Origin of the sequence: Noviherbaspirillum sp. Root189, assembly GCF_001428545.1 — a bacterium.
Classification (GTDB): Bacteria; Pseudomonadota; Gammaproteobacteria; order Burkholderiales; family Burkholderiaceae_D; genus Noviherbaspirillum.
This window is the reverse complement of record NZ_LMHZ01000067.1, coordinates 173,015-288,357: the sequence shown is the minus strand read 5'-3', so window position 1 is coordinate 288,357 and position 115,343 is coordinate 173,015. Positions and strand designations below refer to the sequence as shown.

General features: G+C 56.6%; 97 protein-coding genes, 1 tRNA gene and 3 pseudogenes (2 of these 101 running past the window's edge). 43 read left to right on the top strand and 58 right to left on the bottom strand.

The features are described 5' to 3' along the window. The 7 genes in view from ASE07_RS26090 to ASE07_RS26060 are tightly spaced (at most 56 nt apart) and all read right to left on the bottom strand, a layout consistent with a single transcriptional unit that may run on beyond the window. Window positions 1-389 carry the beginning of a thiolase gene (locus tag ASE07_RS26090; protein ID WP_057293725.1) on the bottom strand. Its footprint begins 784 nt before the window's first position, so the window shows 389 of its 1,173 coding nt (coding positions 1-389); its start codon is at window positions 387-389; the stop codon falls past the left edge of the window. Next, window positions 386-781 (bottom strand): Zn-ribbon domain-containing OB-fold protein, encoded by a 396-nt coding sequence (locus ASE07_RS26085; RefSeq protein ID WP_057293724.1) that lies wholly within the window; start codon window positions 779-781, stop codon window positions 386-388. The genes ASE07_RS26090 and ASE07_RS26085 overlap by 4 nt, the downstream gene beginning before the upstream one ends. 11 nt (window positions 782-792) lie before the next feature. Next, entirely contained in the window at window positions 793-2,898 is a 2,106-nt protein-coding gene (locus ASE07_RS26080) for a 3-hydroxyacyl-CoA dehydrogenase NAD-binding domain-containing protein (RefSeq protein ID WP_057293723.1), read from the bottom strand. A 2-nt stretch (window positions 2,899-2,900) separates the two neighbouring features. Next, window positions 2,901-3,113 carry a biotin/lipoyl-containing protein gene (locus ASE07_RS26075; protein ID WP_057293722.1) on the bottom strand — a complete coding sequence of 71 codons (213 nt, stop codon included), beginning with the start codon at window positions 3,111-3,113 and terminating at the stop codon, window positions 2,901-2,903. Window positions 3,114-3,144: 31 nt separating this feature from the next. After that, on the bottom strand, window positions 3,145-4,488 hold the full coding sequence (locus ASE07_RS26070) for an acetyl-CoA carboxylase biotin carboxylase subunit (protein ID WP_057293721.1): 1,344 nt from the start codon (window positions 4,486-4,488) through the stop codon (window positions 3,145-3,147). Between the two features lie 10 nt (window positions 4,489-4,498). Next, a complete protein-coding gene (locus ASE07_RS26065; RefSeq protein ID WP_057293720.1) occupies window positions 4,499-6,046 on the bottom strand; it encodes an acyl-CoA carboxylase subunit beta in 1,548 nt (515 codons plus the stop codon). Between the two features lie 56 nt (window positions 6,047-6,102). Beyond that, window positions 6,103-7,089, bottom strand: a complete 987-nt coding sequence (locus ASE07_RS26060) for a Bug family tripartite tricarboxylate transporter substrate binding protein (protein WP_057293719.1) — start codon at window positions 7,087-7,089, stop codon at window positions 6,103-6,105. A gap of 337 nt (window positions 7,090-7,426) precedes the next feature. Between ASE07_RS26060 and ASE07_RS26055 the strand changes: the two genes are divergently transcribed. Beyond that, a complete protein-coding gene (locus ASE07_RS26055) occupies window positions 7,427-8,185 on the top strand; it encodes an IclR family transcriptional regulator (RefSeq protein ID WP_057293718.1) in 759 nt (252 codons plus the stop codon). Between the two features lie 399 nt (window positions 8,186-8,584). On the opposite strand, the gene ASE07_RS26050 is transcribed toward ASE07_RS26055, so the two are convergent. Beyond that, entirely contained in the window at window positions 8,585-8,917 is a 333-nt protein-coding gene (locus tag ASE07_RS26050) for an aldehyde dehydrogenase family protein (RefSeq protein WP_235548631.1), read from the bottom strand. Between the two features lie 1,717 nt (window positions 8,918-10,634). Here ASE07_RS26050 and ASE07_RS26040 point away from each other — a divergent pair. Beyond that, window positions 10,635-13,217: a DUF4214 domain-containing protein gene (locus ASE07_RS26040; RefSeq protein WP_156397037.1), complete on the top strand. Its 2,583-nt coding sequence runs from the start codon at window positions 10,635-10,637 to the stop codon at window positions 13,215-13,217. A 282-nt stretch (window positions 13,218-13,499) separates the two neighbouring features. Here ASE07_RS26040 and ASE07_RS26035 read toward each other — a convergent pair whose 3' ends face one another. Beyond that, window positions 13,500-16,031 carry a glycoside hydrolase family 113 gene (locus ASE07_RS26035; RefSeq protein WP_057293714.1) on the bottom strand — a complete coding sequence of 844 codons (2,532 nt, stop codon included), beginning with the start codon at window positions 16,029-16,031 and terminating at the stop codon, window positions 13,500-13,502. Window positions 16,032-16,410: 379 nt separating this feature from the next. Here ASE07_RS26035 and ASE07_RS28490 point away from each other — a divergent pair, with 379 nt between their 5' ends. Both ASE07_RS28490 and ASE07_RS26030 read left to right on the top strand, forming a co-directional pair. Beyond that, entirely contained in the window at window positions 16,411-16,569 is a 159-nt protein-coding gene (locus ASE07_RS28490; protein WP_082584497.1) for a transposase, read from the top strand. Then, a pseudogene (locus ASE07_RS26030) lies at window positions 16,517-16,717 on the top strand (transposase); the annotation flags it as partial. The gene ASE07_RS28490 and the pseudogene ASE07_RS26030, both read left to right, overlap by 53 nt. A 13-nt stretch (window positions 16,718-16,730) precedes the next feature. Here the strand turns inward: ASE07_RS26030 and ASE07_RS26025 are convergent. Further along, entirely contained in the window at window positions 16,731-17,807 is a 1,077-nt protein-coding gene (locus ASE07_RS26025; protein WP_235548630.1) for an AI-2E family transporter, read from the bottom strand. Between the two features lie 442 nt (window positions 17,808-18,249). On the opposite strand from ASE07_RS26025, the gene ASE07_RS26020 reads away from it, so the two are divergent. Then, window positions 18,250-18,906, top strand: a complete 657-nt coding sequence (locus tag ASE07_RS26020; RefSeq protein WP_057293711.1) for a dienelactone hydrolase family protein — start codon at window positions 18,250-18,252, stop codon at window positions 18,904-18,906. A 460-nt stretch (window positions 18,907-19,366) separates the two neighbouring features. Here ASE07_RS26020 and ASE07_RS26010 read toward each other — a convergent pair whose 3' ends face one another. From ASE07_RS26010 to urtA, 12 genes are all read right to left on the bottom strand, one after another. Further along, window positions 19,367-22,516: an efflux RND transporter permease subunit gene (locus ASE07_RS26010; RefSeq protein WP_057293709.1), complete on the bottom strand. Its 3,150-nt coding sequence runs from the start codon at window positions 22,514-22,516 to the stop codon at window positions 19,367-19,369. 14 nt (window positions 22,517-22,530) lie between these two features. Next, window positions 22,531-23,832, bottom strand: a complete 1,302-nt coding sequence (locus ASE07_RS26005) for an efflux RND transporter periplasmic adaptor subunit (protein WP_082584496.1) — start codon at window positions 23,830-23,832, stop codon at window positions 22,531-22,533. 489 nt (window positions 23,833-24,321) lie between these two features. Beyond that, window positions 24,322-25,983, bottom strand: coding sequence for a nitric oxide reductase activation protein NorD (locus ASE07_RS26000; protein ID WP_057293708.1), 1,662 nt, complete (start codon window positions 25,981-25,983; stop codon window positions 24,322-24,324). Between the two features lie 21 nt (window positions 25,984-26,004). Further along, window positions 26,005-26,835, bottom strand: coding sequence for a CbbQ/NirQ/NorQ/GpvN family protein (locus ASE07_RS25995; RefSeq protein ID WP_057293707.1), 831 nt, complete (start codon window positions 26,833-26,835; stop codon window positions 26,005-26,007). Further along, the gene (locus ASE07_RS25990) at window positions 26,832-27,872 is read right to left on the bottom strand and encodes an aliphatic amidase (RefSeq protein ID WP_057293706.1); all 1,041 of its coding nucleotides are present in this window, start codon (window positions 27,870-27,872) and stop codon (window positions 26,832-26,834) included. The genes ASE07_RS25995 and ASE07_RS25990 overlap by 4 nt, the downstream gene beginning before the upstream one ends. 44 nt (window positions 27,873-27,916) lie before the next feature. Next, entirely contained in the window at window positions 27,917-28,267 is a 351-nt protein-coding gene (locus ASE07_RS25985) for an FmdB family zinc ribbon protein (protein WP_057293705.1), read from the bottom strand. 14 nt (window positions 28,268-28,281) lie between these two features. Beyond that, window positions 28,282-29,514, bottom strand: a complete 1,233-nt coding sequence (fmdA, locus tag ASE07_RS25980; protein WP_057293704.1) for a formamidase — start codon at window positions 29,512-29,514, stop codon at window positions 28,282-28,284. 45 nt (window positions 29,515-29,559) lie between these two features. Continuing rightward, window positions 29,560-30,249: an urea ABC transporter ATP-binding subunit UrtE gene (gene urtE / locus ASE07_RS25975; protein WP_057293703.1), complete on the bottom strand. Its 690-nt coding sequence runs from the start codon at window positions 30,247-30,249 to the stop codon at window positions 29,560-29,562. Between the two features lie 17 nt (window positions 30,250-30,266). Continuing rightward, window positions 30,267-31,010 (bottom strand): urea ABC transporter ATP-binding protein UrtD, encoded by a 744-nt coding sequence (gene urtD, locus ASE07_RS25970; RefSeq protein ID WP_057293702.1) that lies wholly within the window; start codon window positions 31,008-31,010, stop codon window positions 30,267-30,269. Window positions 31,011-31,042: 32 nt separating this feature from the next. Beyond that, window positions 31,043-32,251, bottom strand: coding sequence for an urea ABC transporter permease subunit UrtC (gene urtC / locus ASE07_RS25965; RefSeq protein WP_057293701.1), 1,209 nt, complete (start codon window positions 32,249-32,251; stop codon window positions 31,043-31,045). A 37-nt stretch (window positions 32,252-32,288) separates the two neighbouring features. Further along, window positions 32,289-33,203, bottom strand: coding sequence for an urea ABC transporter permease subunit UrtB (gene urtB, locus ASE07_RS25960; RefSeq protein WP_057293776.1), 915 nt, complete (start codon window positions 33,201-33,203; stop codon window positions 32,289-32,291). 92 nt (window positions 33,204-33,295) lie between these two features. Continuing rightward, entirely contained in the window at window positions 33,296-34,570 is a 1,275-nt protein-coding gene (gene urtA, locus ASE07_RS25955) for an urea ABC transporter substrate-binding protein (RefSeq protein ID WP_057293700.1), read from the bottom strand. A gap of 234 nt (window positions 34,571-34,804) precedes the next feature. Here urtA and ASE07_RS25950 point away from each other — a divergent pair, with 234 nt between their 5' ends. Further along, the gene (locus ASE07_RS25950) at window positions 34,805-38,206 is read left to right on the top strand and encodes a hybrid sensor histidine kinase/response regulator (protein WP_057293699.1); all 3,402 of its coding nucleotides are present in this window, start codon (window positions 34,805-34,807) and stop codon (window positions 38,204-38,206) included. Continuing rightward, window positions 38,181-39,089 carry a response regulator transcription factor gene (locus tag ASE07_RS25945; protein WP_057293698.1) on the top strand — a complete coding sequence of 303 codons (909 nt, stop codon included), beginning with the start codon at window positions 38,181-38,183 and terminating at the stop codon, window positions 39,087-39,089. Before ASE07_RS25950 ends, ASE07_RS25945 begins: the two co-directional genes overlap by 26 nt. A 45-nt stretch (window positions 39,090-39,134) precedes the next feature. Here ASE07_RS25945 and ASE07_RS25940 read toward each other — a convergent pair whose 3' ends face one another. The 3 genes from ASE07_RS25940 to ASE07_RS25930 are packed head-to-tail and all read right to left on the bottom strand — an operon-like array spanning window position 39,135 to window position 41,299. Beyond that, window positions 39,135-39,992 (bottom strand): c-type cytochrome, encoded by an 858-nt coding sequence (locus ASE07_RS25940; RefSeq protein ID WP_057293697.1) that lies wholly within the window; start codon window positions 39,990-39,992, stop codon window positions 39,135-39,137. Between the two features lie 21 nt (window positions 39,993-40,013). Beyond that, window positions 40,014-40,394: a c-type cytochrome gene (locus ASE07_RS25935; protein WP_057293696.1), complete on the bottom strand. Its 381-nt coding sequence runs from the start codon at window positions 40,392-40,394 to the stop codon at window positions 40,014-40,016. After that, a complete protein-coding gene (locus ASE07_RS25930) occupies window positions 40,391-41,299 on the bottom strand; it encodes a cytochrome c oxidase assembly protein (protein WP_057293695.1) in 909 nt (302 codons plus the stop codon). The genes ASE07_RS25935 and ASE07_RS25930 overlap by 4 nt, the downstream gene beginning before the upstream one ends. Window positions 41,300-41,679: 380 nt before the next feature. Between ASE07_RS25930 and ASE07_RS25925 the strand changes: the two genes are divergently transcribed. The 4 genes from ASE07_RS25925 to ASE07_RS25915 are packed head-to-tail and all read left to right on the top strand — an operon-like array spanning window position 41,680 to window position 45,701. Beyond that, a complete protein-coding gene (locus tag ASE07_RS25925; protein WP_082584509.1) occupies window positions 41,680-42,672 on the top strand; it encodes a cytochrome c oxidase subunit II in 993 nt (330 codons plus the stop codon). After that, entirely contained in the window at window positions 42,669-42,791 is a 123-nt protein-coding gene (locus ASE07_RS30455; RefSeq protein WP_268793472.1) for a hypothetical protein, read from the top strand. Before ASE07_RS25925 ends, ASE07_RS30455 begins: the two co-directional genes overlap by 4 nt. Window positions 42,792-42,810: 19 nt before the next feature. Next, window positions 42,811-45,348 (top strand): cbb3-type cytochrome c oxidase subunit I, encoded by a 2,538-nt coding sequence (locus tag ASE07_RS25920; protein ID WP_057293694.1) that lies wholly within the window; start codon window positions 42,811-42,813, stop codon window positions 45,346-45,348. 5 nt (window positions 45,349-45,353) lie between these two features. After that, complete coding sequence (locus ASE07_RS25915) at window positions 45,354-45,701, top strand: hypothetical protein (RefSeq protein WP_057293693.1); 348 nt, start codon at window positions 45,354-45,356, stop codon at window positions 45,699-45,701. Between the two features lie 45 nt (window positions 45,702-45,746). Here the strand turns inward: ASE07_RS25915 and ASE07_RS25910 are convergent, their stop codons facing one another. Next, complete coding sequence (locus ASE07_RS25910) at window positions 45,747-46,373, bottom strand: cation transporter (protein ID WP_057293692.1); 627 nt, start codon at window positions 46,371-46,373, stop codon at window positions 45,747-45,749. Window positions 46,374-46,701: 328 nt separating this feature from the next. On the opposite strand from ASE07_RS25910, the gene ASE07_RS25905 reads away from it, so the two are divergent. Further along, window positions 46,702-46,980 (top strand): hypothetical protein, encoded by a 279-nt coding sequence (locus tag ASE07_RS25905; RefSeq protein ID WP_057293691.1) that lies wholly within the window; start codon window positions 46,702-46,704, stop codon window positions 46,978-46,980. A gap of 178 nt (window positions 46,981-47,158) precedes the next feature. Here the strand turns inward: ASE07_RS25905 and ASE07_RS25900 are convergent, their stop codons facing one another. Next, the gene (locus tag ASE07_RS25900; RefSeq protein WP_057293690.1) at window positions 47,159-47,974 is read right to left on the bottom strand and encodes a PRC-barrel domain-containing protein; all 816 of its coding nucleotides are present in this window, start codon (window positions 47,972-47,974) and stop codon (window positions 47,159-47,161) included. Window positions 47,975-48,311: 337 nt separating this feature from the next. On the opposite strand from ASE07_RS25900, the gene ASE07_RS25895 reads away from it, so the two are divergent. Together ASE07_RS25895 and ASE07_RS30200 are read left to right on the top strand one after the other, a co-directional pair. Further along, window positions 48,312-48,737 (top strand): DUF305 domain-containing protein, encoded by a 426-nt coding sequence (locus ASE07_RS25895; protein WP_082584494.1) that lies wholly within the window; start codon window positions 48,312-48,314, stop codon window positions 48,735-48,737. A 96-nt stretch (window positions 48,738-48,833) separates the two neighbouring features. After that, window positions 48,834-49,001 (top strand): annotated as a pseudogene (locus ASE07_RS30200) (IS6 family transposase); the annotation flags it as partial. Window positions 49,002-49,126: 125 nt separating this feature from the next. Here ASE07_RS30200 and ASE07_RS25890 read toward each other — a convergent pair. After that, complete coding sequence (locus tag ASE07_RS25890; RefSeq protein ID WP_057293688.1) at window positions 49,127-50,581, bottom strand: NAD-dependent succinate-semialdehyde dehydrogenase; 1,455 nt, start codon at window positions 50,579-50,581, stop codon at window positions 49,127-49,129. A gap of 291 nt (window positions 50,582-50,872) precedes the next feature. On the opposite strand from ASE07_RS25890, the gene ASE07_RS25885 reads away from it, so the two are divergent. The 6 genes from ASE07_RS25885 to ASE07_RS25860 all read left to right on the top strand — a co-directional run bounded on the left by ASE07_RS25885 (window position 50,873) and on the right by ASE07_RS25860 (window position 56,340). After that, window positions 50,873-51,256 (top strand): carboxymuconolactone decarboxylase family protein, encoded by a 384-nt coding sequence (locus tag ASE07_RS25885; protein ID WP_057293687.1) that lies wholly within the window; start codon window positions 50,873-50,875, stop codon window positions 51,254-51,256. Window positions 51,257-51,259: 3 nt separating this feature from the next. Continuing rightward, window positions 51,260-52,147, top strand: coding sequence for an NAD(P)-dependent oxidoreductase (locus ASE07_RS25880; RefSeq protein ID WP_057293686.1), 888 nt, complete (start codon window positions 51,260-51,262; stop codon window positions 52,145-52,147). A 73-nt stretch (window positions 52,148-52,220) separates the two neighbouring features. Continuing rightward, window positions 52,221-53,210 (top strand): tripartite tricarboxylate transporter substrate-binding protein, encoded by a 990-nt coding sequence (locus ASE07_RS25875; RefSeq protein WP_057293685.1) that lies wholly within the window; start codon window positions 52,221-52,223, stop codon window positions 53,208-53,210. A 265-nt stretch (window positions 53,211-53,475) separates the two neighbouring features. Then, entirely contained in the window at window positions 53,476-54,159 is a 684-nt protein-coding gene (locus ASE07_RS25870; RefSeq protein WP_057293684.1) for a GntR family transcriptional regulator, read from the top strand. A 136-nt stretch (window positions 54,160-54,295) separates the two neighbouring features. Beyond that, on the top strand, window positions 54,296-55,534 hold the full coding sequence (locus tag ASE07_RS25865; protein WP_235548629.1) for an alpha/beta fold hydrolase: 1,239 nt from the start codon (window positions 54,296-54,298) through the stop codon (window positions 55,532-55,534). After that, the gene (locus ASE07_RS25860) at window positions 55,531-56,340 is read left to right on the top strand and encodes an N-acyl homoserine lactonase family protein (RefSeq protein ID WP_057293683.1); all 810 of its coding nucleotides are present in this window, start codon (window positions 55,531-55,533) and stop codon (window positions 56,338-56,340) included. Before ASE07_RS25865 ends, ASE07_RS25860 begins: the two co-directional genes overlap by 4 nt. Before the next feature lie 234 nt (window positions 56,341-56,574). On the opposite strand, the gene ASE07_RS25855 is transcribed toward ASE07_RS25860, so the two are convergent. Further along, window positions 56,575-57,861, bottom strand: a complete 1,287-nt coding sequence (locus tag ASE07_RS25855) for a hypothetical protein (protein ID WP_156397034.1) — start codon at window positions 57,859-57,861, stop codon at window positions 56,575-56,577. A gap of 533 nt (window positions 57,862-58,394) precedes the next feature. On the opposite strand from ASE07_RS25855, the gene ASE07_RS29195 reads away from it, so the two are divergent. Beyond that, window positions 58,395-58,538: a hypothetical protein gene (locus ASE07_RS29195; protein ID WP_156397031.1), complete on the top strand. Its 144-nt coding sequence runs from the start codon at window positions 58,395-58,397 to the stop codon at window positions 58,536-58,538. A 197-nt stretch (window positions 58,539-58,735) separates the two neighbouring features. Here ASE07_RS29195 and ASE07_RS25845 read toward each other — a convergent pair whose 3' ends face one another. The 12 genes and pseudogenes from ASE07_RS25845 to ASE07_RS30195 all read right to left on the bottom strand — a co-directional run. After that, the gene (locus ASE07_RS25845; protein WP_057293680.1) at window positions 58,736-59,581 is read right to left on the bottom strand and encodes a MaoC/PaaZ C-terminal domain-containing protein; all 846 of its coding nucleotides are present in this window, start codon (window positions 59,579-59,581) and stop codon (window positions 58,736-58,738) included. A 46-nt stretch (window positions 59,582-59,627) separates the two neighbouring features. After that, a complete protein-coding gene (locus ASE07_RS25840) occupies window positions 59,628-60,557 on the bottom strand; it encodes an SDR family NAD(P)-dependent oxidoreductase (protein ID WP_057293679.1) in 930 nt (309 codons plus the stop codon). A 54-nt stretch (window positions 60,558-60,611) separates the two neighbouring features. Beyond that, on the bottom strand, window positions 60,612-61,640 hold the full coding sequence (locus tag ASE07_RS25835) for a Bug family tripartite tricarboxylate transporter substrate binding protein (RefSeq protein ID WP_057293678.1): 1,029 nt from the start codon (window positions 61,638-61,640) through the stop codon (window positions 60,612-60,614). Between the two features lie 44 nt (window positions 61,641-61,684). Then, window positions 61,685-61,897, bottom strand: coding sequence for an acetyl-CoA carboxylase biotin carboxyl carrier protein subunit (locus tag ASE07_RS25830; RefSeq protein ID WP_057293677.1), 213 nt, complete (start codon window positions 61,895-61,897; stop codon window positions 61,685-61,687). Next, complete coding sequence (locus tag ASE07_RS25825; RefSeq protein ID WP_057293676.1) at window positions 61,894-63,285, bottom strand: acetyl-CoA carboxylase biotin carboxylase subunit; 1,392 nt, start codon at window positions 63,283-63,285, stop codon at window positions 61,894-61,896. The genes ASE07_RS25830 and ASE07_RS25825 overlap by 4 nt, the downstream gene beginning before the upstream one ends. Window positions 63,286-63,309: 24 nt before the next feature. Continuing rightward, window positions 63,310-64,854 carry an acyl-CoA carboxylase subunit beta gene (locus ASE07_RS25820; RefSeq protein WP_057293675.1) on the bottom strand — a complete coding sequence of 515 codons (1,545 nt, stop codon included), beginning with the start codon at window positions 64,852-64,854 and terminating at the stop codon, window positions 63,310-63,312. 39 nt (window positions 64,855-64,893) lie between these two features. Further along, window positions 64,894-65,559 (bottom strand): 3-oxoacid CoA-transferase subunit B, encoded by a 666-nt coding sequence (locus tag ASE07_RS25815; RefSeq protein WP_057293674.1) that lies wholly within the window; start codon window positions 65,557-65,559, stop codon window positions 64,894-64,896. Next, complete coding sequence (locus tag ASE07_RS25810) at window positions 65,549-66,238, bottom strand: 3-oxoacid CoA-transferase subunit A (RefSeq protein WP_057293673.1); 690 nt, start codon at window positions 66,236-66,238, stop codon at window positions 65,549-65,551. The genes ASE07_RS25815 and ASE07_RS25810 overlap by 11 nt, the downstream gene beginning before the upstream one ends. A gap of 45 nt (window positions 66,239-66,283) precedes the next feature. Next, the gene (locus tag ASE07_RS25805; RefSeq protein WP_057293672.1) at window positions 66,284-67,456 is read right to left on the bottom strand and encodes a thiolase; all 1,173 of its coding nucleotides are present in this window, start codon (window positions 67,454-67,456) and stop codon (window positions 66,284-66,286) included. After that, window positions 67,453-67,854: a Zn-ribbon domain-containing OB-fold protein gene (locus ASE07_RS25800; protein WP_057293671.1), complete on the bottom strand. Its 402-nt coding sequence runs from the start codon at window positions 67,852-67,854 to the stop codon at window positions 67,453-67,455. Before ASE07_RS25800 ends, ASE07_RS25805 begins: the two co-directional genes overlap by 4 nt. Window positions 67,855-68,313: 459 nt before the next feature. Further along, window positions 68,314-69,282: a LysR family transcriptional regulator gene (locus ASE07_RS25795; RefSeq protein ID WP_057293670.1), complete on the bottom strand. Its 969-nt coding sequence runs from the start codon at window positions 69,280-69,282 to the stop codon at window positions 68,314-68,316. A 62-nt stretch (window positions 69,283-69,344) separates the two neighbouring features. Further along, a pseudogene (locus tag ASE07_RS30195) lies at window positions 69,345-69,568 on the bottom strand (integrase core domain-containing protein); the annotation flags it as partial. A 450-nt stretch (window positions 69,569-70,018) separates the two neighbouring features. On the opposite strand from ASE07_RS30195, the gene ASE07_RS25790 reads away from it, so the two are divergent. Next, the gene (locus ASE07_RS25790; RefSeq protein ID WP_200961023.1) at window positions 70,019-70,549 is read left to right on the top strand and encodes a TetR/AcrR family transcriptional regulator; all 531 of its coding nucleotides are present in this window, start codon (window positions 70,019-70,021) and stop codon (window positions 70,547-70,549) included. Between the two features lie 163 nt (window positions 70,550-70,712). Further along, entirely contained in the window at window positions 70,713-71,843 is a 1,131-nt protein-coding gene (locus tag ASE07_RS25785) for an MFS transporter (protein ID WP_057293668.1), read from the top strand. Between the two features lie 122 nt (window positions 71,844-71,965). Here the strand turns inward: ASE07_RS25785 and ASE07_RS25780 are convergent, their stop codons facing one another. Beyond that, a complete protein-coding gene (locus tag ASE07_RS25780; RefSeq protein WP_235548628.1) occupies window positions 71,966-73,120 on the bottom strand; it encodes an MFS transporter in 1,155 nt (384 codons plus the stop codon). A gap of 422 nt (window positions 73,121-73,542) precedes the next feature. Between ASE07_RS25780 and ASE07_RS29190 the strand changes: the two genes are divergently transcribed. Together ASE07_RS29190 and ASE07_RS25770 are read left to right on the top strand one after the other, a co-directional pair. Then, a complete protein-coding gene (locus ASE07_RS29190; protein ID WP_156397030.1) occupies window positions 73,543-74,196 on the top strand; it encodes a hypothetical protein in 654 nt (217 codons plus the stop codon). Window positions 74,197-74,234: 38 nt separating this feature from the next. After that, on the top strand, window positions 74,235-75,293 hold the full coding sequence (locus ASE07_RS25770; RefSeq protein ID WP_057293665.1) for a TAXI family TRAP transporter solute-binding subunit: 1,059 nt from the start codon (window positions 74,235-74,237) through the stop codon (window positions 75,291-75,293). Window positions 75,294-75,358: 65 nt separating this feature from the next. Here the strand turns inward: ASE07_RS25770 and ASE07_RS25765 are convergent, their stop codons facing one another. The 4 genes from ASE07_RS25765 to ASE07_RS25750 form a co-directional block, all read right to left on the bottom strand. Continuing rightward, a complete protein-coding gene (locus ASE07_RS25765; protein WP_057293664.1) occupies window positions 75,359-77,803 on the bottom strand; it encodes a glycogen/starch/alpha-glucan phosphorylase in 2,445 nt (814 codons plus the stop codon). Between the two features lie 79 nt (window positions 77,804-77,882). Continuing rightward, window positions 77,883-79,346 carry a glycogen synthase GlgA gene (glgA, locus tag ASE07_RS25760; RefSeq protein ID WP_057293663.1) on the bottom strand — a complete coding sequence of 488 codons (1,464 nt, stop codon included), beginning with the start codon at window positions 79,344-79,346 and terminating at the stop codon, window positions 77,883-77,885. A 154-nt stretch (window positions 79,347-79,500) separates the two neighbouring features. After that, entirely contained in the window at window positions 79,501-80,772 is a 1,272-nt protein-coding gene (gene glgC, locus ASE07_RS25755; RefSeq protein ID WP_082584493.1) for a glucose-1-phosphate adenylyltransferase, read from the bottom strand. A gap of 382 nt (window positions 80,773-81,154) precedes the next feature. Then, window positions 81,155-82,501: an MFS transporter gene (locus ASE07_RS25750; protein WP_057293772.1), complete on the bottom strand. Its 1,347-nt coding sequence runs from the start codon at window positions 82,499-82,501 to the stop codon at window positions 81,155-81,157. A gap of 166 nt (window positions 82,502-82,667) precedes the next feature. Here ASE07_RS25750 and cyoA point away from each other — a divergent pair, with 166 nt between their 5' ends. From cyoA to ASE07_RS25705, 10 genes are all read left to right on the top strand, one after another. Continuing rightward, window positions 82,668-83,735 carry a ubiquinol oxidase subunit II gene (cyoA, locus tag ASE07_RS25745; protein ID WP_057293662.1) on the top strand — a complete coding sequence of 356 codons (1,068 nt, stop codon included), beginning with the start codon at window positions 82,668-82,670 and terminating at the stop codon, window positions 83,733-83,735. A gap of 2 nt (window positions 83,736-83,737) precedes the next feature. Continuing rightward, window positions 83,738-85,741 (top strand): cytochrome o ubiquinol oxidase subunit I, encoded by a 2,004-nt coding sequence (gene cyoB, locus ASE07_RS25740; protein ID WP_057293661.1) that lies wholly within the window; start codon window positions 83,738-83,740, stop codon window positions 85,739-85,741. Continuing rightward, entirely contained in the window at window positions 85,734-86,369 is a 636-nt protein-coding gene (cyoC, locus tag ASE07_RS25735; protein ID WP_057293660.1) for a cytochrome o ubiquinol oxidase subunit III, read from the top strand. The genes cyoB and cyoC overlap by 8 nt, the downstream gene beginning before the upstream one ends. After that, window positions 86,366-86,800 (top strand): cytochrome o ubiquinol oxidase subunit IV, encoded by a 435-nt coding sequence (gene cyoD / locus ASE07_RS25730; protein WP_057293659.1) that lies wholly within the window; start codon window positions 86,366-86,368, stop codon window positions 86,798-86,800. The genes cyoC and cyoD overlap by 4 nt, the downstream gene beginning before the upstream one ends. Then, window positions 86,797-87,693 carry an SURF1 family protein gene (locus tag ASE07_RS25725; RefSeq protein ID WP_057293658.1) on the top strand — a complete coding sequence of 299 codons (897 nt, stop codon included), beginning with the start codon at window positions 86,797-86,799 and terminating at the stop codon, window positions 87,691-87,693. Before cyoD ends, ASE07_RS25725 begins: the two co-directional genes overlap by 4 nt. 31 nt (window positions 87,694-87,724) lie before the next feature. After that, window positions 87,725-89,026, top strand: a complete 1,302-nt coding sequence (locus ASE07_RS25720; RefSeq protein WP_057293771.1) for an ATP-binding protein — start codon at window positions 87,725-87,727, stop codon at window positions 89,024-89,026. Window positions 89,027-89,047: 21 nt separating this feature from the next. Continuing rightward, window positions 89,048-89,584, top strand: coding sequence for a response regulator transcription factor (locus ASE07_RS25715; protein WP_057293770.1), 537 nt, complete (start codon window positions 89,048-89,050; stop codon window positions 89,582-89,584). A gap of 460 nt (window positions 89,585-90,044) precedes the next feature. Then, on the top strand, window positions 90,045-90,212 hold the full coding sequence (locus ASE07_RS29185; protein WP_156397028.1) for a hypothetical protein: 168 nt from the start codon (window positions 90,045-90,047) through the stop codon (window positions 90,210-90,212). 283 nt (window positions 90,213-90,495) lie between these two features. Continuing rightward, the gene (locus ASE07_RS25710; RefSeq protein ID WP_057293657.1) at window positions 90,496-90,924 is read left to right on the top strand and encodes a hypothetical protein; all 429 of its coding nucleotides are present in this window, start codon (window positions 90,496-90,498) and stop codon (window positions 90,922-90,924) included. A gap of 182 nt (window positions 90,925-91,106) precedes the next feature. Beyond that, on the top strand, window positions 91,107-93,281 hold the full coding sequence (locus ASE07_RS25705; protein WP_057293656.1) for a putative bifunctional diguanylate cyclase/phosphodiesterase: 2,175 nt from the start codon (window positions 91,107-91,109) through the stop codon (window positions 93,279-93,281). Between the two features lie 70 nt (window positions 93,282-93,351). Here ASE07_RS25705 and ASE07_RS25700 read toward each other — a convergent pair whose 3' ends face one another. Next, window positions 93,352-93,987 (bottom strand): cysteine hydrolase family protein, encoded by a 636-nt coding sequence (locus ASE07_RS25700; RefSeq protein ID WP_057293655.1) that lies wholly within the window; start codon window positions 93,985-93,987, stop codon window positions 93,352-93,354. 162 nt (window positions 93,988-94,149) lie between these two features. Between ASE07_RS25700 and ASE07_RS25695 the strand changes: the two genes are divergently transcribed. Further along, the gene (locus ASE07_RS25695) at window positions 94,150-95,121 is read left to right on the top strand and encodes a GlxA family transcriptional regulator (RefSeq protein WP_442946135.1); all 972 of its coding nucleotides are present in this window, start codon (window positions 94,150-94,152) and stop codon (window positions 95,119-95,121) included. A gap of 120 nt (window positions 95,122-95,241) precedes the next feature. Here the strand turns inward: ASE07_RS25695 and ASE07_RS25690 are convergent. From ASE07_RS25690 to ASE07_RS25665, 5 genes are all read right to left on the bottom strand, one after another. Beyond that, window positions 95,242-95,337, bottom strand: a tRNA-Sec gene (locus ASE07_RS25690). Window positions 95,338-95,388: 51 nt separating this feature from the next. Further along, entirely contained in the window at window positions 95,389-97,287 is a 1,899-nt protein-coding gene (gene selB / locus ASE07_RS25685) for a selenocysteine-specific translation elongation factor (protein WP_057293653.1), read from the bottom strand. Then, window positions 97,284-98,762 (bottom strand): L-seryl-tRNA(Sec) selenium transferase, encoded by a 1,479-nt coding sequence (gene selA / locus ASE07_RS25680; protein ID WP_057293652.1) that lies wholly within the window; start codon window positions 98,760-98,762, stop codon window positions 97,284-97,286. The genes selB and selA overlap by 4 nt, the downstream gene beginning before the upstream one ends. A 24-nt stretch (window positions 98,763-98,786) precedes the next feature. Continuing rightward, a complete protein-coding gene (locus ASE07_RS30560; protein WP_327196075.1) occupies window positions 98,787-99,311 on the bottom strand; it encodes a UGSC family (seleno)protein in 525 nt (174 codons plus the stop codon). After that, window positions 99,308-100,744 carry a thioredoxin family protein gene (locus ASE07_RS25665; protein ID WP_200961022.1) on the bottom strand — a complete coding sequence of 479 codons (1,437 nt, stop codon included), beginning with the start codon at window positions 100,742-100,744 and terminating at the stop codon, window positions 99,308-99,310. The genes ASE07_RS30560 and ASE07_RS25665 overlap by 4 nt, the downstream gene beginning before the upstream one ends. A 336-nt stretch (window positions 100,745-101,080) precedes the next feature. Between ASE07_RS25665 and ASE07_RS25660 the strand changes: the two genes are divergently transcribed. Together ASE07_RS25660 and ASE07_RS25650 are read left to right on the top strand one after the other, a co-directional pair. Then, complete coding sequence (locus ASE07_RS25660; protein ID WP_057293649.1) at window positions 101,081-101,383, top strand: hypothetical protein; 303 nt, start codon at window positions 101,081-101,083, stop codon at window positions 101,381-101,383. 589 nt (window positions 101,384-101,972) lie between these two features. After that, the gene (locus ASE07_RS25650; protein ID WP_057293647.1) at window positions 101,973-102,332 is read left to right on the top strand and encodes a DUF4148 domain-containing protein; all 360 of its coding nucleotides are present in this window, start codon (window positions 101,973-101,975) and stop codon (window positions 102,330-102,332) included. A gap of 71 nt (window positions 102,333-102,403) precedes the next feature. Here the strand turns inward: ASE07_RS25650 and ASE07_RS25645 are convergent, their stop codons facing one another. Then, a complete protein-coding gene (locus tag ASE07_RS25645; RefSeq protein WP_057293646.1) occupies window positions 102,404-103,417 on the bottom strand; it encodes an SDR family oxidoreductase in 1,014 nt (337 codons plus the stop codon). A gap of 151 nt (window positions 103,418-103,568) precedes the next feature. Beyond that, on the bottom strand, window positions 103,569-104,459 hold the full coding sequence (locus ASE07_RS25640; RefSeq protein WP_162256957.1) for a LysR family transcriptional regulator: 891 nt from the start codon (window positions 104,457-104,459) through the stop codon (window positions 103,569-103,571). Window positions 104,460-104,544: 85 nt separating this feature from the next. Here ASE07_RS25640 and ASE07_RS25635 point away from each other — a divergent pair, with 85 nt between their 5' ends. From ASE07_RS25635 to acuI, 4 genes are all read left to right on the top strand, one after another. Next, window positions 104,545-105,759 (top strand): CaiB/BaiF CoA transferase family protein, encoded by a 1,215-nt coding sequence (locus ASE07_RS25635; RefSeq protein WP_057293644.1) that lies wholly within the window; start codon window positions 104,545-104,547, stop codon window positions 105,757-105,759. Between the two features lie 109 nt (window positions 105,760-105,868). Continuing rightward, window positions 105,869-106,807: a Bug family tripartite tricarboxylate transporter substrate binding protein gene (locus ASE07_RS25630; RefSeq protein WP_162256956.1), complete on the top strand. Its 939-nt coding sequence runs from the start codon at window positions 105,869-105,871 to the stop codon at window positions 106,805-106,807. A 41-nt stretch (window positions 106,808-106,848) separates the two neighbouring features. Then, window positions 106,849-107,994: a CaiB/BaiF CoA transferase family protein gene (locus ASE07_RS25625; RefSeq protein ID WP_057293642.1), complete on the top strand. Its 1,146-nt coding sequence runs from the start codon at window positions 106,849-106,851 to the stop codon at window positions 107,992-107,994. Between the two features lie 40 nt (window positions 107,995-108,034). Further along, the gene (gene acuI / locus ASE07_RS25620; protein ID WP_442946134.1) at window positions 108,035-109,039 is read left to right on the top strand and encodes an acrylyl-CoA reductase (NADPH); all 1,005 of its coding nucleotides are present in this window, start codon (window positions 108,035-108,037) and stop codon (window positions 109,037-109,039) included. Window positions 109,040-109,146: 107 nt separating this feature from the next. On the opposite strand, the gene ASE07_RS25615 is transcribed toward acuI, so the two are convergent. Further along, window positions 109,147-110,478 carry a hemolysin family protein gene (locus ASE07_RS25615; protein WP_200961026.1) on the bottom strand — a complete coding sequence of 444 codons (1,332 nt, stop codon included), beginning with the start codon at window positions 110,476-110,478 and terminating at the stop codon, window positions 109,147-109,149. A 272-nt stretch (window positions 110,479-110,750) separates the two neighbouring features. Between ASE07_RS25615 and ASE07_RS25610 the strand changes: the two genes are divergently transcribed. Next, on the top strand, window positions 110,751-111,368 hold the full coding sequence (locus ASE07_RS25610) for an exopolysaccharide biosynthesis protein (RefSeq protein ID WP_057293639.1): 618 nt from the start codon (window positions 110,751-110,753) through the stop codon (window positions 111,366-111,368). A gap of 219 nt (window positions 111,369-111,587) precedes the next feature. Here the strand turns inward: ASE07_RS25610 and ASE07_RS30555 are convergent, their stop codons facing one another. The 3 genes from ASE07_RS30555 to gudD all read right to left on the bottom strand — a co-directional run. Then, entirely contained in the window at window positions 111,588-113,126 is a 1,539-nt protein-coding gene (locus ASE07_RS30555) for a methyl-accepting chemotaxis protein (protein ID WP_057293638.1), read from the bottom strand. Between the two features lie 302 nt (window positions 113,127-113,428). Next, window positions 113,429-114,895, bottom strand: a complete 1,467-nt coding sequence (locus ASE07_RS25595) for an aldehyde dehydrogenase (NADP(+)) (RefSeq protein WP_268793474.1) — start codon at window positions 114,893-114,895, stop codon at window positions 113,429-113,431. A 102-nt stretch (window positions 114,896-114,997) separates the two neighbouring features. Next, a protein-coding gene (gene gudD / locus ASE07_RS25590; protein WP_057293636.1) for a glucarate dehydratase crosses the window boundary here: on the bottom strand, window positions 114,998-115,343 show its 3' end. It continues 1,010 nt past the right edge of the window; only the last 346 of its 1,356 coding nucleotides appear in the window; its start codon lies off the right edge, out of view; its stop codon occupies window positions 114,998-115,000.

The window sequence follows — 115,343 nt, the reverse complement described above, 5'->3', positions numbered from 1 at the left end:
CGGAACGCCTCTGCCATACCGCGCCGATTGAAGGCGCCGGTTTTTTGGTTACTGCCATAGCACACCAGTACCGCGTCGCACTGCCCACTGACCAGAGCCTGCATCGCCGGCAGGATGTGAGCGATGAAACTCGAGCCCCCCAGCATCGTGCTATGAATGAAACGAGGCCGCAGGCCAAGGTATTCCACGACAGGCATGCTCCACATGGTGGCCGCGGAGCTGCAGGTCGCGATGCCGTCAATGTCCTGCATTGTCATGCCGGCGTCGGCCACCGCACGGGCGGAGGCCTGCGCCAGGATTTCCATCGCCGTGTAGCCGCTGGCATCGCCTATGCCGGCCTGGCCGACCCCGACGATGGCAACTGAGCCGCGCAATTCTTCCAGTGTCATGCTGTCTCCCTAGGTACGAACACTACCTGTCCCTTGCCGTCTTGCACGGCCACCTTGCCGACCACCGGCAAACCGATGCGCAATGCCTGCAGGTCGATCTCCTCGACCCGGCTCATCATGCGCACCCCTTCTTCCAGTTCCACCAGAACCACGTTGTAGTCGGTGCCGGTGCCCGGCTTGCCGGCGATGACGGTGTATGAATAAATCGTTCCGCGTCCGCTCGGCTCGGTCCACGCCAGTTCCTGGCTGCCGCAATGCGGACACAACACGCGCGGATAAAACACATGGCGGGTGCAGGCCTGGCAGCGCTGGATGCGGAACCGGCCCTGGTTCAGGCCCGCAAAATATTCCGCCTCCGGGCCGGGGACGGTGATGCTTGTTACGTCGGTCATGCTGTCTCCTGTCAGGATGTCGTCTTGCGATAGCTGGAAAGCGTGCGGCCCTCGGCCACCAGCCGCTCGAGCAGCGGCGCTGGCTTCCACAGTTCGCCGTGGACCTCGTGGAATTCACGGATGCGGCCAAGCACACGCTCGAGACCCACGCTGTCGGCATGGAACAGCGGTCCACCGCGCCAGGACGGGAAACCGTAGCCGTTGGCGTAAATGACGTCGATGTCGCTGCCCCGATCCGCAATTCCCTCCTCCAGAATGCGCGCGGCCTCGTTCACCAGTGCGTACATGCAGCGCTCGACAATCTCCTCGTCACTCACTGCACGACGGGTAATGCCGGAATCGGCTGCGCACCGCTCGATGATGTCTTGCACCGCAGGATCGGGAACCGGCGTCCGGCTGCCCGGCTCATAGCGGTAGAAACCAGCCCCGGTCTTCTGTCCGAGGCGTCCCGCCTCGCAAATGCGATCGGCGATGTGGCAGTAGCGGATGTGGGCCGGCCGCGTAGGTGCCTGGCGCTTGCGCGCCGCCCAGCTGATATCCAGGCCCGCCAGGTCGCCCATGCGCAGCGGCCCCATGGCCATGCCAAAGCGCTCTAGCGCCTGGTCCACCTGCTGTGGAGATGCCCCTTCTTCAAGCAAAAAGTGGGCTTCCCGGGTGTACGGGCTGACCATGCGGTTGCCAACGAAGCCATCACACACGCCTACCAGAACCGCCACCTTTCCCGCCTTATGGCCAATCTCCATGGCGGTGGCGATCACATCGGGCGCGGTCTGTTCACCCCGCACTACCTCCAGCAGCTTCATGACGTTAGCCGGGCTGAAGAAGTGCAGGCCGACCACATCCTGCGGCCGGCTGGTCATCGCCGCGATCTGGTTGATGTCCAGGCGTGACGTGTTGGTGGCGAGAATCGCTCCCGGCTTGGCGATGCGGTCCAGCCGCTCAAACACGCTGCGCTTGACTTCCATATCTTCGAACACGGCCTCGATCACCAGGTCGGCGCTAGCCAGGTCTTCCGTTGCCGTGGTGCCGCGGATAGCCGCCAGCCGGGCATCCATCTGTGCCTGCTGCAGCTTGCCTTTGGCGACGCTGGCCTCGTAGTTACCGCGCATGGTGCGCAAGCCCCGGTCCAGCGCTTCCTTGCTGGCCTCCACGATCACTACCTGGAAGCCCGCGTTTGCGAAGCTCATTGCGATGCCCGTGCCCATGGTGCCGGCGCCGATCACCCCGACCACGGAAACCGGTCGTGCCATCGCTCCCTGGGTGTACTGTCCGACCTTGGCGACCTCCCGCTCGGCAAAGAACAAATGCCGCAGGGCCTTCGACTGCGTTCCATTGACGAGCTCGACAAACCGCTCGCGCTCGAAACGCAAGCCTTCCTCCAGCGTGCCACGGGTCGATGCCTCGACGCAGTCTATGCAGTAGCGCGGGGCCAGCTGCCCGCGGGTGGCCTTCTCGGCCTTCGAGCGTGCAGCGGCAAACAGTGCGCCGGCATCGGCGGGCAAGGCCGCGGTATCGGGTAGTGCCCGTTGGGCTAGGGATTGACCGGCATTGCGTGTGGCGAATGCGATCGCGGCTTCCGCCAGTGCTGCGCCAGCCACCTCGTCCACCAGGCCCAGTTGCAGCGCTCGATGCGCGTCCACCGGTTGCCCGCTGACGATCATGTCCAGTGCCGGCGCCACCCCGATCAGGCGCGGCAAACGCTGGGTACCGCCGCCACCTGGCAGCAAGCCCAGCTTAACTTCCGGCAGGCCGAGGCGTGCGCCTTCCTGCGCCACCCTGTAGTGGCAGCCCAGCGCCAGCTCCAGACCGCCGCCGAGAGCAGCCCCGTGGATGGCCGCAATGACCGGCTTGGGGAACGCGGCGATACGCTTGATCAGGTCAGGGGTCACCGGCTCGCGGCTGCTGTTGGGTGTGTTGAATTCCCGGATGTCGGCGCCACCGCAGAAATAGGCGCCCTCTCCGATCAGCACCAGAGCATGGGTTTCCGGATCCGCTTCGACTGCGTCAAGGGCGGCGGCGATATTGACACGCAAGGCGTGGCTGAGGCCATTGACCGGCGGGTTGGCAAGACGCAGGACGGCAACCGCCCCGTGACGCTGGTAGTGGGGAATGTCCATGGTCACTCCAGCACCACCGCATTTTGCCCTTCGACGATGTCCTGGCCGGCGGCCACCAGAACTTCGGCCACTGTCCCGGCAACCTCTGCCTCCAGCGGAATTTCCATTTTCATGGACTCAATGGTCATCACGGCATCGCCAGCGGCGACCGCGTCGCCCGGTTTGACTAACACTTCGATCACGCGCCCGGTCACGGTGAATGGGATGGATGGCATGGTCTTCCTCTCTAGATGTTTGTATGGAAAATCAGGCTGAACGCAGCACCGACTCCGCCAGGCCGGTGTGCACCGCCCCGTCCCGGAAGTCGCGGCTGGCGAGCACGCGCTGAATGAACGGAATATTGGTCTTGACGCCACGCACGCTGCAGGCGTCGAGCGCAGCAACGAGCCGGGCAATGGCCTGTGGCCGGTCGGCGCCGCTGGCAATCACCTTGGCCAGCATCGGATCGTAGTAGCTGGATACGCGGCAGCCCTCGGCATAGCCGGTCTCGATGCGGATGCCAAGCCCACTCGGGACGTCGAACTGCTCCAGCAACCCGGGGGACGGGAAGAACCGTACCGGGTCCTCCGCGTACACCCGCGCTTCGATCGCGTGACCGGACAGCGCAGGCGTGGCCGGCAGCACGTCGTTGATTCGTTCGCCGCGGGCCAGCCGGATCTGGGCTGCCACGATGTCGATACCGGTCACCTCCTCGGTCACCGCATGCTCGACCTGCAGCCGGGTGTTCACCTCGAGGAAACTGAATCCTCGCTCAGGGGTGTACAGCATTTCGACCGTGCCGATAATGTCGTACCCGATACGTCCGAGGATGTCTTGCAGCTGTGCCGCCATCGCGTCCAACTGCTCGCGCGGCAAGGCCGGAGCCGGCGCTTCCTCCAGTACCTTCTGGTGCCGCCGCTGAGTGGAGCAGTCGCGTTCAAACAGACAGCGTACGCCGCCGTAGCGATCGGCCAGGAACTGGAACTCAATGTGCCGTGGCTGTTCAAGCAGGTGCTCAAAGTACAGCTGCGCACTACCAAAGCTCTTGCTGGCGACTGAACGCGCCCGGTTCCACACGGCCTCGACTTCCTCCTCGTTGCGCACCGGCAGCATGCCAATGCCACCGCCGCCATTGCCCGGCTTCAGCAGCAACGGGTAGCCCATTTCCCGTGCCACCGCTGCCACCGCAGCCGGGTCGTCATCGAGCACCCGGCTGGCGCGGGTCATCGGCATACCATACTCGGCCATCAGTTCACGCGCGTGCGTTTTCTGGCCCAGGTCGCGTATCCAATGGGAGGATGGTCCGATGAAGCACATTTCCGCGCGTTCGACCCGTTCGGCAAACCCTGCGTTCTCCGACAGGAATCCATAGCCCGGATGGATGGCATCGGCGCCTGCCTTGGCCGCCGCAGCGAGGATCGCGTCCTGGTTCAGATAGCTGGCCATCGGCGCCGCTTCGCCTATGTGCATTGCCGCATCCGCATCGGTCAGGTATGGCATGCCGGCATCCGCATCCGAATACACGGCGACAGCTTGCAGGCCGAGGGCATGGACCGCGCGGATGACCCGCGCGGCGACCGCACCCCGGTTGGCAACAAGTATGCGTCTCATGCCGCCTCCCTCAAGGCCGGAAGCCGAAGCTGGCACGGCCGGGCTGACGCAGCGGCGCAACCAGGTTGGCAAATTCGACCAGTAGGCCGCGAGTCTCAGCCGGGTCGACGATGTCTTCGACGACGAAGGCCTCGGCGCTGCGGAACGGCGAGGTCAAGCCACGGACCCGTGCCTCGATCCGCGCCAGCGCGGCTTCGGGATCAGGTGCGGCGGCAAGCTCGGCCTTGTACGCCACCTCCAGACCACCTTCGATCGGCAGGGAGCCCCATTGCGCCGACGGCCAGGCATAGCGGAAGTTGTAGCGATCCGGGTTCTGGTGGCCACCCCCGGCGACGCCGAAGGCCTTGCGGATGATGACGGTGCACCACGGCACGGTGCTCTGAGAAACCGCCGTCAGTGCCCGTACGCCCGCCCGCATCACGCCTTCCTTCTCTGCGTCCAGGCCGATGCGGAAACCAGGAACGTCAACCAGGTTCAACACCGGCAGATGGAACAGCTCAGCGAGGTCGACCATGCGCATATATTTCTCTGCAGTCTGCCGATCCCAGGCGCCTCCGTAGTGGTATGGATCGCTGGCGACCACCGCTACCGGCCAGCCGTCGGTACGCGCCAGCCCGGTTGCAATCGCCTTGCCCCAGTGACGGCCGATTTCCATGAAGGAGCCGGCATCCACCAAGGTATCCACAATGTTGCGGATCTTGTAGACGCTACGGGTGTTTTTCGGGATGGCCGCGCGCAGTTTGACCTGGTCGCCACCAGCTTCGCGTCCGGCTTCACTGCGCGGCGGCAGCTCATAAATGCTGGGCGGCAGGTAGGATAGGAATCGGCGGGCGCGGGCGAACGCCTCCTGCTCGGTCGCGACTTCGTCATCCACCACGCCGTTTCGGGTATGGATCTGGCTGCCGCCTAGTTCGTTCTTGCTTAGGTCCTGCCCAGTGCGCGCCACTACCGGCGGGCCGGCCACGAACAGCTGCGAGATGTCCTTCACCATGACGGAGTAGTGGCTGGCCGCCACGCGCGCAGCGCCCATACCGGCTACCGAGCCGAGGCCCATGCCGACCACCGGCACGGTGGCGAGATTGCGGGCGATGTAGGGCCAGGCCTTGAGCTTGGGCAGCAGGGTATGGCCCTTGAGCTCGATGCTCTTGACCGAACCGCCACCACCGGTGCCGTCGACCAGCCGGATCAGCGGGAGGCGCAAATCGTGCGCCATCTGCTCGGCCACGATCAGCTTGTCGCCGACCGCGCCGTCGTTGGCGCCGCCGCGCACCGTGAAGTCGTCGCCGACCACCACCACCGGTCGCCCCTCGACGCGGGCGCGCGCCATCAGGAAGTTCGACGGCGTAAAGCCTTGCAGCCGGCCCTCTTCGTCGTACTGTCCGGTTCCCGCCAAGCCGCCAACTTCCACCGTGCTACCTTCGTCAACCAGCCCGGTAATGCGCTCGCGCACCGGCAGCTTGCCGTTGTCACGATGCCGCTTCAGCTTCTCTTCGCCGCCCATCTGCTGCGCCAACCGCCTGCGCAGTGCCAGCTCTTCCAGCTCCTTGTCCCACGTCATGCATTACTCCTGCTTTGCGCCCTGCCGGGCGCGGGTTGTTCTCGCGTTGGCCGCACTCAGTCGAGCTGGATGTTGGCCTGCTTGATGATCTGCGCGTACTGCGCAGTTTCCTTCTTGATCTTCTCCGCGAACGGCTTCGGGCCGAGCAGCTGGAGATTGCCCTGCTGCTGCAGCTGTGCCTTGGTGGCGGGGTCTTCCGCAGCGGCGCGGATAGCGTCATTGAGGGCCTTGACCACTTCAGGCGGCGTCTTGGCCGGCACTAGCGCGCCTACCCAGAACGAAATGTCGTAGCCCGGAAAGCCCTGTTCGGCAACGCTGGGCACATCCGGTAGATCGCGCCAGCGCTCAGCGGAGGAAACGGCGATGGCGCGTAGCTTGCCGGCCTTGATCTGCGGCATGGCAGCAGGGTTGTCGTAAGCCATGTGGACCTCCTTGCCCAGCACCGCGACCTGGGAGGCGGCCGAGCCCTTGTACGGCACATGCATCATCTTGGTACCGGACATCGTATTGAGTAGCTCCATGCTCAGCTGGGTCAGGTTGCCCGAGCCGGCCGACCCATAGGTCAGCGCGCCAGGTTTGGCCTTGGCCACTTTGACCAGGTCCTGCACGTTCTTCACGCCAGCCATGGTTTCGTTTTCCGGGTTGGTGGTGAGGATGAACGGCACGGACACGATCAGCGTGACAGGCGTGAAGTCGCGCTGCACGTCATAGCGCATCTGCTTGTGCAACAACGGGTTGATGGTGATGGTGGAGGAATTGCTGATCAGGACGGTATGCCCGTCCGGTTCGGCGTTTGCGAGGGCCATGGCGGCCAGCATACCGTTGGCGCCGGTACGGTTCTCGACGATGACCGGTTGGCCCAGTTTGGCGCTCATGTGGTTGGCGACAAGGCGCGCCACCGAGTCGATCGAATTGCCAGGCGTGAAACCGACCAGGAACTTGATCGGCTTGGTCGGATAGGCCTGGGCCTGGGCCGGAGCGGCAGCGGTGACGAGGGCGGCGAGACCGAAGGCGGCGACGCAGTAACGGTGGGGCAAGCGCATGGTGTCTTCTCCATTCTCTAGATGTGGATGCGGCTCGCTGGTGTCCGAACCGCGGTGAAATTCGTTCTTTCAAGCAGAACGCTTATTCTTTTTGGTAGAATACTTTTGCACGTCGTGCTTCGTCAAGCAAAACTTGCCCCGCAGTGCGACATGTCGGAACTACATGAATGGAGCCGTTCAGGCGGCGGCCAGAAAACCCGGATGCAGAACGATGGTTCTGTCATCGACAGAAACAACAAAATGTCGCCTGAAAGACGCTAGAATCCAGAATGGCCCGGCTCGCCGTCGGCCCCCAGGCGGCTGCGGCGTATGGCCGCCGCCTCAACCGAATCGAAAAATGACCAAGACTTTGATAGACGCTCCCCTCACACAATCGGATGGTGTTGCCGCCGTGGACCGCGCTCTGGCTATTGCCACCGCCCTGGCCCAAGCCGGCACACCACAGTCGCTGGCGGACATTGCGCGCCTGACCGGCATGTACAAGAGCACCCTGCTGCGCCTGCTCGCTTCACTAGAGCGCAGCGGGCTCGTGGTGCAGCGCGTCGACAAGCGCTACGCGCTCGGCCCGCTCGCCTTCCTCTTCGGCCGCACCTTCGAGACCAGCTATGGCTTGCGCGAGGCAATCCAGCCCGTGATGGAATGGCTGGTCCAGCAAGGTACCGAGAGCCCGTCCTTCCACGTCCAGCACGGCAGCGATACACGCCTCTGCCTGTGCCGTATCGACTCCGCCCATTCCACGCTGGACCGGGTGCGGGTGGGTGACATGCTGCCCTTGCACAAGGGCGCGCCCGGAAAGGTGCTGCGCGCCTACGGATCCGGCATGCCGCCCGAGGGCACCGAGGCCGAACTGGTATTTACCTCGTTCGGCGAGCGCGACCCGCTGTGCGGGGCTATCTCCAGCCCGGTGTTTGGACCCGGCAATACGCTGCTCGGCGCGCTGTCGCTGTCAGGCCCGCTGGAACGTTTCTCCGACCTGGCCGTGCAACGCATGACCGGCCTGCTGCTCGCGGCGGCCGAGCGTGCCACGCTATCGATGGGCGGACGCTGGCCTGGCCCGAAGGGACAGGGGCTGAAGATGAAGGTACGCCAGCAATAGGACAGGTGCTGGCAGCTGCCAGGCAACGATGGCAGATACGGCAACAGATCGTGGCCGCGCACCCCATGTGCGGCAAATCCGCGCGCTGCACACTGCCAACGACTGGCGAGGGTCCTGGACGCATAGCCATTGGCATAGCCTTCGAGGAAGGAAATCGTGTCGCGGGGCTTGCACGATGAGGGCAGCGGGGCGGGGCGTGGCGCCCCCGGCCCACCTTTTGACCCGCGCTGGCTTCTATTGTGCCTCGAACACTAGACTGATCGCCGGCGCATACTTGTTGCCGTGTCCGGCCACGATCGCGCCGCAAACAGCCGTTCCGGATCGACCTGCGTCCCCGCCGATTCAGGCATGCCTACCCCGATCGCGTTTGCCTTCTCGATCAGCAGTGCTACCACACGGTCATATGCGCCACGCTGCACAAACAGGCGTGACCGCGGAGGGCTTGAGAATCACCGCGTTGCCGGCGGCAAGTGCCGGCGCCACCTTCTGCGCCTCCATGGTGAGGGGCGAGTTCCAGGGTGTAATAGCCACCACCACCCCGTAGGGTTCGTAAGCGGTCATCGAGAGATAGTCGCCGCGCGCCGGCGTGACCTCGGCGCCGAGCGTTTCACAAACCGCAGCATAGTAACGGAAGGTGGCCTCAGCACTCCTGGCCTGCGCCTTGCACTCCGCCCAAACCTTGCCGTTCTCCAGCATTTGCAGACGCGAGAACTCGTCCGCGCGCTCGGTCATCAGGTCGGCAACCCGCGGCGGCAACCCGCTCCCGTCCCGCCACTGACAGCCGCCAGTTTACTTTGCCGGTCGCCGGATTGACCGAATCGAAGGTGTCCTCGGGCGTGAAAACCTGCTCCCCATTGATAAGTAATGCCTTTAGCTGCGGCGCTTCCTGCTGCATATGGGTAACTCCGTAGGATGGGTATGGATAATGGCGCTTATTCGGGGCCGGGCTTTGTGAGTGAACGGAGCCGCCGGCAATGCCCATTCCATGCCCGAGGTGCGCAGGCAGATTAGCGAGATACGACTGCCGCTTTCTCCCAACATGCGGACCAGCGATATTCCTAGAGGGGATACAGCTTCCAGCCCGCCAGGTGCACTGTCGACCGCTCACGTTGTCTCCCACCTCCAATCGCCGTTCTCTTGGTCGCAACATTCGTTCTGTTTTTAATCTTCCGCGTCAGAAAATGAAGTGTCAACAGACGAAACCCGGTTCCCCGGCGCTGCGCGGGAATACGGTGAACGAGAAAAGCCTGACGCACCCGAAAAAACCCGACACCTTGGCCACTAGAGAGCAGTTAAAACTGGAGGCAGCCATTCCACGGGATTTGGCGCTACATTTATTGTCTCGCTAACAATCAGGCAGATTGGAATGCGGATAATCATCGAGGCTCGAATTGAAGACAATGCAGTCCGGTTTGCTACACCTAATCAAACAAAAACGGTCTCTAACATATACATGCATTTCGGATTATACGAGGCGGGTCATACTCAATAACGGGCCTCATGGTGGCTGTCTGCTTTGGGAATAGGAATGTTCGTTCGACAGACTGCTATTGGTCGCGTGCGGCAGAAGGTCCGTTACTCTCTGTTGGCGGCTTTCGCCCACCTTCTCGACGTTCGTGGCTGAGACCTGGCATGGCACTGTCGACGCAAACTCGCCCTTTGGCATGTCGGAAAGCAGACATGCAACTTAGAAAGTGGCCGACGAAAAATATGCGAATGTGCGAGACGCACCGTCATACTCATGCGTCGATGCTAAGTACGCTGTTAGCTATGTGCCTCGTAGCAGCTTAATCCTCTCGCTTGAAATTGCGAAATGCCTCCATTTTCGTAAACGGGTCAGTCCAATCATAGGCCAGAAATGTCTACGGCACTCGGGGCAGTCCACATATCCTTCCATATTCAGTCGAGAAGTGACCGAGTTATTCAATTAGCCGACCGGCGACGACCATTCAACTATACCTTGTGTAAACAGCTTCGTCCTCAGCAGCGATTCTATTACTTCATATCTCCCCTTTTACATTATCTTAGAGCCGACCAGCCTGCCCTAGCGTTAGAGTAGAGCCGGTTCGCGGATAATCAGACCTGCCCCGCGCACAGCATTCTTCGCAGTAGGACCAGCCCCGATAATCGTTTCGGCTTCGTTGGGCATTTCAAATCAACGCAAGTTCAGGTTCCTGGTCAATTAGCGATTTCACCAAACCGCCTCCCATACATATGGGAACCCAATGTATGTCACGAATGTTAGTATTTCGGCGTTCCAAACGGCCCACGAAATTCGGCCTAAGTCCAAGGCTGCTTCCATGGCGGGTACTCCGGAATGGCGACGATTTGTTCAACCGACGAGCGTTTCCATTTCATTGCAAACATCCCCTCTGTAAGAGCAGATTTGCTGAATGACTCGATCAGTTCAGTATTAAAATTACAATAAATTCCGCTCAGGAGGCCGCGCGTGACCCGTTCCTTGATACCCATATATGTCCTTGTAGCTTCCCTGACCGCCTGCGGAGGCGGAGAATCCTCGAACGCCAGATTGGCCCCCGTCGCCAAGCAACTTGCGAATACGGCCACTACAAGTGCCGACACCACCTTCTCTGGCAAGCGCAGCGATTACACGATCACGCAGACCTCGAGCGGATTCTCGGTGGCCGACAATGTGGGTGATAGAGGTGTGATCCGCATTGGGAACGCCGAGACACTCCGTTTTGCCGACGTCACAATTAACCTGAATATCGCACGCCAGGCAAGTGCAATTCCGGAAGCGGACTTAAACTCGCTAGTGGAACTGTATGTCGCGTTCTTTAACCGAGTTCCCGATGCTAGTGGATTGAGCTATTGGATCAGTCAATACCAGTCTGGCGTGCCACTGGCCCACATCTGCGAAAGCTTCTATAACGCGGCAGTGCAATACAGTGCTTTAACCGGTTATTCGTCAACAATGTCCAACGCGGATTTCGTGAAGGTCATCTACAAGAACGTGCTTGGCCGTAGCGGCACAACCGCGCCGCCTGATGCCGATGTTCAGTACTGGGCTAACGAGCTGGCGAGTGGCCGCGCTTCCAAAGGCAGTCTTGTCAAGACGATGTTGGCATCGGCGCACTCATTTACGAATGACCCAACGTGGGGTTGGGTTACCAAACTGCTGAATAACAAGATTGCCGTTGGCAAGCAGGTCGCGGTTCAGCAGGGCTTGAACTACAACACGTCCGAAGACTCGATCACCAAGACGATGTCGATCGCCGCCGCCATTACGCCAACCGACACGTCGTCCGCGCTTGCCAAAGTCGGCATTACGGAAACGGCGTACAAACCCAATCCAATTTTGTCGATCAATCGCATGCGTGCAGTACACATGTACAGCAACTATGGCGATAACGTACGTGGCGTGAAGCCGGCGCTGTCCGACGCGCCCCAAAGTCTGTCAGCAAGCGGTGTCACAACCGACATTTTCCGCTCCTCTTATAGCGAAAGTTCAGGGAATACGGTGATATTCGACACCGCAACAGTGAACTTGACGAATGTGAAGCTGGGCAGTGGCTCATCGTACGCGCAGGCGGGTTTCACATTGTCGCGGCGGGCGGACAACGGCGAATTGAGCTTGGACTTCTCGCCTTCCGCCAATACATCACTCGCGGCAATCCAGGGGTTTGCTGGCGATGTCCACCTTCAGATATCAGCCGACGGCAAGACTGTTAATCAATGGACCATGATTAATGCGTCCGGGGACGCACGCGAATATATTGCCGCAGTCGTCGCCCACGCCGCCGAACTGCTCGCAGGTGGAACGTTCAATGTGCACACGTCCAATGCCGTATTCAACCAGGCATCGCTGATCGGGGCTATGCAACTGGTCCGCAAAGGCGTTCAGGACGACGACAGTGCCTATTTCAATTATCTGCGTGACAAGAATGTGGAATGGCTCGCCTTGACCGTGCCGATTTTCTACGGCGACGTATCCGACCCGACAGTCAGGCTGCAATATCGGCCGGCGGGCAATATGGATTCCGGCGCCAGCTTTACGTTCGATGATGCCGATCTCATCTATTTTCTTAACAAGGCCCGCAAGGCAGGATTTAAGATCATGCTTGGCCTGGAGCTTTCTCCAGTGTTCATTCCGATATCGACGACAGATCCGGACTGTAAGACGGCACGCCATAAGGCTAATCGATGGCTACTCGGCCAGCCTTCGGTGGCTACGAACGATCCGTTTCAGGCATGCATCAATCCAGCCTACTGGTGGTGGGATCCGGCACACCCCGACCATGCGAAGAACACGCAGATTTTCTGGAGCAACTACACCGACATCGCGGTGAAATATGCTCGCATCGCCCAGCAAACCGGCGTTGAAATGTATGCAGTGGCCACTGAACAGGATAACCTCGTCCGCACCCGTACGAGCAGCCCGCCTTACACCAACCATTTCAGGCCACAATTGACCAACCTTGTTAGTGCAGTGCGCGCGCAATACGCTGGGCTATTAACCTATGATCAGCAACATATTACGTTTACGAATCCGGAATACTTCGCAGGAGGGGCCGGCACAGCAGGTGCTTTCAGTCATGTCTTCGAAGATCTGGATCTCGATGTCGTTGGCACTTCTGCCTATTTTCAGCTGACACCATCCAATCCCGGGCGGGTTCTTTCCGTCGCTGAACTTGAGACGGTGTGGGAAAACATTTTCAAGACGCACCTTGTCCCGAGGCAGGCCGCCAATTCCGGTAAGCCCTTGGTTTTCACTGAATTTGGCTACACCGACGACATCGGTGCAACGACGCTTCAGGGGGCGAATCTAGGCATGCCTGAACCTGCTCCTGACGCAAGCGGTGTGACACCGGGCCAACAACAACAACAAAACATCTTTCAGGCATTCTTCAACGTTAACAGTCGATACGACAATCTCGTTGACGGCGCATTTATCTGGGGTGTTAGCTATATCAGCCCTTACGACTGCTCGCATATTGTTTTTGGCATTTACTGCAAGGCGTCTGCTGATACCGTGAAGCAGGTCTACGGAACGTGGAAAGCAGGCACCTGACCCGTCTCTTTGCGGAGCGGCTGCATTTAGGCACAATTTGTTCGGCGGCGGCGCTCCCCCACCCGGTGACGAGCTACCGTGGTAGTCATACCTAATACCAATCCCAACCCATAACGCACCATGAGACACTCGTCGTCAATAGCCCGCTATTGACTCCTCCTGCGCCTTGCCAGTCAAAAAAATCCATCGATCTCATTTGTCACGTTACAGGTCGGGATTGGTATAAGGTAGCAGTTTTCGAGCGGCCAGTCAGACCAGCGCTGAAGCTGGCCGTCTTCTCTCTTACACCCCCATAGCCGTGTCGGTAATGCCGATGAGCTTGATCGCCGCGCTTGTATCGTCGGCCTTGACTGCGGCGGCAATTGCCATTCCGTGCGCGACGGAATCGGCGCCGTTCAGGTACGTCAGTCCGTAGCCCACTGCAAACGTCTTACCGACCTCAAGCTTGTTATCAAGCAGGTCCGCTACCCAGCCCCATTGCGCATCGCCTTTAAAGGAGTGCGCTGCACTGAGCATCGTCTTGATCAGACTGCCGCGTGTATCGGTCCCGTTCGCGAGATTGTGCGCCCAAAAGTCGATGTCTGGCTGTGGCGGCGCACTGCTGCCCGTACGACCCAGGACGTTGGCGTACACCAGCTTCACGAAATCCGCGTTATTCATGCTGGAGGTGTAGCCGGTCAGGTTTGAAAACTGAAGCGCGGCGTTATAGAAAGACTGTCCAATTTCTTCCAGCGATTTTCCGCCCTTCAGTTCTCCAATCCAGTAGCCAAGTCCTTCGGCGTCCGGTACACGGTTAAAGTACGCGATGTACAGTTCGATCAACGAATTGAGTTCGGCAGTACTAAGGCTGGCGGCCTTAGACGGCGCGCCAAGATCGACAGTCATATCTGAGAAACGGAGTTTCTCAACGCTCGAGATTGTGTATGCATTGCCGTTCTGATCGGTCACTGCAACGCTGCCGTCGCCGTTCTTGGTAAGGTGTGCGGCGGCCCGGCCACCATCGACGCTAAACGTCGAGAATTTCTTGGTCGTCACCGAGTACACGGAACCGTCCGCGAAGTTCACGGTTTCCACATTTTTCAACACCGCATTCTGTGCCAGCCCACTTGTCTCGGCTAATTTGATCGTAGTGTTGTCTTGATAGGAGATTGCGTATTTGGATGCGTTACCGAGCACATATACAGTATCGCTACCTGCGCCGCCGTCTACCTGCAGCGCACTGTATACCGTACCGGTAGTACGGCCAGCAATCCCAGAATTCCAAGCGTTACCCCCAATGGTGATTGTTTTTGTGCTCTGGTCGATTTGCGTAAGCGCCACACCATTTACGCTCGCGCTGGCCAAGTAGACCTTGGCATTTGCCTGGCCAGCAGCGGAAGAACTTTCATGTACGACCTTCAGTTCAGAAAGATCGGTGATAGCGGGCAAGGAGATGGTGAACTGTTGCTGGGTTGTCCAGGGGCCGGTCGCATCGACATAGCCGGAAGCAATGTTTTCTAATTTGCGAGTACCGTAGTCGACGCCATTGACATAGAGATGAACGCTCGGGGTTTCACCAGCCAGAATGGTTCCACTGATGCCCAGCGTGATCTTCATCGGGAATGTGTTGACCTGTTGAGCCTTGGTTGCCGCACCTTCTGCTTTCCCATACAGTGCAATGCGGTCGTCGAGACTGCTTCCGGTGAATGTCTTATCGCCAAAGGTGAGGTAGTTTGTTGCGCTGTACCACGCAGAAAGCACCTTCGCTGCATCCTTGCCGCGCACATCGAAGTTGGTTGATGCGACTTCCGCAAGATACTGGGAAAAGCGAGGGTCGTCCTGGCCGGGGACAAGGGCTTGTCCCCACGCAGAAATGCCGCGAAACCAGCCGCTAGCATTGTCGGCAGCAAAGGCCTCCAGGACCGACTGGTATGCCCACGCCTGCTGCTCCCAGTCGGCGACCTTGCTATTAATCGTGAGGCCGCTCGGATCCTTCACGACGCCGTGAAAGGATTGGGCGCCAAATTCCTCAAACTGCACGGGTTTGCCGTACTGGAGTGACATCGCATGGAGGGTAGCGATCACATCGACTGGCGTGCCGCTGTAATCTGGGAAGATGTAGTTGTTGTGCCAGCCGGCAAGTACATCGGCGTAGGTTGGATTTTCCTTGTTGGTCAAGGGATAGTACGCAGACACCCCGATGACGTCGAGGAGATCCCAGAAGCCAACCTTGTCGACGCCGGTGTGGCGCTGCAAGGGAAACAGAGCGTCATATGAAAGAGGGCCGCTGAACTGGCTGCGCGCCGCATTAATAACTTCTTGCCATAGGCCCCGGTGGTCGACCGTATCAATGCCATGATTTTCAGTACCGATCACGATCTCAACGGCGCCAAGTTCCTTTGCTAGCGAGGACACTTGCCCTATGTAGACAGCCCAGTCTTTGAGAAAGGTCGACACGCTGAAGTTGGCAAAATCTTTCGTCGAGACGCTATTGATGTTATCGGGCAGGGTACCGTTGGTCCCAGTCGAAATGGAAGTCTGAGCGAAAGGTTTGAGTATGACCTGCAGGCCAATGCTCTTGGCGTAGTTGGCAAGTTGGCGAATTTCGTCGAAGGACGCTTCGTGTACGCCGTCCATGGAAAATGAAGCGACACGCGCGCCGGTGGCCGGATCAATGGGGACACCCCATCCCAGGCTAACAGCATTATGGCCGAGGGCCTTATAGTCATCCATGTACGCACGGACGTCCGCCAGTTCGCTGGGGCTTAGTTTTGTCTCGCCCGAGGCATTGAAAAGATCAAACATCGAGAAGGCGCGTATTTCAAATTGTCCCATTGTCTCCAAGCTCCCTGCCAAATATGTTGTTGTTAGGAAAGCATCATATTACAGTGGACCCGGGCAAAGGTGGTGCTTCGTGAAGACTTCGCGATGCAGTAGAAGGCGGGGTAAGGACGCACTAACCTTCTAAGCAAATAGTGTCCACCGGCTGTGAAATTGACAAGCAGCAGCGGATTAATCTCGGCGATCTGCATTTCTGACGAGACTTTAGGTAGGAGTCAACGCCCGTCCGTCCCGGTCAAAGAGGACTGTATGCGCCGCCACAGCCACCTTGACCAGCTTTTCCTTGCACTGGCCTGGGTAGGGTCCAATGCCGTCCGTCAGCAGTTTTCGCGCTCTATCGCGCCGCTTTCTGACTTTAGCAAAGTAAACGCAGATTCCGTGGCGGGACTTGCCTGCAGAGCTGGGTAACTGGCATACGACCTACACGCGGTTCAAACGCTGGGGCCAGTCCGGCATCTGGCAGCGGGTGGTCGAAACGGTCAATGGCGGTGATCCCACCCAAACGCAATCGTGTAGTGCAACGCGGCTATGATCATCATCTGTATAAGGACCGCAATTTGATCGAACGTTTCTTCAACCGAATCAAGCAATTCAGACGGATTGCAACACGTTATGAAAAACTGGCGCGCAATTACCTGTCGTTTCTCAACCTCGTCTGCACTTACCTCTGGATCGCCTAATTTTTAACTCGCCCTAGTGCTCGCTAGGTGTCTTGACCGGATCGCCTAGTACGTCTTGGACATACAGCATCGTGATAAGGACGGCGAGTACCGCAGTCAGCGGGGTTGCCAATGCGACCCCGGCGAGCCCGAACAGCGCGCCGAACACTACTTGCATCGCGATTGTCAGGGCTGGCGGCAATGACACGGTTCTCCGTTCGATCAAAGGCGACAGCAAATAACCCTCTGCGATCTGCACGGCAAGAAATAGTAATGCCGTATAGAGTGCGAGGGTCGGACTCTCGGCAAACGCGATCAACACTGCGGGAGCGCCGGCGATAATGGGGCCGAGGTACGGGATGAAATCAAGCAAGCCGGCAAGTATGCCGAGCGTCAGCGCAAGCGGCACGCCTAGCAGACTCAGTCCGAGCGCGGTGACCGCACCGACGATCACCATGGTCACAGCCTTGCCGACTAGCCATTGCCCAAGCGTGCGCCCCAGCTCTGCAATGATTTCCTGTATCCGCTGCCTTTTTCGGTGTGGCATCAATGTCACAAGACCGTCGAGATAGATGTGAGGCTGTGCGGCAAGATATACCCCGACAAACGCCATGATGGCGATATTGCCTGCTGCGCCGAGAACGCCAGAAAACACGAGCCCGGCTTGTGACAACATGGACGCGGCTTGGGACATCATTTGGTCGGTGGGCGGCAAATTCACCAACAGACTGCGCAGCAACGGATACTGCTGCGCTTCGGCGCGGATGCGGTCCACCGCCTGTGGAATCGCCATGGTCAAGTCACCCACCTGACGGCTTACTTGGGGTGCCATCAACCATCCTGCCAGACTGAGCACGGCAAGCAAAAGTACAACGACCAGCGCAAGTGCCGGTCCGTGCGGCCACTGGAGCCACCGCTGGACGCGTTGCGCGATATCGTACAGAAGAACGGCAACGAGAATGCACGCAAAGAGCAGCAGTAAGACCTTGGCTGCATACCAGACGATGCCGGCAACCAGCAGAAACATCAACCCAACTGCATAGAAAAGGATTGCGTTGTGAAGAAAGCTGCGCTCTTCACGAAGCGTGGCGTCGCTTCTTGCTTGAGGCACATGACTGTCGTGTTTATCGCCCATAAAATGCGCTCGCTTTACCCATTGCGCAGCCGCTAATGTCCCGTTCTTTACGTATTAGTGCGGGCCATGCTCATTGCAGCGCAATAACCGGAGCGCATTGCTTCAAACGCCACGCCTCCTCGTATCCCATTGGGCTGCATTTCTTGTTTCTTCTTCAACAGTCGGTTCTACCATCCGCAGGTGCTTGTTTGCAAATATGGGCGGTAGCCAGAATCAAGGTTGAAAAGCGTTAACCCTTTACAGATAATTTTGCGTCAATATGGTTCCAGTTTCCGCTTCGGCCTGCTACCGGCGAATACTGAAAGTGTTGCAAGTCAGAACTTCGCGGCAGCAGTAGGTTACGTCGCGGCACCTTCAGATGCCGAATTCAATGTCGTGGCAAGCACCTTGCTTGCCTCCGATGCAGGAGGTAGCTGCTATGAAAAGCTCACGAACAGTAGACGTGCAGGCGGTTCGCATCGAGCCGCACGGCCTCGAAGGATTGTTGGGGCTAAGCGATGCATCGAAAGGCATCGTCATATTTGCGCACGGTAGCGGCAGCGGACGACACAGTCCACGCAACAACCATGTGGCGGCCGGCTTGCGGGAAGCCGGATTTGCCACGTTACTGCTGGATCTACTGCGGCCCGAGGAAGAAGCGAATCGCGCAAACGTGTTCGACATTCCGCTTCTGGCCGTCCGCTTGATTGAGGCAACGCGCTGGATACGGCAACAAGCGGAGACAGCACATTTGCCGATTGGCTTCTTTGGCGCCAGCACGGGCGCCGGCGCTGCGCTGGTCGCCGCCGCGGATGCCGGCGATGAGATTACTGCTGTCGTGTCCCGTGGCGGTCGGCCAGATCTGGCCGGCGCCTCGCTGGCCCGGGTCCGTGCTCCGACATTGCTCATCGTCGGTGGCCTGGACGTACCGGTGATTGACCTGAACCGGCATGCGTTGTCGCAATTAACCGGAAAAAAGGAGCTGGTGATCGTTCCTAGCGCAGGCCACCTCTTCGAAGAGCCAGGCACACTGGAGCAGGTTCTCCGCTTTGCCATTGATTGGTTCAGTGAACACTTTCCAACAGGTTCGACATGACCCCTGATTTCTTCCCATTCAAAGACCGGCGCGAGGCCGGCGCGAAACAGGCGTCGCCTAGCAGGCAGCAAGCAGAAGATGGTCTACTAGCTACAAAACCCGTAAAGATAGTTTGTTCCGGCTCTACAGCGAGTCCCTGAGTTACGGAAGCGACTAGGGTTCAATGTGCAAATGCCTTCGGCAACTCATTCCAGCGCGTTATATAACAAGGCATCTTGTTTTCAGCTCGTTCAATCCATCGTTGACCTTAGATCGTCAAGCCGGATTGCTTCCAGAACGACGCGATCAAGTTGACGCGTCGCTGCATGGATTTGAGCCGCCTGTAAGCACATGCCCAAACTTCGCCAATCGTCCTGTGCAGCGTGTGCAGGAAGCGCACAAGGGTTCGCTTACGGATTGGACCGTACATGAAGCGGAAATAGAAACGGCGTGCGCCAGGGGCAGCAATCACCGTCAGCTACTACACTAGCACTGCAGGAGCTTCATGCCCGGCTTTCGCCTTATTCGAGCGGCTCTTGAACCAGCTTCGTATCGCCAGGAAGAAGACCGGTACCAAGTAGATGCCGAGCACAGTCGATGCGACCGTGCCCCCGAGCACGGCGGTGCCGATAGCATTGCGTCCCCCCGCTCCGGCGCCCGTGCCCAGCGCCAGCGGCACTACGCCAAAACCGAAGGCTAGCGATGTCATCAAGATCGGACGCAAGCGCAGACGCACGGCTTCCAACGTGGCGTCGTATAAATTTCTCCCCTGCTCCTGCAATTGCACCGCAAATTCCACGATCAGGATAGCGTTCTTGGAAGCCAAGCCAACAGTGGTGATCAAGCCGACTTGGAAGTAGACGTCGTTCGTGAGCCCGCGCGACCAAGTCGCTAGCAACGCTCCCACGACACCGAGCGGGACGGCCAGCATGACTGACAATGGAACGGTCCAGCTTTCGTACAAGGCCGCAAGACACAGGAACACGAACAGAATCGAGATCGCGTAAAGCAGCGGCGCTTGAGCTCCGGCCTGGCGTTCCTGGAGCGAAGCCCCCGTCCACTCGTAGCCGATCCCTGGAGGCATGGTCTCAAGGATATCTTCCACAACCTGCATGGCCACGCCTGAACTGACTCCCGGGGCGGTTGCGCCGACTATTTCATATGCCGGTGCGCCGTTGTAGCGCATCAGCTGCGGCGAACCAAAGGTCCAGTATGTCTTGGAGAAAGCGCTGAAAGGCACCATTTCGTTGTTTCTGTTGCGTACCGTCCATTTGCCAATGTCTTGGGGCAGCATGCGATGGGGAGCATCGCTCTGTATGTACACGCGCTTGACACGGCCGTTGTTCAGGAAGTCGTTTACGTACGTCCCGCCCATGGCGCTGGACAGCACGCTATTGATGTCGCTGTATGACAGATTTAAGGTGGCGGCCTTGCGGTCGTCGATCTCAAGCCGCAGTTCGCTGGCATCGTCGAGGTTGGTGGAACGCAGGCCGGTCAATTCCGGACGCTGGCGAGCTTCGGCGAGGAACTTGTCCTTGGCTGCCAACAGCGCCTCATGCCCTAAACCATTATTGTCTTTGATCATGAAGTTGAAGCCCGCACTGGCACCCAGCCCCCGTACTGCCGGCGGCTGCGACACAACAATACGTGCGTCGCGGATCGCTGCCAAATCCCGGTTGGCCTTCTCTGCTATGGCCGCCGCCGATTGCTCTGGCCTGGCGCGCTCATCCCATGTTTTCAAGCGGATGAAGCCGCGTGCAGAACTCTGGCCGCCGTCCAGTCCCGCCACTTGATTGAAGCTGACGACATCCGGTTGCTGCCGGAAATACTGATTTACTTCGTCGAGGACCTTCTGTAAGCGGGCGTTGGAGGCGCCGGCGGGAAGATTGACATTGATTCTCAAGTAACCTTGATCTTCGACTGGCAAGAAGGACGTAGGCAACCGGCTGATGATTATTCCAACCGCGGCGCAGATCACAAGAAAGATCAACAGCATGCGTTTGACCCGACCCAGCGCGTAGGCTACTCCACCCTGATAACGCAATGCCCCTGCGTCGAATGTCCGGTTGAACCAGCGGAAGAAGCCGCCGAGCATGCGCCGCCATCCCGTTGCCTCAGCGTCGTGATGCGACGGTGGCTTCAATAGCGTAGCGCATAGGGCCGGTGTCAGCGTCAACGCGACAAAGACCGAGAGCGCCATCGAAGCCACGATGGTGATGGCGAACTGCCGGTAGATGACACCGGTGGAACCGCCGAAAAAAGCCATTGGCACGAAGACTGCAGAGAGCGTCACACCAATGCCGATCAGTGCCGGTGTAATTTCCCTCATTGATGTGCGGGTCGCTTCCTTGGCCGACATGCCGGTTTCGTGCATGATACGCTCAACATTCTCGACCACCACGATAGCGTCGTCCACCAGAAGACCAATGGCCAGCACCATTCCGAACATGGTAAGGGTGTTGATAGAAAATCCGACGGCCGACAGCACGCCAAACGTACCCAGCAACACCACCGGCACCGCGATCGCGGGAATAAGCGTGGCGCGCAGGTTTTGGAGAAAGATGAACATAACCAACACGACTAACACCATGGCCTCTCCGAGCGTATGCACGACCTCTTTGATTGAGGCGCGTACGAACGGAGTGGAATCCGAGCTGACGACATAGTCGAGATTGTTTGGAAAATATGGCTTCATCTCCGCGAGCTTCGCCGCGACAGCGTCTGACACGGCCATTGCGTTGGCACCGTCCGCGAGGGTAATGCCGAGGCCGGCGCCTGGTACGCCGTTGAGTTTGGAAGTTACCGCGAGATTGTCCGGTCCTAGCTCCACACGCGCGACGTCCTTGATGGTGACGACTGAGCCATCGACGGCAGTCTTGAGCACGATGTTCTCAAACTGTTGCACTGTCTTTAGTGTGGTGCGTGCGGTGATCGTCGCGTTGAGCTGCTGATTGTCCGGCGCGGGGAGAGCGCCAAGTTGGCCGGCCGAGACCTGAACATTCTGAGCATTGAGCGCGGTGACAAGGTCCGAAGGCATCAGCTGAAATTTTTCCATCCGTGCCGGATCGATCCAGATGCGCATCGCATAGTAGGTGCCAAAGACGTTGACATCACCGACGCCATCAATACGGCCGATCACGTCCACCAGGTTGCTGTTGATGTAGTCGCCCACATCAACCTGAGTGACGTTGGAATCATGCGAGAAGAAACTGTAGGTAACCAAGAACTCCTGACCACCCTTGTTGACGAAGACGCCGCGGTCCTTGACGGCATCCGGAAGGCGGTTGGTAGCGGCCTGCAGCTTGTTCTGCACCTGCACCTGAGCGACATCGATGTTGGTTCCTGGCGAAAAGGTCACCGTGATCCGGGAGCGGCCCGAGGAATCGCTCGTGGATGACATGTAGATCATGTTGTCGATGCCCTTGATCTGCTGCTCGATGATCTGGGTCACTGAATTTTCGACCGTCTCCGCCGAAGCACCCGTGTACTGCGACGAAATGGTCACTTGAGGCGGTGCAATATCGGGATACTGTTCAAGAGGCAGCGTAAAAATGGACAAGGCCCCCGCCAGCATGATGATGATCGAAATCACCCATGCAAAAATGGGACGGTCGATGAAGAACTGAGCCATGGTTTACTGCCTTCTTATTTGTAGATGGAGGCATTGGCACCCGGCCCCTGCGCGGAAGCCGCCTGCTTTTTATTGTCGCGCTCGGAAATGCCGCCAGCCGATACATTGGCTTTGTCATTCATCTCGACAATCCGGACTGTCACCTTGTCGCCCGGTTTGATACGTTGAAAGCCGTCCACAACAACCTTCTCTCCCGTCCGGACGCCGCTGTCCAGCAGCCACTTGTTTCCGATGGCGCGAGCCACTTCGATATTTCGTTTCTCGATCGTGCTGTCCTGCTTGACAACCATGACGCTCGCGCGTCCGGCCGGATCGCGAGTGATGGCCTGCTGGGGAATAAGTAGTGCATCACTGGCCAGCCCGGTAGGGAGCTGCGCCTGGACGTACATGCCCGGCATCAGGATTCCCTCAGGATTCGCCACCTCAGCGCGCAGAGTAACTGTGCCAGTAGTCTCATTGACGATAACTCCGGCAAAGCGCAGTTTGGCTTCGTGCGGATACTCGGTCCCGTCCTCCATCCGAATCCGTACCTTCATCAAATCGGCATCAACTTTCTGGTACCGGCCGGCTTTCCAGTCGCGCTTGAGCTGAATCAGCTCGCTGCTGGACTGGGTGAAGTCGACGTACATGGGATCGAGCTGCACGATGGTTGTAAGTGGCGTTGCCTGATTTGCAGTCACCAGTGCGCCAGGCGTCACCGTCGACAAGCTTACGCGTCCCGATATGGGAGCTTCGATACGGCTATACCGCAAGTTGATGCGTGCCGTCTCGAGATTGGCGCGCGCCATGCCGACGTCAGCCTTGGCCTGGATAGCGGCAGCCTGACTTTCCTCATACTCCTGCTTGCTGATCGCATCGATCTTTACAAGTTCGGCATTGCGGCGGACGGTAGCATCGAGCGTACGCTGGCTCGCTTCCGCCTTGGCCAGTGCTGCTACCGCGCTCGCCTCGGCTGCACGCAGCAGTCCCGGATCGAGCTGGTACAAGGGCTGGCTCTGCCGGACCATGTCGCCCTCGAAAAAAAGCCGTTTCTGAATGATGCCAGACACTTGAGGCCGAACCTCGGCGGCCAGATAGGAGCGCGTTCGACCAGGCAATACCGTTTCCAGTTGCTGGCTTTGCGCTTGCATAACCACTACACCGACGTCCGGAGGCGCTTTGGCGACCGGCGCCCCACCCTGTTCCTTGCTGTTGCAGGCGCAGAGAAGCAGCACCAGAATGGTGATCGCAATCCACGCCCTGGAATTGCGAATGAAGCTGTCGTTGAGATCAAAAAGAGCGCTCCCAACGGGAGATTGGACGTGTTGAAAGTTCATTGTGGGAAAGGATACTGTGAATGGCGGCTACAAAATATTGTCTTCCGTTCGAATTGCTCGTCTGCTCAGCTTGAACACCAAGGAAAGACATGAGCCACTGCTTGTTAAATGTGCATCACTTCAAAATGCGAACCAATTGCTGATTCAAGAAGTTAATGTCAACTTCGTTCGGCGAGTTTTGCGGCTATGGCGTGACTGACATGGTTGCTGAGTGCACGCTCGACCACACATTTAACGACTCAGAATACTGGCCATAGTTCATATCCGCAACATGTGTTTTGTAGCGTTATGTAGCGGCATGTAGCATTCAGGTACGCTCGATGGTCAATTAAAACATTGGGCTAGGGTAATCCACCAGTTAGTCACTAGTTAGTTACTTGGCAACTGCACCGGTTTGCATGCTGCCGTTGTCGACGGCGCGCGATTCCATCCGTTGACTGTCGCTTCCGGCGCTGGCATGGTCAAGCGGGATTATATCGGCTGCATTTACTAATATGTACCCTGACGTATTGCATGAACAATGGCATCGGCGGTCATAGAAAGGCTGGAGGCGCATGTGCACAGCCAGCCAGGTGCTTTGTTCACGCCCGGCGCCATCCCCGACTCCGGCCCTATTTCCAGGCCCAGCACAGTGACACCGCGTCGTCGTGCCTCTTGCGCCGCACGTTGTAGATCCTCAGGCAGATAACGTGGATCGTGTATGTCGACGTCATGCGGTTGCCCATCACTCACAAGGACAATCATGGAGCCGCTGGTGTCGTGCAATAGCTGCATCGCGTATCGGACCGCAGCGCCGCTGCGTGTGGACCACTCCGGCGTCAAGCCAACAAGGCGCGCTAGCACTGACGACGAGGAGACCGGCTCCTCCTCATTCTTGATCGGCTGGATGCGCACGCAATGACGCGTGTTCGAGTTGAAACCCAGGATTGTGCAATCGTGTCCTGCCTGCTCGAATGCGGCACAGGCGAGCGCGGTTAATAATGCCATGCCGTAGAGCAGACGCCTCCGCGATGGCGCAAGCCATGGCGGGCATGGACCAACAGTAGACACCGATGCATCCACGATAAACACGATCCGCCGGGGCTCATGGGTTGCAGCCGTGCGGAGATAGATCCCGGCGTCAGGCATGCTTCCGGCACGCAAGGCTATGCCCGCATCAATGAGCGCGGTCTCATGGAAATCTCCGCCGGCATTGGCGCGTACCAGCTGCGGTTGCATTGACGTCGCTTTACGAATGCGTCGCGCAAGTCCGTTGATCCAGGCCGTCTGTGCCTGCATTTGTGCAAAGAGCGTAGCGGGGTTGCCTTCGGACGGCTGCACCTCCAGCAAGCTGCACCAGTCCGCCCTGTAGCGCGAGATCAGACGATCCCACTCCGGTACTACCCCGAGGAGGCGAAGGTCTGTTGCGTCATCTTCCGCTCGGCATCCTGCACCTCGACTGCCAAACGTTTCTTCGCTTGGATCCGGTTGATCAAGCGGCTGTGGCGATTCGATTGCCCGACCTTCCGGCATGCGCCAGAGATGCGTGTTGTCATCGCGATAGGCGGGCTGCACCAGGTAGTTGACAGCGTCGAAACCTACGCGCATCTGCCCGATATCGTTGGCCAGGATGGAAGCCGCCTGGCGCAATTCCGCCCAACCGAGGCTGCGCGCACCGAGATACAAGCGCCGGCCCTTTTCAATCCATGGATGGGTATCTTTCCATTCCGGGGCAAAGAGTGCACGCGTCAGGCGCCGGAGCAGCGCCTCGAGCGTGGCGTCGTCGGTGGCCAGTTCTTCATGGAAGACTTGCCATAAGCGTCGCAGCCCCGGCAGCTCTTCCATAGCCAAGGACTCGACGCGAGCATCCTCAAGCACACCAAGGACCGCCTGATGCAGTGGCTTGATCGCCGTGTCGTCCGCGTGACCGGAACCGAAGCGCATATGCGCGGCGGCATGTGCGGCTGCGGCATGGATAGCGCCGCATGAAACACCCTCAAGAAAGCCCGCGCTGGCGGGCATATGCAAGGTCGATGCCGAATTCACTTGCCGTTCAAGTACCGGCCTTGCTGGTATGGCAGACTTGTCGAAGGCCTTCATGGCGACAAGTTGCAACTCCGTCGACCACAGTGCATACGCCATCAGGCGAGCGCTTTGCATTGATTCCTGCATGAGGCCATCCAGATGAACACATTAATACAACGACGCGCTGACGATTTCCCGCAGCGCTCTCAACAGCGTCGCGTCCTCTGACAATGGTTCGACGATCGCCTGCATGCAAGCTGATCGGGCCGGCAGTCCGGCTTTCATCAAAGTGGCGGCATGGACCAACATGCGCGTGGAAGCGCCTTCCTCCAGTCCCTGCCCGACCAGGCGCCGGGTCCTTTCTCCAAGCGCAGCGAGTTGCTTCGCGCTGCCTTCATCGATACCGGCCTCCAGTGAAATGATACGGCTCTCGGTCACAGGATCTGGGTAGCCGAAGGTGAGCGCGGTAAATCGCTGCCGGGTGGAAGGCTTGAGCATCTTGCCGAACGCCTGGTAGCCAGGATTGAAGGAAGCGACCAGGTGAAAATCGGCGTGTGCATGCACGACCTCGCCGCGCTTTTCCAGCGGAAGAATGCGTCTGGCATCGGCCAGCGGATGCAATGCCACGATGGTGTCGGACCTGGCTTCGAACACCTCATCCAAATAACAAATGGCGCCGTAGCGTGCAGCCAGGGTGAGCGGACCATCACTCCAGCGGGTTCCATCCGCGTCGAGCAGCCAGCGCCCGGTTAAATCGTGCGCGGCAAGATCGTCGTGGCATGCCACCGTAATCAACGGCTTGCCAAGGCACCACGCCATGTATTGGACAAAGCGCGACTTTCCGCAACCGGTTGGCCCCTTGAGCAGCAGCGGCAAGCGATGGGCATGGGCTGCTTCGAAAGCCTGCACCTCGTTACCGACCGGCTGATACCAGGGTTTTTCCTGTATCAGCCAGTCCGCGAGAGGATGCGCTTGCAGGCAGGTAGCAGCCAGGGTCATTTATGCAATACCGTGTCAGGGTTGGGAATGCCTGGAATCGGGCATTCTTCGGTGCCGACCGTCGATCGTGTCAATGCCTCCACCATCTTCTGCGTGCCTTCGGGATCGTTGATCCACTTCCCATAGAATTCGTAGGGGCACGCAGCCACGCCCTTGTCGCCCTCGCGCGAATTGATCTTGCCGGTATAGCCGCGATGCAGCAGCTTGAACAAATGGTTTTCCGACTGGCCGTTCTTGCGGAAATCGCGGATCAGACTCGTGCTCAGGGCCGCGTATTGCACACCGTGCTCTTCCTCACCGCATTCGCCGAGAGTACGCCCGTCGAAACCGATGATGGCGGAGTGGCCGAAGTAGGAATACACCCCATCCCAGCCGGTCGCATTGGCCACGGCAACATAGCAATTGTTCGCCCATGCCATTGCCTTCGCCATGAGTACCTGCTGATCTTTGGCCGGATACATGTAGCCCTGACAACGCACGATCAGTTCGGCGCCCTTCATCGCGCAATCGCGCCAGATTTCCGGGTAATTGCCGTCGTCGCAAATGATCAGACTGATCTTCAAACCCTTCGGGCCGTCCGAGACATACGTGCAGTTCCCTGGATACCAGCCTTCGATCGGGACCCATGGCATGATCTTGCGGTATTTCTGCACGATCTCGCCGCGATCATTCATCAGAATCAGAGTGTTGTACGGCGCCTTGTTCGGATGGTCCTCATGCTGTTCGCCCGTTAGCGAAAACACCCCCCAGACCTTCGCCTTGCGGCAGGCTTCGGCGAAGATTTCGGTTTCCGCACCCGGAATGGTAGCGGCGGTCGCATACATTTCCTGATGGTCGTACATGATCCCGTGCGTGCTGTACTCAGGGAAGATCACTAGATCCAGCCCTGGCAGGCCGATCTTCATGCCCTCCACCATCGCGGCGATCTTGCGCGCATTGTCGATCACTTCCGCCTTTGTATGCAGGCGCGGCATCTTGTAGTTAACGACCGCAACGCCCACTGTGTCGCGGCTGCTCGATATATCTCCATGCAGCATTCTGAACCCTCAATGTTGGTATGTTAAAGACGGTCAGCGCATGTTCAATGGCTGATCATCCACGGACGTTTGGTTGGAAACGCCTTGGCGCCGTTGCCGGCGATGACGGTCGCGCCACGCTTGCCAGGCGAGCAGCAACCGCAACCAGCCGGATGGCGGCGCGCGCCATGGCCAGCGTGGTCCTTCGACTGCAGCGGCGCATGGGCGGAGCGCTCGTTGGTTTCGTGGGCAGCGCGAGCGCCGCTGGCCATGGCCGACAGCCGCGGAGCGGATAACAACGTGCGTTCGGAGCCCTTGCCGCATACCGGACAGGCACAGGGTTCGTTACGCTGCACCAGGCTGCGCAGTGCATCAAACGGCCCGCACTGATTGCAGTGATAATCATAGGTCGGCATGGCGGCTTTTCTCCTTAGATAACGTCTTGGGAAATCGGCATGTCGATGCTGCCATCCAGCATCTGGACCGGCCCGGCCGCAGTCGGGTTGATATCGAAGTCGAATATCTCGGTCGGCAACCATAAGGTGGCGCAGGCATTGGGCACATCGACGACACCGCTGATGTGGCCTTGCACCGGTGCTGTACCAAGGATGGAATAGGCCTGGGCTCCGCTATAGCCGAATTTCTTCAGATACTCGATCGCGTTGAGGCAGGCCTGACGGTAAGCGACATTCACATCCAGATAATGCTGCTTGCCGCTCTCGTCCACCGAGATACCTTCGAAGATCAGGTAATCCTTGTAGTTGGGCGTAATCGGACTTGGCTTGAAGATCGGGTTTTTGATGCCGTACTTGGCCATGCCGCCCTTGATCAGCGTAACGCGCATGTGCACCCACCCGGCCATTTCGATCGCGCCGCAAAAGGTGATCTCGCCATCGCCCTGACTGAAGTGCAAGTCACCAACGCTCAAGCCCGCACCGTCGACATACACGGGGAAGAACACGCGCGACCCGCGCGACAGGTCCTTAATATCGCAGTTTCCGCCGTGCTCGCGCGGAGGCACGGTCCGCGCGCCTTCGGCCGCCGCCTTGTCGCGGCCCTCTCCAACCAGTTTGCCGAGATGCGCCGTGGCGGCGAACGGCGGATTGGCAAGTCCCGGCACGCGATCCGGATCGGTGGCGATTAACGCCTTCTCGCGCTCGTTCCAGGTATCCAGCATGGATTGGCTGGGCAGGCAACCGATCAGTCCAGGGTGAATCAGGCCGGCGTACTCGACGCCCGGTATGTGGCGGCTGCGGGTAAACATCCCATTGAAGTCCCAGATTGACTTCTGCGCCAGCGGGAAGTGGTCGGTCAGAAAACCGCCGCCATTCTTCTTGCTGAAGAATCCGTTGAAACCCCACTGACTGTCGGATTTGGCACCGATGTCGAGCAGGTCGACCACCAACAGATCGCCGGGTTCTGCACCCTTGACGCCAACTGGACCGGACAGGAAATGCACGATCGACAGGTCAATGTCGCGCACATCGTCCGCGCTGTCGTTGTTCTGTATGAAGCCGCCGGTCCAGTCATAGGTTTCAAGAATGAAATCATCGCCCGGGTTGACCCAACACGCCATCGGCACATCGGGGTGCCAGCGATTATGGACCTGCTCGTTTTCGTAAGCGGATTGCTTAAGATCGACTTTGATTAAGGTGTCGGGCATGTTGCATCTCCTGTAGGGAAGGCTAATTAACGACGTTAAAACAATTTAAACTGAGAGATAGGACCTGATATGAGCGATGTCGGTCTCTTCGCGCGACACTTCATGCACCAGACGTCCGCTTTCGATAACAAACAGCCGGTCGGCGACATCCATCGCGAAGGACAGGACCTGCTCGGAAACAATGATCGTGATCTCGCGCAGCTTGTGTATTTCGTTGAGCGCCTTGGCAATGTCCTTGATGATTGAGGGCTGAATGCCTTCGGTAGGTTCGTCAAGTAAAAGCACTTTCGGATTGGTGACCAATGCCCGTGCAATCGCCAGTTGCTGTTGCTGGCCCCCGGAAAGATTTCCGCCCTTGCGGCGGCGCATCTCCCACAGCACGGGAAACAGCGCGTAAATCTCCTCCGGAATCTTGCGGGTCGACGAATTTTCCAGTCCGGTTTGAATATTTTCCTCGACGCTCAACGTCGGAAAGATCATGCGGCCTTGCGGCACGTAGGCGATACCCTTCGCCACCCGCTGGTAGCTCTCGTCACACGATACGTCCTCGCCGTCCACATGAATCTGGCCGGATTTGAGCGGCATGATGCCCATCAGGCTTTTGAATAGCGTGGTCTTGCCCATGCCGTTGCGTCCCATAATGGCGATCGTTTCGCTCTTCTTTCCGTCAAACGAGATGCCATGCAGCGCCTCGCTTTGGCCATACGCAACGAAGATGTCCTTGACACTTAGCATTGAATTTCTCCCTGGTTTCAGTGGCCGAGATAGACGTCGATGACCTTTGGATCGTTTTGCACGGCATCCATCGGTCCTTCGGCAAGGATCTTCCCTTGGTGCATCACCGTTACCTTGTGGGCAATCTGCTTGACGAAATCCATGTCGTGCTCGATCACGATCACCGCGCGGTCCTTTGAAATGCGGCGCAGCAGATCGGCGGTCAGTTCACGCTCCCGGGCACTCATCCCGGCGATCGGCTCGTCGAGCATCAGGAGTTCAGGCTCCTGCATCAGCAGCATGCCGATCTCAAGCCACTGTTTCTGGCCGTGCGAGAGCAGACCGGCTTCCATGGTCAGATGCTGCGACAGGCCGATTTCGTCGGCCACTGCCTGGATGCGCGCACGCACTTCGTCGGTGCAGCGGAATCCGAGCGCGCCGAATACCGAGCGTCCGGTGGGATAAGACACTTCCAGGTTCTTGAAGACGGTCAGATTTTCATAGATGGAGGGCGTCTGGAACTTGCGGCCGATACCGCGCCGCACGCGCAGGTGCTCATCCATTCCCACCAGCTCCTCGTTCTTGAACTTGATGCTGCCGGCGCTGGCCTTAGTCTTTCCGCAGATCAGATCAAGCAATGTTGTCTTGCCCGCGCCGTTGGGGCCGATGATCACGCGTACTTCATCGCGATTGACATACAAGGTCAGCTTGTCGATGGCCTTGAAGCCGTCGAAGGAGACAGTCAGGTCTTCCACGGCCAATGCAAAGTCGGTATTGCTCATGCTTGTTTCCTCGTCAGGGGTGCAACGCTGCGTTATGCATTTTGACTGCCGATGCCTTTCGGCAGTGCCGGCGCGGACTCATCGGCTTGATGGAGCGCGTATGCCGGATGGGCGGATTCGGCAGCCGGCGTCACCGGTGTCATTGGCCTCGGCGCGGTTGCCCGCTTGCGCTGCCTCAGCCAGGGTTTGACGCGGTTTTCGATCAAACCAGCCAGGCCATCCGGGAAAGCCATCGTCACGCCGATGAACAGCGCTGCCATCAGGAATAGCCACATGTCGGGAAAGCTCTCGGAGAAATAGGTTTTGCCGAAGTTAACGAGTAGCGCGCCGACCACCGCGCCGACCAGGCTCATGCGGCCGCCGACCGCAGCGTAGATGACCATTTCGATCGAGGGCACGATGCCGACGAAGGACGGCGACATGAAGCCGACCTGCAAGGTGAACATGGCGCCGCCAATCCCCGCCAGTGCGGCTCCTAGGCAAAACACGAACACCTTGAACATTCCGACGTCGTAGCCTGAGAAGCGCACCCGGTCTTCCTTGTCACGCATTGCAAGAAGCAGGGTGCCGAAGCGGCTCGTCTGTATCCAGCGGCATAGCAGCACGCTCGCCAGAAGCAGTACGGCACAGACGTAGTACAAGGTCAGCTTCGCGGAGTCGGTGCGGATATCCCAGCCATGCATGGTCTTCAGATCGGTCATGCCATTGACGCCGCCGGTATAGCCCTGCTGGCCGATGATCAGGACCGTCAGGATCAATGCCACCGCCTGGGTGATGATTGCGAAGTAGACGCCGCCCACACGACGCTTGAACATGGCGTAGCTGATGAGGAATGCCAGCAGGGTTGGCACCGCGACCACGGCAATCAATGTCAGCGGCAGATGCTCGAACGGCTTCCACCAGACCGGCAGCGCGGTCAGTTGATTCCAGTCCATGAAATCGGGAATGCCGGGCGTGGACTGGATCTTCGTGCTTTCCCGATCAGATGCCTCCAGCTTGAGAAACATCGCCATCGCATATCCGCCGAGGCCGAAGAATACCCCTTGCCCCAGGCTCAGAATGCCGCCGTAGCCCCAGATCATGACAAGGCCGATCGCCACGAAACCATAGGTCAGGTATTTGCCGACCAGGTTAAGGCGAAAACTATCCAGCGTCAGGGGAAACACCAGCAACAGCAGCAGCGCCAGAGCAACTACGCTATCCAGCTGTGCATTGGAAATTCGTGCACGAATGTTTTGCATCGTCATGCTCCATGCGTCATGATTAAAAATTGTCGACTCATCGCCGCACCTTGGAGACAAACAGGCCTTGCGGGCGAATCATCAGGATCACCACGATCAAGGACAAGGTCAGCACCTTGGCCATCGATCCGGTCATGAAGAACTCGGTAATCGATTGGATCTGCGCGATGCCGAATGCCGAAGCCACTGTGCCCAGCAGACTTGCCGCACCGCCAAAGGTCACGACCAGGAATGCATCTACAATGTAGAGCGATCCGGAGGTAGGCCCGGTCGAGCCGATCGTCGTGAATGCCGCTCCGGCGACGCCTGCCACGCCACAACCGATGGCGAATGTCAGGCGATCGGTCCTGCGGGTATTGATGCCTACCGCGTTGGCCATGATACGGTTGCTGACCGTGGCACGCACCCGCAAGCCCCAGCGGCTTTTGTACAAGGCCAGCATAACCAGGCCGGTGACGACGGTCGTCAGGGCCAGCACGAACAAACCGTTGATCGGAATATCCAGCCCCGGGCTGGGCGACCATGAGCCCATCAGCCAGTCGGGCAAAGTCGGACTGACCTCCTTGGGACCAATGAACGAACGGAACAATTGTTGGATCGCTAGGCTCACGCCCCAGGTGGCCAACAAGGTATCCAGCGGGCGCTTGTACAGGTGGCGGATCAGCGCCCACTCCACCAGCCAGCCCGCAGCGAAGGCAAGGCAAAAGGCAATGAGGATGGCCATGGGAAAATACACGGCCATCAGATTGGGCGCATACGCTTCCACCAGCGTGGAAAACATATAGATCGTATAGGCGCCGATCGTCATGAACTCGCCGTGCGCCATGTTGATGACACCCATCTGGCCGAAAATGATCGCCAGTCCTAGACCCATGAGCAGAAGAACCGAAAACAGGCTGAGTCCGGCAAACCCCTGCATTAAAACTATATTAAGAATATCTGACAGTTCCATTGCCTTCCCCGAAAAATCCACCGCACGCGGGACCGCCCCGCAAAGAACGGCCGGTGGCGCCATCACGCCACCGGCGCGTTCAGGCTACCCCCTCATTGATAGCCTGCAGGAAACGGGTTCGGCTCGATCAGGCTGGGTGATTCCGCGACCACTTTGAAGGTGCCGTCGGGCTGGCCCTGCGCGATGCGCGACTTGCTCCACAGATGATGATTCTTGTGGACCTTGACATAGCCTTCCGGCGCCGTCTTGAGCTCGATGTCGGGAGAGGCAGCGACCACTTTGTCGACGTCGAAGCTGCCGGCCTTCTCGACTGCGGCCTTCCACAGCCATGGCCCCAGGTAGCCTGCCTGAGTGACGTCGCCGATGACTGACTTCGGGCCGTACTTTTCCTTGAAAGCTGCAACGAATTTCTTGTTGTTCTCGTTCTCCAGGGTCTGGAAATATTTCATCGAGGAATAGAAACCGTTGAAGTTTTCGCCGCCGACACCCAGCATTTCATCCTCTGTCACGGACAGCGTCAGCAGGAATTGCTTGTCGCCGGTGATACCGGCTGCCTTGAGTTGCTTGTAGAAGGCGACATTGGATCCGCCCACCACCGCAGCAAAGATGCAATCGGGCTTGGCGACCTTGATCTTGTTGATCAGCGAGTTGAAGTTAGTATTGCCGAGCGGGTAATACTCTTCGCCGACCACCTTGCCCTTTTGGAAGTTCTCGATATGTTTGCGCGCGATCTTCATTGAAGTGCGCGGCCAGATATAGTCGGAGCCGGCGAGGAAGAAGGTTTTCGCCTTCTTTTCCTTGGCGCCCCAATCGAGGCCGTAGATGATTTGCTGGGTGGCTTCCTGGCCGGTGTAAATTACGTTCTTCGACTGCTCCAGACCTTCATAAAAGGTCGGGTAGTAAAGCAGGCCATTTTCCTTTTCAAAGATTGGCAGCACGGCCTTGCGCGATGCTGAGGTCCAGCAGCCGAACACTGCGGCGACATGGTCATTGACCAGCAGCTTCCTTGATTTTTCCGCGAAGGTCGGCCAGTCAGAAGCGCCATCCTCCTTGATGACACGGATTTTGCGCCCGAGTACGCCCCCCATTGCGTTGATCTGATCGATCGCGAGCTGCTCGGCCTGGATCGAGCCTGTCTCGGAAATCGCCATGGTGCCCGAGGCCGAATGCAACTGGCCGACCACCACTTCGGAATCGGTCACGGCGAGCTTGGTGGTGTTCACCTTCGCAGTGGGGAATTGCTGCGCAAACGACAGGCCCGGCAAGCCGGAAAGCGAGGCGGCCCCCAGGCCCTGCAGAATGCGGCGGCGCTTGATATCGAAGCCAGTGACAGTAGCATCGGTGGGGGACGGGTTCTTTTCTTTCATGGTGTGCTCCGACGAGTGAGAAGGCTAAGGCAATGTTGTTGGTGTGCTGCGTGTGCTGCGTGTGCTGCGTGTGCTGCATGTGCTGTGAATAACTTGTTCACGTAGGCTGCGGAATGAAGATTACGGTTTGCTGCGGGTGCGGCAAATACGTCAAATAACGTACACGCTGCATCGCAGCAAAGCGGCATACTTCTTGCACCTGCCCGATGGGTATAAAGACAATAAGGACGCTTGATGGAACCCCGGCCGCAAACGATCTTTCGCATACGGCGTGACTACAACACCTGGGTCGCCAACGAGACGTTGGAGGATTACGCGCTCCGCTATACACCGCATAGCGCACGCAAATGGAGCGAAATGCGCGTCGCCAATACCGCCCTCGGCGCGATTTCGTTCCTGGCTCTGGAAGCTATTGGTGCAGCCATCGCACTTAAATATGGCTTCTCGAACGCGCTCTGGGCAATACTGGTGGTCAGTGCGGTAATTTTTCTGACCGCGTTTCCGATCGCCGTGTACGCAGCCCGCACTGGGCTAGACATGGATCTGCTCACGCGCGGCGCCGGATTCGGCTATCTCGGATCGACCGTCACATCGCTGATTTACGCCTCCTTCACGTTCATCTTTTTTGCGCTGGAAGCCGCGATCATGGCCCTGGCACTTCAGATGGCGATCGGCTGGCCGATCTTCTGGTGCTACGTTATTTCCGCGCTGGTTGTCATTCCATTGGTCCTGCATGGAATTACCTTCATCTCCCGGCTTCAAGCTTGGACGCAAGGTATCTGGGCTGCTTTGCTTCTTTGGCCTTTTCTCTGGCTGTCGTTGAATGAACCGGACCTGTTTATCGGATTTACGACCATGGCCGGCTTTCAGTCCGGGAGCAGCCGCTTTGATCCATTGATGTTTGGCGCAGCGACCACGGTCGCCTTTTCGCTGGTGGTACAGATCGGCGAGCAGGTGGATTACCTGCGCTTCATGCCCGAGCGCACCCGGAAGAACCGCATGCGCTGGTGGTTCGCCGTGGTGCTCGCCGGCCCAGGATGGATCGTACCGGGCATGCTGAAAATGCTGGCCGGTGCCTTCCTTGCCTATGTCGCCCTGCAATCGGGCGGCCATATAAGTCACGCCGCCGAGCCAACCTGGTTATATCTGAACGTCTTTGAACGCATACTCTCTTCGCCGCTGGCGGCCGTTGCCGTAACCGTTGCGTTCGTTGTTATTTCCCAGGTAAAAATCAATGTCACCAATGCTTATGCCGGCTCCATAGCCTGGTCCAATTTCTTTTCCCGACTCACCCGCAGTCATCCCGGGCGCGTAGTGTGGCTGGTCTTCAATGTCGTCATCGCCATGCTTTTGATGACGCTCGGCGTATTCAGCGCCCTGGAGAAGGTACTTGGCCTGTATGCCAACGTGGCGATTGCCTGGGTCGGCGCGTTGCTTGCCGACCTGGTGATCAACAAGCCGCTCGGGCTTAGTCCGCGCCATATCGAATTCCGGCGCGCCTATCTGTACGACATCAATCCCGTGGGTTTAGGTGCGATGCTGCTCGCCACCGCAGTCGGCTGTCTCGCGCATTCCGGGTTATGGGGAGAATCTGCGGCGGCATTTGCCCCTTTCCTCGCACTGATTACCGCGGTGGTCACGTCCCCCTTACTCGCCTGGTGGACCGGTGGCCGCTATTATCTGGCGCGGGTGGATGTTTCCGCATGGAGGCCAACCGATACCGTGCGCTGCGTCGTCTGCCACAACCAGTTCGAGGCTGTAGATATGGCATCCTGCCCTTCTTACGGCGGCCCCATCTGCTCTTTGTGCTGCTCCCTCGAATCTCGCTGCCACGACCGCTGCAAGACCGGTTCACGGGCGGCAGAACAAATGTTGCAACTCGCCGCGAAGATGCTGCCGCGCCGCTTGCACAAACGCTTCAATTTCCGGGTCGCACAGTACTTTACGGTTTTTCTGTCGCTCTGCATCGTGATTGCCTTTGTCCTCAGCGTAGTTTTTATCGGCGAACCGCTGGAAGGCCCACCGGCTGGTCTGGCAACACTGTTCATCAAGCTCTTCTTACTCCTGGCAGTGGTAGCAGCTGCCTGTGCCTGGTGGGTAGTTCTGGCGAATGAAAGCCGGCGGATCGCCCATGATGAATCCGAACGCCAGAACCAGTTGCTGCAACAGGAAATCGATGCCCACCAGCGCACCGACAGTTCGCTGCAGCAGGCCAAGGAATTGGCCGAAGCCGCAAGCCAGGCCAAGACGCGTTATGTCGCAGGCATCACCCATGAATTGCGCACGCCGCTAAACAGCATTCTCGGCTATGCACAAATTCTGCGTAGGCGCACCGACCTGCTGCCGGATGTGCGCGATGCAGTCAACACCATTCATCACAGTGGCCAGCACATGCATGGCTTGATCGATGGACTGCTCGACCTGACACGCATTGAAGCAGGTCGTCTGCGACTGGATCTCGCCGCCCTGCCCTTTCCGGAATTTCTTTCCCAGGTGGCGAGGATGGTGCAACCGCAGGCAGAAGCCAAGGGTTTGCGTTTCACACTCCAAACGCAGGGACGGGTACCTCGGTGGGTGCGCGCGGATGCCAAGCGTCTGCGGCAGATTCTGATTAACCTTCTGGCCAATGCGGTGCGTTACACCGAGGAAGGCGAGATCGTGTTCCGTGTCGATTGCCGCCACGACGTCATCCGCTTCGAAGTGCAGGACACCGGCATCGGCATTGCGCCCGAAGACCAGGAACGCATTTTTCTACCTTTCGAGCGCGGACCGGCCGGACGGCGGTCGAGCGAATCCGGAACCGGGCTCGGGTTGACCATTACCCATCTGATCACCGGGCTCATGGGCGGGGAACTGATCCTGGATAGCGCACCGGGGCGCGGCAGCACCTTTACCGTGCGCCTGCATTTAAGCGAGATACAGGCCGGCTCGGAGCAGAAGCAAGCCGCGGCACACGGCCTGCAAACCGTTGTCGGCTATCACGGACCGCGCCTAACGATGTTGATCGTGGACGACCAACTGATTCAGCGCCAGCTGCTTGCAAGCCTGCTGATGCCGCTCGGCTTTACCGTCAGAGAGGCTGCGAGTGGGCGCGAGTGCCTTGAGTTGATGACGCAAATCTCTTCCGACATCATTCTCATGGACCTAAACATGGGCGACATGGATGGCTGGCAGACTGCGCGCGCGCTGCGCGGCGCGAACGTGCAAGTGCCTATCGTGATTATTTCCGCCGATCTGTTTGAGAACAGCGCGTCCATGCTGGAGGAAACGCAATGCCAGGGCTTCGTGGGCAAGCCCGTCGTGGAGTCCGAGCTGCTCGATATCCTGGCTCGGACATTGCGGATACAGTGGGTACGCGAGACCCATTGCTCCCTCCAGCTTGACGGATTGGCAAACGGCGCGCAATGGTCACAAGCGATCCATTTGCCTGCCATGCTCCGGCAGGAATTATTCCACCTGGCCCGGATAGGTCATGGAAGCGGATTGCGTCAGCGCCTGCGGACTGCGGCTGCCGAGCAGCCTCTCATGCGTGCCGAAATCGAAGTGCTGCAGCGCATGGCGGAACGTTTCGATTTCGAGTCAATAGTGACACTACTGAAGGAAATAGACGATGAGCGCGAAGATGCCCGGTCCTGAAAGCAATGCGGGGGTCGTCCTTGTCGTTGATGACGATCTCGGATCACTCAACATGCTATGCGACGCGCTGACCACGGAGGGTTATTCCGTCCTGGTAGCGCGAGACGCGGCTGAGGCATTGCAGCGGTTCGAGATGACGCTACCGGATGCCGTGCTGCTGGATGCCATCATGCCCAACATGAACGGTTTTGACTTATGCCAGCACATCAAACAGGAGCCTACCTGGGCGCATGTGCCGGTGATCTTCATGACCGGGCTGAGCGAGACGGAACAGATCGTCCATGCGTTCTCCTGTGGCGGCGTCGATTATGTCGTCAAGCCAATCAAGATTCCGGAGGTGCTGGTACGCGTGGCTGCCCACATACGCAATGCAAATGCTGCCCGTCTAGCACGGCAGGCGGTGGACATCGCCGGGATGGGCATCGTGCTGCTCGACCGGCAGCAGCGCATCTCCTGGTGCTCGCCGCGAGCTGACCATTTTCTTAAAAATGCATTTCCGTGTACCGGGGAAGCCGATGCATCCGCAACATGGCTGCGGAACGACACCTCCGGGTACGCAACAAAACCCTTGCCGGGTGGCAGGGCAATCCAGGCCCAGCGCATCGGTCAGGCGGAGTTCGGTGAAACGATGTTCCTTATTCGCGAAGTCGGAGCCCAAGCCCCCAGCGACGCCATGCGGTTGCCTGACGCCGTACTCACCCCTCGCGAAACCGAGGTTCTGTCCTGGCTGGCCAAAGGCAAAACTAACCGCGACATTGCGGACATACTCGGCATGAGCCCACGCACGGTGAACAAGCATCTGGAACATATTTTCGTGAAGCTGGGGGTAGAGACACGCGCTGCGGCCGCCGCACTCGCTAGCCGGATGCATTATTCCGACTGAAGCTGACCGTCTGTCTGCAACAGAAGAAACCATGGCGCGCATGTGCTATTCAATGTCTTTCAATGTGTATAGATAGGCTGCCATGTCCCGCGCATCCTGTTCGCTGACGCCGAGATTCGGCATGGCTGACAGCGGATCCACGCTGGTGGGATTGCGAATCCAGTGGATCAGGTTCCCCGGCGTATTGGGCAGTATCCCCGCAATATAGGTCCGCGTAGCAATACCGTTAAGCGGCGGACCGACATGCCGGCTGGCACCGGTGATGCCCGGAATCAAATGGCAAGTCACGCACAGGTGCTGCTGGAGCGCCCTGGCGCCGGCTTGCGCATTGCCGAGCGATATATCGGGGACTGCCGCCGAGGGCGCTGCCGGTACGGCGGGCTGGCCCGAAGCATCGGGCGTCTGCCTGCTCAATGCCGCATACTCCCCCGGCGACAGTGTCGTGAGCTGCTTCACGAAAGCAACCACATCCCAGATCTCCTCATCGCTCATCCTGTATTGCCACGCAGGCATGCCGCTCATCCGGATGCCATGCTTGACTACCCAGAACATCGCGGCGGGTTCCCATTCCCGGCCGGTGGCGACCAGGTTCGCCGGCACTGGCAGCATGCCCATGCCGAATGCGTCCGGAGACACGCCGGGTGCGCCATGGCATTGCACGCAGTTGCGGCGGTAAAGTACCAAACCATTCCTCAGCCTTTGCTGTTGCTTCAGGTCGGGAACTTCCATGGAAGCGGTGCGGCGCTTGACCGAGCGCTGCATCGCATAATCGAGCAATCGATACATCGGTTCCGTATGCTGTTCTGTGGCAGCCACGTTATATAGTCCGCCATACACAAACACAACGCCCAACATGCCGGCAAGCAGCACAATGATGGCAAGAGTCCTGATCCTGATCTTCATGGGGTAGTCGCGTCTTTTCCGCTATTGCAGCGTATAGAGGTAGGCGGCGATATCCCTGGCATCGGCTTGCGTCACGCCCATGTTCGGCATGGCGGTGCGCGGATCGATCGCCGGTGGATCGATCAGCCATGCCACCAGGTCGGTCGGCATGTTCGGCACCACACCGCCGACATAAGCACGCCTGGCGAACTGGCGCAGCGGCGGCCCGACGTTGCTGCCAGGATTGCCGATGCCGGGAATCGCATGGCACGCCACACATCCATAGCGCACGATCGCCTCCCTGCCGCGAGCCGGATCCGCACCTGCTATTACTATTACCGGTTGATGCGACGTTTCGCTGCAGGCTGTCAGAAGCAACAGGCAGACAGGCGCCACCATGGCCGACAGGCGTGAAGTCTTCATCTCGTCCACTGCCCTTGTTCGGGTCGAATCGCCATCGCGGCGAAGAAAACGCCGGCGGCGACGAAAATGAATCCTGCCGGCACCCACATGATCAGTCCTCCCAATTGCTGATCCTCCAATGGCGTCAAACCCCAGTGTTCGGTTGTATCGAGATATGCCGGATACCAGACACGTTGCGAAAAGGTCAGCAGCGCGCCGAGGATGCCGGTATGAATCGCCGTCGACAGTAGGTAAAGAACGGCGCCCCCCTGATGAGCCTGGGAGCGCGAAGTGAACAACGCAGACCAGAACAGCAAGGCCGATGCCAGAAAGCTGAAGTGCTGCAGGGCATGCATTGCATCGCTGGCGAGACTTGCCAGGAACAATGCGGGAAAGTGCCATGCCCATAGAATGACCGCATGCAGTGCCCAGGCGACCAGCGGCGCATGCAGGCAGCGCCATCCAGAACGCACTGCGTCGCTGTTGATCCATATACCGAGACGCTTGCGCGTGCCGGACGGAAAAGCCCACATGAAGACGGCTAGCGGCCTGCCGGCCACGATCAGCGGCGCAGCGACCAGCATCATGAGTTCATGCTGGACCATGTGCATGGAAAACAGTTCGGCGCCGAGCGTATCGATGGGCGAGAGCAAGGCTGCGGCAAGCACAGCCATGCCGGACAGGAACCAGGCGGCACCGCGCCGGAGACCGTCACGTCCCTGCCGCGTTCTTTTCCGCAAGCGGAGGCCGCCGCCGGCATACAGCATGAGGGCCAGCAGAAAGCTGGCAACGATCCACGGCTCGGCGCTCCAGGCACTGGGCGCTGCATGACCAGCTTCGGCACCAGGCGCATGCGCCGCCGCCGGCAATGCATGCAATGCCAACACGGCAGTCATCAGGGAGGCGCGGCCGGGAATGCGGGGCATGGAAGCTCTGGAATCTTTAATTTTTCCCACAGCCAGTTGCAATATCTCTGCCAGTCTTTTGTCGCCGCACGAAAAATCATGCGAATACCGTTGTGGCGGCAACGCCGGCAGCGAACTGTCAACGATAGGAACGGACTCTCGGGCCCTTCCTTTCAATACATTCCTGTAAAGTTTTTACCGGAGATTGTAAAGAGATAAGTCAAATCTATAGACATCGCTATAGACATCGCCGGATCGTCAACGCTAAGCCGTATCACACGGCGCCATGTTGACTGGTATGCAATGTGCTACGCCGCCTTGTTAACACTGCGCCGCAGAATCGCAGCCATCATGCCGGTGCCAACGATGAACCGGCCCATTTGCTTACCCCGACATCGCCCATGCCACACCCGATCGTAACAATTGCCGCCGCATTGCTTGCAGCCCGATCTCAGGCCGCACAGTCGGGCATCCAATCCGCCATGACGCCCAAGGGTGGCCAGGCTGCACAAATTGCGGAAATCGGCACGGTGCTGTTCATCGGCGGCGGCATGATTTTTCTGGGCGTGATGCTGCTGTTGTACATCGCGCTCTTCGGGCCAGCGCGCATGCGAAACTATATCGGACGCCGCACGCTGATGATCGGCGGCGGCATTGTCTTCCCGATCGCGGTCCTGTCGATGCTGCTGGTCTATACCTTCATGGCTGCCGCCGGCATGGTACGCGCCGATGAGGCACCGGCGGCACGCATCGAGATCACGGGAGAGCTCTGGTGGTGGCGCGTGAGATATCTGGATCCGCAAGGCAAGGTCATCGTTGAAACCGCGAACGACGTTCGGATACCTGCCGGCCAATCCGTTGAGTTTCTTGTCCGTTCCGACAATGTGATCCACAGCTTCTGGGTGCCGAATCTCGCAGGAAAGATGGATACGATACCGGGTCATGTCAACCGCCTGCGCATCCAGGCGGATCAGCCCGGCATATTCCGCGGGCAGTGCGCCGAATACTGCGGCGTGCAGCATGCCAACATGGCGCTGCATGTGATCGCTCTTCCGCCTCGGGACTATGCATCCTGGCTCGCTGCCCAGACACAGCCGGCGCGCGAGCCCGTCGAGGCATCGCTGCAGGCCGGCAAGCAATACTTCATGCATGCCTGTGCGCAGTGTCACACCATCCGCGGCACGCAAGCGGCCGGAAAACTGGGACCGGACCTGACTCATGTGGGTAGTCGGTATTCCATCGCCGCAGGCACACTGCCCAACAACGTCGGCGCGTTCGCCGGATGGATCGCCGGCAGCCAGCACATCAAGCCGGGCAACCAGATGCCCTCATTCAACGACTTGTCCGGCGAAGGCTTGCGCTATGTCGCCCAATACATGGATAGCCTGAAATGACGTCATTGATGGCTTTGCTCGACTTTATCGGATTGATTCTGCTCGGCGGCGTGGCAATGCAAAAAGCCATCCTCGCCAGCTATGGCGGCTGCCTTGTCCTGCCGTATCAGCTGACATAGCCGAATCATGATGGAACCCATGACCGACAACCCGAACAACGTCTCCGCACTGCCCAACACTTTGCCACGGCCGCAAGGCGAACTCGAGCAGTTGCAAAAGGTGTGGCGGCCGCCATCCGGCCTGCGCTTTCTCACCGTCGTCAATAACACCTATATCGGCCTGTTCTACATCGGCACCGCTTTTCTGTTTTTCCTGCTGGCCGGCATCCTCGCACTGCTGATGCGCACCCAGCTCGCAGTCCCGGACAATGAATTCATCGGCTACAGCGTCTACAACCAGTTCTTCACGATGCATGGCACCGTCATGATGTTCCTGTTTGCCGTGCCTGCCGTAGAAGCCATGGGCGTCCTGCTGCTGCCCAACATGCTGGGCGCGCGGGATTTGCCTTTTCCACGTTTGAGCGCCTATGCATTCTGGGCTTACGCGGTGGGAGGACTTGCTTTTTTTTGCAGCCTGTTCTTCGGATTGGCGCCGGACGGCGGGTGGTTCATGTATCCGCCGCTGACCAGCACGAAATACTCGCCCGGCGTCAATGCCGACTTCTGGCTGCTGGGCATCGGCTTCATTGAAATCTCCGCCATCGCCGGCGCCATCGAGATCGCTGTCGGCATCCTGCGCACCCGCGCGCCGGGCATGACGCTCGACAAGATGCCGATTTACGCCTGGGCCATGCTGGTTCTGGCGGGCATGATCATCTTCGCCTTCCCCGCCGTCATCCTGGGCACGGCATTGCTGGAGCTCGAACGCGCCTTCGACATGCCTTTCTTCATCGCCGAACGCGGCGGCGATCCCCTGCTATGGCAACATCTGTTCTGGTTCTTCGGTCACCCCGAGGTCTATATCATCTTCCTGCCGGCGGCCGGCATGGTATCAATGATCATCCCGACCATGGTCGGCAAGCCGCTGTTCGGCCACAGGCTGATTGTCCTGGCGCTCGTGGGTACCGGCTTCCTCAGTTTCGGCCTGTGGGTGCACCATATGTTCGCCACTGGCATCCCGCAGCTTTCATTAAGTTTCTTTTCTGCCGCCAGCATGGCCGTCACCATCCCCAGCGGCATCCAGGTATTCGCCTGGATCGCTACCATCGCCGCCGCGGTCAAGCTGCGGCCGCTGAAAGTGCCGATGCTGTTCATCCTCGGCTTCTTCTTCATCTTCGTGCTCGGTGGCCTCACCGGGGTCATGGTGGCGGTAGTCCCTTTCGATTGGCAGGCGCATGACACTTATTTCATCGTCGCCCACCTTCACTACGTACTGTTCGGCGGCATGGTGTTCCCGCTGTTCGCAGCGTTCTACTACTGGGCGCCTTTCGTCAGCACCAGAGCATTGTCGGAACGGCTTGGCCGCTGGGCATTCGGTCTGCTCTTCGTTGGCTTCAACATTGCCTTCTTCCCGATGCACATCACGGGGCTCGCTGGCATGCCCCGGCGGGTCTATACCTATTCGGAATCCCTCGGCTGGGGGCCGCTCAATATGGTGTCGACCATCGGTGCTTTCATGATTGCCGCCGGCGTGCTGGTATTCCTGATCGATCTTGCCCGCAACTTCCGTCCCACCGGCGGGAAAAATGCAGGCAACATCTGGAATGCCGGCACGCTCGAATGGCTGCCGAACGACAATTACGGCATGCGTAGCGTGCCAATCATCACCAGCCGCGAACCGCTCTGGGACCAACCGGGCCTTGCCGATGATGTGGATGCCGGGCGCTATTACCTGCCGAACACGGCGACCGGTGGACGCGAAACCATCATCACCAGCCCCATCGACGCCAAACCGCAATACGTACTGCAAATGCCTGGGCCAAGCTGGCCGCCGGTACTCGCCGCCTTCGGCACTGCCGGATTTTTTCTGCTACTGACGGTCAAGCTGGTCATGCCGGCCTTCGCCTGCGGGATACTCGCCATCGTGATGGTGCTGTGGTGGCTATGGGAAACCGATCCCGGACCGACACACCCGCCGGTCGCCATCGGCGGCGGACTATGCCTGCCGGTCTATGACACCGGATCATCGTCACATTCATGGTGGGCCATGATCATCCTGATCATGGTATCGGGCTCGATCTTCGGGTCGCTGCTGTTCACCTATCTTTTCCTCTGGACAGTATCGTCCGATGTATGGCCGTCGGCGGCACAACTGCCGTCGCCGATGTGGCCCTCGATCGCCGCAGCACTGCTGCTAGTAAGTGCGGGCCTCGTAGCTCATTCCAGCCACGGTCTGAAGAGCGGCCGCCAATGGCCACTGCGCATCGAACTGACGCTCGGCGTCGTTCTGCTGACTGCGGCGTTCGGTGCTGACCTGTATGGACAGTGGCAGACCGGCCTGCGCCCCCAGGATCATGCTTATGGCGCAGCGGTCTACACTATCATCGGTTTGCAGGGGGTCTTTGTGGTGGTCATGGCGTTCATGGGCCTCTACACCGCGGCACGTTCGCTATGCGGCCTTCTCTCTGCCGAGCGGCGCGTCACCTTCGATAACACAATGGTGTTCTGGTATTACACGGTAGCGCAGGGCGTGATCGGACTGGCGCTCGTTCATTCTTTCCCGCGTCTCGTCGGCTAATCGTCATGCACTCCTCCCATTTCACACGCAGTTTTCTGCTGATCTTTTCGGGGCCCATCATATGGGTTGTGCATTTCCTGGCAATCTATGGGGCGACCGGCGTGATCTGCGCCCGGCCGGCCGCCGCACGGCTTCAGTGGTTCGGCCTGCATGCGGCCGACTGGTGTACGCTCATGGCATCTGTGGTGGCGATGGCAACGATTGGCGCCATCGTCCTGCGCACGCGCAGGCAACAGGCTCATGCGGGACACGCCGGATTTACCCCATGGATGGCCGCAGGGCTCGGTTTGCTGTCGATCATCGCCATACTATGGGAAACGCTGCCGATTCTGTTCATCCCTGCCTGCAACTGAGTATCCTCGAACGGCGATAAGACAGAGTACTTCGTACAGACGCATCTATCGTCGGGCAGCCTTGCCCTGTTCGGATTGTTCAGATTCTTCGCGATTGCGAGACGCATCCCGCAAGGTCTTTATGCCGCCATACAATGCGACCGCTGCAATGACCAGTGCAATCGTCAAATCCGGCCAGTTGTTCCCGACCAAGTGCACTAAAATACCGGCCACGACAATGCCGAAATTGGAGGCAAAGTCGTTCAGACTCATTGTCCATGCCGCACGCAGATTAACCTCTTCACGGCGGAATGCTTTCAGCAGCTTGATGCACCAGGCATTGATCGCTGCCGCCGCCAGCGCCATGATCATCATCAGATAGCCAGATGGATCGGACCCGTTGATGAAACGGCGGATAGCGTCTGCCGTCACGCCGAAAGCCAGTACCAGCAGCATCACGCCCGTGATGGTAGCCGCCCTCGATTTCCATCGTTGAGAGCGCGATACCGCGAAGTAGCTCACTGCGTATGTCAACGCATCGGAGGTGTTATCCAGCGCATTGGCAAGCAGCCCACTGGAATCCGCAAAGAGGCCGCCGGCAAGCAGGGCGGTGGCGAGTCCGGCGTTAAGCAGGAGAACCCGCAGTAGAACATGCCGCTCAGCGTCCTCCTTTCGGACGTGTCCGGTACTCATAAATGAGAACCGCTGCCCGTCCAGTGTGTGCCCTGCGGCGCAACGCAACCATGGCGATGACTAACCCTTTCCCCGAGAATCACATTTTCATGCCGGGTTATTGTCATTGATCTCTCTTCGTCCTCAAAGTTAATCGGGAGAGATAGATATGACTGGCAGTTCTAGCATCGGTTCTCCCATTTCGATGTTGTAACTTACTGCGCAAAAGAAACCATTCCTGACCGCGAGGGAACCTAATCGGCCATCATCATCCAATGAACATGGACGGTTCCTTTTCATTTTTCCGGACCATTTACCGGAATCGCGGCGATTAATTGCGGGGAACAGCATGGTTGAGATCTTGATGGTGCTCGTGGCGGGACTGCTCCTCGCAGTGGCACTTTACGCGCAGCTTGAAATAGGACATTTCACCGCAGGGGCCATCCGTGCAGGTGTGGCGCGCACAATACTTATCGTGGTCGGCATTGGATTTGGCTTGACCACGTCCGCATCAGTGGATGGCACACCATTAAAGATATTGGCACTTCTGATTGGTTTTGGTACGGTCCATGTGCCTGCCGCAGCCATTTTGTTTATCAAAAGGCAACGCGGCTCGCGCAAGTCGTGAGCACAATCGTAGTGCACCGTACAACTTCCGCGTGCCATTTCCGGCGGGATGCGTATCTACTGTAGTGCCCTCAACTTGTGCCGTCTCTCAGCCAGATTTCCCGACATTCCATTGAAATTATATGAGCGTCCGTCGCAATATTTACAGACATTCCGATGATTCCGAATAGGCCTTTCCATCAGCCGTTCCGTCCTTGACGCCGTGCTGCAGCCTGCTCGGGAGTAACCGGCGGCATTTCCGATAAACCTTGCGCGTGGCTGTACACTTCCTCGTATTCTGAGGCCATCGAGTGTCGTTCGTCATACTCGGGACTCTGCTCAATCGCGGACCGTGTCAGATTGACGCTGACCTGCTTCTCGTTCCAGCTGACATCTGCAATGCGTCTCGGAGAAATGAGCACATGCTTTCCGGGCCACCAGTTCCTGGTATCGATCACCAGATGAGAGATCGACCAGTCGCGATCATTAAACAGAAAATCGTCCACATGACCGATGTCATCATCGGTGGCGTTGATACGATATCCGACCACCTCGTCCTTGCTTCGCAAGTGGGGATCGTCATCCGATGACTCGGATTGTGCCTGCCTACCCTGCTCCGGTTGCATTAGTGATTGAGCCGTGGCGGGGTCCGCGATCATCGGAAATGCCGTATATCCCCAGATATAGGGGCCCGACCAATAGTAAGGATAACTGTAGTAGTTGGCCAGCTCCGCTTCATGTTGCCGCGAAACGGGCTTTGCAGTTTCGATTCCAGGGCTGTCCTCCACCTGCCTTCGGCTCAAGTTGACGACAACTTCCTCGCGCTCCCAGTCCACTTCGTGAATGGACACGGGCGAGATCAAGACACGGCGGCCGCTCAACCAGCCGCTCGTATCCACCTCAAGATAGCGAACTACCCATCTTCGGTCATCGAAGTAGATATCCTTGACCTTGCCGATCAATCCGTCTGCCGCCATGATCGGGAAACCGTCGAGCGCTTTGAGACTATGCAGCATGATGAACCCTCCTGTGTCACGTAAAGCGGAAACGATCGGTGGCATGATGCAGCCGTGCAATGGGCGGGCCGAGCATGCCCCACGTCTAGTGCGTGACTCGGCATTAAACCGAGAGTTCAACGCGATACGTGTTATCCCCAAGGGGCGTGAATCGTCTCAATTTAGGCATCGTGACCTGCCGCACTGGAAACCAGCGCTACAAATTATCCAATAGCAAGTGCCGCCCGTGGCTGAACATATTTGTTCAAATATATTCATAGTGAAATCAACTCGGGGCACTTCCTTATATTGAATTCGGGAAGGATTTAAGATGGGAAAATAGGCAAAATTCGGTCTAATGATACTGACCTCCACAGTCGTGATGCTCTGTTTAATGTACTTGAACACCTACCAAGTTGACCATGTGTTCTATAGTGAAACAAGCACCACTATGGCGATCGTGATGGGCGCGGCGATGGCAATCATCATGCTGTTGTTCATGATGGGGATGTATACGAACCGGGGCGCCAACATCGCAATCCTTGTCGGTGCAGTATCGGTATTTGTTTTCTTCCTATGGCTGGTTCGAAGCCAGAATACGATTGATGAGGTGTCTTACATGAAAGCGATGATTCCCCACCATTCGATCGCCATTCTTACGAGCTCGCGCGCCCATATTTCTGATCCGCGTGTACGCAAACTGGCCGATGGCATCATTGAAACACAACGCAAGGAAATCGCGGAAATGAACGCGTTAGTAAAGGAACTGAGAACCAAAAAATAATGCCCCCATGCTTCACTGGGATCTGTTGCCTGGGATCTGTTGCCTGGGATCTGTTGCGAATAGCACCGTCAGTCAGAATCGACGAATTTAATCGACATGGCGAAGCGTGAAACCATCAACGAACTGTTCAATGGATGCCACTTCGAACAGGAGATCATCATTCTCTGCGCGCGTTGGTACCGGCGCTACAAGCTGTCATCGCGTGATCTGGTGGAGATGATGGCCGGACGAGGTCTTGCAATATCCCACACGACAATCCTGCGGTAGGTACAGCGCTTCGTGCCCGAGTTCGAGAAACTCGACGGCTATGCTGACTCGCACCGCGCGGTACGCGAGATGCAAGATCAGGGCGAGCTGCCTAATGACGCGGGCTTCGCCCGCCTCGCAAGTTAGATTCCACCCATGCACATGTATTTGATGACCAAGTAGTCATCCATGCCATAGTGCGAACCTTCCCGCCCTATACCTGACTGTTTTACCCCACCAAACGGGGCAACCTCATTAGAGATAAGGCCGGTGTTTATCCCCACCATGCCATACTCGAGTGCTTCGGCCACGCGCCAAATGCGCCCCATGTCGCGGCTGTAGAAGTAACTGGCAAGGCCAAATTCAGTGTCGTTGGCCAACGCGACGACTTCTTCGTCACTGCTGAACGTAAAAACCGGCGCGAGCGGACCGAAGGTTTCTTCGCGGGCGACTTTCGCATCAGGCGTGACGCCTTCCAGCACGGTCGGCTCGAAAAAGCTGTGGCCGAGAGCATGGCGTCGGCCGCCAGTTAATAGTGTAGCGCCCTTGGCGAGCGCATCCTGGATATGTGTTTCAACCTTCTCAATGGCCTTGCCGTCGATAAGGGGGCCTTGATCGACGCCCTCATCAAAGCCATTGCCGACCTTAAGTTGCTGCACAGCCGATACCAGTTTCTGCGTAAAGGCCTTTGCTACCTTTTCGTGCACATACAGACGGTTCACGCAGACGCAGGTCTGGCCCGCATTGCGAAACTTGCTCGCAATCGCACCCGCGACTGCGGCATCAAGGTCGGCATCGTCGAAAACAATAAAAGGAGCATTGCCGCCTAGCTCCAGTGACAGTTTTTTGACCGTCGATGCGCACTGCGCCATCAGCAGCTTGCCGACTCCGGTGGACCCGGTGAACGAGAGCTTGCGCACCAGGGAATTCCCAGTCATTTCCGCGCCAATTTCCTGCGGCGTGCCGGTCACTACGGAAAATACGCCGGCAGGTACCCCGGCGCGCTCAGCCAAACAAGCTAGCGCCAGTGCAGACAAGGGCGTAGCCTCGGCAGGCTTGACCACCATTACGCAGCCTGCGGCCAGCGCCGGACCCGCTTTTCGGGTGATCATCGCAGCTGGAAAATTCCAAGGCGTGATCGCCGCACATACTCCGATCGGTTCCTTGGTGACCACGATGCGCGTGGCGCTAGTCACCGAGGGAATGGTGTCTCCATATACGCGTTTGGCTTCCTCGGCGAACCACTCGATGAAGGACGCCGCATAGGCAATCTCTCCTTTCGCTTCCGTTAACGGCTTGCCCTGTTCCGCCGTCATGATCCGCGCAAGGTCTTCTGCGTTTTCGATGATGAGGGCATGCCAGCGCTTTAGAACCGTACTGCGCTCCTTCGCGGTCTTGCGGCGCCAGCCTTGCCATGCGATGTTCGCGGCCGTGATCGCCCGAGCAGTCTCTGCCTGGCCCATCTTGGGGACCGATGCGATGGCCTCGCCTGTAGCAGGATTGGTGACCACAAAGCTCTCGCCGGAATCGGCTTTACACCAGACACCGTCAATCAGACATTCGGTACGCAATAAGGTTGGATCATTTAATTGGAGCATTGAAAATCTTCTGTAGAAATTAGTGTTGGGAATTAAAACTGCCTACCGTTGGAATTAAAGGTCTTTACTGATATTCATTATGCTAAATGATTTTTTATTTGTATGAAAGTCATATTGACAGATTGTCTTACAATCTCTAAAGTGGTTAGCAATTGATTCAAAGCGTGATGCCCTGCTTCACACGACAGTGGTTACGACTCTGTGTGGGAAACGCAAGAAACTGTGGCGTTTGTACTTGATGCACAAGCCTTCGCATCTCGACCCGTTCTACCAACTACCGAAAGGAAAAGCATGTCCAACCAAGAAAAACTTAACCAAAAAGGCCTCGTCACCCGCCGTAAAGTGCTCGGCTCCGAATATGTCGACAACTCGGTGAATAACGCTAACGATTTCAATCTGGCCATGCAGCAATGGACCACCGACGTCTGCTGGGACAAGATCTGGAACCGCGAGGGCTTGGACCACAAGACCCGCAGCATCATCAATCTGTCGATGATCGCTGCGTTGAACCGTCCGCATGAACTGAAGCTGCATGTGCGCGGCGCAATCAATAACGGCCTTACCAAAGACGAAATCAAGGAGATCTTCCTGCAGATTTCATGCTATTGCGGCGTCCCCGCAGGCATCGATGCATTCCGCACCGCAACCGAAGTATTCAAGGAAATGGGGATCTAAGATATGAACATAGGCTTCATTGGATTGGGTGCGATGGGCTACCCGATGTCGCATCTGTTGGCAGCAGCCGGTCACACTGTCACTGTAATGGACCTGAATTCGGAAGCCACGGCTCGTTTCGTTGCCGAGCATCCGGGTGCAAAAGTCGCCGGCGCACTGAACGATTTCGCTGAGGCCAACATCGTCATCACGATGCTGCCTAACTCGGACGTTGTCGACAGCGTTGTGCTGGGCGGCGAAAAAGCCGGGCTGGTGTCAATACTGAAAAAAGGCTCGGCCGTGATCGACATGAGTTCTTCCGAGCCGCTGCGCTCGAAGGCCCTGTTCGAAAAGTTAACCGAACAAGGCCTTGACTACCTCGATGCGCCCGTATCCGGCGGCGTCAAACGCGCTGTTGACGGCACCCTCGCGATCATGATCGGCGGCCCGGAAAACCTGGTCGCAAAGTACCGCCCGGTGCTGGAAATCCTCGGCAAGAACCTGACCCACGTTGGCCCCTCCGGCGCAGGTCATGCGATGAAAGCCTTAAACAATTATGTTTCCGCAGCCGGTTTAGCAGCAGTTGCCGAGGCGCTGCGTGCTGGCGAAGCATTCGGTCTCGATCCGGCGGTAATGACGGCAGTGTTGAACAGTTCGACTGGCAAGAATAACACTACAGAAAATAAAGTAGTCCCATTCATGCTATCGGGCAAATACAACTCCGGCTTTTCGATGGAACTGATGGTCAAGGATATCGGCATCGCGATAAAGCTCGGGGAGTCGATGCATTCTCCAATGGACGTTGGTCAATCGGTGCTTTCATCGTGGCGCGATGCCAACCAGACGCTCGGCAAAGGTGCTGACCACACCGAGATGTACCGCTACGTCGAAGTTAAACGCAGCAAACAGTAAGTAAATCATGCAGGGCCCGGCGGGCCCTGTTCATAGCAAAAGAATCAAGGAGAAAGGGAACCAAGGCGTCAATATGAAAAATTTTCCGAAAATTTTAGCAAGCACCCTGGTTGCAGTTTCGAGTATGTCCGGCATGGCCGTGTCTGCACAAGCACAAGACTACCCGGAAAAGCCAATCACAATTGTGATTCCGTATGCGCCAGGCGGTTCGACCGACGTGCTGGGCCGTATTCTGAGCCAGTCGATGTCGAAATTTCTCAAGCAAACCATCGTGGTCGAAAACGTTGGTGGCGCCGGCGGAACGCTTGGTTCGGCGCGTGTTGCCCGAGCCAATGCTGATGGATACACCATCCTGTTTCACAACGCCGGTCATGCAGCCGCTCCAGCGCTCTACAACAGGCTGCCTTACGATCCACAAACGAGCTTTGAGCCGATCGGCTCCGTGGCCGATGTGCCGATGATTCTGGTGGCACGCAAAAATTTCCCGGCAAATAATTACAGCGAGTTGGCTGCATACGCAAAAGCCAATCCCGACAAGGTATTGCTGGCCAATGCAGGAACAGGCGCAACCAGTCACCTATGTGGTGTGCTGTTCAATAACGTAACGGGGTTGAAAACCACCTTGGTGCCTTACAAAGGTACCGGCCCGGCACTCAACGATATCGCTGGCGGACATGTCGACATGATTTGTGACCAGCCCGCTTCTACCACAAGTTTTATCAAGCAAGGTACGCTGAAGGGAATCGCTGTTGCGACCAAGGAGCGCATTCCGACGTTGAAAGACGTACCTACGTTTGCTGAAAGCGGCCTGAAAAATTTTGAACTCTACGTCTGGCATGGCTTGTATGCACCGAAAGGTACCCCACCGGTTGCGCTCAAAAAAATCAATGCCGCACTCCAGCATGCGTTGAGCGATGAGGAAGTGGTGTCCAAATTCGACGGATTGGGCGCCAAGCCGGCAGAAAAGGCTGCACAAACTCCGGAAGGCTTACACAAGCTGCTGGCCTCAGAAACCGCCCGTCTGAGTGCGGCACTGAAAACCGCAAACGTTGCGAAACAATAAATCCGTACACGTCTTGACTCTACCAGCCTCGCTGACACCGTGAATGCAAAGCGTACGATGACTAGGGAGGCTGGTCGGGCAGTAGTCGGGCAGTATCGAAGCAGGCAGAAGAAAGGATTTTCACCTGGACATGTCAACCCGACAGGTTTGCATTACTCAATTAGTAGAAAATCCTCGGAAGGGACGAATCCCTGACGTAAAATACCTTCCCATCGATAGAATGCCAGATCGTCTGACAGGATTTTAGGAGTTTTGAAACGTGGAAATGTCGCCCCCTCTTCGCAAACCGGACAGCCTGCGCAGTCACGTGGAGACTTTTTTGCGCGAAGCCATCATGAATGGACGCTTCAAACCAGGTGAGCGTCTGATCGAACGCGAGTTATGCGAAATGCTGGAGGTCAGCCGACCATCGCTACGTGAGGCATTACGTAAGCTTGAGGCAGAAAAGTTGATCAAGATCGTACTGCATCGCGGGCCGGTGGTCGCGTCAATTTCCATGAAAGAGGCTTCCGACCTGTATGCGATCCGCGCATTGATGGAAAGTTATGCCGTCCATGAGTTTGCGCGACTCGCGAGCGCTGCCGCGATCGAACGGCTTGGACAAACAGTGCAGGATTTGCATACAGCAGCGGCCAGTCGTGACAGAAAAGAACTCTTGACGGCGAAATCCAAGTTTTACGACGTCATCCTGGGTGAGTGCGGAAATGATCTGATCAAGGAAATGCTGCTCAACTTGCTGTCGCGCATCAACCTGCTGCGCTCAACTTCGTTTTCACGCGATGACCGCCTGCCAGAAAGCCTTAAGGAAATCGACCATATGTTTGAGCTGATTAAGGCACGCAATGCGCCCGCAGCGCGTGAAGCCGCCCACCAACATATCCTTAATGCGGAAAAAGCTGCCTTAATCGTTTTGGGTCATCAGGAAGCCGCAGTTTCTGCACAACCCTGAAGCAATTCTAATCAATCTATCTGGCAGGATTGAGCAGCATCGTATGGACGTAGCGGTGAGGTGAAGCGGATCAACTGCGCGGCCAAGGTGGTGGAGATGATATCGAAATGAATGGCCTCCTGTAGGAGCTTATCAAGTGATTGAAGAGTTAATCGGCTGTATTCAATCGGCTATTGATGCTGCCCGCCTGGACCCCGAGTTCATACAGGCATCGGCGGCGCTTCCCTGCACAATTCGCCTGGCTGTAGGACGAGATCGCGATGCGGTCATGCTCGATCTGGTCGGAAGCAAGTCTTCCTCACTGTTGCTGCTATCGGCGGAGCCAGAAACATGGTCCTGCTTCACAAATGCAAGGCCGCCCGTCGGATTTCATTCTTTTACAGCGGCGGTACGTGATCCAAATCGGCTTAAGGTCCAGGGAGAAGGCCTGCAAGTCGCTCAATCCTTACACGCTCTTGAGCGGTTCTTTGAAATTCTGCGAGGGCAGATCGTTGAGAAGACGCCCGTACCATCAGTGCCCGCAATAGAATGCATAACTGGGCACTACGCTCGGCTTGATGCGGGATCGAATAACTCCCTGCCCGTTTACTACGAGCGCGCCGGCAACCGTAACAATCCTCCTCTCGTCATGCTGCACACCGCTGGCGCGGATTCAAGGCAGTACCACCATATTTTGTCCGATCCCGACATGCTGGCAATGTGGGATATGTATGCATTCGATATGCCGGCTCATGGCAAGACAATGCCCGCCAGCGGGTCGCTATGGCAAAGCTACCGCCTTGACAAGCAGACGTACTCATTTATTTCCCATGCTTTCATTACGAGCGTCGTCAAATCCCCAGCGGTAATCCTTGGTTGCTCGATGGGAGCTGCGATGGCTCTATATCTTGGAAAGTTACATCCTGCCGACATCGCCGGAATTGTTGCGCTGGAAGCGCCGTATCAAGCCAAAGGACGGAAAACGCCCCATTTGGAGCACCCTCAGATTAACCAGGCGGCACACAACCCCAGTTACGTACGCGGGTTGATGAGCCCAACAAGCCCCCTGCATCAACGCAGAGCCGCGGCGTGGGTTTATTCCCAGGGGGGCTTCCAGGTCTATTCGGGTGATCTGGCATTTTATAGCGAGGAATTCGATGCTGAAGTCGATCTCAAGGGACTCGACGCGACAAGCAAGCCAGTGTACCTGTTAACCGGAGCGTATGACTACTCTGCCACACCCGCAGATTCGAAGCGCGTCGCAGAGCTGATCCCCGGTGCCCATTTCATCGAAATGCCGGACCTTGGTCACTTTCCAATGATTGAAAATCCCGATGCGCTGCTTGCGTATTTGAAGCCTGTAATGCGACAACTAAGATCAAGGATGCAGCAATGAAAAATTCCGACATGCCAGTCTACGAGGTCTTTGCCCTACGCTACGCCACGGTCGAGCGCCGCAGACAGGAGAACTTCATGGTGCACGACCCCCACGATGGCCCAATGCCCATGGATTACTACGTGTGGGTGATCCGTGGCGCTGGCCGAACATGGCTGGTCGATACGGGGTTCAACCGGCAAGCCGCCGAGGCACGCAAGCGGACGTTCTTACGATGCCCGATCGCATCACTACAACATTTGGGATTACAACCGGAAGACGTGACAGATGTGATTGTCACGCACCTGCACTATGACCACGCGGGCAACGTGAACCTGCTTCCACAGGCACGCATCCATCTTCAAGAGCAGGAGCTACAGTATGCAACGGGCCGTTATATGACCCATGCACAGCTGCGGCATGCCTACTCCGTGGATGATGTGGTCGAAATTGTCCGCGGCGTATATAACGATCGGATTTCATTCTATTCAGGTGATCAGGAAATTGCCCCTGGCGTTCAACTAGTCCTCGTAGGCGGACATACTGCGGGTTTGCAGGCAGTCCGCGTCCACACCGCCAGAGGCTGGGTGGTGCTCGCGTCAGACGCAAGCCACTATTACGAAAACATAGGGAATGAATCACCATTCCCCATCGTGTTGCATGTTGGCCAGATGCTCGACGGTTATCGGAAACTATTGTCGCTTGCAGACAGCGACGATCATCTTGTCCCTGGTCATGACCCCTTGGTCCGCCAGCGATATCCGCATTACCTCATGCCGGACCTGGACATCGTCTGCTTGCATCAGACCCCAACACCCGCTACGTGATCGGTAAGAAAAGCCCGCTCAAGCTGACCAATTATGATCCTATGCATAGTTGCGATGCCGGCCAGCAGAATACGCGCACAAGCAGCAGTGCATGAATGCGGATGATGACTTCCACCGGTTCGAAGGGCCGGACCAGGAAGTCGTCCGCGCCGCAATTGAGCACGAGCGCCGTCTCAGTGGCGCATGTGGTGAGGCAAGGGCTTGGCGATCTCAAGGCGCCGATGTAGATGCGGTTTAGAAGCGGCTGACTGAGGGCGGCCCGCCACCAATTTGAGGCGCGCCATTTTTAGACTCATACGTGTTCCAACCGTGCGGCTGATCTTGTCGCGCTGTGGCCGAATCATCGTCCGGCAAGGCTTCTCCTTGCGAATACTGAGAGGATGAAGGTGCAGTGACATAGGCGGGCGCGGCAATGTTGACGTAATTTGTGTCAAGGTTGATATGAACTTCCGCACCGCGCCTTTCAAGTCCGAGGTTATTTCCCTGTGCTGCGGAAAATTCCTTCATAGCGAAGAGCAGCTGATCAATCTTTTTAATCTCCGCCTCATGAACCTCGCGTTTATCGGGCGCGTACTGCTCGTCGTTGGCCCGATTCACGTGCATGCCCCGAGCACCTTTCAGCATATCCTCCATTTGGTACAGCCCGTGTGTCTTGCCCAGTTTTACAGCAGCCACGCCAAAGCCGCGTTTATCCTTACCCCGATCTTCCGGCGCAGACATTTCACATGACTTGTCCAGGGTCTTCATGATTTGGGCATATTGGACAAACAGAGGTTTGGCATCCCCTTTGTGCACATCCTCCCGGTGGATGCCCCAATTGACGTCTTTCTTGGTGCCCGCCATATGGCCGATAAAATTGAAGCTGTGTGCCGCGCAGCGCTGGAAAGCTTTTACATGATTTTTCAGCGCTGTCCTTACGCCTTCTTCGGTGTCAGCATGCACGCTTTTGCCGAATACGGTCGGCATGCCGGCCGTTTCCCATTTGAGAAAGAGCTGTTGGGATCCGTCTTTTCCTTTCAACGCGTCAAAAATCACCGTGCCTTTTCCAGAAGGCATTCTGTCGGACATATCTTCTATGCCATGGTGCGCATAACTTTCTTTGGAAAGGCCGACCAACCCGCCCGCGATGCCGACGTTCTTGAAGTTTGCCTTTTCAGCTAGGCTGCGTTCATTGAAGTGGGTGGAAATCCGTCCGTAGCTATTGCGACTGCTCAAAAGGAAGTTGTTCAATCTGCCATCCGGATCCTTCATCAGCATGGAACCCTTAGAAAGCAAGGTTGGTTCCTTATCCGGCCTGGCGTTATCCATGACCGCCTTGGCCTGCAAATACCAGGATATCGCCCTCGTCGTTTCGGCATTGGATACGACAGGAAAATATCCATCCTGTGCCGGGGCCATCAACTTATTTCCGACAAACTTTCCTTCGTTAAGACCGTGGATGATGCGTTCGCCCATATTGACGTATGTAGCTATCTCCTTGGGAGTAAGAGAGCTTCCGAGATCCCTCGCGTATTTTTCCATATGTGTGAAATGTTTTGCTCCCCGGATTTGGTCATTACAGTACGAGCGAACACACCGTTATCCATTGTCGCGCCGAGTGCAGTACGCATCTGATCTGCTTCCAGTTTGGTCATCAAGGTGAATTGCGTGGAACGTCCCTGGGCCACCATCCCCTTACGCTCTGCGTCGTTTTGGCCAACAGCGGGGTTTCTTGGAGAAGCAGGGGAAGGAAGCTTTCCGGCTGCAGCATGCTTATCCAGTTCCGGCCTGTCCGGGCCGAAAATCTGCTGCAAGAACGATGGTAATTGTATAGGCATGGTGTTGAACGAAGGCGAGACTATGGCCTTATCCATAAACGGAAACTGCCATTTGCTTTCGTAGCTAATCGGTCACCTCATGAATGATCGCTTCTTATAGCTGCACGATTGGCTGTCATTCTCGTTGACTGGACAGGGGCTCGCGAAATGCAATCGACAGGCGCGTCAATCCGGAAAAATTTCATGTCATAGCGACGGCGTAATCGACTATATCCAGAAAATGGCCGGTTCTTGCTATTGAGTGGCAATGAAACACTGGAAGTTCCACGCGGCTCGCACATGAAGCAAGGGAGCGGCCTGCTGGCCTTGGAGGCGAACAAGAATGCGGGTGGCATGACACTCTACCTGGGCAGGCCGTACAAGACCACGCGCCTGATGTAACCAAAAGGTTCAACGACATTCTGGTACTTCCTGCTCCAGCCACGAAGCTGATTGGAGGTGATGCCGTGTTCACACGTCAGAGCTGGAATGCAGGCACCGGACGTCGCGGCATATCGGATCAATTCCTGTTTGGCCTGGTGGTCGCACACATGTTGACAAGCCGGTCGCGAATCGGCAAGGAGTTGGTCGATCGCTCCCTAACGGTTAATCTGCTGCCCCTGCGCGACGACAACACCGCGTTCTTCTACAGTGGCCCTGAACGACCCATCCTTCCATACATCGATACCCAATGTTTCGCCAGGGAAGACAGGAGCAGAGAAGCGCATGCTCACGCTTCGGAAATCTCCCTCCTGCGTCTTGCCAAGAAGACGGGCGACGGCGTTGCTCACCATCGCAAAGGTGCAAAGGCCATGCAGGATCGGCTTGTCAAATCCGGCTTTGCGAGCCATGCGTGGATCGCTGTGCAAGGGATTTCTGTCTCCATTCAAGCGGTAGATCAGCGCCTGCTCGGGGCGTGATTGCACATTGCAGCGCCATTGCGGCGGCGTTTGCGGCAACTTCGCTACGGTCCTGGCCTCGGTTGCCGCGCCCGGCATCCCTCCGTCACCACGCAGGACATGGGTTGCCGCCGTCACGGCAAGCAAAGAGCCGTCCCGCGCATCGCGCAGTTCTTTTTCCGAATACAAGAGAAGACCTTTGTCAGCTTTGTCCACAGCTTCGACCACGCGTGTCTTGCCGACGACTTCACCATACGCAGGCAATGGCCTCATCAGGGTAACCGTCTGTTCACCATGCAGTAATCGCGTCAGGTCCGCACCGATTCCCGGCGCATTGAGCCAAAACCCTGGATAACCCAGCATGACAGCCATGGTCGGCAATGTGCGTGGTCCGAACTGTTCATCCACGTGCAACAGGTCAAACTCATCCAGCGGATCTTGCCCGATGCCGACCGAGAGTGCATACAAGATGCTGTCGCAGACTGTGTAGGTCTGCCTCACTTCGGGTATGTCATAGTTTAAAAGTTCTTTATAGCTCAGCCGCATAGGCACTCCGGTTAGTCTTCTCGAACAAGTCTTGGCTGCCGCAGGATCAGATCGGATCCCAGCTCATGACATCGGGCGAGCGCTCGAGCGGATAAAAGTGCCGCTTCATCGCGGGAATGGCAATCTCGGCTATCCGCTCTGGTGTCCAGCCTTCGCTGTAGTGAACCGAACGCAGAGGACGAGGCTGACTCATGAGCATGATCTCGTTCGCCCGCACTGCAAAAATTTGCGCCGTCACCTCACGCGCGGCATCAGACAGTAGATAGATCGCCATTGGAGCGATCTTGCCAGCGTCCATTTTTTTGAGCTTTTCCACGCGATCGCGCTGCTGCGGGGTATCGGTAGGAATCGAACTCGTCATTCGGCTCCAGGCCGACGGCGCGATGCAGTTTGAACGCACCTTGTATCGGTCCATATCCAGCGCGATCATTTTGGACAGCGCAACAACTCCAAGCTTGGCCGCGCCATAGTTGGCCTGGCCGTAGTTGCCGATCAGTCCTGAAGTCGACGTCATGTGCACAAAGGCGCCAGATTCTTGTTCACGGAAATAAGTGGCAGCTGCCCTACTCACAAAAAAGCTTCCATCCAGATGAACAGCGATCACTGCGCGCCACTCGTCTTCACTCATTTTGTGGAATGACCGGTCGCGCAAATTACCCGCGTTATTGACCACGCCATCGATTCTTCCGAAGTGGTCCATCGCGCACTGAATGATCGCGTTCGCCGACGAGGCTGTTGCAACCGAATCCAGGCTAGCCACAGCCTCGCCGCCCGCTCTGCGAATTTCCTGCACGACCGCTTCGGCTGGTGATAGTCCTTGGGGCCCCTGCTCCAGCGCTTCACCATTCAGGGTGACGCCGATATCGTTTACCACAAGCTTTGCACCTGCCGCCGCTGCCTGCAGCGCAATCTCCTTGCCAATCCCGCCACCCGCGCCGGTTACAACGACGACTTTTCCATCCAGCATGCGTTCCATTTTTATCCTTAAGTCCTCAGTCGAAAAAAGCCACTGCTCGTGCTTGAGCTAAATTCACAGGGCCGTCAACTTCGCAGCCTTTACAACCTTGCTCCACTTCTCGGATTCCGAGCGGATGAAACCTTCAAACTCGGCAGGCGATTCCGGAAAGGGGATTGCTCCCTGTTCTCTGATTTTCTGCTGCACGTCCGGCAAGGCAAGAACCTCGACAACTGCTTTATTCAATTTTTCCACAATTTGACCAGGGGTCTTCGCTGGCGCCCAAAGGCCGAACCAGGACATCACCTCATAACCGGGCACCCCTGCTTCAGCCATCGTGGGTACTTCAGGCAATTGGGCAACACGTTTTGAGGATGTCACCGCGAGAGCCTTGAATTTCCCGGTCTTGACATAGGGCAATGCCGAAGGCATGTTGTCGAAGATCATCGAAATCTGATTGCTCAGCAGGTCTATCACAGCGGGGGAGCTCCCTTTATAAGGGACATGAATCATTTCCACCTGGGTCATCATCTTGAAGAGTTCGCCAGACATCTGCAGCGTACTACCATGACCTGAGGAGCCGAAAACAAGCTTGCCCGGGTTCGCTTTGCCATACTCGATCAGCTCTCGGACCGTATTGAAAGGTGCGTTTGCGTTCACGACTAATGCGTTGGGCACCATCGCAGTCCGGGTGATGGGCGCGAAGTCCTTCAGCGCGTCATACGGCATGTTGCGGTACAGGCTGGAGTTGATTGCGTGCGTTCCAATGGTGCCCAGCACGAGCGTATAACCATTGGCCGCACTGCGCGCAACATAAGCCGTGCCGATATTGCCGCCAGCGCCTACCTTGTTTTCAATCACAACGGGGACCTTCCACCGTTCCGCGAGCTTTTGGCCGATCAAACGCGCAAGGATGTCCGTTGTTCCTCCAGCTGAGAACGGCACCACGATCGTGATCATCTTGCTCGGATAAATGTCCGAGTCCTCGGCCCTTGCGATTTGAAATCCGCCTTGGATTCCGACTCCGGCTGCGATTGTGCCGGCAATGAAACGGCGACGGCTACGGTTGGCCGGGGACCGATCATGTGGATCATCGATATTCATCTTATGTCTCCTTATTTATAAAAATTTAGCCATCAAAAAGTCATTTAACTCAGTTCGGCCACGACTTGGCCTTCCTGAACATCATCTCCTTCTTTAACCAGCCATTTCGCGATGCACCCGGAAATTTCTGTTTCGACAGGAATTTCCATCTTCATCGATTCAATCTTCAGTACTTCATCGCCGGGCTGAACCTGGTCGCCCTCCAACCGCAAGCACTGAATCACCCTTCCCGACACAATTGCGCAAATCGATTTCATATCGCCACGTTCTCCTTTGTTGTTTCCACTTTCGGCATTGCTTGTTCATTGAGCACGGCAGACAGACCGTCGACCTTCATGCCGCCGGCTGCGAACACAGCGCTGGCAAGCACCCGTGAAATCATGGGAATGTTGGTTTTGATGCCCTGGATCCTTGTTGCGGCCAAAGCGCCTTGTAATCGGGCTATAGCCTCGGTGCGATCACGCCCCCAGGCGACAATCTTGGCAACCATCGGGTCGTAGAAACTGGTGACGGTATTGCCCTGGGCATAGCCCGTTTCAATCCGAATACCCGGCATGCCATGCGGGAAGTCAAACTCGTTCAACACACCCGGGGAGGGAAAGAAGCGAACCGGATCTTCGGCGTAGATGCGCGCTTCAATCGCATGGCCGTTGACCTCTGGCGCTTTCTGGATCACTGCCGACAACGGTTCCCCCGCCGCCAGGCGGATCTGTGCCTGTACCAGATCCACGCCAGTCACAGCCTCCGTCACCGCATGTTCCACCTGCAGCCGTGTATTAATCTCCAGGAAGGAGAAGCCTGTTTCTGGTGTGTACAGCATCTCCACGGTGCCGATCACGTCATAGCCGACTTCTGACAGCACTCCGCGCAGCTTGTCGGCCATTGCGTTCACTGCGGACCTGTCTAGCGCAAACGCAGGAGACTCTTCAATCACCTTCTGATAGCGACGCTGTGTAGAGCAATCACGCTCAAACAGCGATATCACGTTTCCATGACGGTCTGCCAGAAATTGAAATTCGATATGGCGCGGCGACTTCACGTAACGCTCCAGATACAAGCTCGAATCAGAAAACGCTTTTTCGGCCAGCTGATTGGCTTTGTGCCAGCCAGCCTCCAATTCCGCTTCGCCGTGCACTGGAACCATTCCGATGCCGCCGCCGCCGCCGGCCGGCTTGATGAGAACCGGATATCCGAGATTTTTTGCCGCTGCACGTACTGCATCGAGATCGTGCTTGGGCAGGACCGGCGTGCTTGCGCCAAGTTCCAGTCCATACTTCCGGACGAATTCACGCGCGCTTGCCTTGTGCCCGAGCACCTCCAGCCATTTGGATGACGGGCCGATGAAGCAATATCCGGCCTCTTCAATCCTGCGCGCAAACGCAGAATTTTCGGAAAGAAATCCATAGCCCGGATGCAAGGCATCGGCACCGCTTCTGCGCATGCAATCCAGAATCGCATCCTGGTTGAGATAGCTGTGGCTTGCTGGAGATGGTCCCAGACAGTAAGACTCCCGGGCTTCCCGCACATAGGGCAAGTCGGCATCGGCATCGGAGTAGACAATGACTGCTTCCAATCCCAGCGCCTGGGTCGCCCTGAGAATTCTCGTCGCGGCGGCGCCACGATTGGCAATAAGTACTTTTTTCATGTTACGAACTCAGTCGAGGTCTGCTCAGGGACGGTAGCCCACACGGGTTTCACCCGGGGTCAACAATGGGTATGCCAGGCGGACAAACTCTTCCAGCCTTTCGCGTGTCGTCGCGGGATCGATGATGTCCTCGATCACAAATGCTTCTGCACTGCGATACGGCGAGGTCAGACTCCGCACGCGCGCCTCTATTTCGGCACGCTTCGCTTCAGGATCGTCCGCGCTCTCGATTTCTGACCGGTAAGCCACCTCAAGCCCACCTTCAATCGGCAGCGAACCCCATTGCGCCGATGGCCAGGCATATCGGAAATTGAACCGGCTTGAATTCTGGTGCCCGCCGCCCGCCACGCCAAACGCTTTGCGCATGATCAATGAGAACCACGGCACTGTTGTCTGCGATACTGCCGTCAACGCACGCACACCGGCACGCATGACGGCATCTTTTTCAGCTTCCAGACCAATTTGGAAGCCGGCGATATCCACCATATTCACGACCGGCAAGTGAAAGTTTTCAGCGAGGTCTATCAGGCGGACAAATTTTTCCGCCGTTTGCCGATCCCAGCCACCTCCATAGAAATAGGGATTGCTCGCAGCGAACACGACCGGCCAGCCATTCACGCGCGCGAGTCCGCCCATGATCGCCTTGCCCCAGTTGCGTCCGATTTCAAACACCGTGCCTTGATCAAACAAGCTTTCGACGATGGGCTTGATCTTGTAGACCTTGCGTGCATCCTTGGGAATGGCGTCGCGTAACCACGCTTGGTCCGCAATGCTCACCGGCGCTTCCGAACGCTTTGCCACTTCATGCACCGACCGAGGCAGATAACTCAGAAACCGGCGTGCCGCCTCGAATGCTTCTGCTTCGGAATTGACTTCATCATCCACAACGCCATTGCGTGCATGAATCCGGCTTCCTCCCAGTTCGTTCTTGGTCAGGTGCTGCCCGATCTTGGCAACCACCGGCGGCCCTGCAATGAAAAGCTGTGAGGTTTCACTCACCATCATCGAGTAGTGGCTGCCAGCCACGCGCGCTGCGCCTTGACCCGCAACGGAGCCCAATGCCAATGACACCACCGGAACCTGGCTCAGATTTCGAGCCACGTAAGGCCAGATCTTCATTTTAGGCAGCAGTGCATACCCCATTTTTTCAATGTTCTTGACCGATCCACCACCGCCAGTGCCATCCACCAGGCGAACCATGGGAATACGCAGGTCGTAGGCCATCTGCTCGGCGAAAATCATCTTGTCGCCGACCGCGCCATCGTTGGCTCCGCCCCGGACAGTGAAGTCGTCGCCAATGACAACGACAGGCTTGCCGTCCAATTCGGCGCGGCCAAATACGACGTTCGAGGGCACCACATGTTTCAGAACCCCATTCGCGTCATACTCACCCGATCCGGCCAGGCCACCCACTTCAACGAACGAGTTCTGATCGACCAAGCGCTCCACGCGCTCGCGTACGGTCAGCTTGCCATTGTCATGCTGGCGCGCGACCTTCTCAGACCCGCCCATGGCCTGGGCATATTCTTTTCGACGTTGCAGTTCTGCGAGTTCGCTGCTCCAGTTCATTCTTTCTCCTGTTTCTTGGGTGATTTCTTGCTGTTCCGCTCACGCCGTGAGCGTCATGCAGGTCTCTGCCCGCCTGATCGGAACGTCCGTACATTGCTGAAGCTGCTCGAACGACAAGCCATCAACCATGGCCCGGACAACCAGTCCGGTTGGCTCAATATCGATGATTGCGAGATCGGTGTAGATCCGGTTCACCACGCCTTTTCCCGTTAGCGGGTAGGTGCATTCAGGCACGATCTTGGACGCGCCACTTTTGTCCTGATGCTGCATCATCACGAAGATTTTTCGAGCACCAGCGACGAGATCCATCGCCCCGCCAACCGCGGGGATCGAGTCGGGATGACCTGTGTCCCAGTTGGCCAGATCACCGCGTTCCGACACCTGAAATGCACCCAGCACGGTCAGATCCAGATGCCCTCCACGCATCATGCAAAACGACACAACATGATCGGTGATAGACGCACCCGGCGTCAGCATCACCGGTTCCTTGGTGGCATTCATGAGATCGGGGTCGGGAACTTCACTCGGCGTCAGGCCTCGCATCCCGAGGATGCCGTTCTCGCTATGCAAGACGATGCCCCGAGCAGGATCCAGGTAATCAGCTACGAGCGTTGGCATGCCGATGCCGAGGTTGACGTAGGTATCAGCATCGATATCCGCCGCCACCAACTGCGCCATGCGCTCGCGCGAAAATTTATGCAGCATTTCGATGCACCTCCACAACACGCTGAACAAAAATCCCCGGGGTCGCAATATGTTCCGGCGGAAGCTCACCGACAGGCGCCACTTCGTCTACCTGCGCAACTGTCATTTTCGACGCCATGCACATCACGGGCCCGAAGTTTCGGCTGGCGTAGCGATACATCAGATTTCCATGTGCATCGGCTCGCTGCGCGCAAACAAACGCCACGTCACCATGCAGCGGATGCTCAAGCACATAGCCCCGCCCATTGAACTCTCTGGACTCTTTTCCTTTGGCGAGCAAAGTACCGTATGAGGTAGGAGTAAAGAACGGCCCGACGCCAGCGCCCGCGGCACGCAGACGTTCAGCAAGCGTTCCTTGCGGCACCACCTCGAGTTCTATCTTGCCAGCCCGGTACCACTCCCTGAAAGCTTCAGCATTGGGCTTTTGGGGATTGGACGACCTGGCAAAGGAGCAAATCATCTTGCGCACACGCCCTGCCCGAATCAACTCGCTGAGGCCTGTCTCACCATTACCTGCATTGTTGTTGACCACTGTAAGCTCGCGCGCCCCGGCATCAAGCAAGGCCTGTAGCAATTCTGTCGGTACGCCGGACGGGCCGAACCCGCCGACCAGCAATGTGGATCCGTCCTTGATATTGGCCACCGCATCGGCCAACGATGGCACTACCTTATTCAGCATGCTTCCCTCCGCTGCCCCAGTTTAAATATTTCAGCTGTGCAGCTCTCAAAGTGTCTGCTCCGTACCCAAAACGGCAGTCGATTGACTCGAAAGCGTGCCGCCGTTCCCATGTACAACGGCAAGCTGCGGATTTGCGATCTGACGTTCGCCGCATTCGCCTCGCAATTGGCGAACTGCCTCAATCATCAGAAACACGCCATACATTCCCGGGTGAACGCATGACAGTCCGCCACCATTCGTGTTCACTGCAAGCTTTCCTCCCGGGGCGATTGCGCCATCGTCCACAAACGCTCCGCCCTCGCCCTTGGCACAGAACCCCAGGTCTTCGAGAAAAAGGATGGTGTTGATAGTGAACGCGTCGTACAGCATTGCCAGCTGCGCATCTTTCGCGCTGTATCCAGCCATGTCAAAGCATCGACGCCCTGACTCGCTGGCCGCAGTAACCGTGAGGTCTTCCATTGACGAAATCTGGCGGTTCCAGCAAGCCGTCGCATTTCCCAACACATACACAGGTTTCTTTGCCAGGTCTTTTGCACGGTCGGCTCTCGTCAGCACGAAAGCGCCGGCGCCATCACTGACCATGCAACAGTCACGTACGGTGAATGGCTCGGCGACAGGCCGGGCGTTCACAACATCATCAATGCTGAGTGGACCGCGCATCACAGCTTCAGGATTAAGCTGCGCCCACTTGCGTGCGGCCACCGCAACTTCCGCGAGTTGCTTTCGGGTAGTCCCGTATTGATGCATGTGGCGTTGCGCCGCCAACGCATAAGCTGACAATGGCATCGGCGGCTCATAGGGCGTTTCATAGGGCTGCGGATCCATTACCTTTCTCACCCTGGTGAGTTCGGCACGGTTGAATTCCGCCGTACGCTGCGTGCTCCCGTAGCAGACCAGCACAGCATTGCACTGGCCTGAATTCAGGGCATGAATCGCCGGGAGAAGATGCGCAACATAGCTGGACCCTCCAATCATCGTGCTATCGATGAATGTAGGCCGGATACCGAGATACTCGATGACCGGCATTACCCACATCGAGGACAAGGAACTGCAGGTCGTGATTCCGTCGATGTCTTTGAGTTGCAACCCCGCATCCTTGATGGCATTCATCGCAGCGCGGGTCAATATTTCCTGCTCGGTAAAACCGCGCGCCTCGCCAAGGCCTGCCTGTCCGACGCCCACGACGGCGACCTTGCCTCGCAAATCGGATAAATTCATTTACCTTCCTCCAGCGGGTCGAACACCAGCCTTGCACTACCGCCACCGAGAGCCACACGTGCCTGGACGCGCATGCCGATGCGGATGAGCGTTGTATCGCTCGCTTCAATGCAACTCATGAGACGAGGACCTTCATCTAGATCGATCAGACTGACGTTGTAATTTCCGCCTTGATCCGCTGAACGGAAAATTGTCGTCTTTGAATAAACAGTACCTTTACCCGACGGCGAGAACCATTTCAGATTCTCACTGCCGCAAGATGGGCAATGCACTCTGGGGTAAAAGACCGCCTTGCCGCATTGGTGGCATGACTGAATTTTCCATTGCCCTGCGCTCAGGAATGAAAAATATATTTTTTCCGGACCTGCTTTATCCTTGGGAACGTCATCATCAATCATTAAACCTGCCTCCAATGTTCACGTTGCGTTGACTATATATAAGTTTATTAACTGGATAAATGGGAACCCAATACAAACATTATTGAACGCCAGTTAATAATCCAAAGAAGGCTACGTGCGCGACTGTTTTTGGTGCCGGAACGCGAAGCGCCTGGCAAGATTAATCCGATGGCACGCGGCGCCAGGGATAGCAAATACTATTCACCGCCGATTGCCGTGGGAAGCATGCATACTGAACATAGCCATGTCAAAGGCAACCAGAATGAAAAGCCGCTCTGGATACCACGGACTCACGAGCAACCTGCTGATTGTGGAAGTGGCTGCGGGCATCGTGACCTCGCTGTTTCCCTGGTCCGATAATGTTTGATGGCGCGCTATCCGCTCAAGCGGTGACGCCGGTGGCCGATCGTGGCTCGCTGAACATGACAGCGCAACTCTTGGTAAATTACCGTAACCAAGTCAGCGAAATTCTTGCGGAGCAGGCAATCCCATTTGCTTCTCCCAAGGCAGATAGGGAGGTATGGCATCGGCCACGCACTGAATGAATGTCTTCACGCGCGGCGATAGGTATTTGCTGGGCTGATAGACCAGATGCATTTCCGGACCTTCGGGCATCCAATCACTCAATATCATTTGAAGCTTCCCGCTCATTACAGACGTGGCAGCGATAAAACTCGCCATCCTCGCAATCCCCGCTCCACTCAATACTGCATCAAGAATCGCCTCAGGATGATTAACACTAATATTTCCCGCGGGGGTCATAATATAGTTTTCACCATTTTTTTCGTATATCCACTTACGGATACTTCCCGTTTGCCATTGGACGTATGCAATGCAATTATGTCGATCCAAGTCAAGCGGCGTGACGGGTACTCCCCATTTCTTAAGGTAATCAGGTGTGGCGCATGTCACATATCGCAAATGTCCTATTTTTTTGGCGATCATTCTTGAATCAGAAACTTCGCCAATTTTCACGACGACATCAAGCCCCTCCTCCACCATATTGGGAACGCGATCACTAAAGTCCGCATTGATTATCAGGTTTGGATGCGCCTTGGCCATCTCCACTAATACGGGCATAAGCACCTTGCGCCCGAGACCAACAGGAGCGTGTATCTTTAGCTTTCCGCGCAAGGAATCGTGTCCACTTGAAAGCTCGCTCTCCGCCTCCTGTGCGGATACGATGATTTCCCGCCAGCGAGCCAGTAATATTTCGCCGTCATCAGTCAGCGAAACGTTGCGTGTCGAGCGATTCAGGAGTTTCACTCCCAACGCGGCCTCCAACCGCGCAACTCCTTTGCTCACGCCTGCCGGAGTTATATCTAAACGCTGCGCTGCAGTGGTAAAACTTCGACTTTCGGCGACGTGATTGAACATCATTACCTCTTTGAAGTTCTCTACCAGGGTACTCGATTTGAAGTTTTTCATTTATCTCCAGTTCCTGCACTTTTATTACCGTTGCTCCGGTAATCCCTGACCGTACTCCGGAATTAGTACCGGTCTAATGCAGAAATTTTCTGCTTCGTTGCGCTGTCGGACAAGGCGCCTTCCCTTGCCGGGCGAGCAAATTCGGCCGGTGTTGCCCACTGCAATGCGGCGTGGGGACGAACCTCATTATAGTACCGTCGCCACTCGCCAATCTTATGCCGTGCGTCTTCCAGCGACAGGAACCGGTGCATATCAAACACAGCTGCCGAAAGCGCTCGTTTAAGCTTCAATAAGCGGTTTATCCACTTCTTGCTTGAGTTCCCTGGCCCCGCACCGTACCTATGAGGGAGGCCTGGCTGACCGGAATATGGAAATCTCTGCTTTGCAGGAACAGACTGCAACACAGGCAAGGTCGACTACACAGGAAGAATTCCGTAAGGCGGAGATAATCTGTTCCACAGCGAATCGTTTCTTCTTCATGCGCACCACCTTTCCATAAAGGCAAGTTTCACTGAAAAATAACGTTAACGCTGGCTACAATTTTGCAGAGCCGATCAAGCAGGTTTAACCGCTTGCATCCGCCGTACGCTAACGGTCGTTATGTTAGAATCCCCTGCAGCACAAGGTGTTGTTGATGCCATAGGGCGTCGTTCGAACCTTCGACCCAAGCGCACATTAGGCGGACTAAGCAATGCGATACTCAGCTCAACACAAGGCAGAAACCCGGAAGCATCTTTTGAAGACCAGTGGCGCACTCGCGAAAAAGAATGGCTTTTCCGCTTCTGGGGTTGATGCATTAATGGAGGCTGCAGGCCTGACCAGCGGCGCTTTTTACAATCACTTTGGCTCCAAAGCCGAGCTGTTTACTGAACTGATCGCGCAAGAGCTCGACCACAGCTTGAACATGATTGCCGTCGACAAGACTGAGCATACTGGTAAAGACTGGACGGAATATCAGCTACGGCGCTACCTGACTTGGAAGCATGTCCAAAGCCCGCAGAGTGGGTGTGCCATTCCAAGCCTCGGCGCAGAAGTCGCGCGTGCGGACAAGGCCACCAAGAAGAAGTTTGAAGAAGCCCTGAAGCGCGCCCATGAAATTTGGGCTAGCCAGGTTAATGATGACAAAATTGCGTGGGCGGCGATTGCCCAGCTTGTCGGTGCGATCTTACTGGCACGCGCCATGGCTACCGAAAAGACCGGAAAGGAAGTGCTCGAAGCGAGCAAGGAATTTCTGGAAAAGGCAATGGCCTCGCAGGACGTCAAGTAACAATCAATATCAGCGGCAAAAGCAGGCGCTTCCTGTGCACATTGGATGAGCGCCTGTTCGCCCGCCCGCCCGGCATAAGGTAATCGGCTATACTTCATCATTATTTTTTCATCCATGCGCCCTTAAGCGTTCTATCGATTTGAACCTATCTGCGTTGATCGCCATGATGGTGTTGGCACACACCGCATTTACAGGCGGCCGGGTCGGACTGACACTATTTGCAATCGAGCTTGGCGGCACGCCATTTGAAGTCGGCTTCGTGGTCAGCCTGATGGCGGTGATCCCCATGCTGACATCGGTTCATGCGGGTCGCTGGACGGACCGTATAGGCGTAGTCAAGCCAACGGCAATCGCCTTGCTAATGCTTGCTGCCGGGACGCTGCTGCCGGGCCTGCTGCCATCCATTGCCAGCCTTGGCGCATCGGCCGTATTGTTGGGATGTGGCTTCATGCTTGTGCACCTTGCAATCAATAATGCAGTTGGACACGGCAGCACGCCGCAAAACCGTACTCGCTCGTTTTCCATGCTTGCACTGGGCTTTTCGACCTCTACTGTGGCTGGGCCGGTGGCCGCTGGTTTCCTGATTGATTTCGCAGGTCATGCGCACACCTTTCTGACATTGGCACTACTTCCAGTGTTCGCCCTGATTGTCCTTGCCAAGATATATAACAAGACAACGCTGCCGAGCGTTGCGGTAACGGCAACAGTAAAACCCAGGGTGATTGATCTGTTGCGTCACGCACCGTTACGCGCGGTATTCATCGTAAGTGGACTGCTATCAATGGGATGGGATCTGTTTACCTTCATGACGCCGATGCACGGTGCGCGAATCGGTCTTTCCGCATCCACCATCGGACTCATCATGGGCACGTTCGGTGTTGGGACCTTTGTGGTCCGGCTGGCTATGCCACGGCTTTCAAGCTCGTACTCCCAGTGGCAAGTTCTGACTGGCGCGCTTGCATTGACCACTGCGGTGTACTTCCTATTCCCATTATTTAACGCGGTAGCCATTCTACTTACACTGTCTTTCATCCTGGGCCTGGGCTTGGGATCTGCGCTGCCAACAATCATGAGCGCGATTCATGAAACCGCGCCGACGGGACGTAGCGGCGAGGCAGTTGGCGTGCGTTCGATGCTCATCAATGCCAGCCAATCAGTGCTGCCGGTAAGCTTTGGCATGATCGGCGCAGCAGTGGGTACCAGTTCTGTGTACTGGGTTCTTGCGATCATGCTGGCTTCCGGCTGTATGTTTGCTGTCCAGCAGGAACGTAAGAAATCCAGGGAGAGCAAATGACAGCACGTAGCAACTGCGTTAGTTAACACTCCGTCCGGTCATCGCTGTCTGTCGCAAGTTGTTTTGCGCATGGCCATGACGTCGCTCTAATGTATTCGTAGTGCGCGTCGCGTCATCACCGCCTACTTCAACAGGCTTGCCCGGCTCGCAATGACAGCCATCACCAGGCTTAAGCTACCCACGAATCCGATGGCGGCCTGCATGCCGAACGCCTCTGCCAGAGTCCCGACCACGGGCGGCCCCATCAGGCTGCCGCTATAGGACATGGTAGCGACCGCGGCAAAAGCCATCGGCCCCTCCTTGCCAGCCGCACTATAGACGAAGGGGAAAAGCAATGCCAAACCAACACCGGCCGCTGCAAACCCGGCCAACGCAAGCAGTGCGCTAGGAGATAAAACAGCGAAAAACAAACCGCCTGCGGAGAGCAGCGCGCCATAACCGACCAATGCCCGTGCGCTGAATTTTGCCTTCAGGTCATCGCCCATCAGTCGCGCCACCAGCATCATGACGGAGAACATGGTCAATGCCAGTGGGGCAAAGCCGTCGCTCACTTCAAAGTGATCTTTTAAGAAAACGCCGCCCCAGTCCGCAATGCTTCCTTCGGACATGGCGCCGAGAAATCCGAGCGCACCTAACCACGCCAGCGGTCCGCGTGGCAGGCAAAAAGCTTTACGCTCAATGGCTACCGCGTCGTCCTGCACTTGCAAGGAATCGCTTGCGAGCTTGAGGAGCAATGAAAGCGGCATCGCAATGAGCAAATAGTGCATCAGCGGTGCGACATGCAGCGTCGCCATCACACTGCCCAGCGCAGCGCCGCCGAGTCCGCCAGCACAGCCCCATGCATGGAGTTTAGACATCTCGGATTTGCCGGTTGCCTTTTCGAATCCGGTTGCAATCGATTGAAGGCTGACGTTTACGCAACTGGCGACGATGCCCAGCATCAGAACCGATACCATCAATAGCGAGACGGAGGGTGCGGCACCGATGCAAAGCAGGACGGCAAGCAGTGCCTGGCACGCATAGTATGCGGTTTTCCGTGCGCCGAGTGATGACATCAGGCGTGAAGAGATCGGCTGGGAGAGCAGTGCCCCCAATCCGCCACATACCAGAACCATCGATAGCTCGGAATGCGAAATCTGCAAGCCTTCACGCAATGCGGGAATGCGGCCCGCCCACGAGCCCATGGCCATGCCGAATAGGGTGAACATCGCGGGCAAGGAAAGCGGCTTGAAAGATCGGTAATGGAAGCCTGAAAGTAAGGAGCTAGATTGCATCATGGACGGATATTGTTGTGTGTCAGCAAGACCCGTGTGACGCATGCGCCCAAGCAATAGTTTCTCGAAAGAAGTTTATATCAGACATTCGTTCTGCGAATATCTGCAAGTAAGAACTGCGCCTGTCGCGAGGCGAGCAGTTTTTCATAAATAAGCGACATCCTGCGACAGAGAGCATCCGTATTTCTTGGCCAACTTACCTATCGTTGTTCGTGCAGTACGAAGACGACACTGCCCCGTCCGCGTTTGTGCTGCATCAAATGCAAGCGCGGAATTCGGTAGCAAATTAACTACGAACACACGGATAAAATCGCCTGCCCGATTCTTAACTTCTTGAGTTGTGGTCCGGTATCACGGATCGGGCGAGATTTGAATTTCTGTGATGGGCCTCCATAACGGAGCCGCTGAAGGTGATTTAGGCCATCATGAAAACGAATGATGAGCGGGTAGCATTCCCGTTCGATAGCGAACTACCTGGTGCAGTACGGTTTCGCATAAAGCCATCCAGGCCAGGCACGCGGAAGCTGGCTGCGGCTACCCTGCACCCGGACAGGGCGGCCGACATCGATAGCCGTTTCGATCCTCCGTTTCCACCGCAGGCGCCTGCCACGCTTTCCGGTGCAGATGGTGTCAATGCCGCGTCAATAGGAACAGGCCCGGCGTCGAAAATTCTGTCGAATTCGTTTACCAGATATTTGTTTATCGCCGTGTGCATCTGCATTGCCGCAGCGGCTTTCGGTGCATCCGCAGGCTTCTATATCGTGTGGTATTCACCATCATCAACTTCTCAAGGCTCTTCGCTCCCGAGCAGGGATAACCCCGTAGTGCAGCAGGAACCCTCCGCCTCCGAGAAGATGGCGTTGAAGATAGCGGAAATGCGAAGAATCGCTTCTGAAGAATCAGAAAGTCCAGGAAGCTCTGTCGACGATACCAAAACAAGTTCGTCTTTTACCCATCCGGGTATTCCCATGACACATTCCAACGACGGCAGTACCGACGCCGTCACAGCGCCCGGTACCTCGCCTGCCCGGCGGTGCTCCGCTGCGTCCATGGCGCTTGCCTTGTGTGGAGAAAAATAGCAGCAGACCTGTGTATCACTGAAAGAGGGAGGCAGTCTATGAAGCATTTTCGTTGGACCCTGTGCGTCCTCTTGATCGGATGGACGTCCGCGTTCGCCCAGGTCGATTACAAAATCGTCACCGCGTCTGAACGCGGCACCTACATACAGATTGGCCGCGACCTCGCGAAGTGGGTTGGCCAGCCCGCAAAGATTAATCTGGAAGCGCTGCCGTCCAACGGGTCCGCTGAAAACGTACAGCGCCTGCGCTTTGAACCTGGCGTCAAGCTGGCCTTGGTACAGTCCGATGTGTATCAAGCTTTTGTCGACCAGGCCGCTGCGGGGAATGTGACCGCAGGCAAGCTGATCAGTCCCTTGCGAGTGATGTTGCCGCTCTACGATGAAGAAATCTATTTCGTCACACGCGCCGACTCTCCCCTCACCTACATCCATGAACTCAGGGATAAAAAGATCAATGTGGGTCCTGTCGGCAGCGGCACGGCACTAAGTGCAACCACGCTCTACCGATTGATGTTTTCAACACCATTGCCCGAAGCAAACGCCAGTTACTTGTCCAATGAAGAAGCCTTACGAAAGCTTATCGATGACAAAACGCTTGACGTCGTCGTCATCGTTGCCGGCCAGCCCGCGAAATTGTTTTCCGATATGGCTCCGGAAGCGCGCCAGTACATCAAGCTGTTACGGCGGGACGACAAAGCACCGGAAACAGAACGTGCGGAGTCGACTTATTTTCCAGCGACGATCCATAGCAAGAGTTATCCCGCCTGGATGGCTGAAGATGTGCCTACTCTTTCGGTGAGAGCATTCCTCGTGACTTACAACTACGACACCCAGGCAACCCAGAATAATCTCAAGCGATTTGCGGAATCGCTGTGCGCCAACTTCGATAATCTGCAATCCCAGGGCCATCCAAAATGGCAGGAGGTCCAGTTGAAAACGCCGCCTCTCGGTAAAGGCTGGAAGTACTACGCGCCAGTCGAGAAAACCTTGCAATCGTGCGTGGCGCAACGCGGTCGACCGGCCCAGGCCGCCGCGCCCGTGCCGGTGACAAAATCCTGTAATCAGCAGGAAAAACTGCTTGGTCTTTGCCGGATGTGAAGATGTGAAGCGCTATCGGGCTGATGGCGGCTGGGTGTGGCTGGGTGCGCCGGCCAATAACCCATCTACTTAAGCGGCTCGCTGCGCCATATCTCTTGCGCGTACTCTGCGATCGTTCGGTCAGAAGAGAATTGCCCCATTCCCGCAATGTTATGGATTGCCTTGCGATGCCATTGCTCATGGTCGCGGAATAGCACATCAACAGTATCCTGCGTCTGCACATAACTCGCATAATCTGCCAGCAAGAGGTAGTGATCTCCATAGTTGACGAGCGTATCGAAGATAGAATGGAACCGATCGGGGGCCTCCGGTGAAAAGTGACCATTACGGATCTGATCCAGGACCTGTTTCAGTTCCGGGTTCGATTCATAGACCTGGCGCGGCTGATAACCGTGTACCCGGATATCTTGAACCTGCGCAGCCGTATTACCAAAGATGAAGATATTGTCTTGTCCGACCTGTTCCAGAATTTCTATGTTGGCGCCGTCCAGTGTGCCGATCGTTAGTGCGCCGTTCAATGCAAACTTCATATTGCCGGTTCCTGACGCCTCGGTGCCTGCCAATGAAATCTGTTCGGACAAGTCGGCCGCCGGAATGATGATTTCAGCCAGACTGACGCTGTAATTAGGAATGAAGACGACTTTAAGCCGCTCACCTACCCGCGGGTCGGCGTTGATCGTTGTCGCGACATCGTTGATCAGCTTGATGATCGACTTGGCGGTGTGATACGCCGACGCGGCCTTTCCCGCAAAGATAACCGTCCGCGGCACCCAGTCGCCGTCAGGGTTGGCGAGGATACGGTGATACCGCGTGATCACATGCAGCAGGTTCATCAATTGGCGCTTATATTCGTGAATACGCTTGACCTGGATATCGAACAACGAATCCGGGTTGAGTACGATACTCAATCTGTTAGCCACCCATTCTGTAAGCCGCAGTTTATTGCTTCGCTTCGCATTGCGTACAGCGCTAATGAAGTCGCGATCATCAGCTAGCTTTCGCAATTCAGCCAGCTTGTCGAGGTCGGCCCGCCATTGAGGACCGATTCGGGCATCGATCAGTCCGGCCAGCGCAGGGTTTGCCTGTGCCAGCCAGCGTCGCGGCGTTACGCCATTGGTCTTGTTCGTAAAGCGTTCGGGATAGACCTTCGCGAAATCAGCAAAGATGGATTGCTTCATCAATTCGGAATGCAGCTTCGATACGCCATTGACCTTATGGCTGGCGACAACCGCGAGATAAGCCATGCGTACCTTGCGTTCTCCCTGCTCGTCGATCAGCGATAGACGGCGCATCAGGTTGATGTCTTTTCCGAACTGCGCAGTCACGCTGTGCAGGAATTCGGAATTGATATCGAAGATGATTTGCAGATGACGCGGCAGCACGCGTCCGAGCATGTCAACCGGCCAGGTTTCGAGTGCTTCATGCATCAGCGTATGGTTAGTATAGGAAAATATCTGTTGTGCGATTGCCCATGCGTTCTTCCACGGCACGCCATGCTCATCCATCAAAATGCGCAGCAATTCGGGAACCGCAAGCACGGGGTGAGTATCGTTGAGGTGCACCGCGGCACTTTCGGCAAGCCGGTCAAACCCGCTATGCAAGGAAAGATGCCGATGGATCAGGTCCTGCATACTCGCTGACACAAAAAAATATTCCTGGCGCAAACGCAGTTCCCGACCTGATTGGGTGGAATCGTCCGGATAGAGCACTCGCGATACATTTTCCGAATGATTTTTGCGCTCGACCGCACCAAAATAATTGCCTTGATTGAAGGCCGATAAATCGATCTCGGTGGTTGCCCTCGCCGACCACAGGCGAAGCGTATTGGTCCTGTCCGTCGCATAGCCAGGAATAATCGTGTCGTATGCCATCGCAAGCACATCCTCGGTGCCGTTCCAGCAAACCTTGTCGCCATGCTGCTCTGTGTAGCCACCGTAGCGTACCCGGTATTGCACCTCTGGTCGGGGAAATTCCCACGGGTTACCATTGGTCAGCCAATAATCCGGCGTTTCGACCTGGTTGCCGTCGACGATCTGCTGGCGAAACATGCCGTAGTCGTAACGAATACCATAACCAATGCCGGAAATACCAAGCGTTGCCATTGAGTCCAGAAAGCAGGCAGCGAGCCGGCCCAGGCCGCCATTTCCCAGTGCGGCGTCGGGCTCGAAATTGACAAGCTCGTCGTAATCAACCTTGAGTGCCTCAAGCGCAGATCTGATTTCTGCTTCTATCCCCAGGGCGAGCATTGCGTTGGTGCAGGTTCGTCCGATCAGAAATTCCATTGAAAGGTAGTAAACCCGCCTGGGGTTTTGGACATGCTGAGCCTGATTGGTTTTCATCCACCGTTCGATTAGTTGATCGCGCACCGCCAGTTCGGTTGCCTGCAGCCATTCTTGTGGAGTCGCGAACGCCGGATCTTTTCCGATTGAATAGGTCAGCTTGCTGACAATCGCCTTCTTGAGATGCAGGGCATTAGAGTTTGCTTGGTCAATGTTGATTAAGTGATTCATAGATCCCAATCTTCAAAAATTCCAGTGAACAAACTTGGATTGCAACTTACTCTCGTTGTTCTGGCAATATATTTACTGGTTACAATTCAAGCATCATGATCTGCCGGTACACGTCAATCATTTGTGCTGCAGCACGGTCCCAGGTAAATTGCTGCCGCATGCCGGTTTGCTGAACGCGTTGCCACGCATCATGGTGTGAAAAAAGCGCAAAGGCGCACCGCATCGCAGTGGCGAGTTGCTCTGTATTGAAGCCTTCAAATACAATCCCGGTCGCCATGCCGGCCGCCTGGTTTTCCGGTGAAGCATCCACCACGGAATCCGCTAGTCCCCCGACCCGGCGCACTAGCGGTAAGGTTCCGTAACGCAGCCCATATAACTGCGTCAGCCCGCAAGGTTCGTATCGGGATGGAACAAGTACCACGTCGCAACTGGCAATGATCTGATGCGACTTGCCTTCATCGTAGCCGATTTGCACGGAGACCGCTTCAGGATGCGCAGCGGCAGCATTTAGAAACCCGGTTTCCAGCTCCGCGTCGCCGCTCCCCAGCAAAACGAGTTGCCCTCCGCGCTGAATTACATCAGGCAAGGCGTCCAGTACAAGATGCAGGCCTTTCTGGTCAGTCAGGCGGCTGACGACGCCGAAGACCGGTGCGGTGTCCTGCATCGCCAATCCGCATTGCTGTTGCAATGCCCTTCTGCATTCCCGCTTTCTTTCGAGTGAGCTGACACCATAGTTTGCCGCAATGGCTGCGTCAGTCTCCGGATTCCAGACCTCCGGGTCCACGCCATTGAGAATTCCCGCGAGGTCCTGCGCACGACCGCTTAGCAGGCCCTCCAGACCACAACCTTGTTCACTTCCCTGAATCTCGCGTGCATAGGTCGGACTCACTGTTGTGAGCTTGTCCGCGTAAAACAAACCCGCCTTCAGGAAGGATACGTTGCCATAGAATTCGACGCCGTACATATCGAAGAAGTCCGGCGGCAGGTCAAGTTCATGGAACACCTCGCGCGAATACACGCCTTGATAAGCTAGATTATGAATCGTCATGACGCTTGCTGCGATACGTCCGCTACGGCGTTCAGCGGCTTTGAGATAAGCAGGGGCGAGACCGGCGTGCCAGTCATGTCCGTGCACGATGTCGGGTCGCCACACGGGATCGAGCCCGTGTGCAAGTTCGGCTGCCATCCAGCCGAGCAGTGCGAATCGACGATAATTGTCGGCATATTCCTGATTGCGCGCATCGGCATAGGGATTACCGTGCCGGTCGTATAAACCGTGAGCGTCAATGACATAGGCAGGCATTTCACTACCGGGAAGCGTCGCCGCATACAGCCGGAGCCGGGATGCGCCAAATCGCGGTGGCAGTTCGACCAGCATCTGCGGATTCCTGACCTGCTCCAGGATGACAGGGTATCCGGGGAGCAATAGCCGGACATCGCATCCGCACCGGACGAGCGCCGGCGGCAAGGCTGCGGCCACATCAGCCAGGCCACCGGTTTTTATCAAAGGATATATTTCGGAACAAACATGCACTACACGCATTGCTACTCCATGACGATAGCGGGAAAGCCGCTACCCAATCCGCTATGTCGTAAATGTGGGTTTTAAGGAAAGCAAATTTTCATGCCACGATTGCACACCGGTCGCATGAAATCAGCTTTTCTGCCACCGGGGTTGCGCTTGGTTGCTGTTGCACTCACAGCCTGGACAGCATTTCACTTGTTACCAGCACGATGCCGTTTTCCGTACGATAGAAGCGCTGTGCATCGAGTTCGGCATCTTCGCCAATCACGAGATCATCGGGTAGCTTGCAACCCCGGTCAATCACGACCTTCCGCAGCCGGCAGCGCTGGCCTATTTCGGTATGCGGCAGAATCACAGCTTGCTTGATGGTGCAGTACGAATGGATACGCACGTTTGAAAAGAGAACGGTCTCGGTCAGATCCGATCCCGAAATGATGCAGCCTCCTGATACCAGCGTGTTCGCGGTCTGTCCATGGGCGCCCGTGTCATCCGGCACAAACTTAGCTGGCGGAAGCTGCTCCTGGTAAGTCCAGATTGGCCATTCACTGTCGTAGATGTTCAGTTCAGGCATATTAGAGGCAAGGTCGAGATTCGCTGACCAAAACGCGTCGACGGTACCAACATCCCGCCAATAGGGCTTTATGCCGGATTTACGTGGTACCGACGACATGTTGAGCGGATGTGCCAGCGCACGTCCTTCCCTGACTACGCGGGGAATGATGTCCTTGCCGAAGTCATGGCTGGAATCCTCATCGGCGAGGTCTTCACTAAGCAAGTTATACAGATATTCCGCGTTGAACACATAGATACCCATGCTGCCGAGCGCGCTTTCCGGCTTGCCCGGCATGCCGGGAGGGTCGGCTGGCTTTTCAAGAAAGCTGGTAATTCTCCGCTCTTCATTAATGGCCATCACGCCCAGCGCAGTCGCTTCCGCCCTTGGCACCTCGATACAGCCTACTGTGCATTCCACACCGCGCTCGACATGGTCCAGCAGCATCATGGAATAATCCATTTTGTAGATGTGGTCGCCGGCAAGGATCAGGACATATTCAGGACCATAGGAGCGCAGAATATCGATGTTCTGGTAGACCGCATCGGCGGTACCGCGATACCAGTATGCTTCGTTGACGCGCTGCTGTGCAGGCAACAGATCAATGAACTCGTTTGCTTCGCCGCGAAGGAAATTCCAGCCGCGTTGCAAATGCCGCAGCAAGGAATGCGATTTGTATTGTGTCAGCACTCCCATGCGGCGGATACCGGAATTGATGCAGTTCGACAGCGCAAAATCAATGATCCGGAACTTGCCTCCGAAATACACGGCTGGCTTGGCCCGCTTGTCGGTCAACTGTTGCAGGCGTGAACCACGTCCCCCTGCAAGCACAAGGGCAACAGTACGTTTGGGGAGCTGACGGGCGATGATTAACTTGTCTATCGTCTGGTCCACAACTGATCCTTTTTATTATGCTGAACATCCTCATTCTAGTCAGATCAATGGGACTGAAACTGTGTTCCTCCTGGGCGAACAGTGCTGACCGTTGATATCTCGCAAGAGTCGCCGCATTCATATTTGCTGGCGCGGGACGGTTAAGATCAAGCAGGCCCGCTATTTGATAAAGGTCAATCGAACGGTGGCATGAAGGCGAACCGCCACCCGCAGCAGTGAAAACCAGTTGCACGATGGCGCACGAAAATGGCCCGGCCTCATTACCATCTGGACGGTAATGAGGCCGGGCCATGTCGACACTAAAACGATGACTTCCGCGCCGCTCCTTCTGACTTGGGCGAGCGCATTTCAGGAAGCGCGTTCTTAATCCTTCTACTTAAACTTAATCCCGAATTTCGAGAGCACGATTCAAACTCAATGCCGCCAACGAGCAAGCCGCTCCCGACAACAGATAGATGCTGACATACGCAAGACCGAAATGCGCCGACAGTCCAAGCGCAACGAGCGGTGCAAAGCCGGCACCGACGAGCCAGGCGAGATCGGAAGTCAGCGCAGCGCCGGTATAACGATACTTCGCCGGAAAATTGGCGGTTACCGCGCCGGCAGCTTGTCCATAGGACAGTCCCAGCAAGGCGAAACCCAGCAGCAGAAATACATTTTGCCCCAAGTCTCCGCCATCCATCAGCGTCGGCACAAATCCGCTGAATACAGCGATCAGGCAAGCGAGTGTGCCGAGTGTCGTGCGTCGGCCAAAGCGGTCTGCGATGAGGCCGGACGCCGCTACGCCGCAAGCGGCCAGGACGGCACCAATCATCTGGATTACCAGAAACTCGCTCACCGAACGCTCGGAATACAAGCTGATCCACGACAGCGGAAACACGGTGACGAGGTGAAACAACGCATAGCTTGCCAAAGCGGCAAGCGCACCGACGAGCAAATTGCGCCCTTGTGACTGCACCATTTCAACGACGTTAGTCGGTTCCAGTTCGCGCTCGTCAAGCAAGCGGGAATATTCGCTGGTCGATACTAGGCGCAGACGGGCAAACAGCGCAACCACGTTAATGGCGAACGCTACGTAAAACGGGTAACGCCAGCCCCATTCAAGGAAGTCTTCGGTCGACAGTGCGGACAACAGATAAGCGAACAGTCCGCCGGCGACAATGAATCCCACCGGCGCACCGAGCTGTCCGAGCATGGCGTACCAGCCGCGACGATGCTGGGGAGCACTCAGTGCAAGCAAGGAAGGAAGGCCATCCCATGAGCCGCCCAATGCGATGCCCTGGCCGATTCGCAGCAAGGCCAGCAATACGATGGAGGCCATTCCCAGGTGTTCATAGGTCGGCAGGAAAGCGATTCCGGCCGTCGATACACCGAGCAGAAAGAGCGCAAGCATCAGCTTGAACTCACGGCTGAACCTCTGCTGGATCGCCATGAACAGCACCGTACCGATGGGCCTTGCAAGAAATGCAAATGAAAAAATTACAAACGCATAGAGCATGCCTTCGAGCGGCTCTTCAAACGGAAAGAAGACCGCGGGAAAAACCAGAACGGACGCGATGGCATACACGAAAAAGTCGAAGTACTCCGAGGCACGTCCGATGATGACGCCGATGGCGATTTCACCTGGTTCAATGTGGCCGTCGCGCGCATTAATGTGCCGCGCACTCTGACTGCTCGGGCTTGGTGCTGCATCGTTGCCGGGAAGGGGTGGAAAGGTCGTTGTTGCCATATTGATGAAGTCTCCGATGCGCCTGATGTAATAGGTGCAACTGGCCAATGTCACTAATCCGCATACGGTCCTCGCCGTGTGCCGGTAGGACAAAATGTCCAATCGCAATTGTGGGTTGGCCAAAGTAGAGTAGCACAATCTTGATCCACGTTCTTGACTTTCCACCATGCATCTGTTATCCGCCCGGCGCCGATTACTACCCCTGCTAGTGGTATTTCTCACCGGCTGCAATACCGTTGTAATGAACCCTTCCGGCGATATCGCGGCTCAGCAAGGACATCTGATCTATGTCTCAACCTTGCTGATGCTGTTGATCATCGTACCTGTGATCGCCCTGACATTTCTGTTTGCATGGCGTTATCGCAAGAACAATACAGCCGCACGTTACGAGCCGGACTGGGACCACTCCACCAAGCTCGAACTGGTGATCTGGGGCGCTCCGCTGCTGATCATCATTGCGCTCGGCCTGCTGACCTGGATCAGCACACATCTGCTTGATCCCTATCGCCCACTGCATCGTCTTGACGCCAATCGCCCTATTCCAGCGGACACCAAGCCGTTGCTGGTGCAGGTTGTCGCGCTCGACTGGAAATGGTTGTTCATTTATCCGGAGCAAGGGATTGCCACGGTCAATGAACTGGTGACGCCCATCGATGTGCCGATCCGGTTCAAGATTACCGCTTCCAGCGTGATGAATTCTTTTTATATTCCCGCGCTGGCCGGACAGATCTATGCAATGCCGGGCATGGAGACCACCCTGAATGCGGTGATCAATAAACCAGGCGAGTACGAAGGCTTTTCCGCCAACTACAGCGGTGCAGGTTTTTCTCATATGCGCTTCAAGTACCACGGTGTCAGCAATGAAGACTTTGGTACGTGGGTGCAGAAAACCAAGGCCAGCGGCGGCTCGCTGGACCGTGCCAATTACATGACGCTGGAAAAACCCAGCGAGCGCGAACCGGTCCGTCGTTACGCAACCGTAGCTGGCGACCTGTATGACGCGATCGTCAACCGATGCGTGGCGCCGGGTTCCGTCTGCATGAACGACATGATGGCTGCCGACAGCAAACGCATCCGTAACGGCAAGGTGCAAATGGAGGCCCAGGCGCAAGCCCAGTCCAAAGCCCAGATGGAGGCCGGCGATCATCCCAGGGATGTCGTGCCTTCCGATGCGCATCCCGGCGCTCCAATATCCGAAACATCCCCTGCGCACACTCATATTCACAAAGAATAGCGATGCAAGACCATACCGATTTGACGAAGCTGATCTTCGGACGACTAAGCTGGGAAGCAATTCCCTATCACGAACCTATTCTCATTGGTACCTTTATCATGGTGGCCCTGGGCGGGATTGCCCTGGTCGCGCTGGTAACGCGGTATCAATTGTGGGGCACCCTGTGGCATGACTGGATCACCAGCATCGATCACAAGAAGATCGGCATCATGTACATGGTGCTGGGTCTGGTCATGCTGCTGCGCGGCTTTGCCGATGCCCTCATGATGCGTGCCCAGCAGGCGATCGCCTTCGGCGATTCAGCCGGCTTCTTGCCGCCGCATCACTACGACCAGATTTTCACCGCGCATGGCGTGATCATGATTTTCTTCGTCGCCATGCCTTTGGTGACCGGCTTCATGAACTACATCGTGCCCTTGCAGATCGGCGCCCGCGACGTGGCTTTCCCTTTCCTGAACAATTTCAGCTTCTGGATGACCACGTTCGGTGCCGGCCTGACCATGGCGTCCCTGTTCGTGGGCGAATTCGCGCGTACCGGTTGGCTCGCCTATCCGCCACTGTCCGGCATTCTGGCGAGCCCCGATGTTGGTGTCGACTATTACATCTGGTCATTGCAGATTGCCGGTGTCGGTACCCTGCTATCGGGGATCAACCTGATCGCCACCATCGTCAAGATGCGTGCGCCCGGCATGACCATGATGAAAATGCCTGTTTTCACGTGGACCTCGCTGTGCACGAACGTGCTGATCGTGGCGGCGTTCCCGGTACTGACCGCCGTACTCGGGATGCTGTCAATGGACCGCGTTCTCGGCACCAATTTCTTCACCAATGATCTGGGCGGCAACGCGATGATGTATGTCAACCTGATCTGGATCTGGGGCCATCCCGAGGTATATATCCTGGTGCTGCCGGTATTCGGTATTTTTTCGGAAGTGGTGTCGACCTTCTCCGGAAAGCGCCTGTTCGGATACACATCGATGGTCTATGCCACGGTCGTGATCACCATCCTGTCCTACCTGGTATGGCTGCACCACTTCTTTACCATGGGCTCGGGCGCCAGCGTGAACTCGTTCTTCGGTATCACGACGATGATCATCTCGATCCCGACCGGCGCCAAGATTTTCAACTGGCTGTTCACCATGTACCGTGGCCGCATCCGCTATGAATTGCCAATGATGTGGACGGTCGCCTTCATGGTGACGTTCGTGATCGGCGGCATGACAGGTGTGTTGCTGGCGGTTCCGCCGGCTGACTTTGTGCTGCACAACAGCTTGTTCCTGATCGCGCACTTCCATAACGTGATCATTGGCGGTGTCCTGTTCGGCCTGTTCGCCGGTATCAACTACTGGTTCCCGAAAGCGTTCGGTTACAAGCTGGATGCGTTCTGGGGCAAGGTATCGTTCTGGTTCTGGGTCATCGGCTTTTATCTCGCCTTCATGCCCCTCTATGTACTTGGCCTGATGGGCGTAACGCGCCGCATGAGTCACTTCGAAGATCCGTCGTTGCAAATCTGGTTCCAGATCGCGGCACTCGGCGCCGTCCTCATTGCCGTCGGTATTGCTGCCATGCTGGTCCAGTTCTATGTCAGCTTCAAGCACCGTCATGCATTGCGTGATGTGACCGGCGATCCGTGGAATGGCCGTACGCTGGAGTGGGCGACATCATCGCCACCGCCTGACTATAACTTTGCGTTCACGCCGCGCGTGTATGACAACGACACCTGGGCCGACATGAAGAAGCAAAAGTATACGCGTCCAAGCCACGGCTTCGTCGCCATCCACATGCCGAAAAACACGGCAGCCGGGTTTGTCATCGCAGCGCTGAGCGCAGTGGTCGGCTTTGCGGTCATCTGGCAGATGTGGCTGGTCGCCGGCCTGTTCTTCGCTGCAATGATGGCGGCAATCGTCATCCACACATTTAATTACAAACGCGACTATTACATCCCGGCGGAGGAAGTTGTCCGTACCGAGAATGCTCGCACACGCTTGTTGGAAAGCCATGTCTGAAATAACCGCAACATCTGTCGACGTCCTGCACGCTGATGCGGGCGACCGCTTCCACGTAACGGAGCACCATCCGGAAAACGGCACCCTGCTCGGCTTCTGGATTTACCTGATGAGCGACTGCCTGATTTTTGCCTGCCTGTTCGCTACCTACGCGGTGCTGGGCCGTAATTATGCAGGCGGGCCAACCGGTGCCGAGTTGTTCGATCTGCCCCTGGTGGCGGCCAACACGGCACTCCTGCTGCTGTCCTCCATCACCTACGGCTTCGCCATGCTGGAATCGCAACGCAAGCGTTTGCGTTCCACCCTGATCTGGCTGGGTATTACCGGCCTGTTGGGTGCGGGCTTCATTTCGCTCGAACTATTCGAGTTTGCGCATCTGCTGCACCAAGGCGCGGGCCCGCAACGCAGCGGCTTTTTGACGGCATTCTTTTCGCTCGTCGCGACGCACGGCTTGCACGTTACCTTCGGCCTGATCTGGCTGGTGACGCTCATGTTCCAGCTTGGCAAACATGGGCTCATCCCCGAGAACCGGCGTCGCCTGATGTGCCTGTCGATGTTCTGGCACTTCCTTGACGTGATCTGGATTGGCGTATTCACCTTTGTTTACCTGATGGGAGTTTTACCATGAGCGAACATCATCACAACCCGGGCATCAATTCGGAACGTGCTCATCATGCTTCAGGCCACCATGACCATCATGGCCACGAAGACCATGCCGATCATGGCAGCGTCAAGACATATGTGATTGGCTTTTTGCTATCAGTCATCCTGACCGCCATTCCCTTCTGGCTGGTCATGGGCGAGGTGTTTGAAAAATCAAGCACCACCGCGCTGGTCATCCTCGGCTTCGCTGCGGTTCAAATTGTTGTACACATGGTTTACTTCCTGCATATGAACACCAGATCGGAAGGAGGGTGGAATATGCTTGCCCTGGTATTCACGCTCGTGCTGGTGATTATTTTGCTGAGCGGGTCGCTGTGGGTTATGTACCATCTGAATCACAACATGATGCCGGGGATGATGCCCGATGCAACACACCAGATGCACAAGATGCCATGAGCAATCGGACGGAACGGGAAAGCAACGCAGCGACCACGCATGAAACCGGTCAGCGTGCGCGCCCGTTCATCGTCCTGATCACATTGGTCCTGTGCGCGGCGCTCGCTGCGGCTGGTTTTGTTGCGCTTGGTACATGGCAGGTAAAGCGGCTACATTGGAAGCACGCGTTGATTGAACGTGTCGAGCAGTGCGTTCATGCGGCATCTGTCTCTGCTCCCGACCGCCGGCGCTGGCCGACCATTACTGCCGAAACCGACGAATACCGCCGCGTAACGGTGAGCGGCACCCTCCTCTATTCCAGCACCGCGCTGGTACAGGCATCGACCGAGCTGGGTTCGGGGTTCTGGATGCTAACTCCGTTGCGCAACAGTGACGGCACCCTCGTTCTGGTCAACCTTGGATTCATACCTGCCGATGCGGCGCAAGCAACCCGCCGGTATCTGCAATCCAGAAAACCCAATGACTGTGAAACCGGCCGTCGTAGCGAATGTGGGCCGACGGTCATTACCGGCCTGCTGCGAATCAGCGAACCACACGGCGGATTTCTAAGAAGTAACGATCGGGCGCAGGACCGCTGGTACTCGCGCGATGTCGCGGCAATTTCCGCCGCGCGTGAACTGAAAGATGTAGCCCCCTATTTCATTGATCTGCAAGCGGCCGAACCCCATGTGGCCAATACATTGGACGGCTTGCCCGTTGCACCAGTGGGCGGCCTCACGGTGGTGGCTTTCCATGACAATCATCTGGTCTACGCCCTGACTTGGTATGCTCTAGCCTTGATGATGGTAGGCTCCGCCTTATGGCTTGTGTACGATGAAAGAAAGCAGCATCGGCGCACCGGAGTCCACTCCTCCAATAGAGACCGGAATAACCAACATGGCAGCCCGAATTGAGCCGATTGCACGCGCCGATGGTGCGGATGGAATGAAAACAAAAAACGCCGAGGCAGTCACTACAACGGCGACAACAGCGGAAAGTGCGGCTGGTCACAAGAACATGTTGCAGTTGATCCAGCTGCGCTGGCTTGCCGTCATCGGACAGATTACGACGATTTCCGTTGTGACACTTGGCTTTGGCATCCATCTACCATTGCCGCAGATGCTTGCAGTGCTGGCTTGCCTGATTGCTTTCAATATCGCAAGCCAGTTGCGCTGGCATGAACGTCAGGTCGTCAGTAACCGGGAGCTCTTCTTTGCCCTGCTCGTCGATGTCGCCAGCCTGACTGCGCAGCTGTACTTCAGCGGTGGAACCACCAATCCCTTTGCCTTCCTCTATCTGCTCCAGGTCATTCTCAGCGCTGTCCTGCTTGAAGCGTGGTCGACATGGACCATCGTCGCGGTGACAGGAAGTTGCCTGGCCGGTCTCGCGCTATTGTCCAAACCTCTTGCGATTCCGCTCGACCACGAACGTGGCCTCCTGAGCTTGTACCTGCAGGGGACCCTGATCTGCTTTGTGCTCAATGCATCTCTGCTGGTGTTCTTTATTACCCGTATCAACCGCAACGTGCGGGCAGCGGATGCACAGCTGGCCCACTTGCGTCAACGTGCCGCCGAAGAAGAACATATTGTCAGAATGGGCTTGCTGGCGTCGGGCGCGGCACACGAACTCGGCACCCCGATGGCGACCATGTCGGTGATCCTCGGCGACTGGAAGCACATGCCCGAGTTTATGAACCATCCCGAGTTGCTGGAAGAGATCAATGAGATGGAAACCCAGCTGAAGCGCTGCAAGAAAATTGTGAGCAGCATCCTGTTGTCCGCCGGGGAGACCCGCAGCGAATCATCGTCAAAGACGACCATTAACAATTTTCTCAATGACCTGATCAGGGAGTGGCAGGCGAGCAGACCCATCGCATCCTTTGAGTACCATAACGCTATCGATCAGGATATTCCTGTCGTCTTCGACACCGCGCTCAAACAGATGATTTTCAATGTACTCGACAATGGATTGGAGGCGTCGCCACACTGGCTGCGTTTCGATGTAGCGCGAGAGGCGGATGCGTTGCGACTGACAGTCACCGACGCCGGACCGGGATTCATGCCCGCGATGCTTGCGCAGATTGGCAAGCCGTATCAGTCGAGCAAAGGGAGGCCGGGAGGCGGGCTAGGCTTGTTCCTGGTCGTCAACGTGGCTCGTACCTTGGGCGGCACTGTGACGGCGCATAATCGCCCTGAGGGTGGCGCCATTGTGCAACTGAACCTGCCGCTGGCAGCCATCACCTTGTAAAAGGACTATGGGACTATGCCGATGTCATCCGACCGCCTGTTGCTCATCATCGAAGATGACGCCGCCTTTGCGCGGACGCTTGGACGGTCATTCGAACGCCGTGACTACAAGGTGCTGCTCGCCGCCAATCTGGAAGAGGTAGCGGCGATCCTGGAAAAACATTCGCCGACTCATGCCGTTGTCGATCTCAAACTGCAGGACAACACGTCCGGACTGACCTTTGTGCAAATGCTGCATAAGCATGATCCAGCCATGTTAATCGTCGTGCTGACCGGATTTGCCAGCATCAATACCGCAGTGGAAGCGATCAAGCTTGGCGCATGCCAGTACCTCGCCAAACCGTCGAATACCGATGATATCGAAGCGGCGTTCGGACATGTAGCCGGTGCCGATCCTGTCGAACTGACGAACCGCTCCACCTCCATCAAGACGCTTGAATGGGAACGCATTCACGAAGTGCTTGCGGAAACTGGTTTTAATATTTCCGAGACAGCCCGGCGATTAGGAATGCATAGACGAACCCTTGCACGCAAACTCGACAAGCAGCGAGTCAAGTAACGCTTACCCAAAAATAAAAGAAACCCGCGAGCCGGTGACGGCTGCGGGCAAATAGCTCTGCTCAATCAAAGGAGGATATTCAACTGCAATTTCAGAGTAATCCGCACGAGAGCCAGCGACTTGCTATCGATCAATCTGTATTCCTTTTCTAAAAGCATTCTGTGTTTGTTTGATCTCTCTATGACTTCAATTCCATCTCTGATGGATCGAGTCATCCATTTTCATCCCCTTATGCAATCTTTTGGACAATCGCTACAAGTAACATTTGTGGTCAGTCAATTCAGGGAAAATTTTTATCAGCTAAGATCGATTAAGTCTTGCCGCAAACCGTCTCTTCAGCAACGATCATTGTCACCTGCAAAACCCGCCCGGCATGTCTAGTAGTCGGGTCGGGTACTCAATGACGCTCTGAAGCACCTGTAGCCCGATAGTGTTCATGTGCCAGTAGCAGGAAGCTTCGATGCATCAGATTGAATACAAATGGATCGCCCTTGCCGGGGCATTTATTACCTGCGTCGGCTCAGCCGTTGTCGGCATGGTCGCCTGGGGCATTGCGGCAACCATGATTGCAGTCGGCTGCGTCCTGTTTCTTGCTGGCGTCATCGGCTGGTTCTTTAACGCGAACTGACTCTCCAGGCGCTTATAGCTTTCCTCGATCAGGGTCTGGACGTTACGCCGGATTGTGTGAAAAAGATGCGCGCCAAAAGTAGGGAATCGGACAGGAAGATCGCGCAGGAAAGCGACTGCAGCTTCCGTGCTTTGAATCCTTCGCCTGCTTCGGGGTTCGACTCAAGCAGCGTCAACGCGTCATCGTCAGTGCTTCATTCTTACGGCCAAATTTTCGGCGCTGCTATGAGCAGGCATTCTTTTTGCATAATTGGACAAGATACAAGCCAATGCAAGGAGAATTCATGCATGCAGAGATCACCGCCTACCGCGGACGGCTCATCATTACATTGCTGACCGATCATTCGGTTCCAGGCGAAGTCCTTAGCGCACAAGATAACCCCCGTTTTCCAGGGCACGTGATCTACGACACGGGCAAACATCTGGGGGTCTCCAAAGAAGCGCTACGCTTGCTGCGTACGCTGCCTACCAGTAGCGAAGAAGCCAGCGATGTGAACTGGTTCCAGATCGATGAAGACAAGCCAATGTTTTTCTGGCGTGGCGGCCGCTATGCAATATTCTCTCCCGAATACTGTATCGCGGCGATGGAATTCAAGATCAGGAAGCATATCCTTATTCCGAACCGGGTACCTGACGGCGCACGGGCACAGCTCAACGTCCTGCCGCACGCCCACAAGCCAAGGGTCGGGCTGCTTTCAGGCATTCCGCTATAAGAAGCAGCGTAATATAGTAATTGGCGATATTACTCAAGGGATGTCAGGTGCATCATAAATCGTTGGAAAAGTCAGCTGGCACTGCAACTTATTAACTGTTAGTCAAATCCTAACACCTAGGAAGTCCCTCTCAGTAAAGCGCCGGCCTTACTCGTGTTGTGCAGCATGCGTGGCAGAAGGAAATGTTATCCCGCATCAATGAGCCAGTTCCCGCACCACAGTTTGCCAACCTGCTGCGGTTGGCGGCAGACCTTTGTGGCGTGCCAATGGCGCTGGTGACATCCTATGCGGACGGAAAGATTACCGTTGAGTGTCAACACGGCATCAATAACGTGGCCGATAGTGGCTTCTGCGAGCAGGCCCTGCTTCAGGATGATCTGCTCGAAGTGACGGATGCGTTGCAAGATGTGCGTTTCCGTGATTTGCCGCAAGTACGCGGCGCGCCGTTTGTCCGGTTTTATCTCGGAGCATCACTTATCTCGCCGACTGGCCATCGCTTTGGGACGTTGGGGCTGCTAGATGTCCGTCCAAGAACGATAGATTCGACGCAACGCGAGCACTTGCGTACTCTTGCGCATCAAGTCATGGTCCATATGGAACTCCAGCGTCAGCACAAGTCGCTGGAAGAGCTGGCAAGGGAACTCGATCGTGCCAACAGGCGGTTGGCCGAACAGGCGGAGCATTTGAACCAGGCACAGCATATTGCGCATGTCGGTAGCTGGAAATACTTAATCCACGACGACCATCTCGTTCTATCCGATGAAATCCTTCACATGTACGGACTCGCTGCCGGTGAATTTGCCGAGACGATGCAGGCGTTCATCGACCTCGTCCACCCGGACGACCGGATCGCGGTCGAATCGGCAAAGGATGCGGTATTGCGCTTTGGTCATGCCACTGTGCAGTGCCGTGTCGTCCGCACCGACGGCGAGGTGCGCTATTTCGAGATTATCGGCCAGATGTTCATGAACGACGGCGGACCGCCCTACATGGCCGGCACGACACAGGACATCACCGATAAAAAGACCGTCGAAGACAAGATCCGGCAGCTTGCCTACTACGATCAACTGACCGGCCTGCCGAACCGCCGATTCGTCCTCGATCGCATTGATCGACTGACTGCAATCCGCCGCCGCCTCGCTCATGATGGCGCGGTGCTATTCATTGATCTGGACAACTTCAAGACACTCAATGATACGCATGGCCATGAAAAGGGAGATATGCTGCTTAAGCAGGTTGCGCAGCGGCTGCTGTCATCCGTGCGGCAATATGACTGTGTCGGGCGCTTCGGCGGCGATGAATTCGTGGTGTTGCTGGAACTGATTGGCGATGATGCGCTCGATGGAGCTACCCACGCAATGCAGGTCGCCAAGAAGGTGCTGGGTGCGCTCAACACCCCGTTCCTCCTCGAAACCTTACCGTACACTACGACGCCGAGCATTGGAATTGCCCTGATCGATGGTGAAATGTTGTCCACCGGCGAACTACTCAAGCGTGCCGATATGGCGATGTATCAGGCCAAGGCCGAAGGCCGCAATGCGATCTGCTTCTTCAATCCGAATATGCAAGAGGCAGTCAATGCCCGTGCGGCTCTCGAAGCCGACCTGCGGCAGGCTCTGGCTGAACAGGCGTTTTATCTCGAATACCAGCCCCAGGTAGACGAAACCGGACACATCAACGGTGTCGAAGCGTTGCTGCGCTGGCAGCATCCACAACGGGGGCGCGTACCGCCGTCGGAGTTCATCCCGTTCGCGGAAGAGTTCGGCATGATCATGGAGATAGGCGGCTGGCTCATCAAGGAGACCTGTCGGCAACTTGTGCAGTGGGCTCACGCCGCCGCGACGCAGGACCTGATGCTGTCGATCAATGTCAGTGCACGCCAGTTTCACCATCCTGCCTTTGTCAGCCAGATCACACAAACACTAGCCGACACAGGAGCCGATCCGGCCAAGCTAAAGATTGAAATTACCGAAAGCATGCTGCTTCGTAATTTCGACGACACCCGCCAAAAAATGATGTCACTTAAGGAACTGGGTATCCGGTTTGCGCTGGATGATTTTGGCACAGGCTATTCATCATTGGCTTACCTGCAGCAACTACCGCTGGACCAGCTTAAAATCGATCAGTCTTTCGTGCATCATGTTATGACAAACAAAAACGATGCGGCCATTACCCGTTCCATCATTTCACTGGCGCATAACCTTGGACTGTCGGTAATCGCCGAAGGTGTAGAGACGAAGGAGCAGCATCAATTCCTGGCCAGAGAGGGGTGCGGCCATTACCAGGGCTTTCTATATCATGAGCCACTGACAGCGCGTATGGTTGAGGTCCGGATGGACGACGCCCGTCCCCACTAATCCTTGGAAAATCGATGGCGCCCTCTTCCTGCAGTTAACGTTCAGAAGGCGAGCGCCGGACTGCTCAGGATCAGGCAGCTTCTTTAGTGGCAACTGCCCGCTGGTTAGACAGATAGACGTTGTCCGGCTCGAGTGCCCGGCCTTCCTTTACCGCCGCAATCCAGTTCCTGGTAGGTGTAACGGCAGCAAAGTTGGAATGGAACACGGTGCAGAATACGCGGTGAATTTCTTCTGCGCTGGCTTTGCCCGCCGCGTTCTCATAGGGGAGCGAGCCGGTCGCATCTTCCAGGACTTCCACCTTTAATCCGGCGTGAGAAGCATGGAAAATCGTCGCAGCATCACAGTTATGCGTCATGTAGCCAACAACTGTGAGCGTATCGATGCCCTTGGCTGAAAGCCACTCCGCCAGATCGGTTCCGGTAAAGGCACTTGCCATCGTCTTATTGATGTGATGGTCGGCCGGCCGGTTTGCAACTTCTGCATGGAGTTGCCAGCCATGCGAGCCGTTGGCAAATACCGGCGCGCCCTCCGGCAAGTCGTGTTGAACCACAATGACGGGCACACCCGCAGCACGCGCAGCGTCCATGGCAAGTCCGATATTGTTAAGGGAAGTCGCCGTTGGTGGATACTCAATCTTTAAGCTACCAGTGAAGTATTCGTTTTGCACATCGATAACGAGCAGTGCGCGCCGGGGGGATGTTGACATAGTGCTCTCCTGATAGAAATATTAAAATATTGAAATCGCATCGGGACGTTTGCTTTCCGATAGTTGACATTCTCGACTTATTGCACATCGAGCGACAGTGGCCCAAAGGCCATTGTTCGATATAATCGGGCCATGCCTCGTTCAAACTTACTATCCAGACCGATCAAGATTGGCGTCATCGCATTTGACGGCATTACCCCATTCCATCTTTCGGTGCCATCGTTGGTGTTTAACAATGTCCATACCACCCCGGCGATGCCGGTATTCAATGTCATTGTTTGTGCCATCGACAAGGGGCCGATACGGACGTCGGCGGGCTTCAACATTGCGATTGAAAACGACCTCTCGGTATTAACGACGGCTGACATCGTCATCATGCCGTCATGGCACGATGACTGCCGCGAAACGCCGCTCGCACTGCTTGACGCTCTGCGCCGCGCATACAAGCGCGGAGCCCGCATGGTTGGCCTGTGCCTGGGCTCATTTCCTTTGGCGGAAGCTGGCCTTCTGGATGGCAAAACCGCAACGACCCATTGGGCAGCGGCTGACGTACTCGCAAAGCGCTTTCCGAACGTGAAAGTTGATTGCGATGTTCTGTATGTGGCGCAAGAAGATGTCATCACCTCTGCCGGAGTTGCCGCAGGCCTAGACTGCTGTCTGCACTTGCTACGCGAGGCATGTGGCGCCGAGATGGCTAACAGAGTGGCGAGGAAACTTGTCATTGCACCGCATCGCCAGGGCGGACAGGCACAGTTCATCGAAAGGCCCGTCCCTGTTACACACAGCGATAATCGTTTTTCCCAAGTTCTGGAGTGGGTCACTCAGCATTTGGAGAAGGAACACAGCATTGATTCGCTCGCCGAACGGGCTGCCATGAGCCGTCGAAACTTCACCCGGCATTTCAGACAGGCGACTGGAGCCTCGTTTAAACAGTGGTTATTAGGCCAACGGTTAGCGCATGCGCAGCGAATGCTTGAAAGCGGCGATGCGTCTATTGAAATAGTGGCTCAGAAGGCGGGTTTTGGTACGTCCTTCTCATTGCGACAGCATTTCAGAGCTGCGTTTCGCACTTCGCCCTCAGCCTATCGTGCCTTGTATCGCCCACATATCGCAGACGACATAAGGTTGGAATGAATGTACCTGCCATATGACGGCACACGATGTGCGATCTCGTTAGGGAATTCGTGAAACCGAAGAAGGTATTGCGCGACATTGTGAGAAGAAAAAATAACAAACCTTTTCCAACGGGTCTTATGGCGGAAGGGAGTGGGAGTCGAACCCACCAGACACGCCGTGCGCATCTCGCCGAATTTGAAGTCCGGGCGCTCCACCAGGATACGATTCCCTTCCGTTTTATGTTGCGACGCCCAATATTACCTCTTCACGCGCTATCCTGCGCTCTCAGGAAACCACCCTGCGTCTGCCTCCACCAAAACGCGTGATATGCATTTCATCCATGAACTCCAGCACTTCAATAGTCAGATTACGCCCAATCCCCGAACGGTCGCGAAACGATGCTGCATCGAACGACCCGCTTTTCGATTCCGCGGTCAATTGTGTCGCAATACCTGCCAGGCGTTCCAGCGTTTCAGGCAGAAAGTACCGGTTCTTCGCAACGCGTACCAGATGCCCAAGACGGCTTGCGCGTTCGAGGAAATCGACAAGCATGTTTTGACTCATATCGAGTTGCCGCGCAAGGTCGCCGACGATTGGAGGGCGTAATCCTGTGCTGCTTAACACGGCATTTACCTGATCAAGCAGCGCAGTATCCTCCGCGGACAGCACGGCTTGATGGGTTTTAAGACGAAGGCTCACGCCCTGTTTAACGACAATGCCATCATCGCACAAGGACTTGCAAACCGCGCGCCACGCAGATGGCAACCTGTGCAATTGCAGTCGTGCCGCCAGCGCGGCTTCAGTCGGTCCAATCGAAGAGGGATCATCGCGATGCCAGTCGCTCAACGCCAGCGTGATGCGTTCACGCATCCATGCCCAGCGATCTGCAGCGATCCCGATCAGATCGCCGGCATCCTGAAAACGGATCATGGCACGTCTTTCAAACAGGGGCGACTGCTCATCTGGCGTCAGGTTCCATGCTTGCGAAAACGCCTGCAACGGCACGCCATCCGGGCTGATTGCAAGCAAGGCATGGAGTGCTTTTTCTGGCGTTGTGCTTTCCATTGCCATCAACTGCGCCAGGCGTTCGGGCTTCGCACGGCCTCGACGTGCGCCGAATGGATCGACAATCCGCCCCCCGCCAATGGTTTGCCGCGCCGACTGGTCCCGCAAGACAAACCGGTCCCCGTGCAATGCCGGAATCGCACGATCAAGCACAAGCTGCGCAAGTCCCGCCTGTCCCGATTTGATTTCACGCGAATCCAGCGGCGCGACACGGGCATTCACTACCGTGGCACCGATATGCAAGTGCACAGGCGTCCAATGTGCGAGCGACGATGTCTGCGACGCGTGAACGATAAGGCGAACGTCAATACGTTCGGTCGGTGCATGGGCATGCGGGGAAACAATCCAGTCGCCGCGTTCAACTGCAACACGCTTGAGCCCGCTTCCCGCAAGATTGAGCGAGCAGCGTCGTCCTGCAAGCGCGGTATCCGACGGCCGGTTGTGCTGATGGATGCCGCGTATACGTAGCGTCTCACCCTGCGGAGAAACGATGACTTCATCTCCGACACGTGCGGCACCCGAGGCGACCGCACCTGTGACAATCAAGCCTGCGCCGGGCAGCGTAAAACACCGGTCAACCGCCATCCGAAAATTCCCTGCAATGGCCGTTTCAGGCATCTCTCTGGCGCGAGAGGCCAGATGAGCCCGCAGCGCCTGCACACCGCCGCCCGTAGTCGCAGTCAATGGGAAGACAGATGCGCCTTGCAGTGGCGTGCCTGCCAACAGGGTTGCGAGTTGCGCTGCGACTTCATGGACTCGCTCAGCAGGCACGCGATCAATCTTCGTCAGTGCCACTGCCCCTCGCTGTATGCCAAGAAGTTGCAGGATCGCCAGGTGCTCGTAAGTCTGCGGCATCGGACCATCATCGGCGGCGACAACCAGAAGTGCAAAGTCAATCGCAGCGACACCGGCAAGCATGTTGCGAACAAAGCGTTCATGTCCGGGCACGTCGACAAACGCCAGCGGTTCGTCACAACCGAGGTCGGCATAGGCATACCCCGGTTCAATGGTCATTCCGCGCTGTTTCTCTTCCTTGAGACGGTCGGTATCAATCCCTGTCAATGCCTTGACCAGCGTCGTCTTGCCATGGTCGACGTGACCTGCGGTGGCGATAATCACGTTGCCGGTGCGCCGTCAAAGAGCGCGATGAAATCCAACTCGGCTTCAAGGCAGCGCAAGTCCAGCAGGAAGCCGCCGTTCGCAATGCGGCCGACGACCGGTACTGGCAGCGAACGGAATGCACTGGCGATCTCGTCCAGCAGCCGGCCTGCGCGTCGTCTTTCACCGGAAGGTTTAATGCGCAATCCAAAACTTGGCAATAGATTCATCGGTAATGAGCCACTGCCTATCTGACTATCGAGCGGTACCACGTCCACGTCACCATACGCACCAGCCCAACGGGCAACGGCAGGCTGCACCCTGCGCGCGAGTGCTTCAATATCATTTGCGGGCCGTGCGAGCAGACGAAGAGTCGGTAGCCGCTGCACCAGGCGGTCCGGGTCGGCATACAGCCGGAGAACCGCCTCCAGCGCGGCAATCGTCATCTTGTCGCAGCGCATGGCGCGCTTCATTGGATTCTTCTTGATGCGCGCAATCAGATCGGCTCGCCCAACGATGATGCCGGCCTGTGGTCCGCCAAGCAGCTTGTCGCCACTGAACGTTACCAGATGAGCGCCCTTCTCCAGTGTCTCGGCCGGGGTCGGCTCGTTTGGCAAGCCGAACCGCGTCATGTCCACCAGGGTGCCGCTGCCAAGGTCGACGGCAAACGGCAGTCCCCCGGCAGTAGCCACATCGGCGATCAATGCCTCATCCACCGCAGCGGTGAAACCTTCGATCCGGTAATTGCTGGTGTGCGCTTTCATCAGCAACGCGGTTTTGTTGCTGACCGCTTCGGTGTAGTCGCGCAGATGGGTCCGGTTGGTCGTCCCTACTTCATGCAGTTTGCACCCTGCGCGCGTCATGATGTCCGGCAAGCGGAATGCGCCGCCGATTTCGACCAGTTCACCGCGGGATACGATGACTTCCTTGCGCAAAGCCAGCGTATTCAGCAATAGCAATACCGCCGCTGCGTTGTTGTTGACCACGGTCGCGGCTTCCGCACCGGTAAACCGGCACAACCATGATTCAATATGGTCGTCGCGGTCGCCGCGCGCTCCGGTGCCAAGGTCGTATTCCAGGTTGGATGCGCCCGATGCGGCCGCGACCATTGCCTCGATCGCTTCCGGTGGAAGCGGCGCGCGGCCGAGATTGGTATGGAGGACGGTCCCGGTCAGGTTGTAGACTTTGCGCAATGACGGCGAGAGGAAAGTTGCCACCCTGTGCGCCACACCCTCCACGATGGCTTCGTCACTGATGCCGCTGATGCCGCTGATGTCACTGATGTCACTGATGTTACTGATGTTACTGATGGCATGGGCGTTTGACGCCGTGCCGCCATTGTCATGGCGTTCACGCTGCGCGGCGAGTTCCGCGCGTATACCTTCTACCACCACAGTGCGGCCGTGTGCCGTGATCAGCGTTTCGATGAGTGGCCAGTTAAGAATCCGATCCACCGATGGCAGGCGGAACCGGGGTGCAGAGTCGGCGGCCGTCACGTGACGCCTCCTCTGCGATTGGTTTTACTTTCCGGCGATGCCGCGCAATATCTGCTCAAGAGCCTGATCTGCAAGGGTACGCAGCTCCTCGTCAGTCCGGTCCTGGATCGGATGGCGAACGAATACCATTGCCGGGTCGAACCCGAGCACTTTGGACTGCAATGCAGCCGCTTGTTGAAACTCCGTGGATGCAATCGCTACTCCGGGAATGCCTCGACCTTCGAGGTCTGCAATGTCATGCATACAGCACGACGTGCAAGACCCTCAGTCGGCCAGGCCTTCAATAACAACGTTGCATTCCGCAGCGATCTGCTGCTTGAGCGCAGTCGGCGCCACACGCGTAAACGTCGGCTTGCGATACCGCCTGACGGCGATGCCGCGTGCCGCAAACTGTTCATCGAGACGGTCAAGGAACACATTGCCGCGCGCCTTGGAGATATCGAGAATGCCAACAGTTAGTCCTTCGAGACTGTCCGGCCGCGCAAGTAGCGGACGCACGGCCGGGGCGCGTTCCGCGGTGGGATCGAGCAGGATGGTGGGTTCTTTCATGAAAGAATCTCCTTGGTGACAGGTGTGGAGCCGACAGGGCCGGATGCGGCCCAGCCGGCAATGACAGCCGAGAATAAACCGGCGGTGCCGCCAGCGCGGACGATCAGCAGACCGCCCGGCCGGAATTTCGAAACGGTGGTACCCGCGAGCGCAGCAGGCAATCCTTCTGCAATGCCGCCCGCGCCCGCAATCATGTCATCGGCAGGCAAGCTCAGCAGTTGCTCCAGTTCCTCACGTAGCCGGGCTTTTGACCAACCGGCTTCAATGAACACGCGGCAATGCTCCGGCGAGACGACGAGCACCGCGTCTCCGGCCATGGCAAGTTTCGGGTGATCCACCGCGCACAGGGAAAGCGCAAAGCTGCGGGCCAACGATTCAGGCGTGCGCGATTTCTGGTCGACGATACCTTGCACTCCTTCGCCAGCGAAGAGCGTGACGGTCGATGCACCGGCTGGAAAGCCGCGTTCGACCGACAAGGATTCCCATGCAGGGTCTTCGGCTTCCGCAAAGCAGAAGGTGTATTTGCCGGGCGTGCCGAGCGTCGCGCGGTCGATTTCGCCGGGACGTCCGCCACCGACGTTACGGATCACCAGTTGCAATGCGCGCCCGATCGTGGCGTTGGCGCGGTTGCCCTGACCGAGGGCATTGACGCCGGAATTCATGCCAATGGCTTTCGCGACAGGACCGTTCACGATGATCATCGGGCCGGCGAACATCGTGGTGCACAGGATGCCGTGCATGGCGAACTCGTCAACGAGCACGGCTTCCACTGCCGCCAATACGACCGGCAGGTATTCCGGCTTGCATCCGGCCATCACTGCATTGATCGCCACCTTTTCAACGGTACATTCCGCCAGATCAGGCGGGATCATGCCAATGACATCATCCGGCTTGCGCGTGGTGCCTGCCAGCATGCGCAGAACGCGTTCGCGCGTCGGTGGAACGACTGGCAAGCCATCGGTCCATCCGCGCTCATAGCAGGTCTCGATCAGGTCTTCCGACGCGGCGATCTCAACCGGCCGGGAGGTGAAGCCGGGATTGCCGTAACGCACAACAAGCGACTCCGCGATACCCGGTTCCAGCGTCTTTGAACCACAGCCGGGGCGCAATACCGGCAAGCCCTCACCAAGTGTGGCGTTGCCGGCAAGACGTTGCCAGTCATCGCGATGCCAGCCATAGGTGCGGTCCACCTCGACACCGTTCTCGATACGGATGAGGGTCGGTACGACTTCTACCTTCAGGCGGAAAGAGTGTTCAAGCGTCTCGTCGTAGACCACGTTGGGGACGCCATGCGCAAAGTCGTCCGTGTCCTGCACGTAAACAGTCAGCGGGAGCGCTGAATCGGCAAGGAGGGGCAACAGCGGCTCTACCAGCGCGCATGTCGGGCACTCGCGCTTTGCTACGACAATTAATCCCTCTGGTATGGTCATCATTAGTCGCTTCTTTATCTTCTCTATATTGTCTAGCGCAGGCGTGGAAAGCGGAAAATGCTAAATATACTATCGCAGATGCCGAAAATCTGTTTTGTTGCATTGCGGATTGGTGGTTAAACCGAAATGACCTTAAGCTTCTTTCAATGACCGTTTTAGATATGGCGCGGTGCGGCTTTTCTGGGACGCGGCGACCTGGGCAGACGTTCCTGATACCATCACCGTTTCGCCCTCGTCACCGGCCCCGGACCGATATCAATTACCGAAGCGCTTGCTTTCTCATAAAGTTCAGATAACCATGTTCTTGTGCTGTCCAGATCTGAACCGAAGGAGGAGGCAATGTCACTGTCGACTTTGAATTCGTGGGGAATTCTGGCCACCGTGCTTGGCTTGGTACTCTTTGCTCTGCCAGTCATTATTTATTACTTACGCGCACCGTATAAGCCCGAACCAGGAAGCATACTCGTATTGTTGTTGGCGCTTGCTTGTGTTGAGCTCATTGTATTTACCTTCGCAAACGCCCTTTTTTCGTTCGAGGCCGGGGCATGGTTCGCAGGCATTATCTGGGCAGGAGCGTGCATCTGTGGCTGGGTGACGCCTGCCTTGGCACGTGCAAAAGCTGGCCGGGGATATCTCGATTAATTCAGCTTCCTTGTTCGAGCCTGAGTCTCAGCATGATGAGTTCATATCTTCCAACGTCGGCGCGGTATAGATTGCATCGCGGCACTTACCTTCAACGAAAAATTTCACGACAAGAAAGAGCGCCGCAAGCAGCACGGTTGAGGTAACCAGCAATAGGCCAGCCAAGACAGTATCCACAATGCATCCCTTAATTAACTCTCAACACTACCAGCGCCTACCTGAGTTCTTTGGATGACGTGCGCCAGTGTGAGACTGCAGCGTTAACACCTCGCCTGATGTGCGTTGACGCGGCAAGAATACAAGTGTTTGTTTTCAGTGGCGGCTGTCTTGAACTGTGTCCGGCCGCAGCCGACACTTGGAGACTGGCGTTTTCCTTACGAGATCGAAGCGCCACACGCAGGCTCCGATAAATCGTTTATTTTCAATGCGTTGCGCGAATAGCGGCAAATCTTCTTCCAACTGGCACAGCTCGTGCTGAATGTCCCGCGAGTCCGACCACTGCTCATAGACCATCGGGCTCTATCTAGCCATGCATCGCGCCTGCCCTCAACTAAGGCTGGCCTGTTAACCTTTTATCTGGAGAATGAATATGAACTTCCGCAAACTGTTTGCTTCCGTCGCCATCCTAAGCGCCACCGGCTCCGCTCTCGCACAACAAAGCAATTACCCCTTTGTTGAGTTCAGTGGCTTCCAATCGTCCAAGACGCGCGCAGAAGTCATGGAGGAATTAAAAGCCAGCAAGGCAAGCGGCGACTATGTCGTCGGCAGCAGTGAGTACGTCGCGCCTGACCTTCATTTCAAGTCGACCAAAAGCCGTGCCGAAGTGCTTGCGGAATTGGAGCAAGCTAAAGCCGACGGCACCTACGCACGACAAGACTTCGACACACAGTATCCGGGAAGTCCAAGCTATGCCAGCGCCAGTGAACGGCTTGCAAGCTCAGGTGAATAAGCCACGGCAGCTACACGCCTGGTAAAGCGCCGCTTCCACAGGACGCTTTACCGCGCGCATCCTGATTCAGGCTACGCACTTCCCGTCACGCCACCCATCACCGGCAGCACCACGCCAGTGATATAGCCGGCGCAGACGGGTGATGCCAGAAACACGTAGGCAGGCGATAGCTCCTCCGGTTGCGCAGGTCTTTTCATATCGGTAGACCCTCCAAATTGCGGCACCTGGCCGACCGGTTGGTCAGCAGGATTCAATGGTGTCCACACCGGACCGGGGGCGACGGCATTGACGCGGATGCCTCGTGAAATCACATTGGTCGCAAGTGCCTTGGTAAAGGAATGAATGCCACCTTTGGTCATTGAATAGTCGAGCAGCATCTTGTGCCCGAAAATGCCAGTCTCGGATCCGCTGTTGATAATCGATGATCCAGATCGCATATGAGGAAGCGCTGCCTTGGCCATGTAGAAATAACCATAAAGGTTGGTCTTCATGGTCAGGTCAAAGTGCTCATCCGTAATTTCTTCCAGCGCCATTGCATGCTCCTGAAACGCCGCGTTATTCACCAGGACATCGAGCTTGCCAAAGGTATCAACAGTCTGCTTGACCGCGTCCTTGCAGAATGCAGAATCCCTAACATCGCCGGGTAGCAGCAGGCATCGCCGTCCTTCTTTCTCGATGCATCGCCGCGTCTCTTCAGCATCATCATGTTCATTCAGATAGACGATCGCGACGTCCGCGCCTTCACGCGCGTAGAGCACAGCGACGGCGCGCCCTATTCCTGAATCACCGCCGGTAACGATTGCCACCATGTCCTGTAATTTGCCGCTGCCTTTATAATCCGGCGCCATGAATTGCGGTCGCGGGGAAAGCTCCGACTCGATGCCCGGTTTCTGAAGGTGCAAGGCCGGGAAAGGCGGGGCGGGTTGGACACGCGCTCCTGCCTGTACCGCGCCTTCATTCTGTGACTGCTGCTGCCTTTGCGAATCCATGGCATCCGTTTCTTGCTGGATTTTGCGTTGCTTTGCGACCGCGTCGATCACACCGTTATTTTCAGTGTTGTCGCTGTCTTTGCCTTTTGAGTTCATCTCGATGTTGACTCCGTGCAGGTTATCTACGGCTATGCCGGCTTGTTAACCTCATAGGTAAGCTTTGAATCGAAAGGTTCCGCCTGCGCACGGGTCTGGCATTTTTCCTTTTTATGATGAAGATATTGGCCGTAGCGTACTAGGGAAGCTTTCAGGCGTGGGCAGCAACATCGCGCACCATATGGGCAACCACGCGTGCGGCCCTCGTCACCGGCCGCTGTGTCGACGGCAGAAGCCACGCTTTCTGCTGCAGGGAAGGCTTGACCAACCGTGCAATAACATATTCGTTATTCGCATAATCCCGTTGGGCGGTAAAAACAGGAAGCACCGTACATAATCTGGCATGCTGCACTGCATCGCGGATCAAAGCACCCGTACCAGCCTCAAGCACAATTTGCAACGCGAAATTTTGTCGTAATGCAATATCGGCTAAAGCGGAGACAAGCATGTTCGGTTTTGGCGGCAGTACAAGCGGCATGTCACGCAAGAGACTGAACGGCACTTCAGTACCCAGTTCCGGCACGAGTTCACGCGGTGCAACGAGTGCAACACCAGACTGCTTAAGCAGATCAGCCCCCTTAATCGACCCACGCCCGTAGCTATTAAATATCCCGAGCTCGATTTTTCCGTTCGCCAACCATTCTTCGACCTGCCCGCTGTAACCTTCCAGCGCGCGTAGCCGTATTCCAGGGAATTCTTTGCGCAGGCGTGCACAAAGCTCACTGATGAGGGGACGCGACATACCAGGTACGACGCCGATTTCGACGGTGCCCGAAGGACTGTCGCGCTCCCCTTGTGCGTCGCGCACCAGCGTCTCGGTCTCGCCAAGGATGATTTGTATGCGCGGCAGCAACCGCTTGCCCAGCTCTGTCAACAGCATTCCACGGCCGGTGCGATAGAACAGCCGTCCGCCGAGTTCGTCTTCAAGTCCGGAAATCTGTCGGCTTAATGCAGACTGGTTTTCGCCTAATACCGCTGAGGCTCGCGTGAGGCTTCCATTTTCTGCGATGTCACAAAAGGCGCGTAACACACGATAGTCCACGTTGCCTCCGATATGCGAAATGTGCAAAGCTGGTTTATGCGCTTTGATGATACCGCATCCGGCCATTGCGGACTATATTGGTCACATGAACACATCTACCTCCTCCAATGCCGGACCATTGGCTGGTCTTCGGATCGTTGACCTTTCCACTGTCGTGGCAGGTCCTTTCGCAGCAGGTCTGCTCGCAGACTATGGCGCCGACGTCATCAAGATTGAGGTTCCCGATGCGGGTGATGCGCTCCGAGCCCTGGCTCCGCATAAAAATGGTGTGCCACTGTGGTGGAAAGTCACGAATCGGAACAAGAAAGGCGTCACCCTGGATTTACATCGGGAAGAAGCGCGTCCTCTGCTGGCGGAACTCATCCGCGACCGCGACGTACTGGTCGAAAACTTCAGGCCTGGCACACTGGCACGGTGGGGCATCACTAAAGAGTGGCTTCATTCGATCAATCCCCGGTTGACGATCTTGCGCGTAACAGGGTTCGGCCAGGACGGCCCTTACGCCAACAAGCCCGGCTTTGCGCGCGTATTCGAATCCATGAGCGGCTTCACGCAGATATGCGGCGAAGAAAACGGACCTCCGCTGCATCTCGGCTATCCCATCTCTGATGCCGTAGGTGGTCTGTTCGGCGCCATCGGGGTCCTTGCTGCGTTATACCGGCTTCAGGCTAATCCGGCGGAAGCTGGACAGGAGATCGATTGTTCAGTCACTGAAGCCATGCTACGTGTCCTGGAGTTTTTGCCGATTGAATACGATCAACTCGGCAGTATCCGCTCCCGTTCGGGCAACCGCAGCCAATACGCCGCTCCGGGCAACGTGTACCGCACTTCAGACGGACGCTGGGCTTCCATCGCCACGTCGACGCAGAGTATCTTCGTTCGGTTTTGCACGGCGCTCAATCTGGAACATCTTGTTGCGGACCCGCGTTTTGCAACGAACAGGGTCCGAGTGGAGCACCGCGACGCACTTGACGATCTGGTCGCACAGGCTATTGGCGAGCTGACGTTGACTGAGCTTGGCGAACGTTTGGATCGCAATGAAGTCGGCTTTTCACCGATCTACGATATCGCAGACGTATTTGCTGATCCTCATTTCAAGGCCAGGCAAACGCTGGTCAAGGTGCCGGATAACGAGTTGGGCGAGGTCACCATGCAAAACATCGTACCCCGTTTCTCGGAAACGCCCGGCGTTGTACGGATTGCAGGGCCCGCTCTCGGTGAGCACAATCGGGAAGTCTGGGGCGAGTGCGGCCTGACCGAAGACGAAATTGTTCGCCTTCAGGAAAAGAAGGTCATTTAGCGTGGAAGCAGTATATGGAAAAACAAGGCAAAGACCTTGAAGGGAACCTTACATTTCGGCGTATTACCAGGAGACACGGATGATGAAAGCGATACTTAGATTACTGGTTATGGCAGTTGCCCTTTTTGCCCTGGGCGCTAATGCACAAAACAGTTCCTCCGGGACGACCAGGATCCTGGTTGGTTTCCCGCCGGGCCAAGCCACCGACCTGGTAGCGAGACTGGTCGCCGAGCGTCTTACCATCGCGCTTGGACACCCGGTGATCGTGGAAAATCGTCCTGGTCAGGGAGGCAGCATAGCCCTTGCTCAGTTGGCCAAGTCACCACCGGATGGCAGTGTGCTATCACTCTCTGCACTCGCCGCTTATGTCGTGAACCCCTACCTCTACAAGAACGTCGCTTATGACAGTGTAAAAGACTTCGCTCCGATTGGCGTCGTCGCTGACCTGCCCATGTTGATGGTTGTCCATCCATCGGTACCGGCAAATTCATTGAAAGAACTCATCGCCTACGCAAAAGAAAACCCGGGCAAGCTTGCCTACGGTTCATCGGGCAATGGCACGCTTTCACATCTGCTCATGGAAGATTTCAAACAGCGTGCCGGATTGCAGATCCTGCATGCTCCGTATCCTGGCAGTGCCAAGGCAATGGTCGATCTGATGGGTGGCCTGGTGCAAGTCGGCCTGGATACCGTGGCCGTCACACAGGCACATATCAAAACCGGCAAATTACGCTTGATTGCAGCGGGCACGCCTAAGCCACCCCTTGCATTCCCTAACGCTCAGACGATCGCTCAGCAAGGCTTCGAGGGTTTCGAAGCAGCACCCTGGATTGCATTATCCGCACCAGCCGGCACCCCCCTCGAAATTCGTACCAGGATCAACGAAGCATTGGTCAAGGCGATACAGTCTCCTGAATTTACTGAAAAACTGGTGAGTCTTGGCGCGGTTCCCCGGCCAAGCAGCATTAACGAATTCGGCGAGCTGCTGCAAAGTGAACAAGCGCGCTGGAAGAAAATCGTTGAAAAGTCGGGTGTGCGGGTCGATTGAATCAACCCTGCTTAATGCGATAGAAAAAACTTGGAGACCGCATGGGACCACTTGCCGGAGTACGCGTACTTGAATTTGAGGCAGTCGGGCCGGCACCGTTTTCCGGCATGATGCTCTCGGATATGGGCGCTGACGTACTGCTGGTTGACCGGCCTACCGATCCACGTGAAGGCATCGGACGCGACAGGTGGTTCGATGTCATGTTGCGTGGCAGACGGTCTGTTACGCTTGATCTGAAGTCCAGAGCCGGAATGGAAGCCGCCTTGCTACTGGCGGACAAAGCCGATGTTCTTGTCGAAGGTTTTCGGCCAGGTGTGATGGAACGACTCGGACTTGGGCCCGATGTGCTTTTGCGAAGAAATCCGAAACTGATATACAGCCGTGTCACCGGATGGGGCCAGGAGGGACCACTTGCAGCCACCGCCGGACACGACATCAATTATCTTGCGTTAACCGGTGTGCTCCATGCGATCGGCCGTAAAGGTGACGCCCCCGTGCCGCCACTTAACCTTGTCGGTGATTTTGGCGGGGGCGGAATGCTGCAGGCGTTTGGCATCGTCTGTGCACTGCTGGAAGCCCGTGCATCCGGTCGTGGCCAGGTTATCGACACGGCGATGACCGATGGGGCATCGCTGCTGGCTTCGATGTTATTCGGTATGCAGGCCGCAGGCCGGTGGCAAGAGGAAAGAGGTTGCAACGTGCTCGATTCCGGCGCGCCCTGGTATGACTGCTATGAAACCAGCGACAGTAAATTTGTTGCCGTAGGTGCCATCGAGCCAAAGTTTTACCGCGAACTCATTGACAAGCTTGGCCTCACGAATGAATCCTTACCTGCACAACGTGACAGGGAACATTGGCCAGTCCTTCGCAAACGTTTTGCAGAAATATTCCGCACAAAGACGCGCGACGAATGGAGCACGCTCTTTGCTGGCTCCGACGCCTGCGTTACCCCGGTGCTCACTTTTACCGAGGCTCGACAGCACCCGCACAACCTGGCCCGGCAAGCGTACGTGACAGTCGGGAAAGTTGAGCAGCCGACGCCGGCACCCAGAATGCGGGGTACTCCACAGCAGGTAAGAGGAGCGCCGCCAGAGCGAGGTGATCAAGGACAGTCTGCCCTGACTGACTGGGGATTCACACCAGCGGAGGTCGAGCAGCTACAGGCACTTGGACTGGCATACAATTGATGAATCCAATGGACTTGAAAAACCGACAATGAGGTAATTGATAATGTTCAATGCAATCTATCTGACGCAAAGCGATGATGGAAAAACGCAAGCCGCCCTCCGTGAATTCAATGACGACGTCTTGCCTCGCTACGAGAGCGGCAATGTCATCGTCGACGTTCATTATTCGACCATAAACTTCAAGGACGGTCTGGCCATTACCGGGCGGTCTCCCGTCGTAAGAAGCTTTCCAATAGTGCCCGGCATCGACCTCTGTGGTGTTGTTGCAGAAAGCGACGATCCGGAATGGAAGGTTGGCGATAAGGTCATCGTCAATGGCTGGGAAATCGGTGAACGATACTGGGGTGGTTTGTCGCAGCGCGCCCGTGTACGGGGCGACTGGCTAATACGCCTTCCTGCCGGATTAACGCCGTGGGACGCCATGGCGATCGGCACCGCAGGCTACACCGCGATGCTGTGCGTGCGTGGACTTGAAAAGAATGGCGTGGCGCCCGATTCAGGGCCGGTGCTGGTTACCGGTGCATCTGGCGGCGTCGGATCGATTGCCATTTCGATTCTTGCCAAACTGGGATACAAGGTGACTGCCTCCACTGGTCGCCTGTCCGAATCAGACTACCTGCGGGAACTTGGCGCTGCCCACATCATTGATCGGTCAAGCCTGTCTTCTCCGGGAAAGCCTCTGCAAAAAGAACGATGGGCGGGTGTAGTCGACACTGTCGGCTCACATACGCTCGCCAACGCATGCGCGAGCACACAATATGGCGGTACCGTTACTGCCTGCGGCCTGGCACAAGGCATGGATCTTCCCTTGACGGTCGCACCGTTCATTTTGCGCGGCGTGAAGCTGATTGGCATCAACAGTGTTCTGATTTCGCGTGCCGAAAGAGAAGATGCCTGGGAACGGCTTGCAAAGGATCTGAAACCTCAAGCAATCGCCGCGATGTCGCGCACGGTAGCGCTCCCGGAAGTTTTCGACGTGGCGCGCGACATCCTTGATGGAAAAATCAGGGGACGTGTGGTCGTCGATGTCCAAAGAGCCATGTGAGCCTCTGCGCGGATAGCCGTTATCGAATGCCAGCTATCCGCGCTCCCTTTATGTAGCGCAAAGATATGCGTTTCGCAAGTCGTCCTTCACGCAGAAGCCCTTGGATCTCAATCCGCTTTGGCACCTTTTTGTAGTTGACCTGACGCAGGATGCGACACTAACAGTCTGTCGATACGCTGACGGTCCATGTCGACCACTTCAAAGCGCAAGTTCTCCCATTCGAAATGCTCGGAAGCATGCGGGATGTGGCCGAACTGCGTCAGTACAAAGCCAGCGAGCGTGTGATACGTACCCGCAGCTTCTTCAGGAAAGCGCACATCAGTGTTTAATAATTCCCTGAAGCGGTCGAGCGAGACACCACCGTCGACAAGCCACGATCCATCTTCGCGCTGTATGGCATCGGCTTCATGGCCGTCATCGTCAACCACGGAGACGTCACCGACCAGTGCACCCATCACGTCGCTCAAGGTCACCATGCCGCCGATCTCGCCATATTCGTCGACAACCATCGCCAGCTCGGCACGATTCTTTTTCAACGTTTCCAGCAGGGCCATTCCGCTGACTGATTCAGGCACGTAGAGAGCAGGCTTTATTGCATGCGCAATATCAACGCTGGAAATCGACTTTCCACGAATTGCCTGCTCAAACAGGTCCCCGGCGTGAACAATCCCGATGATTTTGGAACGGTCGCCCCGGCAAACTGGGAAGCGGCTAAAGGGACTGTCCGCAATCTTTCCGAGGTTTTGTTCGACAGGGTCATCCAGGTCAATAAATTCGAGGTCGGTACGTGGCGTCATGAGTGCGCCAAGACGCTGATCATCCAGGCGAAGAGCGCGCGTGACAATGTCATGCTCTGTCTTTTCGAAGACACCGGCATGCGTTCCTTCCTTGATCAGTCCGGTAATTTCTTCTTCCGTCATCGCGACTTCTTTGTGCTTGTGCAAGCCGAGCAGACGCATGATGGCCTCGGTAGCTACCGACAGGATCTTCACAAAGGGCGAAACTATCCGCGATAACAATTGCATTGGCGTCGCAATCACTGTCGCGACGGTTTCCGGATATTGCATCGCGATTCGCTTCGGTACCAGTTCGCCTAAGACAATCGACGCAAACGTAATCCCAACAACGACAATGCCCAGCGCAATTTCACGTGCATATTCTGCTAGCAGGAGGACGCTGGCGATCTGGGGCGTCAGGCGCGCAACCAGGGAAGCCTCGCCGAAGGCACCGTTAAAAATACCGATGAGTGTGATACCGACTTGGACGGTAGAGAGGAAACGGCTTGGGTTATCAGCGAGCTGGAGTGCCGCTCTTGCCCCACGACTCCCGTTTTCGGAGAGCTTTTCGAGCCGCATTCTTTTCGAAGAAACAACAGCCAGCTCAGACATGGCAAAAATGCCATTTAATATAATCAAACCAAGGATAATTAATATATCCACTACGACAGAACGACACGGTTTCCCGTCGGTTCTTGTTGTTGAAGGACGGGTATTGTATATCGATTCGTGGCACAAACTGAAAGTATGCCCATTGGCTGGCAGAACCTGAAGGTCGAACAGGCTTGCTTATCAAGCTGCCTTATTTGCGAAACTGCAAAATAAGGAACAACCAAATACACCAAACTAACCATGCATATTGCGGCCACAATGGTGCGTAAGCATTTTAAGAAGGATTCGACTGCGCTTACTAAAACAGTCAAATTCCAAAAATAATGGAACCTTTAACTACTAAAATCCAGGACGTCGTTGAAAAACTGCCGCCTGATGGCGTGACACTTCGAGAGATCGTATCTTTGGTGGGCCAGGATGGCCTCATGATCTTGATTGCATTCCTGTCACTGATTTTTATCATTCCAGTTTCCGTTCCAGGCGTAAGTACAGTATTTGGAGCGGCCATCTTAATGATGTCGATAAGTCGGCTTTTTAATCGCGATTTATGGCTACCTGCGTCATTTCAAAACCGTATTATTTCGACTGAAAAGTTGCTACCGGTGTTTCGTCAAGCACTCACATGGCTGCGCCGTCTCGAAACGGTGAGTCGACCACACCGAATGAAATCTTTGGCGTCAAATGGATTGATGGGGCTGCTGAATAATCTTTCCTTGATACTGGGCGCAATACTTCTCATGGCGCCGTTCGGCCTGATTCCATTGAGTAATACGCTACCGGCTCTGGCCCTTCTCTTTTTTGCGGTAGGGATCGTGCAGCGTGATGGGGTGTGTATTTTATTGGGCCATGCCGGTAACGTATGTACCATCGTCTATTTTTCTATTCTTATAGGAGGCGGTGGTCTGGCTTTTCGACAAGCCTGGCTCTATTACTTTGGATAGGAAGTTTTTTGAAATGTTTCCGGTTGCAGGGCGCCGGTAACAGACAGTGATGTTAAAGGTCGCCGCAGAGTAAAGCGCTCGATTCGGTCCAAGTTCGTCTACCAAACGCTACTTGCTGCGACCACACTGTTTTCGCTAAGTGCTTGTTCTTAAGTGCTTGTTCTTAAGTGCTTGTTCTTAAGTCCTTGTTCTTAAGTCCTTGTTCTTAAGTCCTTGTTCTTAAGTGCTTGTCTTAAAAACGCCGACCGCTGCAGCCAACTGGCTCGCTCTTTCTTCCATCGTCGACGCTGCAGTAGCAGCCTCGCTGACAAGTGCCGCGTTTTCCTGTGTCGCCTGGTCCATCTGGATAACTGCCTTGTTAACGCCTTCAATTCCTGAACGCTGTTCTTCGCTGGCAGCGAGGATCTCCGACATCATGTCCGTTATCTTTTTCACACTGCTGACAACCTCCTCCATCGTAGCCCCGGCCTGATTGACAAGTTCGCTTCCCACGTCGACCTTGGTGACTGAATCGCCAATGAGGTCCTTGATCTCTTTGGCTGCTGAAGCCGAGCGTTGCGCCAGGTTTCTCACTTCGGCTGCCACTACGGCAAATCCGCGACCCTGTTCGCCTGCCCTGGCAGCCTCAACCGCGGCATTCAAAGCCAGGATGTTGGTCTGAAAGGCAATCCCATCGATCACACTAATGATGTCGACAATTTTGCGTGAGCTTTCTTTAATGGAGGTCATGGTCTGGACCACCTCTCCCACGACTTCGCCACCACGCAGGGCTACTGAAGACGCCGATTGCACAAGCTGATTGGCCTGCTGCGCATTTTCCGCATTCTGATGCACCGTGGCCGTCAATTCTTCCATGGCGGACGCCGTTTCTTCCAGTGAGGCTGCCTGGGACTCCGTGCGTGCCGATAGATCGATATTGTCCGCCGCGAGCTGTTGCGATGCGCTACCAATGATTTCGGTGGTGCTCCGCACGTTTGCAATAATGCTATTGAGACTTGCATTCATTTTGCCCAGCGCACTGAACAACTGGCCAATCTCGTCCACGTGATTGTCATCAACGCTCGACGTTAAGTTACCACTGGCGACCGTCTCAGCAAGCGCCACCGCATTGTTTAGCGGTCCTGTAATGCTTCGCGTAATGCGCCAGGAAATCGCAGCTCCCAAGGCAACCGCCATCACGGTCAGGCTAAGCAGGATAGCCATGAGTATCTCGTCGGAGGCTTCCGAATCTATGATCACTCTTTTTTCGGCCGCCTGTTCCATCTTGAGCAATTTATCGATCGCGCCAACCGATTTCAGATTCATCGGATCAATGTATTTGGTGATCACCGACGCCGCACCTTCGGAATTCATATTCTGTGCTTGAGCGATGGCCACCTTGTACTGAGGTGCGATACTTTCCTCAATCTTGTCCAATTCGGCGAGGATCGCTTTTTCAGCATCGTTCAAAGGCATGCCAAGGAGTCGTTTACGTGCTTCTGCATATAACCGGTTTTGTTCATCCACCTTGGCCTTCTGCATGTCGACTGTCGATATGTCAAGCATGTTGCGCATCGCAACACCGCCTTGAAGTAATGCACTTTTCATATCCGAAACCAGCTCGCCTTTAAGGTTGGCAAGCTCCAGGCCGTCTTTTAATGCACGTTTGTTCTGGTTGACGAGAGCCGTGCTGATTGCTACGACCAGAATCAATAGTGCAAGCACCAGAGCAAAACCTCCAGCCAAGCGTGTTCCTATACGCATAGAGCGCAAATTCATTCATATCCCCTTTTGACCACCACTACACTCTGCCTGATTTTATTCTGGCAGCGATCCCATGCCGCGTTCCTCGTTTCCTTTGCGATCCGTCAGCCCGTTTATCTTATACTGTTGCCGTAAGGAAAGGTAGTGTTTGCTAGTCATCAGTGCGTCGCCTTTAAGCTCGTTCTCCTCGGAGATTTGCATTTTTAACCATATAAATCCGCTTGATCTGTTACACCCTCTACAGGCAATGCAGGCCATCACCATGACTGGAGCCCCGGTGCTTGTGCACCGGGCAGAACGCATGGATGGGCCAATATTTACAGCGGTACGCCGCTGCGGTCAGCCAGCCAGGCCGGCGGCTCTTGCAATGCGACCGGACGCAGGAAACGGTGCATCGCCATCAAACCGACCGAAGTGGTCTGTGGCTGGGTGGACGACGGGAACGGCCCACCGTGATGTTGCGCACGTGTAACGGCAACCCCGGTCGGTACGCCGGAAAACAACACGCGGCCGGCAATCCTGATCGCTGCGCGCACGATGCTTTGCGTATCGGCGTCGTTCTTGTCCGCACCCCACACAGTGACGGTCAAGCTGCCGCCAACTGCAGAGAGCACCTGGAGCAATTGCGCGGTCGATTTCACCCGCACGACGACGCAGGAGGGGCCGAAGATTTCATCCCGCAATTCAGGGTCCCGCAGGAAGGCTTCAGTATCCAGTGACACCAGGTTTGGCACCGGATGACGGTCTGCATTCTGTTCACCCGTCGTCATGCGTTTCGACGCGGCATGCCGGTTCAGGCGCGCGACGCCGTCGTCGAAAGCTTTCCGGATACCAGGCGATAGCATGGCGTGGGTGTTCTGGCTATCCATCGCTGCGGCAAGCTGGTTCACGAACGCATTGGTGACGGCATCGTCATAGGCGATCAGAATGCCAGGGCTGGTGCAGAACTGGCCGCAGCCCTGCGCGATCGATGCTGCCAAATTCTTCGCGAGTTCAGCGCCCTGTTTCTCAAGCGCCGCCGGCAAGGCAATGATGGGATTGGTCGAGCCCAGTTCGCCGTAAAAAGGAATCGGCTTCGGACGCGCGTTGATCTCCTTCTGCAGCGCCATGCCGCCGATAACGGAACCGGTAAATGCAACCGCTGCGATGTCCTGATGGCGCACGAGATAAACACCCACCTCGCGCGATGCGCCGCTTACCATCAACAGCACACCAGCCGGTGCGCCGGCACGCTGCGCCGCGACCTTGGCCATGTCGAAAACGGCATTCGACAGACGTGGATGTGCCGGATGCGCCTTGACGACAACCGGACAACCTGCCGCAAGGGCCGATGCAGTATCCCCGCCGAGAACTGAAAAGGCGAAAGGAAAATTGCTGGCCGAGAACATCGCGACTGGTCCGAGCGGCACATTGACCCGCATCAGGCGCGGGTGGCCGGCCGGCGGCCCGCCGGGCACCGCTGCATCGTCGATGACGGCAAACGCTTCGCCGTTATCGACCGCATCCGCAAAGCTACGCAGCTGGAAGGCGGTGCGATCGAGTTCGCCATTCAGGCGTGCGGCGCCGAGAAAACTTTCCTCATTGGCGATCGCGACCAGACGCTCGCGGTCGGCTTCGAGCGCCGATGCCAGTTCGCGCAGCAACGCGCTGCGTTCGGCGGCGCTGGAGCTCGCCCATTGATCGTTGGCTTCGACAGCGGAACGTACCGCCGCGTCAATCTGCGCAGGTGTCGATTCCTGCAGTGTCATGGAGTAGTTCTGGGTCATGGCATTCTGCTTATGAATACGTAAGAATGGAGCGTCCCGGACGGGCCGGGACGAGATTGAAAAACCTTGGTGTGTGTAATACCGGTGCTACGGCACAACGCCGCTCACCTGATGCATTCTTCAGCGCACCATGCAAGGCTTTTTGTTGTCGAACTTCCAGTTTGGGATCAGATATTGCATCGCGATTGCATCATCACGCGCGCCGAGGCCCTTTGCCTTGTAAAGCTGATGTGCCCGTTCAAGCTGATCCATGTCGAGTTCGATTCCCAACCCCGGCTGCTTCGGCACATCTACCATACCCCCCACGATCTGCAGCGGTTCGCGCGTCAGGCGCTGACCGTCCTGCCAGATCCAGTGCGTATCAATCGCGGTGATCTTGCCCGGTGCTGCGGCGGCGACGTGCGTGAACATCGCCAGCGAAATGTCGAAGTGATTGTTCGAATGCGATCCCCAGGTAAGGCCCCAT

Bases quoted from the DNA above. Each gene is read 5' to 3' on its own strand.
- ASE07_RS26085 (WP_057293724.1), bottom strand. From the start codon at position 781: ATGACCGACGTAACAAGCATCACCGTCCCCGGCCCGGAGGCGGAATAT.
- ASE07_RS26080 (WP_057293723.1), bottom strand. From the start codon at position 2,898: ATGGACATTCCCCACTACCAGCGTCACGGGGCGGTTGCCGTCCTGCGT.
- ASE07_RS26075 (WP_057293722.1), bottom strand. From the start codon at position 3,113: ATGCCATCCATCCCATTCACCGTGACCGGGCGCGTGATCGAAGTGTTA.
- ASE07_RS26070 (WP_057293721.1), bottom strand. From the start codon at position 4,488: ATGAGACGCATACTTGTTGCCAACCGGGGTGCGGTCGCCGCGCGGGTC.
- ASE07_RS26065 (WP_057293720.1), bottom strand. From the start codon at position 6,046: ATGACGTGGGACAAGGAGCTGGAAGAGCTGGCACTGCGCAGGCGGTTG.
- ASE07_RS26060 (WP_057293719.1), bottom strand. From the start codon at position 7,089: ATGCGCTTGCCCCACCGTTACTGCGTCGCCGCCTTCGGTCTCGCCGCC.
- ASE07_RS26055 (WP_057293718.1), top strand. From the start codon at position 7,427: ATGACCAAGACTTTGATAGACGCTCCCCTCACACAATCGGATGGTGTT.
- ASE07_RS26050 (WP_235548631.1), bottom strand. From the start codon at position 8,917: ATGACCGAGCGCGCGGACGAGTTCTCGCGTCTGCAAATGCTGGAGAAC.
- ASE07_RS26035 (WP_057293714.1), bottom strand. From the start codon at position 16,031: ATGGGACAATTTGAAATACGCGCCTTCTCGATGTTTGATCTTTTCAAT.
- ASE07_RS26020 (WP_057293711.1), top strand. From the start codon at position 18,250: ATGAAAAGCTCACGAACAGTAGACGTGCAGGCGGTTCGCATCGAGCCG.
- ASE07_RS26010 (WP_057293709.1), bottom strand. From the start codon at position 22,516: ATGGCTCAGTTCTTCATCGACCGTCCCATTTTTGCATGGGTGATTTCG.
- ASE07_RS26005 (WP_082584496.1), bottom strand. From the start codon at position 23,832: ATGAACTTTCAACACGTCCAATCTCCCGTTGGGAGCGCTCTTTTTGAT.
- ASE07_RS26000 (WP_057293708.1), bottom strand. From the start codon at position 25,983: ATGCAGGAATCAATGCAAAGCGCTCGCCTGATGGCGTATGCACTGTGG.
- ASE07_RS25995 (WP_057293707.1), bottom strand. From the start codon at position 26,835: ATGACCCTGGCTGCTACCTGCCTGCAAGCGCATCCTCTCGCGGACTGG.
- ASE07_RS25990 (WP_057293706.1), bottom strand. From the start codon at position 27,872: ATGCTGCATGGAGATATATCGAGCAGCCGCGACACAGTGGGCGTTGCG.
- ASE07_RS25985 (WP_057293705.1), bottom strand. From the start codon at position 28,267: ATGCCGACCTATGATTATCACTGCAATCAGTGCGGGCCGTTTGATGCA.
- fmdA (WP_057293704.1), bottom strand. From the start codon at position 29,514: ATGCCCGACACCTTAATCAAAGTCGATCTTAAGCAATCCGCTTACGAA.
- urtE (WP_057293703.1), bottom strand. From the start codon at position 30,249: ATGCTAAGTGTCAAGGACATCTTCGTTGCGTATGGCCAAAGCGAGGCG.
- urtD (WP_057293702.1), bottom strand. From the start codon at position 31,010: ATGAGCAATACCGACTTTGCATTGGCCGTGGAAGACCTGACTGTCTCC.
- urtC (WP_057293701.1), bottom strand. From the start codon at position 32,251: ATGCAAAACATTCGTGCACGAATTTCCAATGCACAGCTGGATAGCGTA.
- urtB (WP_057293776.1), bottom strand. From the start codon at position 33,203: ATGGAACTGTCAGATATTCTTAATATAGTTTTAATGCAGGGGTTTGCC.
- urtA (WP_057293700.1), bottom strand. From the start codon at position 34,570: ATGAAAGAAAAGAACCCGTCCCCCACCGATGCTACTGTCACTGGCTTC.
- ASE07_RS25950 (WP_057293699.1), top strand. From the start codon at position 34,805: ATGGAACCCCGGCCGCAAACGATCTTTCGCATACGGCGTGACTACAAC.
- ASE07_RS25945 (WP_057293698.1), top strand. From the start codon at position 38,181: ATGAGCGCGAAGATGCCCGGTCCTGAAAGCAATGCGGGGGTCGTCCTT.
- ASE07_RS25940 (WP_057293697.1), bottom strand. From the start codon at position 39,992: ATGAAGATCAGGATCAGGACTCTTGCCATCATTGTGCTGCTTGCCGGC.
- ASE07_RS25935 (WP_057293696.1), bottom strand. From the start codon at position 40,394: ATGAAGACTTCACGCCTGTCGGCCATGGTGGCGCCTGTCTGCCTGTTG.
- ASE07_RS25930 (WP_057293695.1), bottom strand. From the start codon at position 41,299: ATGCCCCGCATTCCCGGCCGCGCCTCCCTGATGACTGCCGTGTTGGCA.
- ASE07_RS25925 (WP_082584509.1), top strand. From the start codon at position 41,680: ATGCCACACCCGATCGTAACAATTGCCGCCGCATTGCTTGCAGCCCGA.
- ASE07_RS30455 (WP_268793472.1), top strand. From the start codon at position 42,669: ATGACGTCATTGATGGCTTTGCTCGACTTTATCGGATTGATTCTGCTC.
- ASE07_RS25920 (WP_057293694.1), top strand. From the start codon at position 42,811: ATGACCGACAACCCGAACAACGTCTCCGCACTGCCCAACACTTTGCCA.
- ASE07_RS25915 (WP_057293693.1), top strand. From the start codon at position 45,354: ATGCACTCCTCCCATTTCACACGCAGTTTTCTGCTGATCTTTTCGGGG.
- ASE07_RS25910 (WP_057293692.1), bottom strand. From the start codon at position 46,373: ATGAGTACCGGACACGTCCGAAAGGAGGACGCTGAGCGGCATGTTCTA.
- ASE07_RS25905 (WP_057293691.1), top strand. From the start codon at position 46,702: ATGGTTGAGATCTTGATGGTGCTCGTGGCGGGACTGCTCCTCGCAGTG.
- ASE07_RS25900 (WP_057293690.1), bottom strand. From the start codon at position 47,974: ATGCTGCATAGTCTCAAAGCGCTCGACGGTTTCCCGATCATGGCGGCA.
- ASE07_RS25895 (WP_082584494.1), top strand. From the start codon at position 48,312: ATGATACTGACCTCCACAGTCGTGATGCTCTGTTTAATGTACTTGAAC.
- ASE07_RS25890 (WP_057293688.1), bottom strand. From the start codon at position 50,581: ATGCTCCAATTAAATGATCCAACCTTATTGCGTACCGAATGTCTGATT.
- ASE07_RS25885 (WP_057293687.1), top strand. From the start codon at position 50,873: ATGTCCAACCAAGAAAAACTTAACCAAAAAGGCCTCGTCACCCGCCGT.
- ASE07_RS25880 (WP_057293686.1), top strand. From the start codon at position 51,260: ATGAACATAGGCTTCATTGGATTGGGTGCGATGGGCTACCCGATGTCG.
- ASE07_RS25875 (WP_057293685.1), top strand. From the start codon at position 52,221: ATGAAAAATTTTCCGAAAATTTTAGCAAGCACCCTGGTTGCAGTTTCG.
- ASE07_RS25870 (WP_057293684.1), top strand. From the start codon at position 53,476: ATGTCGCCCCCTCTTCGCAAACCGGACAGCCTGCGCAGTCACGTGGAG.
- ASE07_RS25860 (WP_057293683.1), top strand. From the start codon at position 55,531: ATGAAAAATTCCGACATGCCAGTCTACGAGGTCTTTGCCCTACGCTAC.
- ASE07_RS25855 (WP_156397034.1), bottom strand. From the start codon at position 57,861: ATGGAAAAATACGCGAGGGATCTCGGAAGCTCTCTTACTCCCAAGGAG.
- ASE07_RS25845 (WP_057293680.1), bottom strand. From the start codon at position 59,581: ATGCGGCTGAGCTATAAAGAACTTTTAAACTATGACATACCCGAAGTG.
- ASE07_RS25840 (WP_057293679.1), bottom strand. From the start codon at position 60,557: ATGGAACGCATGCTGGATGGAAAAGTCGTCGTTGTAACCGGCGCGGGT.
- ASE07_RS25835 (WP_057293678.1), bottom strand. From the start codon at position 61,640: ATGAATATCGATGATCCACATGATCGGTCCCCGGCCAACCGTAGCCGT.
- ASE07_RS25830 (WP_057293677.1), bottom strand. From the start codon at position 61,897: ATGAAATCGATTTGCGCAATTGTGTCGGGAAGGGTGATTCAGTGCTTG.
- ASE07_RS25825 (WP_057293676.1), bottom strand. From the start codon at position 63,285: ATGAAAAAAGTACTTATTGCCAATCGTGGCGCCGCCGCGACGAGAATT.
- ASE07_RS25820 (WP_057293675.1), bottom strand. From the start codon at position 64,854: ATGAACTGGAGCAGCGAACTCGCAGAACTGCAACGTCGAAAAGAATAT.
- ASE07_RS25815 (WP_057293674.1), bottom strand. From the start codon at position 65,559: ATGCTGCATAAATTTTCGCGCGAGCGCATGGCGCAGTTGGTGGCGGCG.
- ASE07_RS25810 (WP_057293673.1), bottom strand. From the start codon at position 66,238: ATGCTGAATAAGGTAGTGCCATCGTTGGCCGATGCGGTGGCCAATATC.
- ASE07_RS25805 (WP_057293672.1), bottom strand. From the start codon at position 67,456: ATGAATTTATCCGATTTGCGAGGCAAGGTCGCCGTCGTGGGCGTCGGA.
- ASE07_RS25800 (WP_057293671.1), bottom strand. From the start codon at position 67,854: ATGATTGATGATGACGTTCCCAAGGATAAAGCAGGTCCGGAAAAAATA.
- ASE07_RS25795 (WP_057293670.1), bottom strand. From the start codon at position 69,282: ATGAAAAACTTCAAATCGAGTACCCTGGTAGAGAACTTCAAAGAGGTA.
- ASE07_RS25785 (WP_057293668.1), top strand. From the start codon at position 70,713: ATGATGGTGTTGGCACACACCGCATTTACAGGCGGCCGGGTCGGACTG.
- ASE07_RS25780 (WP_235548628.1), bottom strand. From the start codon at position 73,120: ATGATGCAATCTAGCTCCTTACTTTCAGGCTTCCATTACCGATCTTTC.
- ASE07_RS29190 (WP_156397030.1), top strand. From the start codon at position 73,543: ATGAAAACGAATGATGAGCGGGTAGCATTCCCGTTCGATAGCGAACTA.
- ASE07_RS25770 (WP_057293665.1), top strand. From the start codon at position 74,235: ATGAAGCATTTTCGTTGGACCCTGTGCGTCCTCTTGATCGGATGGACG.
- ASE07_RS25765 (WP_057293664.1), bottom strand. From the start codon at position 77,803: ATGAATCACTTAATCAACATTGACCAAGCAAACTCTAATGCCCTGCAT.
- glgA (WP_057293663.1), bottom strand. From the start codon at position 79,346: ATGCGTGTAGTGCATGTTTGTTCCGAAATATATCCTTTGATAAAAACC.
- ASE07_RS25750 (WP_057293772.1), bottom strand. From the start codon at position 82,501: ATGGCAACAACGACCTTTCCACCCCTTCCCGGCAACGATGCAGCACCA.
- cyoA (WP_057293662.1), top strand. From the start codon at position 82,668: ATGCATCTGTTATCCGCCCGGCGCCGATTACTACCCCTGCTAGTGGTA.
- cyoB (WP_057293661.1), top strand. From the start codon at position 83,738: ATGCAAGACCATACCGATTTGACGAAGCTGATCTTCGGACGACTAAGC.
- cyoC (WP_057293660.1), top strand. From the start codon at position 85,734: ATGTCTGAAATAACCGCAACATCTGTCGACGTCCTGCACGCTGATGCG.
- cyoD (WP_057293659.1), top strand. From the start codon at position 86,366: ATGAGCGAACATCATCACAACCCGGGCATCAATTCGGAACGTGCTCAT.
- ASE07_RS25725 (WP_057293658.1), top strand. From the start codon at position 86,797: ATGAGCAATCGGACGGAACGGGAAAGCAACGCAGCGACCACGCATGAA.
- ASE07_RS25720 (WP_057293771.1), top strand. From the start codon at position 87,725: ATGAAAACAAAAAACGCCGAGGCAGTCACTACAACGGCGACAACAGCG.
- ASE07_RS25715 (WP_057293770.1), top strand. From the start codon at position 89,048: ATGTCATCCGACCGCCTGTTGCTCATCATCGAAGATGACGCCGCCTTT.
- ASE07_RS29185 (WP_156397028.1), top strand. From the start codon at position 90,045: ATGCATCAGATTGAATACAAATGGATCGCCCTTGCCGGGGCATTTATT.
- ASE07_RS25710 (WP_057293657.1), top strand. From the start codon at position 90,496: ATGCATGCAGAGATCACCGCCTACCGCGGACGGCTCATCATTACATTG.
- ASE07_RS25705 (WP_057293656.1), top strand. From the start codon at position 91,107: ATGTTATCCCGCATCAATGAGCCAGTTCCCGCACCACAGTTTGCCAAC.
- ASE07_RS25700 (WP_057293655.1), bottom strand. From the start codon at position 93,987: ATGTCAACATCCCCCCGGCGCGCACTGCTCGTTATCGATGTGCAAAAC.
- ASE07_RS25665 (WP_200961022.1), bottom strand. From the start codon at position 100,744: ATGATGACCATACCAGAGGGATTAATTGTCGTAGCAAAGCGCGAGTGC.
- ASE07_RS25660 (WP_057293649.1), top strand. From the start codon at position 101,081: ATGTCACTGTCGACTTTGAATTCGTGGGGAATTCTGGCCACCGTGCTT.
- ASE07_RS25650 (WP_057293647.1), top strand. From the start codon at position 101,973: ATGAACTTCCGCAAACTGTTTGCTTCCGTCGCCATCCTAAGCGCCACC.
- ASE07_RS25645 (WP_057293646.1), bottom strand. From the start codon at position 103,417: ATGAACTCAAAAGGCAAAGACAGCGACAACACTGAAAATAACGGTGTG.
- ASE07_RS25635 (WP_057293644.1), top strand. From the start codon at position 104,545: ATGAACACATCTACCTCCTCCAATGCCGGACCATTGGCTGGTCTTCGG.
- ASE07_RS25630 (WP_162256956.1), top strand. From the start codon at position 105,869: ATGGCAGTTGCCCTTTTTGCCCTGGGCGCTAATGCACAAAACAGTTCC.
- ASE07_RS25625 (WP_057293642.1), top strand. From the start codon at position 106,849: ATGGGACCACTTGCCGGAGTACGCGTACTTGAATTTGAGGCAGTCGGG.
- ASE07_RS25610 (WP_057293639.1), top strand. From the start codon at position 110,751: ATGGAACCTTTAACTACTAAAATCCAGGACGTCGTTGAAAAACTGCCG.
- ASE07_RS30555 (WP_057293638.1), bottom strand. From the start codon at position 113,126: ATGAATTTGCGCTCTATGCGTATAGGAACACGCTTGGCTGGAGGTTTT.